Annotated in this window: 95 protein-coding genes, 6 tRNA genes and 7 pseudogenes (2 of these 108 cut by a window edge); 52 read left to right on the top strand and 56 right to left on the bottom strand. The window is 71.8% G+C overall.

The features are described from left to right. The 3 genes from SNR22_RS02990 to SNR22_RS02980 all read right to left on the bottom strand — a co-directional run. Nucleotides 1–684, bottom strand: partial view of a carbohydrate ABC transporter permease gene (locus tag SNR22_RS02990; protein WP_320064852.1) — the 5' portion only. It extends 213 nt beyond the left edge of the window; 684 of the gene's 897 nt are visible here — the first part of the coding sequence; its start codon is at nt 682–684; the stop codon falls past the left edge of the window. Continuing rightward, the gene (locus tag SNR22_RS02985; protein ID WP_320064851.1) at nt 685–1,509 is read right to left on the bottom strand and encodes a sugar ABC transporter permease; all 825 of its coding nucleotides are present in this window, start codon (nt 1,507–1,509) and stop codon (nt 685–687) included. 104 nt (nt 1,510–1,613) lie between these two features. Further along, nucleotides 1,614–2,873, bottom strand: a complete 1,260-nt coding sequence (locus tag SNR22_RS02980; RefSeq protein WP_320064850.1) for an ABC transporter substrate-binding protein — start codon at nt 2,871–2,873, stop codon at nt 1,614–1,616. A 177-nt stretch (nt 2,874–3,050) separates the two neighbouring features. On the opposite strand from SNR22_RS02980, the gene SNR22_RS02975 reads away from it, so the two are divergent. Further along, nucleotides 3,051–3,824, top strand: a complete 774-nt coding sequence (locus SNR22_RS02975) for a GntR family transcriptional regulator (RefSeq protein ID WP_320064849.1) — start codon at nt 3,051–3,053, stop codon at nt 3,822–3,824. A gap of 20 nt (nt 3,825–3,844) precedes the next feature. Here the strand turns inward: SNR22_RS02975 and SNR22_RS02970 are convergent, their stop codons facing one another. Continuing rightward, the gene (locus tag SNR22_RS02970) at nt 3,845–7,018 is read right to left on the bottom strand and encodes a beta-N-acetylglucosaminidase domain-containing protein (RefSeq protein ID WP_320064848.1); all 3,174 of its coding nucleotides are present in this window, start codon (nt 7,016–7,018) and stop codon (nt 3,845–3,847) included. A 721-nt stretch (nt 7,019–7,739) separates the two neighbouring features. After that, on the bottom strand, nt 7,740–8,048 hold the full coding sequence (locus SNR22_RS02965; RefSeq protein WP_320064847.1) for a hypothetical protein: 309 nt from the start codon (nt 8,046–8,048) through the stop codon (nt 7,740–7,742). Between the two features lie 227 nt (nt 8,049–8,275). On the opposite strand from SNR22_RS02965, the gene SNR22_RS02960 reads away from it, so the two are divergent. The 5 genes and pseudogenes from SNR22_RS02960 (at nt 8,276) to SNR22_RS02940 (ending at nt 12,288) form a co-directional block, all read left to right on the top strand. Continuing rightward, a complete protein-coding gene (locus SNR22_RS02960; RefSeq protein WP_320064846.1) occupies nt 8,276–8,683 on the top strand; it encodes a YciI family protein in 408 nt (135 codons plus the stop codon). An 8-nt stretch (nt 8,684–8,691) separates the two neighbouring features. Further along, nucleotides 8,692–9,888, top strand: coding sequence for an RNA polymerase sigma factor (locus tag SNR22_RS02955; RefSeq protein ID WP_320064951.1), 1,197 nt, complete (start codon nt 8,692–8,694; stop codon nt 9,886–9,888). Nucleotides 9,889–10,498: 610 nt separating this feature from the next. Next, a pseudogene (locus SNR22_RS02950) lies at nt 10,499–11,342 on the top strand (IS5 family transposase). Beyond that, nucleotides 11,339–11,758, top strand: a complete 420-nt coding sequence (locus SNR22_RS02945; RefSeq protein ID WP_320064845.1) for a hypothetical protein — start codon at nt 11,339–11,341, stop codon at nt 11,756–11,758. The pseudogene SNR22_RS02950 and the gene SNR22_RS02945 overlap by 4 nt, the downstream one beginning before the upstream one ends. Before the next feature lie 74 nt (nt 11,759–11,832). After that, complete coding sequence (locus tag SNR22_RS02940) at nt 11,833–12,288, top strand: hypothetical protein (protein ID WP_320064844.1); 456 nt, start codon at nt 11,833–11,835, stop codon at nt 12,286–12,288. Between the two features lie 159 nt (nt 12,289–12,447). Here SNR22_RS02940 and SNR22_RS02935 read toward each other — a convergent pair. Next, nucleotides 12,448–13,572, bottom strand: a pseudogene (locus SNR22_RS02935) (IS3 family transposase). A 309-nt stretch (nt 13,573–13,881) separates the two neighbouring features. Here SNR22_RS02935 and SNR22_RS02930 point away from each other — a divergent pair. From SNR22_RS02930 to SNR22_RS02915, 4 genes and pseudogenes are all read left to right on the top strand, one after another. Continuing rightward, a pseudogene (locus SNR22_RS02930) lies at nt 13,882–14,545 on the top strand (hypothetical protein). 388 nt (nt 14,546–14,933) lie between these two features. After that, complete coding sequence (locus SNR22_RS02925) at nt 14,934–15,737, top strand: hypothetical protein (RefSeq protein ID WP_320064843.1); 804 nt, start codon at nt 14,934–14,936, stop codon at nt 15,735–15,737. 1,089 nt (nt 15,738–16,826) lie between these two features. Further along, nucleotides 16,827–16,991 (top strand): annotated as a pseudogene (locus tag SNR22_RS02920) (transposase family protein); the annotation flags it as partial. Nucleotides 16,992–17,046: 55 nt separating this feature from the next. Further along, nucleotides 17,047–17,733: an ISAs1 family transposase gene (locus SNR22_RS02915; protein WP_320064842.1), complete on the top strand. Its 687-nt coding sequence runs from the start codon at nt 17,047–17,049 to the stop codon at nt 17,731–17,733. 108 nt (nt 17,734–17,841) lie between these two features. On the opposite strand, the gene ltrA is transcribed toward SNR22_RS02915, so the two are convergent. Next, nucleotides 17,842–19,053, bottom strand: a complete 1,212-nt coding sequence (gene ltrA, locus SNR22_RS02910; RefSeq protein WP_320064841.1) for a group II intron reverse transcriptase/maturase — start codon at nt 19,051–19,053, stop codon at nt 17,842–17,844. Nucleotides 19,054–19,059: 6 nt separating this feature from the next. Then, complete coding sequence (locus SNR22_RS02905) at nt 19,060–19,236, bottom strand: hypothetical protein (RefSeq protein ID WP_320064840.1); 177 nt, start codon at nt 19,234–19,236, stop codon at nt 19,060–19,062. Nucleotides 19,237–19,961: 725 nt separating this feature from the next. On the opposite strand from SNR22_RS02905, the gene SNR22_RS02900 reads away from it, so the two are divergent. Continuing rightward, complete coding sequence (locus tag SNR22_RS02900; RefSeq protein ID WP_320064839.1) at nt 19,962–20,087, top strand: hypothetical protein; 126 nt, start codon at nt 19,962–19,964, stop codon at nt 20,085–20,087. A gap of 365 nt (nt 20,088–20,452) precedes the next feature. On the opposite strand, the gene SNR22_RS02895 is transcribed toward SNR22_RS02900, so the two are convergent. Further along, a tRNA-Val gene (locus SNR22_RS02895) sits at nt 20,453–20,524 on the bottom strand. Nucleotides 20,525–20,577: 53 nt separating this feature from the next. Continuing rightward, nucleotides 20,578–21,123, bottom strand: a complete 546-nt coding sequence (locus SNR22_RS02890; RefSeq protein ID WP_320064838.1) for a TIGR02611 family protein — start codon at nt 21,121–21,123, stop codon at nt 20,578–20,580. A 295-nt stretch (nt 21,124–21,418) separates the two neighbouring features. Between SNR22_RS02890 and SNR22_RS02885 the strand changes: the two genes are divergently transcribed. Then, nucleotides 21,419–21,850 (top strand): SsgA family sporulation/cell division regulator, encoded by a 432-nt coding sequence (locus tag SNR22_RS02885; protein WP_007457244.1) that lies wholly within the window; start codon nt 21,419–21,421, stop codon nt 21,848–21,850. Nucleotides 21,851–21,982: 132 nt separating this feature from the next. Here the strand turns inward: SNR22_RS02885 and SNR22_RS02880 are convergent, their stop codons facing one another. After that, nucleotides 21,983–22,759, bottom strand: coding sequence for an SDR family oxidoreductase (locus SNR22_RS02880; RefSeq protein ID WP_320064837.1), 777 nt, complete (start codon nt 22,757–22,759; stop codon nt 21,983–21,985). A gap of 189 nt (nt 22,760–22,948) precedes the next feature. Here SNR22_RS02880 and SNR22_RS02875 point away from each other — a divergent pair. Together SNR22_RS02875 and SNR22_RS02870 are read left to right on the top strand one after the other, a co-directional pair. Beyond that, nucleotides 22,949–23,893 (top strand): annotated as a pseudogene (locus tag SNR22_RS02875) (helix-turn-helix transcriptional regulator); the annotation flags it as partial. Between the two features lie 415 nt (nt 23,894–24,308). Next, complete coding sequence (locus tag SNR22_RS02870; RefSeq protein ID WP_320064835.1) at nt 24,309–24,764, top strand: Rrf2 family transcriptional regulator; 456 nt, start codon at nt 24,309–24,311, stop codon at nt 24,762–24,764. A gap of 119 nt (nt 24,765–24,883) precedes the next feature. Here SNR22_RS02870 and SNR22_RS02865 read toward each other — a convergent pair whose 3' ends face one another. Together SNR22_RS02865 and SNR22_RS02860 are read right to left on the bottom strand one after the other, a co-directional pair. Next, nucleotides 24,884–25,447 (bottom strand): flavin reductase family protein, encoded by a 564-nt coding sequence (locus SNR22_RS02865; RefSeq protein ID WP_320064833.1) that lies wholly within the window; start codon nt 25,445–25,447, stop codon nt 24,884–24,886. Beyond that, nucleotides 25,444–25,566: a hypothetical protein gene (locus tag SNR22_RS02860; protein ID WP_320064831.1), complete on the bottom strand. Its 123-nt coding sequence runs from the start codon at nt 25,564–25,566 to the stop codon at nt 25,444–25,446. The genes SNR22_RS02865 and SNR22_RS02860 overlap by 4 nt, the downstream gene beginning before the upstream one ends. A gap of 477 nt (nt 25,567–26,043) precedes the next feature. Here SNR22_RS02860 and SNR22_RS02855 point away from each other — a divergent pair, with 477 nt between their 5' ends. Beyond that, nucleotides 26,044–26,223: a DUF4236 domain-containing protein gene (locus SNR22_RS02855; protein ID WP_320064829.1), complete on the top strand. Its 180-nt coding sequence runs from the start codon at nt 26,044–26,046 to the stop codon at nt 26,221–26,223. A 126-nt stretch (nt 26,224–26,349) separates the two neighbouring features. Here SNR22_RS02855 and SNR22_RS02850 read toward each other — a convergent pair whose 3' ends face one another. Both SNR22_RS02850 and SNR22_RS02845 read right to left on the bottom strand, forming a co-directional pair. Continuing rightward, a complete protein-coding gene (locus SNR22_RS02850; protein WP_320064827.1) occupies nt 26,350–27,261 on the bottom strand; it encodes a hypothetical protein in 912 nt (303 codons plus the stop codon). Nucleotides 27,262–27,321: 60 nt separating this feature from the next. Continuing rightward, nucleotides 27,322–27,843, bottom strand: a complete 522-nt coding sequence (locus SNR22_RS02845; protein ID WP_320064825.1) for a VOC family protein — start codon at nt 27,841–27,843, stop codon at nt 27,322–27,324. A gap of 46 nt (nt 27,844–27,889) precedes the next feature. Between SNR22_RS02845 and SNR22_RS02840 the strand changes: the two genes are divergently transcribed. Next, nucleotides 27,890–28,351, top strand: a complete 462-nt coding sequence (locus SNR22_RS02840) for a MarR family transcriptional regulator (RefSeq protein WP_320064823.1) — start codon at nt 27,890–27,892, stop codon at nt 28,349–28,351. A 60-nt stretch (nt 28,352–28,411) separates the two neighbouring features. After that, nucleotides 28,412–30,340: a tetratricopeptide repeat protein gene (locus SNR22_RS02835; protein WP_320064821.1), complete on the top strand. Its 1,929-nt coding sequence runs from the start codon at nt 28,412–28,414 to the stop codon at nt 30,338–30,340. A 124-nt stretch (nt 30,341–30,464) separates the two neighbouring features. Here SNR22_RS02835 and SNR22_RS02830 read toward each other — a convergent pair whose 3' ends face one another. Next, the gene (locus SNR22_RS02830) at nt 30,465–31,136 is read right to left on the bottom strand and encodes an SGNH/GDSL hydrolase family protein (RefSeq protein ID WP_320064819.1); all 672 of its coding nucleotides are present in this window, start codon (nt 31,134–31,136) and stop codon (nt 30,465–30,467) included. Between the two features lie 147 nt (nt 31,137–31,283). Between SNR22_RS02830 and SNR22_RS02825 the strand changes: the two genes are divergently transcribed. Then, complete coding sequence (locus tag SNR22_RS02825; RefSeq protein ID WP_320064817.1) at nt 31,284–33,581, top strand: HelD family protein; 2,298 nt, start codon at nt 31,284–31,286, stop codon at nt 33,579–33,581. A gap of 97 nt (nt 33,582–33,678) precedes the next feature. On the opposite strand, the gene SNR22_RS02820 is transcribed toward SNR22_RS02825, so the two are convergent. Beyond that, nucleotides 33,679–34,086 carry a hypothetical protein gene (locus SNR22_RS02820; RefSeq protein ID WP_320064816.1) on the bottom strand — a complete coding sequence of 136 codons (408 nt, stop codon included), beginning with the start codon at nt 34,084–34,086 and terminating at the stop codon, nt 33,679–33,681. A 307-nt stretch (nt 34,087–34,393) separates the two neighbouring features. Between SNR22_RS02820 and SNR22_RS02815 the strand changes: the two genes are divergently transcribed. Beyond that, nucleotides 34,394–34,792 carry a hypothetical protein gene (locus SNR22_RS02815; protein ID WP_413775575.1) on the top strand — a complete coding sequence of 133 codons (399 nt, stop codon included), beginning with the start codon at nt 34,394–34,396 and terminating at the stop codon, nt 34,790–34,792. A gap of 74 nt (nt 34,793–34,866) precedes the next feature. Here SNR22_RS02815 and SNR22_RS02810 read toward each other — a convergent pair whose 3' ends face one another. Continuing rightward, nucleotides 34,867–35,874: a sporulation protein gene (locus tag SNR22_RS02810; RefSeq protein WP_320064815.1), complete on the bottom strand. Its 1,008-nt coding sequence runs from the start codon at nt 35,872–35,874 to the stop codon at nt 34,867–34,869. Nucleotides 35,875–36,062: 188 nt separating this feature from the next. On the opposite strand from SNR22_RS02810, the pseudogene SNR22_RS02805 reads away from it, so the two are divergent. Next, nucleotides 36,063–36,197, top strand: a pseudogene (locus SNR22_RS02805) (MerR family DNA-binding transcriptional regulator); the annotation flags it as partial. Between the two features lie 170 nt (nt 36,198–36,367). Here the strand turns inward: SNR22_RS02805 and SNR22_RS02800 are convergent. Next, nucleotides 36,368–36,850: pseudogene (locus tag SNR22_RS02800) on the bottom strand (DUF5753 domain-containing protein). A 58-nt stretch (nt 36,851–36,908) separates the two neighbouring features. On the opposite strand from SNR22_RS02800, the gene SNR22_RS02795 reads away from it, so the two are divergent. Further along, a complete protein-coding gene (locus SNR22_RS02795) occupies nt 36,909–37,088 on the top strand; it encodes a hypothetical protein (RefSeq protein WP_320064813.1) in 180 nt (59 codons plus the stop codon). Between the two features lie 169 nt (nt 37,089–37,257). On the opposite strand, the gene SNR22_RS02790 is transcribed toward SNR22_RS02795, so the two are convergent. Both SNR22_RS02790 and SNR22_RS02785 read right to left on the bottom strand, forming a co-directional pair. Then, complete coding sequence (locus SNR22_RS02790; protein ID WP_320064811.1) at nt 37,258–38,061, bottom strand: DeoR/GlpR family DNA-binding transcription regulator; 804 nt, start codon at nt 38,059–38,061, stop codon at nt 37,258–37,260. Nucleotides 38,062–38,083: 22 nt separating this feature from the next. Beyond that, the gene (locus tag SNR22_RS02785) at nt 38,084–40,090 is read right to left on the bottom strand and encodes a beta-galactosidase (protein WP_320064809.1); all 2,007 of its coding nucleotides are present in this window, start codon (nt 40,088–40,090) and stop codon (nt 38,084–38,086) included. A 200-nt stretch (nt 40,091–40,290) separates the two neighbouring features. Between SNR22_RS02785 and SNR22_RS02780 the strand changes: the two genes are divergently transcribed. Genes SNR22_RS02780 through SNR22_RS02765 form a run of 4 tightly spaced genes read left to right on the top strand, consistent with a single transcriptional unit; the run spans nt 40,291 to nt 45,634 of the window. Beyond that, complete coding sequence (locus tag SNR22_RS02780) at nt 40,291–41,616, top strand: ABC transporter substrate-binding protein (RefSeq protein WP_320064807.1); 1,326 nt, start codon at nt 40,291–40,293, stop codon at nt 41,614–41,616. 24 nt (nt 41,617–41,640) lie between these two features. Further along, nucleotides 41,641–42,597, top strand: coding sequence for a sugar ABC transporter permease (locus SNR22_RS02775; RefSeq protein WP_320064805.1), 957 nt, complete (start codon nt 41,641–41,643; stop codon nt 42,595–42,597). Further along, the gene (locus SNR22_RS02770; protein WP_320064803.1) at nt 42,594–43,499 is read left to right on the top strand and encodes a carbohydrate ABC transporter permease; all 906 of its coding nucleotides are present in this window, start codon (nt 42,594–42,596) and stop codon (nt 43,497–43,499) included. The genes SNR22_RS02775 and SNR22_RS02770 overlap by 4 nt, the downstream gene beginning before the upstream one ends. Beyond that, nucleotides 43,496–45,634 carry an alpha-galactosidase gene (locus tag SNR22_RS02765; RefSeq protein WP_320064801.1) on the top strand — a complete coding sequence of 713 codons (2,139 nt, stop codon included), beginning with the start codon at nt 43,496–43,498 and terminating at the stop codon, nt 45,632–45,634. Before SNR22_RS02770 ends, SNR22_RS02765 begins: the two co-directional genes overlap by 4 nt. A gap of 531 nt (nt 45,635–46,165) precedes the next feature. Here SNR22_RS02765 and SNR22_RS02760 read toward each other — a convergent pair. Then, nucleotides 46,166–47,557: a cellulase family glycosylhydrolase gene (locus tag SNR22_RS02760; RefSeq protein ID WP_320064800.1), complete on the bottom strand. Its 1,392-nt coding sequence runs from the start codon at nt 47,555–47,557 to the stop codon at nt 46,166–46,168. 442 nt (nt 47,558–47,999) lie between these two features. Between SNR22_RS02760 and SNR22_RS02755 the strand changes: the two genes are divergently transcribed. After that, a complete protein-coding gene (locus SNR22_RS02755) occupies nt 48,000–48,962 on the top strand; it encodes a TIGR03557 family F420-dependent LLM class oxidoreductase (protein ID WP_320064799.1) in 963 nt (320 codons plus the stop codon). A 403-nt stretch (nt 48,963–49,365) separates the two neighbouring features. Here SNR22_RS02755 and SNR22_RS02750 read toward each other — a convergent pair whose 3' ends face one another. The 8 genes from SNR22_RS02750 to SNR22_RS02710 all read right to left on the bottom strand — a co-directional run bounded on the left by SNR22_RS02750 (nt 49,366) and on the right by SNR22_RS02710 (nt 56,394). After that, nucleotides 49,366–50,169 carry an endonuclease/exonuclease/phosphatase family protein gene (locus SNR22_RS02750; protein WP_320064797.1) on the bottom strand — a complete coding sequence of 268 codons (804 nt, stop codon included), beginning with the start codon at nt 50,167–50,169 and terminating at the stop codon, nt 49,366–49,368. Nucleotides 50,170–50,178: 9 nt separating this feature from the next. Beyond that, nucleotides 50,179–51,669, bottom strand: a complete 1,491-nt coding sequence (locus SNR22_RS02745; RefSeq protein ID WP_320064795.1) for a phosphatase PAP2 family protein — start codon at nt 51,667–51,669, stop codon at nt 50,179–50,181. An 80-nt stretch (nt 51,670–51,749) separates the two neighbouring features. After that, the gene (locus SNR22_RS02740) at nt 51,750–52,751 is read right to left on the bottom strand and encodes a YihY/virulence factor BrkB family protein (protein ID WP_320064794.1); all 1,002 of its coding nucleotides are present in this window, start codon (nt 52,749–52,751) and stop codon (nt 51,750–51,752) included. Next, on the bottom strand, nt 52,744–53,748 hold the full coding sequence (locus SNR22_RS02735; RefSeq protein ID WP_320064793.1) for a diacylglycerol/lipid kinase family protein: 1,005 nt from the start codon (nt 53,746–53,748) through the stop codon (nt 52,744–52,746). Before SNR22_RS02735 ends, SNR22_RS02740 begins: the two co-directional genes overlap by 8 nt. A 138-nt stretch (nt 53,749–53,886) precedes the next feature. After that, entirely contained in the window at nt 53,887–54,465 is a 579-nt protein-coding gene (locus SNR22_RS29330; RefSeq protein ID WP_413775574.1) for a Clp protease N-terminal domain-containing protein, read from the bottom strand. Further along, the gene (locus SNR22_RS02720) at nt 54,465–54,701 is read right to left on the bottom strand and encodes an HTH domain-containing protein (RefSeq protein WP_320064791.1); all 237 of its coding nucleotides are present in this window, start codon (nt 54,699–54,701) and stop codon (nt 54,465–54,467) included. The genes SNR22_RS29330 and SNR22_RS02720 overlap by 1 nt, the downstream gene beginning before the upstream one ends. Nucleotides 54,702–54,847: 146 nt before the next feature. Further along, nucleotides 54,848–55,795: a CU044_5270 family protein gene (locus tag SNR22_RS02715; protein WP_320064789.1), complete on the bottom strand. Its 948-nt coding sequence runs from the start codon at nt 55,793–55,795 to the stop codon at nt 54,848–54,850. Continuing rightward, a complete protein-coding gene (locus SNR22_RS02710) occupies nt 55,792–56,394 on the bottom strand; it encodes an RNA polymerase sigma factor (protein ID WP_413775583.1) in 603 nt (200 codons plus the stop codon). The genes SNR22_RS02715 and SNR22_RS02710 overlap by 4 nt, the downstream gene beginning before the upstream one ends. 372 nt (nt 56,395–56,766) lie before the next feature. Here SNR22_RS02710 and SNR22_RS02705 point away from each other — a divergent pair, with 372 nt between their 5' ends. The 3 genes from SNR22_RS02705 (at nt 56,767) to SNR22_RS02695 (ending at nt 61,014) form a co-directional block, all read left to right on the top strand. After that, a complete protein-coding gene (locus SNR22_RS02705; protein ID WP_320064785.1) occupies nt 56,767–57,630 on the top strand; it encodes a universal stress protein in 864 nt (287 codons plus the stop codon). Between the two features lie 124 nt (nt 57,631–57,754). After that, nucleotides 57,755–60,157: a phosphoketolase family protein gene (locus tag SNR22_RS02700; RefSeq protein WP_320064784.1), complete on the top strand. Its 2,403-nt coding sequence runs from the start codon at nt 57,755–57,757 to the stop codon at nt 60,155–60,157. Further along, the gene (locus SNR22_RS02695; protein ID WP_320064782.1) at nt 60,154–61,014 is read left to right on the top strand and encodes a universal stress protein; all 861 of its coding nucleotides are present in this window, start codon (nt 60,154–60,156) and stop codon (nt 61,012–61,014) included. The genes SNR22_RS02700 and SNR22_RS02695 overlap by 4 nt, the downstream gene beginning before the upstream one ends. A 5-nt stretch (nt 61,015–61,019) precedes the next feature. On the opposite strand, the gene SNR22_RS02690 is transcribed toward SNR22_RS02695, so the two are convergent. Next, entirely contained in the window at nt 61,020–63,341 is a 2,322-nt protein-coding gene (locus SNR22_RS02690) for a heavy metal translocating P-type ATPase (RefSeq protein WP_320064780.1), read from the bottom strand. Nucleotides 63,342–63,609: 268 nt separating this feature from the next. On the opposite strand from SNR22_RS02690, the gene SNR22_RS02685 reads away from it, so the two are divergent. Together SNR22_RS02685 and SNR22_RS02680 are read left to right on the top strand one after the other, a co-directional pair. Further along, on the top strand, nt 63,610–64,614 hold the full coding sequence (locus tag SNR22_RS02685) for an Acg family FMN-binding oxidoreductase (RefSeq protein WP_320064779.1): 1,005 nt from the start codon (nt 63,610–63,612) through the stop codon (nt 64,612–64,614). A 119-nt stretch (nt 64,615–64,733) separates the two neighbouring features. After that, nucleotides 64,734–66,407 (top strand): GAF domain-containing sensor histidine kinase, encoded by a 1,674-nt coding sequence (locus tag SNR22_RS02680; protein WP_320064949.1) that lies wholly within the window; start codon nt 64,734–64,736, stop codon nt 66,405–66,407. Nucleotides 66,408–66,608: 201 nt separating this feature from the next. Here SNR22_RS02680 and SNR22_RS02675 read toward each other — a convergent pair whose 3' ends face one another. Then, nucleotides 66,609–67,247, bottom strand: a complete 639-nt coding sequence (locus SNR22_RS02675) for a response regulator transcription factor (RefSeq protein WP_320064778.1) — start codon at nt 67,245–67,247, stop codon at nt 66,609–66,611. 184 nt (nt 67,248–67,431) lie between these two features. Here SNR22_RS02675 and SNR22_RS02670 point away from each other — a divergent pair, with 184 nt between their 5' ends. Beyond that, entirely contained in the window at nt 67,432–68,406 is a 975-nt protein-coding gene (locus SNR22_RS02670) for an Acg family FMN-binding oxidoreductase (RefSeq protein ID WP_320064777.1), read from the top strand. 27 nt (nt 68,407–68,433) lie between these two features. Here the strand turns inward: SNR22_RS02670 and recQ are convergent, their stop codons facing one another. Then, nucleotides 68,434–70,281, bottom strand: a complete 1,848-nt coding sequence (recQ, locus tag SNR22_RS02665) for a DNA helicase RecQ (protein WP_320064775.1) — start codon at nt 70,279–70,281, stop codon at nt 68,434–68,436. Between the two features lie 501 nt (nt 70,282–70,782). Between recQ and SNR22_RS02660 the strand changes: the two genes are divergently transcribed. The 3 genes from SNR22_RS02660 to SNR22_RS02650 all read left to right on the top strand — a co-directional run bounded on the left by SNR22_RS02660 (nt 70,783) and on the right by SNR22_RS02650 (nt 74,858). Then, nucleotides 70,783–73,530: a fibronectin type III domain-containing protein gene (locus tag SNR22_RS02660; protein WP_320064773.1), complete on the top strand. Its 2,748-nt coding sequence runs from the start codon at nt 70,783–70,785 to the stop codon at nt 73,528–73,530. A gap of 93 nt (nt 73,531–73,623) precedes the next feature. Continuing rightward, nucleotides 73,624–74,454, top strand: a complete 831-nt coding sequence (locus SNR22_RS02655; RefSeq protein ID WP_320064771.1) for a hypothetical protein — start codon at nt 73,624–73,626, stop codon at nt 74,452–74,454. After that, the gene (locus SNR22_RS02650; RefSeq protein WP_320064769.1) at nt 74,451–74,858 is read left to right on the top strand and encodes a lasso peptide biosynthesis B2 protein; all 408 of its coding nucleotides are present in this window, start codon (nt 74,451–74,453) and stop codon (nt 74,856–74,858) included. Before SNR22_RS02655 ends, SNR22_RS02650 begins: the two co-directional genes overlap by 4 nt. Nucleotides 74,859–74,937: 79 nt before the next feature. Here SNR22_RS02650 and SNR22_RS02645 read toward each other — a convergent pair whose 3' ends face one another. From SNR22_RS02645 to SNR22_RS02615, 7 genes are all read right to left on the bottom strand, one after another. Further along, nucleotides 74,938–75,219: a PqqD family protein gene (locus SNR22_RS02645; protein WP_320064768.1), complete on the bottom strand. Its 282-nt coding sequence runs from the start codon at nt 75,217–75,219 to the stop codon at nt 74,938–74,940. Then, the gene (locus SNR22_RS02640; protein WP_320064766.1) at nt 75,216–76,373 is read right to left on the bottom strand and encodes an asparagine synthase-related protein; all 1,158 of its coding nucleotides are present in this window, start codon (nt 76,371–76,373) and stop codon (nt 75,216–75,218) included. The genes SNR22_RS02645 and SNR22_RS02640 overlap by 4 nt, the downstream gene beginning before the upstream one ends. Then, complete coding sequence (locus tag SNR22_RS02635; RefSeq protein WP_320064764.1) at nt 76,366–77,253, bottom strand: ABC transporter permease; 888 nt, start codon at nt 77,251–77,253, stop codon at nt 76,366–76,368. Before SNR22_RS02635 ends, SNR22_RS02640 begins: the two co-directional genes overlap by 8 nt. Next, entirely contained in the window at nt 77,250–77,864 is a 615-nt protein-coding gene (locus tag SNR22_RS02630) for an ABC transporter ATP-binding protein (protein WP_320064763.1), read from the bottom strand. Before SNR22_RS02630 ends, SNR22_RS02635 begins: the two co-directional genes overlap by 4 nt. A 35-nt stretch (nt 77,865–77,899) precedes the next feature. Continuing rightward, nucleotides 77,900–78,061, bottom strand: a complete 162-nt coding sequence (locus tag SNR22_RS02625) for a lasso RiPP family leader peptide-containing protein (protein ID WP_320064762.1) — start codon at nt 78,059–78,061, stop codon at nt 77,900–77,902. 244 nt (nt 78,062–78,305) lie between these two features. After that, a tRNA-Val gene (locus tag SNR22_RS02620) sits at nt 78,306–78,380 on the bottom strand. Nucleotides 78,381–78,445: 65 nt separating this feature from the next. Beyond that, nucleotides 78,446–78,518: transfer RNA gene (locus SNR22_RS02615), tRNA-Gly, on the bottom strand. Nucleotides 78,519–78,667: 149 nt separating this feature from the next. Here SNR22_RS02615 and SNR22_RS02610 point away from each other — a divergent pair. Next, nucleotides 78,668–78,907 (top strand): DUF6458 family protein, encoded by a 240-nt coding sequence (locus tag SNR22_RS02610; protein WP_320064761.1) that lies wholly within the window; start codon nt 78,668–78,670, stop codon nt 78,905–78,907. A gap of 500 nt (nt 78,908–79,407) precedes the next feature. Here the strand turns inward: SNR22_RS02610 and SNR22_RS02605 are convergent. From SNR22_RS02605 to SNR22_RS02595, 3 genes are all read right to left on the bottom strand, one after another. After that, a tRNA-Val gene (locus SNR22_RS02605) sits at nt 79,408–79,482 on the bottom strand. Nucleotides 79,483–79,496: 14 nt separating this feature from the next. Continuing rightward, a tRNA-Cys gene (locus SNR22_RS02600) sits at nt 79,497–79,567 on the bottom strand. 34 nt (nt 79,568–79,601) lie between these two features. Then, nucleotides 79,602–79,674 (bottom strand) — tRNA-Gly (locus SNR22_RS02595). Nucleotides 79,675–79,966: 292 nt separating this feature from the next. Here SNR22_RS02595 and SNR22_RS02590 point away from each other — a divergent pair. Beyond that, nucleotides 79,967–80,638 (top strand): TetR/AcrR family transcriptional regulator, encoded by a 672-nt coding sequence (locus tag SNR22_RS02590; RefSeq protein ID WP_320064759.1) that lies wholly within the window; start codon nt 79,967–79,969, stop codon nt 80,636–80,638. Nucleotides 80,639–80,705: 67 nt separating this feature from the next. Here the strand turns inward: SNR22_RS02590 and SNR22_RS02585 are convergent, their stop codons facing one another. Then, complete coding sequence (locus SNR22_RS02585) at nt 80,706–81,905, bottom strand: alkane 1-monooxygenase (protein ID WP_320064758.1); 1,200 nt, start codon at nt 81,903–81,905, stop codon at nt 80,706–80,708. 133 nt (nt 81,906–82,038) lie between these two features. On the opposite strand from SNR22_RS02585, the gene SNR22_RS02580 reads away from it, so the two are divergent. The 3 genes from SNR22_RS02580 to SNR22_RS02570 all read left to right on the top strand — a co-directional run bounded on the left by SNR22_RS02580 (nt 82,039) and on the right by SNR22_RS02570 (nt 84,570). Further along, nucleotides 82,039–82,707, top strand: coding sequence for a class I SAM-dependent methyltransferase (locus SNR22_RS02580; protein WP_320064756.1), 669 nt, complete (start codon nt 82,039–82,041; stop codon nt 82,705–82,707). A gap of 112 nt (nt 82,708–82,819) precedes the next feature. Next, nucleotides 82,820–83,755: an ATP-binding cassette domain-containing protein gene (locus SNR22_RS02575; protein WP_320064754.1), complete on the top strand. Its 936-nt coding sequence runs from the start codon at nt 82,820–82,822 to the stop codon at nt 83,753–83,755. Further along, nucleotides 83,752–84,570, top strand: a complete 819-nt coding sequence (locus SNR22_RS02570) for an ABC transporter permease (RefSeq protein WP_320064752.1) — start codon at nt 83,752–83,754, stop codon at nt 84,568–84,570. Before SNR22_RS02575 ends, SNR22_RS02570 begins: the two co-directional genes overlap by 4 nt. A gap of 112 nt (nt 84,571–84,682) precedes the next feature. On the opposite strand, the gene SNR22_RS02565 is transcribed toward SNR22_RS02570, so the two are convergent. From SNR22_RS02565 to SNR22_RS02550, 4 genes are all read right to left on the bottom strand, one after another. After that, nucleotides 84,683–85,372 (bottom strand): response regulator transcription factor, encoded by a 690-nt coding sequence (locus tag SNR22_RS02565; protein WP_320064750.1) that lies wholly within the window; start codon nt 85,370–85,372, stop codon nt 84,683–84,685. Continuing rightward, on the bottom strand, nt 85,369–87,069 hold the full coding sequence (locus SNR22_RS02560) for a sensor histidine kinase (protein WP_320064749.1): 1,701 nt from the start codon (nt 87,067–87,069) through the stop codon (nt 85,369–85,371). Before SNR22_RS02560 ends, SNR22_RS02565 begins: the two co-directional genes overlap by 4 nt. A 54-nt stretch (nt 87,070–87,123) precedes the next feature. Next, complete coding sequence (gene bioD, locus SNR22_RS02555) at nt 87,124–87,828, bottom strand: dethiobiotin synthase (protein ID WP_320064948.1); 705 nt, start codon at nt 87,826–87,828, stop codon at nt 87,124–87,126. A gap of 118 nt (nt 87,829–87,946) precedes the next feature. Then, a complete protein-coding gene (locus SNR22_RS02550; protein WP_320064747.1) occupies nt 87,947–89,083 on the bottom strand; it encodes an 8-amino-7-oxononanoate synthase in 1,137 nt (378 codons plus the stop codon). Nucleotides 89,084–89,309: 226 nt separating this feature from the next. Here SNR22_RS02550 and bioB point away from each other — a divergent pair, with 226 nt between their 5' ends. The 3 genes from bioB to SNR22_RS02535 are packed head-to-tail and all read left to right on the top strand — an operon-like array spanning nt 89,310 to nt 91,020. Continuing rightward, nucleotides 89,310–90,305, top strand: a complete 996-nt coding sequence (gene bioB, locus SNR22_RS02545) for a biotin synthase BioB (protein ID WP_320064746.1) — start codon at nt 89,310–89,312, stop codon at nt 90,303–90,305. 5 nt (nt 90,306–90,310) lie between these two features. Beyond that, nucleotides 90,311–90,502, top strand: coding sequence for a hypothetical protein (locus SNR22_RS02540; RefSeq protein WP_320064745.1), 192 nt, complete (start codon nt 90,311–90,313; stop codon nt 90,500–90,502). 5 nt (nt 90,503–90,507) lie between these two features. After that, nucleotides 90,508–91,020 carry a GNAT family N-acetyltransferase gene (locus SNR22_RS02535; protein ID WP_413775573.1) on the top strand — a complete coding sequence of 171 codons (513 nt, stop codon included), beginning with the start codon at nt 90,508–90,510 and terminating at the stop codon, nt 91,018–91,020. 256 nt (nt 91,021–91,276) lie between these two features. On the opposite strand, the gene SNR22_RS02530 is transcribed toward SNR22_RS02535, so the two are convergent. Next, complete coding sequence (locus SNR22_RS02530; RefSeq protein WP_320064744.1) at nt 91,277–94,243, bottom strand: glycoside hydrolase family 9 protein; 2,967 nt, start codon at nt 94,241–94,243, stop codon at nt 91,277–91,279. 302 nt (nt 94,244–94,545) lie between these two features. Here SNR22_RS02530 and SNR22_RS02525 point away from each other — a divergent pair, with 302 nt between their 5' ends. Both SNR22_RS02525 and SNR22_RS02520 read left to right on the top strand, forming a co-directional pair. Further along, nucleotides 94,546–96,111, top strand: a complete 1,566-nt coding sequence (locus SNR22_RS02525; protein WP_320064743.1) for an aldehyde dehydrogenase family protein — start codon at nt 94,546–94,548, stop codon at nt 96,109–96,111. 76 nt (nt 96,112–96,187) lie between these two features. Beyond that, on the top strand, nt 96,188–96,571 hold the full coding sequence (locus tag SNR22_RS02520) for a VOC family protein (protein ID WP_320064741.1): 384 nt from the start codon (nt 96,188–96,190) through the stop codon (nt 96,569–96,571). Nucleotides 96,572–96,599: 28 nt separating this feature from the next. Here the strand turns inward: SNR22_RS02520 and SNR22_RS02515 are convergent, their stop codons facing one another. Together SNR22_RS02515 and SNR22_RS02510 are read right to left on the bottom strand one after the other, a co-directional pair. Then, a complete protein-coding gene (locus SNR22_RS02515; RefSeq protein WP_320064739.1) occupies nt 96,600–97,697 on the bottom strand; it encodes a GNAT family N-acetyltransferase in 1,098 nt (365 codons plus the stop codon). Between the two features lie 215 nt (nt 97,698–97,912). Further along, on the bottom strand, nt 97,913–98,611 hold the full coding sequence (locus SNR22_RS02510; RefSeq protein WP_320064738.1) for an amino acid-binding protein: 699 nt from the start codon (nt 98,609–98,611) through the stop codon (nt 97,913–97,915). 149 nt (nt 98,612–98,760) lie between these two features. On the opposite strand from SNR22_RS02510, the gene SNR22_RS02505 reads away from it, so the two are divergent. Together SNR22_RS02505 and SNR22_RS02500 are read left to right on the top strand one after the other, a co-directional pair. After that, complete coding sequence (locus tag SNR22_RS02505) at nt 98,761–99,921, top strand: phosphotransferase family protein (RefSeq protein ID WP_320064736.1); 1,161 nt, start codon at nt 98,761–98,763, stop codon at nt 99,919–99,921. After that, nucleotides 99,921–101,132: an acyl-CoA dehydrogenase family protein gene (locus SNR22_RS02500; RefSeq protein WP_320064734.1), complete on the top strand. Its 1,212-nt coding sequence runs from the start codon at nt 99,921–99,923 to the stop codon at nt 101,130–101,132. Before SNR22_RS02505 ends, SNR22_RS02500 begins: the two co-directional genes overlap by 1 nt. Nucleotides 101,133–101,145: 13 nt before the next feature. On the opposite strand, the gene SNR22_RS02495 is transcribed toward SNR22_RS02500, so the two are convergent. The 5 genes from SNR22_RS02495 to SNR22_RS02475 form a co-directional block, all read right to left on the bottom strand. Further along, the gene (locus SNR22_RS02495) at nt 101,146–102,192 is read right to left on the bottom strand and encodes a LacI family DNA-binding transcriptional regulator (RefSeq protein WP_320064733.1); all 1,047 of its coding nucleotides are present in this window, start codon (nt 102,190–102,192) and stop codon (nt 101,146–101,148) included. A gap of 82 nt (nt 102,193–102,274) precedes the next feature. Continuing rightward, a complete protein-coding gene (locus tag SNR22_RS02490) occupies nt 102,275–103,708 on the bottom strand; it encodes a GH1 family beta-glucosidase (RefSeq protein ID WP_320064732.1) in 1,434 nt (477 codons plus the stop codon). Further along, nucleotides 103,705–104,604 (bottom strand): carbohydrate ABC transporter permease, encoded by a 900-nt coding sequence (locus SNR22_RS02485; RefSeq protein ID WP_320064730.1) that lies wholly within the window; start codon nt 104,602–104,604, stop codon nt 103,705–103,707. Before SNR22_RS02485 ends, SNR22_RS02490 begins: the two co-directional genes overlap by 4 nt. 12 nt (nt 104,605–104,616) lie before the next feature. Then, nucleotides 104,617–105,603 (bottom strand): sugar ABC transporter permease, encoded by a 987-nt coding sequence (locus SNR22_RS02480; RefSeq protein ID WP_320064728.1) that lies wholly within the window; start codon nt 105,601–105,603, stop codon nt 104,617–104,619. A gap of 246 nt (nt 105,604–105,849) precedes the next feature. Beyond that, nucleotides 105,850–107,163: an ABC transporter substrate-binding protein gene (locus SNR22_RS02475; RefSeq protein WP_320064726.1), complete on the bottom strand. Its 1,314-nt coding sequence runs from the start codon at nt 107,161–107,163 to the stop codon at nt 105,850–105,852. Between the two features lie 564 nt (nt 107,164–107,727). On the opposite strand from SNR22_RS02475, the gene SNR22_RS02470 reads away from it, so the two are divergent. The 5 genes from SNR22_RS02470 to SNR22_RS02450 form a co-directional block, all read left to right on the top strand. Further along, nucleotides 107,728–108,534 (top strand): pyrimidine reductase family protein, encoded by an 807-nt coding sequence (locus SNR22_RS02470; RefSeq protein WP_320064725.1) that lies wholly within the window; start codon nt 107,728–107,730, stop codon nt 108,532–108,534. Nucleotides 108,535–108,809: 275 nt separating this feature from the next. Next, nucleotides 108,810–110,561, top strand: coding sequence for an ATP-binding protein (locus tag SNR22_RS02465; protein WP_320064724.1), 1,752 nt, complete (start codon nt 108,810–108,812; stop codon nt 110,559–110,561). 79 nt (nt 110,562–110,640) lie between these two features. Then, nucleotides 110,641–111,789 carry an exonuclease SbcCD subunit D gene (locus tag SNR22_RS02460; protein WP_320064723.1) on the top strand — a complete coding sequence of 383 codons (1,149 nt, stop codon included), beginning with the start codon at nt 110,641–110,643 and terminating at the stop codon, nt 111,787–111,789. Then, on the top strand, nt 111,789–114,263 hold the full coding sequence (locus SNR22_RS02455) for an SMC family ATPase (protein WP_320064722.1): 2,475 nt from the start codon (nt 111,789–111,791) through the stop codon (nt 114,261–114,263). The genes SNR22_RS02460 and SNR22_RS02455 overlap by 1 nt, the downstream gene beginning before the upstream one ends. Next, a protein-coding gene (locus SNR22_RS02450; RefSeq protein WP_320064720.1) for a hypothetical protein crosses the window boundary here: on the top strand, nt 114,260–114,959 show its 5' portion. Its footprint extends 317 nt past the window's final position; 700 of the gene's 1,017 nt are visible here — the first part of the coding sequence; it begins with the start codon at nt 114,260–114,262; its stop codon lies off the right edge, out of view. The genes SNR22_RS02455 and SNR22_RS02450 overlap by 4 nt, the downstream gene beginning before the upstream one ends.

Genomic DNA, 114,959 nt, shown 5'->3' with positions numbered 1-114,959 from the left:
CGGCGCGAACTGGAAGACCGTGACCACCGCGAGTGCCGGACGCATCAGTGGCAGCACGATCGAGACGAACAGGCGTCCCTCGTGTGCTCCGTCGATCCTCGCGGCCTCCTCCAGTTCCCCGGGCAACCCCCGCATGAACCCCATGATCACGAAGACGGAGAACGGAATGCCGCCCGCCGCGTACAGCAGCACCAGCCCGATCCGGCTGTCGATCAGGCCCATCGACTGGAACATGTAGAACACCGGCAGCAGGCCGAGCTTCGCGGGAATCATCAGACCCGACAGGAAGAACGCTGCCAGCAGAGCGCGTCCCCGGAATCTCCACCTGGCCAGGGCGTAGGCGGCCAGCGCCGACACGCTGACACACAGCACCACCGAGGCGCCCGTCACCGCCAGAGAGTTGATCAGGTACGTCGAGATCGACGCGGTCTCCCAGGCGCGGACGTAGTTGCTCACGTCGAACGAACTGGGCAGCCCGACCGGTGCGCGAAGGATCTCCGCGTTGGACCGGAACGAACCCATCAGCACCAGCAGCAGCGGGCCGAACGCGATGCCGGCGTACGACCACAGAATGACCTGGATACCGATGCCGCGGGTGAGCGGACGCCGGCGGGTACCGTCCGGGCGCGCTGACCTGCTGGTGGTTCCCGGCGTCGTACGAGGGGTGGTCATCAGGGCCTTCATCTACGTCACCTCCCGACGGCGCAGCGCCCGCTCCAGGACGACGGATATCCCGAAGATGAACACGAAGATGAGCATGGCCAACGCCGAGGACTCTCCGATCGCGTTGCTGCCGCCCTGGAAGGCGGTCCGGTAGTAGAGCAGGCCCAGCACGTCCATGGCGCCTCCGGGGCCACCGTCGGATCCGCCCAGCGCGTAGACGAGGTCGAAGATGTTGAAGCACCCGATGAACGTCAGAACGGTGATCACCCCGACGGCCGGTATCAGGAGTGGGAACCTGACCTTCCAGAAGGTCCGGGCGGCTGACGCGCCGTCGATGGCGGCCGCCTCCTCCAACTCGCGTGGGACACCGGCCAGGGCGGCGCCGAAGATGAGCATGGGCCCGCCGATCCACTGCCAGGCGTTGACCAGGATCAGCACCGGCAGCGCGGTGTCCGGCTCACCGAGCCACGGGCGTGCCCATGAGTCCAGGCCGACGCCTCTGAGCACGTAATTGATCGGGCCGAAGGTGGGGCTCAGCAGGAGCGACCAGATGTAGCCGACGATCAGCGGGCTGATCAGGTAGGGAAGCGAGAAGAGCGTCTGGAACAGCCGCTTTCCCCACGGGTTCCGATGCAGGAGTACGGCCAGGCCCAGCCCGATGGTGTTCTGGATCGCCATGGTGCCGACGAAGAAGAGCACGTTGTGCCCCAGCGCGGCGGTGATCTCCTCGCTCAACGGGTAGCGGGTGAAGACCTCCCGGTAGTTGCCGATCCCGACGAAGTTCGCCTGGCGGGTGCCCTCCCAGCGGAACAGGCCGTAGTAGAAGGCCGTGACCAGAGGTACCACGACGAAGAGGCCGTAGAGAGCGAACGCCGGTAGGCAGAATGCCGCGATCCACCCCAGTGAGGTCCGTCCTGCCTGGCGGCGTCGCCGCCGGGCAGGACGGACATTCAGTTCTTGGGCCGGAACCACTGATCGACTCCTCGCTGGACGTGTCCGGCCGCATCAGCGGCGTCACGTCGCCCGAGCAGATAGTCGGAGAAGGCCGCCGAGGCGAGATCCCAGGCCGTGGGTGACCCACCGGAGAAGTACGCGTAGGTGACGTACGGGCTCGGGTTCTCCTGGTACGCCCGCAAAGCCTGGGCCAGGAGCTCGTCCTGGGGCTGGACCTTGGGGACCGCGGAGATCTGACGCAACTCGTGGGAGTACGCCCGGCCGAACTCCTCCGACGCCATCCACCGCACCAGGTCCAGCGCGGCCTTCTGCTTGGGGGACTTCGCCGAGACTCCGAAGGAACCGTCGACGTAGCCGGGAACGAGCGTCTTGTCGACCGCCGCGCCAGGCGCGGGCGGCACGTTGAAGATGCCCATCTTCAGGTCGGGGTTGGCCTTCTCGAACACGCCGAGTTCCCAGATCCCGCCCGGGAACATCGCGGCGCGGCCGGAGGTGAAGAGCGCCTGCGCGTCGGCGTAGCTGACCCCGGACGACTGCGGTGGCCAGTACTTGTTGGTGCCCTTCCAGGTCTCGAGCGACTTCACCCAGGGGCCGTCGGTGAACTTCGCCCCGCCGGTGATCATCTTGTTCAGGTAGTCGGTGCCGCCGTAGGTCGTGGCCCCGAAGATCTCGTGCTGGATCGGCAGCATCCAGGTGTCGGTGACCGTGCTCGCCAGCGGGATGACGTCGGAGCCCTTGAGCTTGTCGAACGCCGCGATCATGTCCGCCCAGGTGGTGGGGGCCTTGATGCCGTGATCGGCGAAGAGCTTCGCGTTGTAGATCACGTGCAGGGTCTGGAGTGCGAACGGCACCCCGTAGACCTTTCCGTCGCTTTCGCCCCGGGCACCGTCGAGGACCGGCTTCGGGAAGCCTTCCAACTCCTTGATCTGACCATCGAGGGGCACCAGACCGCTGGCGGCGACCAGCGGCTGAAGAAGGCCGTAGGAACGGAGTTGTGCCACGTCCGGGCCGTTGGCGTCGGTGAGCCCTGTCTTGAGGATCGTGTCGTACTCGGTGTTCTTGTAGGGGACGTACTCCACGGTGACACCGGGGTTGGCGCCCTCATAGATCTTGAAGATCTTGTTGTACGCCGCGACATCCTCCTGCCGCCATCCCCAGACCTTCAGGTTGACGGCGTCACCGCCGCCGCCGTCGTCACCGCTGCCTGGCGCGCATGCGGCGAGCGTGACGGTGAGCATCGCAGCTGCTCCCAACACGCCGTACTTCCTGGGCATCCAGAACTCCGATCGTTGTAATCGCCACCCCACCCAACCGGCGGAGAGCCCGACTGTAATACTGGTATAGACCGCTGGTCAACGGGTAGGCCGACGTCACCGAGAAGCGCGGCCCCGCCCCGTACGATGACGTCGATCGAGCAGGAAGGAGACAAACTCGTGCCGAGGACCCGACATGAGCCGAGCGACGGAGCGCTTGAGTCGTTGCTGGCGGAGCAGAACCGTGGCAAGGGCAGGCACATCACCGACGTGCTCACCGCCCTGGTCCTGAGCTCACGAGATGGCGCCCTGCTCCCCTCCGAGCGGGTGCTCGCCGAGCGGTTCGGAGTTGCCCGGATGACCGTCCGGGGCTCCATCGACGCGCTGGAGACGAAGGGGATGGTCCGGCGGGTCCCTGGACGCGGCACCTTTGTGCAGCATCCGACCCTGACCCACTCGGAGATATTCCGCTCGTTCAGCGAGGACATGCGAATGCGCGGTATGACGCCGGGCGCCAAGAGCTACCGCGCCCGCACCCGCCCGGCCACCCGCACCGTCGCCACCAGCCTCGACATCGCTCCGGGCGAGCCGACCCACTACATCGAGCGGATCCGCACCGCCGACGGGATCCCGATGGCACTGGAGCGGACCAACCTCCCCACCGCGCGTTTCCCCACCCTGCTCGACGTGTTGGGGCGCGACGACTCGCTCTACGACATCCTGGGTCGCGCCTTCGGTGTGCGACTCGAATCGGCACGGCAGACCGTGACCATCGCGCGGCTGACCGCCACCGAGGCGAAGCGACTCGAGGTCGCCGAGGACGAACCGGCGTTCCTGATAGAGCGCATCTCCGTCGACAACATGGGCAAGGTCGTGGAGTTCGGGCGGTCGCTCTATCGCGGGGATCGGTACGCCATCCGGATGCGCGTCAGCCCACCGCCGCAGGGCGGCTGACGCGCATCCGGAGGGTCTGGCTACCCGATTCCGGCGAAGTAGTGCTCCTGGATCTCGGTCGCCGTCAGCGCGCGGTCATAGATCGCCGCCTCGTCGAGGTCACCCTGCAGCCGCTGGGACGTGTCGTCCCCGCGGCCACCGAGCTTGATGCTCGCCGTGCCGCTGCCCGGGGCCACCGTCGTCGCGACGCTGCTGTCCGCGATGCCGTCGAGGTACACGGTCAGCCGCGATCCGTCGAACACGGCGACCGCATGGTGCCACTTGTTCGGCGTCAGCGGGGTACGGCCGGACACGACGCCGTGGCCCTTCCCCGGAGCGCCGAGCGACCACGCCTGCAGGACACCGTTGCTCGCCCTCAACGCGAACCCGTTGACGGCCGGCCCGGTGTAGCTCTCGATGATCGCCTGCCCCGGCGCCGGAACGATGGTGTCGAGCTTGACCCACGCTTCCACCGTGAACGGTCCGGCCAGGTTGGTGCGCGGGGCGCGCGGCACTTCGATGTAGCCGTTCGAGAGGTCGGCCGCGCCGTCGCCGGCAAGCACGCCCTCCGCACCCGGCTCACTGCTCTGGTAGGTTCCGTTCTGCCCACCGGTGGAGCTGTCGACGGCGGTCCTGGAACCGGCCGCGTCGCCCAGCCTCCAGTAACCGGACGGGTTGGCCCTGGTCACGAAGTCCGGGTAGGTGCCCTCCCCCACGATGATCGTCAGTGGCAGGTTCACCGGCGCGACGCCGTCCTTGTGGAACGTCACCGTCACCTGGTGCCGGCCCGGGGCAGTGCCGGAGGGGACGGTAACGGCGACCGGCACGCTCGTGACGATGGTCCGACCGTCCGGTCGCGCCTGGAGAACCTGAGTCGCCGGGGTGACGGTCCAGCCGTCCGGGCCACTGGCGGCGACACTTCCCTTCACCCGGCCCTCGTCGAACGCCTCGAGAGCGACCTGGAACCGCTTGGTCGCCCCGGGTGCGATGAGCGCGCCCGACGGTTCGACCGAGACTCGGCCACGGAGCACGTCGGAGTAGTGCGGGACGATCTCGTAGACGCGCGGCGCGACGCTACCGGGAGTCCACTGGATCCGTACCGCGCTGGCCGCCAGGTCCTCGGCCCGCACCTTGGTGAATCCGTCAGCGAGCTGCCCGAGGTCCACCCAGGTGCCGTCGACGAGCGCCTGGATCATGCCGTCCGCGGGAGCGGTCGCGTCCTGTACCACGGTCACCGCCGACAGCCTGTGGGGCTTGGTGATCGGGACCGTGATCGCGTCACCGGCCTGCGGCACGCCGGCGGCGACGTAGACCGTGTCGTCGCGCCGGTCGGTCAGACTGCCCAACGAGGAACCCGATGCGGCAGCCGGTGCGCCGATGGCCGCCCCAAGGTCCCCGTACCAGCGGTCACCGATGTAGGCGTCGTTCTGGGACGCCGCGAAGCTCAGGAGTTCGTCGACCGGACCGGGGCTGATCTGGTGCCAGGTGCGGTCGAGGATGAGGCGGGCGCTCGACTGGTCCCGTCGGGCCACCCAGGCGGCTTCGCTGGCGCCCTTGTCCTGGGCCTTGAGAATACGCAGGGCTGCCCGACCTGCCTGGCCGGTAACGCCGACTCGGTCCAGCCAGGGTGCGATCTGCTTGAGCAGAACCGGGTTGTCGAGCTTTGCCCGTAGCGCGGCGGGGAGTTCCTCGAGGCGCCGCAGCTCACGGTCGACCCGGGCGAGCTGGGCGGTCACGGGTCGGCCGGCCCGGTAGTCGGCGATGAGCCGGGTGATGAGCGCCGCGAACTCCGGCCGGGTGGTGGCGTCCAGGACGCTGGCCCGGTTGTTCTCGGCGAAGAGCCGCAGCTCCTCGTACGCGTCACCGCCGAGAATCTGCAGGGTGTGTGTCCAGGAACGTTCCGCGTCGTAGGCCACCGGGTTCCAGGCGTAGTCGGCCTGGGTGCCGAGGGCGATCTGCGAGGCGTCCTGGAAACCGACAAGCTCGTTGAACGAGATGCCGATCGTCTTGTCCGCCATGCCGGCGTCGCGGTTCGTCAGCGGGCCCAGCAGCAGCCGGTTGGTGCTGTAGTCGTTGACCGGGTAGTTGTCCCAGAGCATGATCCGGTGCCGTGACCACACGGCCTGGGCAGCCTGGAGGTCCGCCTCGGTGATACTCGGCGAGACCACTGCCGGCCCCGTCCAGTAGAGGTCGACCTCGGTGCTCAGCAACTCGTCGAAGCGGTCCGTGTACGGGGTCTTCGTCATGCCCCAGTACTCCGTCGGCACGGCCACCATGCGGCTGGCGCCGGGGTGCTTCTCGATGAACTCCTTCTGCATGAAGTTGGTGACCTCGGCCTGGGCCACCGCGAGCGGTGACCGGTCGCCACGGTAGGCGTCCCGGTCCTCCTGGCAGGCGAAGTTGCCCGACACGTCGTCCCAGGCGATGACGTAGCTCCGGACGCCGATCTCCCACATCTGCTCGAAGCGTGCCAGCAGCTTGGCCCGATCGGCTTCGCGCACGTGGCAGATCCCCTTACTGGGGGCCATCGGCGCCTCCGGCGAGATCCGGTACACGAAGTCGACATGACGCGACTTCGACAGGTCGACGATCTCCTTCATCAGGGCCAGTTCCGCCGGCTCGTACAACGAGCCCCAGTTCGAGCCGGTGCGCAGGTCGTCCGCCGGTCCGTAGAAGTACTGGTTCATCTTGTGCCGCGCCAGGAACTCGATCTGCGAGCGCCGGTCCTCCTGCGACCAGACCGGCCCGTAGAAGGACTCCATACCGCCACGGACCTGGTACCCCGGCCAGTCGCGGACCTGCACGCCGCCGACGGTCACCCGGGATCCCTTAGATACGAGCAGTTGGCGAAGCGACTGGACCGCGTAGAAGGTGCCGGTGCCGTCCACACCGGAGAGGACGATCCGCGACCGGCCACGCTCGTCGTGACCAGCCGCCAACACGTACCCCTGACCGGGCAGCGACTCCGGACCCGCGACGTTGAGGGCGCGTAGCGCATCGGTGCTCGCCGGCGTCTCGCGCGGCCCGCCCAGGATGATCATCGGTGCGCGTGCCGCCAGGTCGCTGTTGCGCACGATCCGGGCGGTGATGCCGTGCGCGGAGAGCAGCTCCACGAGCGCTGTCTGCGCCGCCGGGTCGGCGGCCTCGCCCGCGACAACATCGATGTTGTCGGGCAACGCCACGGATCCCGGGCGCGAGTCGATCTGCTGCGGCACCGGAAGGATTCGAGCCGCCTGGCTGGGAGCCCGTCGCTCGGCGCCGGCGGGCAGGGGGGCCAGCACGCCCACGGAGAGCGTGACCGATGCGGCGAGTGCGACAGCGCGGCGACAACCGCGAGATGAGCGTAGAAGGAACACGCGACCTCCACTTTGTTAGTTCAGGGTCGGTAGCTGTTGCCGGTGCGTGCCGGCTCGGAGCGCAATGGTGTAGCAGGCAGGGGGCTGACCGGCACAAGATCCGCCGGCCCGTCCGGTCAACAGGGGAGCCGATCGGCCGTCGGGGCCGGATCCCGCGTCGTGCCTGAGGATTGGTCTATGCCAGTAACGAGAATCCATGCTGCTCCTGGTTACGTCAAGACCCCACCAACCAAGTCGAGGCTGCCGAGGCAAGCTTCGGCCCCGGTGGGCGTACCGCTCACACCCGATTTCCGCTGATCACAAGCGTCATGTAGAGCTAACAGCCGGGTTGTTCATACTGGTCTAGCCCTGATCCCGTCTGTCCGTCCCCGGCCGAACCCGTCACACCCCGCACGACGGGCGCCGGCGAACGCGCTCAGCGCCGGTGACCGGGAAGAGGTCGCGACGGGCCCGGAAGGAACGTCCCGCACAGCGACAGCTCCTGCGGCGTACCGTCGTCGGGATCGGGTGGGGCGATCCGATACGCGGTGGGCTTGTAGCGAGATCTGTTGACGCCAGCCCTACCGTTCACTGGCAACGATCAGTTGCCGACTTCGACCTCGGCCGGCCGTAGTCTCACCTGCCAGTTGTGAGCGGCATGGCTGACGACGACCGCATCGAAGCAGATGCCGACAGCCGGAAGCTCGCTGCCACGCGGGACTGTGGTTATCTCCACCAGGCCCAGCGCATCCGGCTGACCGTCGATCTCGACGAAGACACCGAACGGCCTGGCCGCGAGCACCCGTGCCCGGACTCGTCTGCCCACAGGCAGTACCGACATGGTCTCCGGCCACGATCGCTCTGCTCGTTCAGCTCTACGGTCGAGCAATCTCCAGACCTCGTGGCTCATGGTCGCTCATCCATCTTGAAAGGCCTCCGATCCTTCTCGCCCTCGCCCTCGCCCTCGCCCTCGCCCTCGCCCTCGCCCTCGCCGTGGACCCGGACACCACGAGACCACACCCGGACTCAGCTACGAGGGCAAAATTATCGGACGGCGATGTCGAGAACCGGTGGCTTGCTCCGTCCCTGGGGTGAACGTGACCACAATGGGTCACACCAGCACCGAGGAGAAACACGATGGCCAAGTATCTGCTGCTCAAGCACTACCGCGGCGCTCCGGCTCCGGTCAACGACGTGCCCATGGATCGGTGGACGCCGGAGGAGATCTCGGCGCACATGCAGTACATGAACGACTTCGCGGCCCGGCTCGAGGGGACCGGCGAGTTCATCGACGGTCAGGCGCTCGCCCCCGAGGGGACGTTCGTCCGGTACGACGGTGAGGGGCGCCCGCCGGTCACCGACGGCCCGTTCGCCGAGACCAAGGACCTCATCGCGGGCTGGATGGTGATCGACGTCGACAGCTACGAACGGGCCGTCGAGTTGGCCGGGGAACTGTCGGCCGCCCCCGGGGCGGGCGGGAAGCCGATCCACGAGTGGCTCGAGCTGCGCCCGTTCCTGACCGCGCCGCCCAGCATCAGGGAGTGAGCTCTCCCCTGGACGAGGCCCTGCTCCGGAGCCTCCCACCGAGCGTGCTCGGGATCCTCGTCCGCCGCGGAGCCGACTTCGCGGCGGCCGAGGACGCCGTGCAGGATGCGCTGGTCGAGGCGGTCCGCGTCTGGCCGACCGACCCGCCCCGGGACCCGAAGGGCTGGCTGGTCACCGTGGCCTGGCGCCGGTTCCTCGACGCGACCCGGGCGGACGCCTCCCGCCGCCGGCGCGAGGACCTCGTCGACGAGGAGCCGCCGCCCGGGTCCGCGCCCTCGGTGGACGACACGCTCCAGCTCTACTTCCTGTGCGCCCACCCGTCGCTGACGCCGTCGTCCGCGGTCGCGCTCACGCTGCGCGCCGTCGGCGGGCTGACCACCCGCCAGATCGCCCGGGCCTACCTGGTGCCCGAGGCGACCATGGCGCAGCGGATCAGCCGGGCCAAACGCACCGTCTCCGGCGTACGGTTCGACCAACCCGGCGACGTCGCCACCGTGCTGCGCGTCCTCTACCTGGTCTTCAACGAGGGCTACTCCGGCGACATCGACCTCGCCGCCGAGGCCATCCGGCTCACCCGGCAGCTCGCGACCGCGATCGACCACCCCGAGGTGGCGGGGCTCCTCGCCCTCATGCTGCTGCACCACGCCCGGCGGGTCACCCGGACCGCGCCCGACGGCAGCCTGGTGCCGCTCGCCGCGCAGGACCGCGGCCGATGGGACACCACGTCGATCGCCGAGGGGGTCGAGATCCTGCAGGCGGCCCTCGCCCGCGACCGGCTGGGCGAGTTCCAGGCCCAGGCCGCCATCGCGGCACTGCACGCCGACGCGTCCACCGCCGGGGAGACCGATTGGGTGCAGATCGTCGAGTGGTACGACGAGCTCGCGCGCCTGACCGACAGCCCGATCGTCCGGCTCAACCGCGCGGTGGCTGTCGGCGAGGCCGACGGACCGCGTGCCGGGCTGGCGGCACTCGCGGCGCTCGACGCCGCACTACCCCGCCACGCGGCGGTGGCGGCGTACCTCCACGAACGCGACGCCGACCCGGCGACGGCGGCACGGCTGTACGCCGAGGCGGCTCAGAAGGCCCCCAACCTCGCCGAACGCGACCACCTGACACGCCAGGCCGCCCGCCTCAACGCCCACGCGGAGGTCCCGAGGTTCGAACTGGGCAGCTCGCTGCGCTACTTCACCCGGCACCTGGGCTGATACGCCTGTCGTCCGGCACGCGCTGAGCGGGTTCCAGGCCCGGTCAGCGCGTTTCAGCGCACCAGGCGTCGTGGCGGCGTGGTGATCAGGTTTGCGTTTGCCGCCGGCTCGTACGGCTGGTTCCTGGCGGACCTCGCCGTCGGCCCCCATTCACGAACATGCCGTACTGTCGGACGCGCTGACTGCTGATCGGCACCACGTGATGGCGCAGAGTGCACGCGTCGGCTTTGGTGGCGGTGCGGGGTGGCCCGGCCGACGGCTACGGCCTGGGAGATGTGATCGCAGAAGTGGTAGGGCATGAGCGTGGGGTCGCCGACCTGGTACGACGTGCCCTGCCTTCCCTGCCGCAGGAACTACAGTTGTTGGGAAGCCTCGTACACCAGCTGCCGTACCCATCGTTGGCGGAGGTGGGCGGCGGATGGAAGCCCTGATCGCCAGCGGCGAAGCCGTCGACCGGCACCGGGAGTTGGTCGGCTTCAACCGCGACGCCCACCTACCGGACCTGGCCGAGAGGGTGGTTCGGTAGCTTTCGTCCATTGTGGGTTTGGCGCGGCATGTGAATGTGAGCCGTGGTCGTAACCGGTGGGGTCCCGGCCGCGTTGGGCTGATCATGGGTGAGCGTGCGGCGTATCCGAGTGACCTGACCGATGAGCAGTGGGCTGTGGTCGGTCCGTTCCTGCAGGCGTGGAAGGACCGGCATCCGTCGGTGTCGGGACATCAGGGCCGTTACGAGCTGCGGGAGATCGTGAACGCGATCTTCTACCAGAACCGGACCGGTTGTCAGTGGGCGTACTTGCCACACGACCTGCCGCCGAAGTCGGCCACCTACTACTACTTCGCATCGTGGCGTGATGACGGCACCGACCAGGTGATTCATGATCTGTTGCGCTGTCAGGCGCGGGAGAGGGCCGGGCGGGCGGAGGACCCGACCGCGGTGGTGTTAGACACCCAGTCGATCCGGGCGACCAATCATGTCCCGGCCGCGACGACCGGCAGGGACGCCGCGAAGAAGGTGCCAGGCCGTAAGCGGGGCCTCGCCGGTCGACGCCCTGGGGTTGATCATCGCGGTGGTGGTCACCGCGGCGTCTGTCACCGACAACGCGATCGGCGTGCGGCTGCTGGACAACGTGGTGGCGCACACCCCGACGGTGACCAAGGCGTGGGTCGACGCCGGGTTCAAAGATGAGGTGCAGATCCACGGCGCCGTGAACGGTATCGACGTTGAGTAGGTCCTTCGGTCCGACACCACGGCGGGGTTCGTGCCGGTGAAGCGCCGGTGGGTGGTGGAGCAGACCAACGGCACGTTGATGCTGCACCGCCGTCTGGTCCGCGAGTACGAGAGCCGACCCGCCTCAGCAGTGTCACGCACCTGGTGGGCCTCGACGGCGAACCTCATCCGCCGGCTGACCGGCACCACCACCGCGTCCTGGCGCGACCCGGGCCACCAACGGTGACGCAGCCGTCGCTGCTGACCCTGCTCACCGAACGCGAAACCGCCGCCGGCCTCGCCGTCGAGCGGCTCCGCGCCCAGATCGCCTCCCTCGCCGATCAGCTCGCCGCAGCCGAGACCGAGGTGGCCGAACTCGCCATCACCCGCAAGACGCTCCTGAGCCTGGGCGGACATCTCGACGCGACCACACCTGCCGACCCGACGGTCGCGAGCCCCGCCTACCAGCAGATCCTCGCCGCGTTCCACAGCGCCACCACACCGATGCGCGCCAAGGACATCTGCCGCGCCCTCGGCACCGGTATCACCCCGAAGGACACCGAAGGGCTCCGAGCCAAGCTCAAACGCCTCGTCGCCCGCCAGATCCTCACCGAACCCGAGGCCGGCCTGTTCACTCTCGCCTCGCCGACGCCGTCCGCGTAACCCCCCGCCAACAGGGCCTCTAACGAGCTACAAGCCCACATTGGACATAGGCTCCCGAACCACCCTCTGAATCGGTGCACGACCACGCCATCTCATTGGACAGGGCGGGCCTGCGGGATGAAGCCCTGGAGGCCAGCGCCGAAGCCGTCAACCTGTACCGGGAGTTGATCGGCCTCAACCGCAACGCTCAGCTACCGGGCCTGGCTGCCTCGGTGCACAACCACACCATGCGGTTGGCGGAGGCGGGCCGGCGGGTGGAAGCCCTGGAGACCAGCGGCGAAGCCGTCAACCTGCGCCGGGAGTTAATCGGCCTCAACCGCAACCTGCACCTACCGGACCTGGCGGGGTCGCTGTGGAGCATGGGATGGGTCACGGTTCTGTTTGAGGCCTGGGAGCATGCGCCACGTGCGATCGAGGCGGTCACCGAGGCGGTACACATCTACAGCGAACTCTCCGCCACTGAGCCTGATGCCTTCGTTTCGCTGCGCGACTCCGCCGCGAAGACCCTCGACGAACTCAACGAGAAGTAGAACCACACGCGGCGGCTGCGGCTGGAGCGTGGCCACCGCCGATACCGCCCACCCTGCACGCCACAGGCAGGGCCCGGCAACCCGGGGCTTGGCCCCTGATCCTGGACACGGGGCTTATGCGGCCGGGGCCAGCGTAGCTGGCGCTGGCCGGGTGCTCTTCTAGTAGGTGATCGGTGGCTGCTGTCCGAGCCGGGAGTGGCGTCGGACGGTGTTGTAGCGGTGCAGCCAGCGGAACGTGGTCAGCCGTGCTTCGCGTTCGTCGGTGAAGGCGCGCCGGCCTTGTAGGGTCTCGCGTTTGAGGGTGGCGTTGAACGACTCCCGCAGCGGCGTTGTCGGCGGAGCTGCCGACCGCGCTCATCGACTGCCGCACCCCTGCCGCCGTGCAGGCCTCGGCGAAGGCCCGAGAGGTGTATTGAGCTCCGTGGTCGGTGTGCATGATCGCCCCGTGCAGGGTGCCTCGCATTTGCTGCGCGGCGTGGAGGGCGTCGATGACCAGGTCGGTGCGCATGTGATCGGCGACCGCCCAGCCCGCGAGGCGCCGGGAGTACAGGTCCAGGACCGTGGCCAGGTAGAGGAACCCGCGCTCCCCGACCGGTAGGTAGGTGATGTCACCGACGTAACGCTGGTTCGGCCCGGGGGCGGTGAAGTCCCGGCCGATCAGGTCCGAGGCCTTCGCCGCGGCCGGGTCCGGCACTGTCGTACGAGTGCGCCTGCGTAGTCGTAGCCCGTGCACGCCGAAGCGGCGCATCACCCGGGCGACCCGCTTACGGTTGACCGCCAAGCCGGCATCGCGGAGTTCGGCGGTGATCCGAGGCGCTCCGTAGGTGCCGTCATGCGCGGTTTGCACCGCCCGGATCCGACCGACGAGAGCCGCATCCGCAGCCTCCCGCGCGGCCCGCGTTTCGGCGGCCGCGCGCCAGTAGTAGAAGCTCGAGCGGGACACCCCGATGATCTGACACCACCGCTTCACGCCGTAGCGCTGCTGATGGTCGGCAACGAACTGGAAGCGGTTCACCAGCGCGTCTCCCCGGCGAAATACCGGGCCGCCTTCCGCAGAATGTCCCGCTCCTCCTCCAACTCCCGGACCCGCCGCCGCAACGCGGCGTTCTCGTCCTCCACCGAGCCAGCCGCCGGCGACCCCGCCGGCCCGGCCACCGGACCCCGACGCTGATCATCAGCACGGACCCGACTACGCAACGTCTCCCGATTGACCCCAAGATCGTCAGCGATCTGCGCGATCGTCGCCCCCGGCCGAGACCGGTACAACGCGACCGCGGTCGACACTCAACCCTCGGCTACCTCAGCCCTGCGGCTTTCGAGGCCACCAGCTCACCACCGCTACCGATCGACCAAGCCGCCTAACTAAGATCAACACAACGGCCCTGTCCGTCGAAACGGGTCAAGCCCAGTCGGTGGCCGGCGGGCACACCCGAGGGTGCGCGCAACCCCGACCGGCCACCTCGCCCCACTCCGGCCACCTGCGACCCCATAGACTCGCATCTATCAGAGCCAGGCGTAGCGCCGATCCTACAGTCGCGAGCCCTGCGCACCTCGCCTCGACGCACGGCGTAGGCCCCGAACCACCGGGGGAGGATGAACGGTGTGGCACGACACGTGATCGACGGACGGACCGCCCTCGACCGGGCGGGAGTCGTGGCCTACACCGGAGCGGCGTACTCCACGGTCAACCACTGGCACCGCCACCGCGCCCGGTTCGGCTTCCCCAAAGGCTTTCAGCACGACGGCCGTGAGTGGTTCTGGCTCGACGACATCGAGGCGTTCCACATCGCGCACCAGGCCGCGAAACGCGCCGAGCTGACAAAGGTCGACCGCCGCGGCGACTCCGACGACCTCATCGGCTCTGGTACGGCGGCAAGGGTCCTCGGCTACGGCTCGTACCGCAACCTGCCCGACACCCTGCTCGACCACCCCGACCGCGTCGAGGTGCTGCCCGACGGGCGACTACGCCGCCTGTGGCACCGGCGCACCGTGTGGAGCCGTGGCCGACGCACGCACCGGCCGGCAATCCACCGGCCGTACCCCCGGCACGACCGGTGCCCGAAAACCACACCCGTAGGCCGACGACCCTCGACTTCCAGCCGCCGTCGCGCTCCTGACCGAAGCTGACCGCACCGGGCGCGACCGGCGGGGCCTCGGCGTCGCGCTGGCCCGGCAGCTCGGCATCACCGAGCGCACCGCGCAACGGCTGCTTGCAGCCGCTTACGCGGCGAGCGGTCCCACTTCCTGCCGCACCTGAGTACCGCCCTATGTCGCCGAAACCGAGAGTCCGCCTTTCAAGCTGCTTATGGGACCACGGTTTCAGACGGTGTCCCTACGTTGCTAGCGACTAGTAGGGTAGTACCGTCTAGTTAGGATACTCCGAGAGAGTCAATGACGTGTCGAATCCAAGATCGAAGCGAGTCCGACGCAGGTCAGGCATCCAGAAGGGGAGCAGTGCGTCTCCTGTCGACATCAGTCCCCACCCGGGATCGACAGAGCCGGCTGAAATAACTGAGGCGGGGTCGGATCAACGCGAGCCGGCACCATTGGATGCGAACACCTCGGAGGGCTCGCCCGATCGGCCCTCCGACAGCCCACCGGCTCGGGTTTCGCGGCGAGGGCTAGTGCTGGGAATGGGCGGAACTGTGGCAGTCACAGTGGTAACCCTCGTCGCGGAGAATATCTACAATTGGGCAACCTCATCAGCCTCCGCCGTAAACAACGACCGCAATGTGGAGGAGGCTAAAAAAGAGTCAATCCAGAAGCAGCCACCATTTTCGGTTAATGCATACTATTACCATCGATCAACTGAGGCAAGGGTGAGGCTATTTCCGCAACGGTTGACTGCCAAGGAGGAGCAGCAGCTACTCGCCCTGCAGCGAACGTTAAAAGAAGTACCGGAAGGGCTCGAAGTTGGATTGCAGGCGGTGGTGCAATTCTCCCGCCAGGGAACTCCTCGCCTGTTGACTCGAGTCCGGCTATCGATAGTTGGCGGCTGGACCCAGCCGATTTTTGTGAGACAACTACGCGCCAAGGTGCTGCAGCGCTCTCCTCCTCTGGCAGGGGCTTACCTATTCCACGGAGATCAGGGCGGGGAGGCGCCATTGGAGATTGGATTCAATCTAGACGAGACTCGAAGCCTTGCTCGAGTTGTCAAGAAGGACGGCATTAGTCTCGGTGAAGCCTATATGGACCGTCACGTTCTAGAGCTTAAGCCGGGGGAGCCAAAATCGATCGACGTACAGGCTTTCACTGACCGATCTTACTGTGAATGGGTTATAGAGCTAGACTGCGACCTGGGAGACGAAAGACGCACCGTGACAATCGATGACGATGGTAAACCGTTTCGAAGCACGAGGCTGGCACCTCATTACGAAGACAGATACTATGCCGGTATTGCTGGAAAATGGATAGCCGAGGGCGCTGGACCCGCCGTCTTCAAAATATGAGCGGCCGTTGGCGCCGCCGGGCTCTGCTCATGACCGTCTGGATCCTTGCTGCGGTAGCAACTTTCACCACAGCTCGGATGCTGCGAACGGACGACAGCGGAGATCGAGGAAAACCGCAGGTCGCCGCCACTGATGCCGCTGGTGTAGACGGTGCGATAGACGTGACTGCTGCTTTCAACTTGGCTGTGCACAGCCCTGAGACGACTTGGCAAATTACTGAAGACCAGGCTCGGAAAGGCCCACCTCGGGAAGTGGAAAACTGTCGCCAGTTCGCAGCATGGGCGCAACAGAATGGGGCAATTCAGGTTGGCATTGAGCCCATCCATATCCTGTCACTGCAAGCACGGCGCCCCATTGATGCACTTTCCATAAGTGTCGAGGCGAAACCTGTTGCACCGACACGCCCCCGACCTGAGGAAGGTCCATGGGTTGCGATGACTTGCCGCAACGATGGATCAGGTCCTAAGGCTTCCCCTGTAGGCGGTCTTCGGCCCGAGAGCGAGGTAAGCCCAATCGAACCTTACGTTCTCAGCGAAGGGCAAACGCTCGAACTGCCAGTTACCCTGTCTTCAGAGTTGTTTCCGTCAAAGGTCTCTGACTATGTGCTAGAAGCGATAATCGAGGTCGACGGAGTTTTGGAATCACATGAACTGAGGAACGGGAACGGCTACTACCGTTGCTGCGGACGCATCACCTTTATGGGATATCTCTCCGCCACCTACGAGTGGACGCTCTCACCCGTGCGACACCTTCGACAATGTGAAGAGTTGCGGTACGTGGGCAAGCCACCGCCACAGAAGTGTTCTATCAGCAATCGATGACGCCGTCTCGTCCTTCGTGTCATGGTCAATGCTGTGTACCACGACGATCCGATGTTTTGCGGGCCTGGCCCAGGGCCCCGGCAAAGTTGTGATGGTGTCCGGCTTGAGTGGTTCGGAGTGGAAGCGCCGTTTTTGGTGGCAGCAAGACGGGCATGACCGGTTCAGAAGATCATCAAGGTTCTCTACGCCACGGTGATCTATCCGAAGTGAGTCATGCTCGCCCTGTCATCATCGCTGATCTCATCCTTGTCCTGCGCCGGCTCTGACCGTGCCCGAAACCGCTGGTGGGCTGCCTGATCCGCGAGCCCGGCGAGGTATCCGGCACCGACTGCCGGTCGTGGTGACCGCCGCGGTCTGTGCCGTGGTGGCCGGCTACCGCTCGTATGCCGCGATCGCCGAATGGGTCGCCGATGTTCCGGACACGACCGTCCTGGCCCTGGGCATCGCCCCGGATCGGCGGCCGTCCGAAACGATGATCCGCCGGCTGTTTGCAGGCCCTGGATCCGCAGTTGCTGACCGCGGCGATCGGCGGATGGCTCGCCGGGCGGGCCACGGCCGGCACCTCGTCAGGCCGGCGGGCGATCGCGGTCGACGGCAAGACGCTGCGCGGATCCCGCACCACCGACACCGCCGCCCGGCATGTGATGGCCGCCTGCGACCAGGCCAGCGGTGTCGTCCTGGCCGACACCGACGTGGACGGCAAGACCAACGAGATCACCCGCTTCGCCCCGTTGCTGGATCAGATCGGCGATCTGCGCGACGCCGTGATCACCGCCGACGCGCTGCACTGCCAGCGTGACCACGTCACCTACCTCGCCGAACGCGGCGCGCACTGGATCCTGACCGTAAAAGGCAACCAACCGAACCTGCACGCCCAACTCACCGCCCTGCCCTGGCGGGCCGTCCCGGACGCCACCCGCGACACCGACCGCGGACACGGCCGCCGTGAGATCCGTGCCCTCAAGATCCTGACGATCTCCACCGGCATCGACTTCCCCCACGCCGCCCAAGCCATCCAGATCCGCCGCCGCAGACACCGACTCGACCAGCCGAAACGCTTCACCACCGAAACGGTCTACGCCATCACCGACCTCCGCGTGCACCAAGCGAGACCAGCACAACTGGCCACCTGGATCCGCGGGCACTGGTCGATCGAGAACAAGGTCCACTGTTAAGTCGGCCTGGAGCGCGGTGTCGGGGTTACCCCCGATCCGTTTCACCAGGCCGCTCGCCGAACCCGGCGTGCCTGTCTCCAGGCACCGGGCTCTCCACGGCCGTCGCCGTCAGGTTGGTCGCGTCAGCCGGAGCCACGGGTTGGGGATCGCTGCGCCTCGATAGCGGTAACGGGTGACCGTGACCGAGGCGAGGTCGAACAACGCGATCCCGTCTGCTGCCAGCGGTTTCCACCGTCCATGCGTGGTGAACCGATGGCGGAACTGCGTCCACGTCCACCGGTGTAGCGTCCGCCACCACCGTACGACCCTGTTCCACACGAAGTGGGCCAGCTGCCGGAAGGTGTTCTTGGCGACCGCGTGCCGGAAGTACGTGGACCAGCCGCGCAGGATCTGCCCGAGGCGGATCAGCACGGCTGCCGGGTCCTGCCGTGATGTCCTGCGGGTCAGGGCACGCACCTTGCTCTTCAACGACCGGATCGGCCGGTCACCGAGGAACGTGTAGACGTGCCACTTCAACGACCCCCTCTTACGCCGTCGTTGGATTCGAAAGCCGAGGAAGTCGAACCCTTCGTTCATGTGGACCACGCGGGTCTTCTCTGCCGACAGGCGGAGCCCGATCGTGGCCAGCACACTCGCGATACTCTCGCGCAAAGCCTCGACGTCGTCTCGCTCACCGCTCACCAGGACCGCGAAATCGTCCGCGTAACGGACGATCCGCCAGTTCGGCAGGCCCTTCTGACGTCGATACCGGCGGCGGCCGTCGGTACTCATGATCCCACCCGGCTTCCACGGCGCGTGGACGTGCTCATCGAGCACGCTCAGCGCGATGTTCGCCAGCAGCGGGGACAAGATCCCGCCCTGTGGTGTTCCCGTGGCAGTTTCCTCAACATCACCGAGTTCGGTCATCACCCCGGCTTTGAGGAACGCCTTCACCAGCGCCAGCACACATTTGTCCTTGATCCTCAACCGGACCCGGTCCATCAACGCGGTGTGATCGATCTCGTCGAAACACGCCTTAATGTCGGCGTCCAGCACCCACAGGTAGCTTCTGCTCCCGAATAGGTGGATCTCAGCAATCGCGTCCTGCGCCCGCCGCCGGGGCCGAAACCCGTACGAGACCGGCTCGAAGTCGGCCTCGAAGATCGGTTCCAGCACCAGCTTCAGCGCCGCCTGCACGACCCGGTCCGCCACGGTCGGTATCCCGAGACGGCGAACCTTTCCCGACCCGCCTGGCTTGGGAATAGCGCGTTCCCGCACTGGCAAAGGTCGGAACGTTCCCGCCTTCAACTGGGAACGCAGGTCGTCCAGGAAGCCCGGCACGCCCATCTACTCCTCGACATCGGCGACCGTCAGGCCATCGACGCCAGCGGAGCGGGCGCCCCGGTTGCCGGCGACCCGGTCGAACGCCACGATCAGCGTCGCCGGGTCGTGCACGAGATTGAACAGGTCATCAAACCGGCGGCCGGGTTCGGCCGCCGCCCAACGGTGAAGCTTGGCCTGCATCCCCGATACCCTGGCGAACGGATACCACCCCTCGCCCGGACCGCCGGGATTCCCCGGTGGATCTTTCGGCATTACAACCTCCTCCCTCCTGCAAACCGCTGCCGTCCTTCCCCATGTGACCGGGTCTCCCGGCCTCGGAGTACTACGACGGCTCCGCCCCACCCCGATCCGGTCGGTCGACGGTGGACCCAGCCCGCACCTCACGCTGGCTGCACGCGGCACTGGCAGAACCGGGGCGGTTCCCGTGTTCACTGTTGTTCGCTCGACGAAGGAGGAGCCCTGCTATGTCCCAGCGGCATCGCCACGACTACCCCGCAGCACTTCACCGTGGCCTCCCGGCGGTCAGACACAGAACCACCCAGGAGTTCCCCTCCGACACGTAACCGAGGGTGCGCACCGCATCCGGCCCACATCCGCCAGGTTCCAGGCCGGTGACATCTTGAGGGACGTAAACGCAGGTTCCTCTCGTACTCCTCTTCATCCCGCTCGCCGGACCCGCACCATCTGGCAGTACTGACACGCCCCGGCTTTGTCAGGGCCGCTCCCACCTTCCCCGGCACCTCCCGGGTCAGGCTGCCCTCAGCTCCACCGCCCTGCTGCGACAGGGTCAGCGGCGAAGGTCTCTCACCTCCACTCGAAACAACAGCGCCTCACGGCGCACACGTCAGAGACGTCACCTACGACGAAGACCGCAGCCAGATCCGCACCGGCACCGGACCGAAGTCATGGCAGCTCTCCGCAACGCCGCCATCAGCGTCCTACGCCAGGCCGGCGTCACCAACATCGCCGCCGGCACCCGACATCACGCCCGCGACAGCAACCGCCCGTTGGCACTCCTCGGCATCACCTGACGCATTGCCGGGGCCCTGGTGTGCAGGTGCCGCCGGCGCTTCGACCGAGGGTGGAGACTGTCGACGAACCCGAGAGCCCGGTCGCCGCTCCAATCGCTGTCATCTCCGTCAACAACGCGCAGCCCCGGTGCCTTACCTCGGCGAAGGGCGAACCATGCTTCCCACGGCGTCACCCCCTGCGATTGGCGCCGTAGGCAAGGGGTGACGGATAGGTGATCAAGGTAGGTCACCGACTATTCACCTCGCGTCAAGCGCTGGGCACGCTTCCCGCGCTGACTCACCAGCGACTCATGATCTCCACCCAGACGGCAAAAAGGCCAGACCCGGAATTCCCGGAACTGGCCTCTGCCTGTCGATATTCAAGGTGGGCGATGCTGGTATCGAACCAGCGACCTCTTCGGTGTGAACGAAGCGCTCTCCCACTGAGCTAATCGCCCTCAGCGACGCTGACTCTACCCGACTGCGGGACCGGACCGCGAATCCGGGGGGGTCAGTTCGTCGCGAGGTAGTGCAGCAGTCGGGCCACCAGATCGATGCCGAAGCTGTACTTGAGCGAGAGCCAGACCACCGCGGCGACGAAGACGAGACCCGCGGACCCGAGGACGAATCGCACCGGCATGGACCGGCTGGTGACCCAGCGGGTCCAGCCCTGCACGTGCCCTCGGGTGAAGGCGAGCAGCCGGCGGGCCCAGTGGAACTCCACGGCCCAGATGCCCAGTCCGGCGATCACCAGCAGCCAGCCGGGGCCGGGCAGCGGGATCAGGGCGATACCGATGGTGACGACGAGGGCGCCGGCGATGGAGATGAAGATCTTGAGGGCGACCCGGCCGGTGGGGTTGGCGCGGATCAGGTCGAGGGTGGTGCCCACCCGCTGCCGGAAGCGCCCGCGGCGCCGCTCGGCGACCGCCGTTCCGCCCCCGGCTCCCGAGCTGTCGGGGCCACCCCAGCCGCGCTGATCCTTCGGCACTGCGTACCTCCGCCATTCGGCTGCACGGCCCCCTCCGTTCGGAGGGCTCGACCGAGCCGTCGCATCCATTGAGGATCGGTTAGTGACCATTTCGCCCTCCAGTGTCGCCCCGGCCCGTCACTCCATCGGACCACTGGACGTTACCGGAGTAAGTCGACGTCTGAACTACCCCGATGCCGGGCGGGATCAACCACTGGGCAAAACCGGATATCGTACAAGAATTTTCACATTCTAGCGGCGTTTCCGACCCCCTTCCCACCACTGGGTGAAGTCAGCGTATGGCGGAGCGTAGCCAGAGGTAGCACCTGAGTATGGGAAAAGCGGAACACGCGCGTTCCGCAGCGGTGCCGGGGGGAGAACGTCCATGAGTGTCATTCGACCGACGACCGTAGAGGTCGAGACGTCGCTAAGGCTCGTCGCGCCTGACGCCACGGCTCTGCCGGTGCGTGCCAGCCTGCGTTACGACCCTGCTGATCCGTATGCGGTCCATGTCCTGTTCCATGCCGAGTCCGCCGGCGGCGAGGCGGTGAGCTGGTCGTTCGCCCGCGAGCTGTTGGTCACCGGCCTGGACGAGCCGGCCGGCATCGGTGACGTCCGGGTCTGGCCGTGGGCCACCCCGCGCGGCGACTTCGTCGCGTTGGCGCTGTCGTCCCCGGACGGCAACGCCCTGTTCGAGGTGCCGCGCAGCGTCCTGGTGCGCTTCCTGCGGCGGACCTACGTCGTCGTCCCGCGTGGCCGGGAGGCCGAGCACCTGGACGTCGACACGGCGGTGAACCGGCTGCTCGCCGGCCGCTGAGAGAGACAGCCGACCCGAGCCGCGCGGATCTGCCGAGTCCGCGCGGCTCCGGCTCACCACGACCCGGGGGTACGCCCACAGCGCCCAGCCGCGCGTCCTGCCGCACCGTCGACCGGGTCCCGCAATACCCGCTCAGCCGTGCGTCGTCATCCCGCCGTCGACCGGGATGACGGCCCCGGTGAGGTACGCCCCCGCCCGCGACGACAGGTAGATCGCCGTGCCGGCCATGTCCTCGGGGCGCCCGATCCGACCGAGCGGGACCTGCTGCTCGATCGCCGCCCGGGAGGCCGGGTCGTCCAGGGCGAAGGCCAACATCTTGCTCTCGAACGGCCCCGGCGCGATCGCGTTCACCGTGATCCGCTCACCGGCGAGCTGGTGGGCGAGGCTGCGGGTGAGCATGTGCACGGCCGCCTTCGTGGCGGAGTACGCGTACACCTCCATCAACGGCACCCGGATGCCGTCGATCGAGCCGATGTTGATCACCCGGGCCGGGTCGTCGTCGGTGGCCGCCGCGCGCAGCGCCGGCAGCAGGGCGGTGGTGAGCCGGAAGACCGCCTTGACGTTGACTGCCCAGAGCTTGTCGAACGCGCCCTCCGGGTACGACTCCAGCGGCGCGCCCCAGGTGGCCCCGGCGTTGTTGACCAGCACGTCGAGCCCGTCGACCCGTTCGCGGACGGCCGCAGCCAGGCCTTCGGCCCCCTCGTCGTGTCCCAGGTCTGCGGGAATCGCCTCACAGCGCCCCTCGGCGGAGAGCTCCTTGGCCACCGCCGCGCAGACGTCCGCCTTCCGGGAAGAGATGATCACGTGTGCGCCGGCCTGCACGAAGCCCCGGGCGATCATCAGCCCGATCCCCCGCGAGCCGCCCGTGACCAGGACCGTCTTGCCTTCGACCGAGAACAGATCCGTCATGCCCATCCCATCGCTGTTCGGGGGCCGCCGGTGGTCCGCCGGGACCAGGCGCTACCGATCGGTAACCTAATCCGGCCACCGCACCGGCGACAAGCCGCCGCCAGGGGACAAGTCGCCGGGTGTGGTTGCCGCCGGGCGAACCGAGCCACGCCGGGATGCGACCGCCCCGGACCCGGGCTACCGTCGCAGATGATGGTCACCTCCGGTCAATCCTCCCCGGCAAGCCCCACCGACCAGACGACAACCCGCTCCGCCCAGGCGACAACCCGCTCCGCCCCCGACGCCGACGCCGCAGCGCGCGCCGCCGGTATCGCCGCCCTCTCGCTCGGCGATTTGGCCCCGGACGCCGAGTGGCGACGCCCCGTCCTGCTCGATGCGGACCTCGTCGTCCTGGTCACTCGCGGCCACGGCACCGCCGAGCTGGACTTCCGGGCGCTGCCCTGCCGTCCCGGCACCCTGCTGCGGGCCCGCTCCGGTCAGGCGCTGCGCTGCGTCGGGGCCCAACTCGACGCACTGGTGATCCGGTGGACGCCCGCCGCCCTTCCGCGGGATCCGGCCCTGGACGTCGGCGGCGCCGACGTGCCGGCGTACCGGCAGCTCACCGGCGAGGACGAGGACGCCGTGATCGACGAGGTGACCCAACTGGTGGGAGACCTCCGGCGGCAGCCGGACGTGCCCGCCGCCCGCGCCCTGCTCCGCCACCGGCTCGCCGTGCTGCTGCTGCGGCTGCGGCTGCTGCCCGCCGGCCCGGCGGAGGCGACAGGGCTGGCCGACGGGGCCGGGGGCGCGGCGGGGATGACGGACGTTGCCGGGGCCGGTCCGCGTGCCGAGAACAGCACCTTCCAGCGGCTCTGCCATGAGATCGAGCGCGGCTACCTGCACACCCGTCGGGTGGAGGACTACGCGGCCCGTCTCGGCTGCTCGGTGCGTACCCTCACCCGGGCCTGCCTGGCGGTGACCGGGCGCAGCGCGAAGCAGGTGATCGACGAGCGGGTGGCCCTCCAGGCCCGCCGGCTGCTCGCCGCCACCGACGAGCCGATCGCCCGGATCGGCCGCCGACTCGGCTTCCCGGAGCCCACCAACTTCGGCCGCTTCTTCACCCGCGAGGCGGGGGTCAGTCCGGGCGCGTTCCGGGCGGCCAGGGGCTGGCCGGCGCGCATCGAGCGGGAGCAGCAGTCGGACCGGGAGGGCCGCAGACAGGCACCGCACCGCGCCGACCGCGAGCAGGCGACGCACCACCACGACCGTGAGCAGGCACAGGACCACGGGCAGGCACAGGACCACAGGCAGTCGGCGCACCAGCACGACCGCGAGCAGGCGTCATGCCGCAACGGGCGTGAGCAGCCGCCGGCCGCGCGTGTCGGTGGGGCGCGGCGGTCGGACGCCCCGGCCGGCCCGCCGCGCAACCGGCGGGAGCATCCCCCGGCGGGGGGTCGGGAGCGTCCGGCGGGGGCCGGCGGCGGGCGGGACGGGACGCCGGCCGGCCGGATCGTACGGCCACGACCGCCCACTGACCCGCCCGGGAGGACGGCACGGGCATGATGAGGGGGTGCAGATCTCCGCGCGTGGCGACTACGCGGTACGGGCAGCCCTGAGCCTGACCACCGCGTACCCCTCCCTGATGTCCACCCAGGCCATCGCGGCGGAGCAGGACATGCCGCGCAAGTTCCTGGAGGCGGTTCTGGCCGACCTGCGCCGGGCCGGGCTGGTGCGGGCCCAGCGGGGCGCGGAGGGCGGCTACACGCTGGCCCGTCCGCCGAAGGAGATCACCATCGGCGCGATCCTCCGTGCGGTCGACGGCCCGCTGGCCGGAGTGCGCGGGAGGCGCCCCGAGGAGACCAGCTACGAGGGGTCGGCGGAGAACCTGCCCCGGCTCTGGGTGGCCGTCCGGGCGGCGGTGCGACAGGTGGTCGACGAGGTGAGCCTCGCCGAGATGGCCAGCGGTCGACTGCCCGGCCACGTCCGGCGGCTGATCGCCCGCCCAGACGCCTGGGAACCCCGCTAACCCCCCACCCCCACCGCCCCGCGGTGATCATGAAGTTATTGCACGACACGCCGGGGCGGACGGCAATAACTTCATGATCACCGCGCAGCCGGGCGGGGGTGGGGGTGGGGGGTGGGGGGTTACCGGGCGGCCTTCCACGGGTCGAGGGCGGTGGTGTACGCGGTTCGGTGGCGCAGCAGCGGGGCACCGTCCTCGCCCGCCCCGAGGGCCAGCGGCTCGGCGATGACGATGGTGTGATCGCCGGCGGGCACCCGATGCACCACCCGGCAGAGCAGCACGGCGAGCGCCCCGTCGACCAGCGGCACCCCGAACGGGCCGGGCGTCCAGCCCGAATGCGCGGCGAACCGGTCGATGCCGGTGGTGGCGAAGGTGCGGGCGACCTCCTGCTGCCCGGAGGCGAGCAGGTGTACGGCCACGTGCTCCGCGCGTTCGATGGCCGGCCAACTCGACGACGTCCGGCCGAGGCAGAACGACACCAGCGGCGGTTCCAGCGACACCGAGGTGAACGAGGTGGCGGTGAACCCGGCCGGCGGCAGCGGCGGGCGACCTCGGCGAGCGGAGTGCCCGGGCGCGGTGACCACGGTGACGGTGGCCGCCTGGCGGCGCAGCAGGGCGCGGAACAGGTCGGTGTCGACCGGGCGCAGCTCGACGGCTCCGACCGCCGGGCGGTCCACGGTGGTCACGCCGTCACCGCCGGCGCGGCGGAGGGGCCGAACGGGCGGGACAGCCGACCCCGGGCGGGACGGACAACGGCGGCGGTGGAGGGCGGCGTGGTCGGCAGCGGGCGCGAGGATGGGGACACGGCTGTCTCCTGATCTGTCGATCCGGGGAGGTCCACGAGGGTTGCGGTGCGGCCCTGCGGTTCGGGACACGGACGGCACGCCGCTCCGGTGGGAGCGGACGGGCGGGGAGCACGTGGTGACGGAGGCCGAGCCGACTGACCGGTCAGCTCAACAGAGCGCGCTCGCGTGCCGGGCCAGGTCGACGTGCGCACGTGCGATGCGGAGGAGCTCGTCCCGCTGCGACATGACCTCATGTTGCCCGCGTCCCGCGCGGCCGGTCAACGAACTTCCACAGGATGAGATGCGCATGTCCTGATCCAGTGCACATGGCCTTCACCAGCATGTTCCACCCCCACATAACCCACCCGTTGGGTGGAGATTCTCCGGGCAGAACGGCGCACGGTCCAGTGGGGACACGGATGGGTTTCAGAAATCGCCGTTTCGGGCATGTTCGATGACGACACGGCAGGGATAACGGTGACGAAGGGAGCCCCGCGATGGGCCTCATGTTCCGCAAGCGCAAGAAGTACGGCCCGATCATCCTGAACTTCACCGAGAACGGCTTCTCCTCGTGGAGCATCAAGATCGGCCGCTGGTCCTGGAACTCGCGAGCCAAGGCGCACCGCGTCGACCTGCCCGGCCCGCTGTCGTGGAAGCAGGACAAGTCCCGGTCGTGACGACCCGGGGGTGAAACGGGGCGCCGGTGGTCCACCGGCGCCCCGTTTCACGTCCACGCCCCGTCCGACGCGGCGGCTACCGTTCCGCCACGCAGACCCCGTTCGACGCCTGGGTGTCCATCGTGCTCAGGCAGCTGACCCGTCGCCCGGGGCGGCGGTGATCACGACGTCCCCACCGAGCCGGCCGTCCTGCGGGTCGCGGGTCACCGTCGCGGAGTCGAGCAGACCGGCCACCGCCCGGGTCGCGTCGGCCACCCGGAAGGGCGTGGCGGTGAGGGCGTACCGGCGCAGCTCGGTCACCGTGCGAGGGCCGAGGCGGCCGAGCTCGGCGAGCAGCTCCCGCCCCAGCGGGCCCGGGTCCGGCTCCCCTACGACGTCGATGATCCGCCCCTGCGGGTCACCCGGGTCGCGGTAGCCCGCTCCGGCTGCACCGACGGCCCAGAGCGCGTCCTTGAACGCCTGGAGGCTCCGGTCCGACGTGGTCGCGAACGCGATCCGCCGCTCCTCGGCATCCTTGGCCGCCTCGACGGGCACGATCAGCTCGACCTCGGCGACCAGCGGGAATCCGGCCGCGTCCAGCGCCGGGCGCAGGGGCGAGCCGGGGCCGTTGATCAGCAGCAGGTCGGCCGGACGGCCGGCCCGCACGGCGGCCAGCAGGGCCGGGGTCGGATCCGCCCCGTGGGCCACGGTCAGCAGCGGGGCCCCGGCTGCCCCGGCGGCCTTGAGCGCAACCGGCAGGCGCGTCGGGTCACCGGGCATGACGTGCACGGTCACCTCGGCGGGCAGGGTGGCCTCGACCGCGCCGAGCCGGGCCGGCAGCGTCTCGTCGCCCTCAGCCAGCACCAGGACGGTCAGCCGGAACCCGCGCAGCCGGTCGGCGAACTCCGCCACCGCCCGCAGCGCGGCGTCCGCGCCCCCCGCGTCGGACCCGGCGTACGCCAGGGCGAAGGTGGCCCGCCGGGCGCGGTGCAGCGCCGCGGGCAACCAGGCGTCGAGCTGTCGGACGAGCAGCTCGCGGAGGACGGAGTCGATCGGCATCCTGTCGTTCTACCGCACCGCCCACCCGGCACGGACAGGCAGCCCCACCCGGACACCCGGTCAGCTGGGGACGGAGATCCCCACCCCACCGCGCGTCTGACCGCCGTAGCGCTGCCGCTCGCGGTCCAGGTCGAGGCGGCCGATCCGCTTGCGGGCGGCCAGCGTGGCGTCGTCGAGCCGGTCGGCCGGGACCAGCCAGACGATCTCGAACTCCAGCCCGTCCGGGTCCTGGCCGTAGAGGCTCTTGGTCGTGCCGTGGTCGGAGGTGCCCACCAGCGCACCGGCGGCGGCCAACCGCTCGGCGGTGGCGGCAAGCTCGTCGAGGGTGTCGACCTCCCAGGCCAGGTGGTAGAGGCCGACGGTGGACCGGCCTGCGGTGGAGTGCCCGGCGCCCCGGCCGATCTCGAACAGCCCGAGGTCGTGGTCGTTGGTGGAGCCGGCTGCCTGGAGGAAGGTGGCGCCCCGGAACCCGTCGGGGGTCATCGGGACGGGACGAAAACCCAGCACGTCGCGGTAGAAGGCGACGCTGCGGGCCAGGTCGCTCACGTAGAGGACGGCGTGGTTGAGGCGGTGGATTCCCATGCCGTCCACCGTAACGCGATTTGGTTGAACGTTCAACCACCCGACTATGCTGGTGGTCATGACCAGTTGGCTGGACCCCGACGAACAGCGCACGTGGCGGGCGTACCTCACCGCCTCCCGAGCGCTGATGGAGATGCTCGACCGCGAGTTGCAACGCGACGCCGGTATGCCGCACGCGTACTACGAGATCCTGGTGCGGCTCTCCGAGGCGCCCGACCGGCGGCTGCGGATGAGCGACCTGGCCGACGCGACCGGCTCCTCGCGCAGTCGCCTCTCGCACGCGGCGGCGCGGCTGGAGGCGTCCGGCTGGCTCCGGCGGGAGGAATGCCCGACCGACCGGCGCGGGCAGGTCGCCGCGCTGACCGACGCCGGGTTCGCCGCGCTCGCCGCAGCCGCTCCCGGCCATGTCGAGGGGGTACGCCGGCACCTCTTCGACGCGCTCAGCCCCGCCCAGGTGGACCAGCTCCGTCGGATCAGCGAAACGCTCGCCGACCACCTGACCGGATGATGACCGAATCGCGATCGTCGAGGGGTTGTACATATTGTCGTCGGACGGCCACGATGGGGCGTGTCCTCCGCCTTCGGTGAATTGACCGTCCAGGCGCACCACCTGGTGTCCGCCGGCGACCTGGCCGGCGCGCAACAGCTACTCTCCGAGGCGCTGAGCGACGCCGATCCCCGCCCCGACCAGGCGTCCCCCGAGCTGGCCGACGCCGCCGGCCTCCAGGCCCGGGTGCTGATCGCGCTGGGCGAGCCGCACTCGGCACGCGGCTGGGCCGCCTTCGCGTACGCGGCGACGACCCGGCTGCACGGCCGCTCCGACCCGCGGACGGTCTCGTCGGCGGCGACGCTGGCCGCGGTGCTGCACCGGGTCGGCAGTCACGCCCGCGCCGCCCGGCTCTACTCCGACGTCGTCATCGAACTGACGGCCTCCGACGGGCCGGAGTCGCTGCGGGTGCTCGCCGCCCACGCCGACCTGGCCACCGTGGAGTACGCCCGGGGCCAGTGCGAGGTGGCCCGGGAACGGTTGCAAGACGCCTGGGAGTTGCACCGGGAGGTGTACGGCGACGGCCACCCCAGCGGCATCAAGATGCTGGCCCGGCTCGGGTCCATGCAACGCGACTGCGGGGAGTTCGCCGAGGCGCACGACCACCTTGCCCTGGCCCGGGAGCTGTGCCTGCAGCACCTCGCCGTGGACGACCCCCTCGCCGTGCAGGTGGCGGCCCTCGCCCGGGCCGCTGCCAACCCCGACCACGTCTGCGCGGGGGCGCCTCGGGCCGTACGGAACGCGCCGGCCGCGCCCCCGGACGTCCCCGTGATCCCGGCAGCCCGCGTCCCACCGGCCGCCGAGGGGCCACCGGCGTACCCGCCCGAGTGGCCGCTGGACGACCCCGCCGAAGGGTCGCCGACGTACCCGCCCGCATGGCCGCTGGACGACCCGTCCCCGCACACCGTCCCCGCCCCCCGGATGCCCCCGGAGGACGCGGCCTCCCCCGCCGCCCCGGGAACCCCGACGGCGTTCCCCGCCGCTGACGACGGATGGCCCCCGGAGGGAATGGACGACGACCCGTGGATCCGGGAACACGCCGCGCCGAACACCCCCACCCACCTCGGCGGCGACCGGTGGACCGGGCGGGACGAGGCCCGGGACAGCCCGGCGTACCCGGAGGAGCACGACCGGTGGACCGGGCGGGACGACGCCCGGGACACCCCCACGTACCCGGAGGAGCACGACCGGTGGACCGGGCGGGACGAGGCCCGGGACACCCCCACGTACCCGGAGGAGCACGACCGGTGGACCGGGCGGGACGAGGCCCGGGACACCCCCACGTACCCGGAGGAGCACGACCGGTGGCCACGCGAGCCGGAACAGCCGGCGGAGGGCGCACTGCCCCCGACCGCGGTCGGTCTGGCCGGCAGCGTCGAGGCCGAGCCGGCCGGGGTGCGGGCCACGCGCCTGCCCGCGGTCCGTCAGGACCGGTCGCGGCTGCTCCCGGTGTTGGTCCCGCGCCCGCCCGCGCCGCCGCCGCGCCGGCTTACCCCACTCGTGGTGGTGGGCGGCGTGACCGTGGTGGTGCTCGGCACGGCGGCGGTGGTCGCCGGGGTCTCCCGGGTCGACGGCCCGGGGCAGGCCCCGTCGCCCTCGCCCACCGTTTCGCCGGTTTCAGACGCCCCGGGAGCCCCGGGCAGCAGCGCGCCGGCCAGCCCTCGGGCGGCCGCCTCGCCCGGCACCCCGCCTGGCCGGTTCACCCTCCGAGACAACCGGGATAACATCGCCCTGAACTGGACGTACCCGGCCGGCGCGAGCGGGCCGGTGGTGCTCGCCGGCGCCCCGTCGGGGCAGGAGCCGCGCGCGTTCGAGACCCTGCCGGCCGGCAGCACGAGCTGGCTGGTCCACGGGCTGGACACGACCAACGACTACTGCTTCACCATCGCGGTGGTGTGGGCGGCGGACACGGTCGGCCGGACCCGTCAGGTCTGCACCCGCCGCCGCTGACCCCGGTACGCACCGGACGGGAGAGGTGGTGCCATGGAGGCGGGTGGCACGGCGGAAACCGGTGGCGCGCTGGAAACCGGTGGCACGCGGTGAAGCCGGCTGGCGTGGCCGAGGCGGCTGCGCCTCAGGCAGCCGGGGCGGTCAGGGCGGCCGGGGCGGTCAGTGCGGCCGGGGCGGTCAGTGCGGTCAGGAAGGCGTCGGCGATGACGGCGTGACCGGGCAGGCCCGGGTGAATCTGGTCGTCGGCCCAGCGGCTCGACGGGCTGTGCCGCAACACCCGGTCATAGGCGGCCTGGGTGCTCACGTGCACCGCCTCGAAGTCCTTGGCGAGGGCGGCGACCACTGCGGCGTACCGGTCGGTCTCGACGCGCTGCGGCTCGTCGACGTCCGCCTCGATGAAGAACGGATCGGCGAGGATCAGCCGGCACCCGGTGGCGTCCACGGCCCGGCGCAGCAGGCCGCGCAGGGTGCGCTCGTACTCGTCGATCGGCACGGCCTCGGCCTCCCGGCCGGGGATGAACGCGCGCCAGATGTCGTTGATGCCGATCATCACGGAGAGCCAGTCGGGGCGCTCGGCGATCGCGTCGGCGTCCCAGCGGGCCGCCAGATCCCGGACGGTGTTCCCGCTGATCCCCCGGTTGACCCAGGTCAGCTCCCGCTCCGGGTACCGTGCATCGACGAAGGCGCGGACCAGGCTCAGGTACCCGTCGCCGTAGGGGGCGGCAACGTCGGCTCGGCCGCAGTCGGTGATGCTGTCCCCGATGAAGACGATCCGCTGACCTGCACCCAGCAACATCGCGCGGCTCCATCCCTCGGCGGCGTGGTCCCGCCCAACCGTGTGGTGGGAGAGGTCGCCGCGCGGTATCTTTTGCAGTTCAGGCACAAAAAAAGAACGGCGCAAAATTGCCGTTCTTTTTGGAATTCTAATCACTAGGGAGACGGCTTGTCAAGGCACTCCGACGGTCCCGACGAGCTGCGGCACGACGACGAGATCGGTCGCGAGCAGGAGTACGTCTCCGTGCTCTACGGCCGGCTGGACGGCATGCGGGAACAGGCCGCCCAGCGGCTCGGCGAGGAATTGCGCGCCACCGGCGGCACCCAGCAGGCCCGGTCCCAGCGGGACAGTGCGGTGCGGATGTACGCCGAACAGGTCGAGCAGTTCTCCGCCGTGGAGAACGGGCTCTGCTTCGGTCGGCTCGACACCGACGACGACGCGCGCCACTACATCGGCCGGATCGGCATCTTCGACACCAGCGGCGACTACGACCCGCTGCTGATCGACTGGCGGGCCCCCGCCGCCCGGGCCTTCTACCTGGCCACCGCCGCCAACCCGCAGGGCGTACGCCGACGGCGGCACCTGCGGACCCGGCAACGGAAGGTGACCGCCCTCAACGACGAGGTACTCGACCTGGCCACCGCCTCCCCCACCGCGCACGAGGAGCTGACCGGGGAGGCGTCGCTGCTCGCCGCGCTCACCGCCGGTCGGACCGGCCGGATGCGCGACATCGTCGAAACCATCCAGGTCGAGCAGGACCGGATCATCCGCGCCGACCTGCCCGGGGTGATGGTGGTCCAGGGCGGCCCGGGCACCGGCAAGACCGCGGTCGCCCTGCACCGCGCGGCGTACCTGCTCTACACCCACCGCAATGTGCTCGCCAGCCGGGGCGTGCTGCTGGTTGGCCCGAACGAGACGTTCCTGCGCTACATCTCGCAGGTGCTTCCGGCGCTGGCCGAGACGGGCGTGCTGCTGCGTACCCCCGGGGACCTTTTTCCCGGGGTCAGCGCCCGCCGGACCGAGCCGGCGGAGGCCGCGGCGCTCAAGGGCCGCGCCGAGATGGTGGAGGTGCTGACCGCAGCGGTGCGGGACCGGCAGTGGGTTCCCGACGAACCACTGGTGATCGAGGTCGAGCGGGAGGAGCTGCGGCTGGACCCGGAGACCGTTCGGGCGGCCCGGGACCGCGCCCGCCGCACCGGCCGGCCGCACAACCTGGCCCGCGCGATCTTCGACGTCGAGATCGTGCACGCCCTGGCCGACCAGGTGGCGGACCGGATCGGATCGGACCCGCTGGGCGGGGAGAACCTGCTCGACGAGGCCGACGTCGCGGAGATCCGCCGTGAGCTGCGCGAGGAGCCCGAGGTGCGGGCCGCGCTGGACCGACTCTGGCCGGTGCTCACCCCGCAGCGCCTGCTCGCCGACCTGTACGCCGACCCCGACCGGATCGCCGCAGCCACGCCCGACCTGACCGACGCCGAACGCGCCCTGCTGCACCGCGAGCCGGGCGGCTGGACGCCGGCCGACGCGCCGCTGCTCGACGAGGCCGCCGAGCTGCTCGGCGAGGACGACCGCGCCGCCGCGGCCCGCCAACAGCGCATCCGGACCCTCCAACGCGAGTACGCCGAGGGCGTGCTGGAGATCGCCCGGGGCTCCCAGTCCATCGACGTGGAGGACGTGGAGGAGGAGGCGAAGGAGATCCTCAGCGTCAGCGACCTGCTCGACGCCGACCGGCTGCTGGAACGCCAGGAGGAGCACGACGGGTTGACCGCCGCCCAACGCGCCGCCGTCGACCGGACCTGGGCGTTCGGGCACGTCATCGTCGACGAGGCGCAGGAGCTGTCGCCGATGGCCTGGCGGCTGCTGATGCGCCGCTGCCCGAGCCGGTCGATGACGATCGTCGGGGACGTGGCGCAGACCGGGGCGCTCGCCGGCACCCCGTCCTGGGCGGACGCGCTGGAGCCGTACGTGGCACAGCGGTGGCGGCTGGAGGAACTGACCGTCAGCTACCGCACGCCCGCCGAGATCATGGCGGTGGCCGCCGAGGTGCTGACGAAGATCGACCCGCACCTGCGCCCACCGCGCTCGGTGCGGGAAAGTGGAGTGCCGCCGTGGGACCGTCGGGTCGACGAGGACCGGCTGGCCGCGGAGCTGACCGCCGCTGCGGTCGCCGAGGCGGCCGTCCTGGACGACGGGCGGCTCGGCATCATCGTCCCCACCGGCCGGGTCGACGAGCTGGGCGCCGCCATGGTCGCGACGCTGCCCGAGGCGGCCGTCGGCGAGCAGCCGGAGTTGGAGAGCCGGGTGGTGGTGCTGACCGTGGCGCAGGCCAAGGGGCTGGAGTTCGACTCGGTCCTGATCGCCGATCCGGAACGGATCGTCGCCGAGTCCCCGCGCGGCCACAGCGACCTATACGTCGCCCTGACCCGCGCCACCCAACGCCTGGGCATCCTCCACCCCACCCCCTAACCACCCCACCCACCCCACCCGGGACATCGCGCACTTTCACGGAATCAGTGGCTATTCGGCGCCGCGAAGCCACTGATTCCGTGAAAGTGCGGCCCTCTCACTCGTTGGTGAAGTTGCCGACCTGGCTGGCGCTGCTTGACTGGTCACTGGTTGGGGCGCCTGCGGGGGTGCTCAGGCCGCCGGTGGTGGCGTCGCCGGTGGTGGTCGGGGCGACCTTGCCTCGGTGCTGTTCCGGCTGCCGGGCCAACCGGCGGACGCTCGCCGGGCCGGCGGTGCCGCCGGTCGTGGTGACCGCGCCCTGGCCCCGGGTCGGGCCGCCGTCACGTAACACCTCCGGGTCGATCCGGGCCTGCGCCACGTCGTCCGGGTCCTCCTCTTGAAGGACTCGCGTCTCGTCGGTCTGCGGCACGGTGACCTCGTCGAGGGCCCCCTCGCCGTAGACGCCGCCGGCGATCCGTTCCTCGGCCTTGCGGGCAGACTCCCGCATCGTGTCGTCCTCACGCACGTCCATCACCTCGCAGAACTGTCGGAGCAGAACTGTCGGATCTGCGGTGCGTGCCCGGGCACGCACCGAACAAACCAGCGCCGATCCGGACGTCGGGAATGAACGTCGCGGTCCGTGAGGAAGGCGATCCGGTACGGCGGACGGCTGCGGCGGGCACCGCTATCCGCGGACCGGCGGGTGTTACCTCGCCGGGCCCCCGGGTAGTCGGGGGGTGTCCCCGCCAGGAACGTGAACCGTGCCGTGGCCGAGACGCGGTAGCGGGGCGAGGGGACGCAGGCAGGACTCATCGCATCCTGAGGAGGACAAGATGAGCACGCAGGCTGCATCCACCAGGCCGATGAACCGTACCCAGGAAGCGCCGAACCGCGCGATGAACGACATGCCGAACCGCGCGATGCAGGAGGCACCCACCCGGCCGATGCCGATGATGCACGACGGGCACCGGGAGCCGGCGATGGCACCCGGCTCGGAGACGAAGCAGTCGTTCCTGACCACCGAGTTCTGGGTCTGGGCCGCTGCCGTGGCCGTCGTGGTGATCGCCGCCTTCTGGCGGGGTTCGGCCACCAACGGCCTGAATATCAACAATCCGGGTCAGGCCTGGCTATACATCACGCTGCTGACCATCGGGTACCTCGGTAGCCGCGGGCTGGCCAAGGCCGGCAGCAGCTTCCGCAGCGGCTCCGAGCGCAAGGCGGCCCGGCACTAACGCCAACCGATCAGCTCCAAGCAGTACGGTGGCCCTCCGGGATCTCCCGGAGGGCCACCGTCGGACGTGGAGGACTACTCCTCGTCACCGCCGAAGCCCCAGTCCTCGGAGAAGTCACCCTCGATGGCGTCCTCGATCATTTCGCCGGCGACCATCCCGCCGACCGCGCCGAGCGCCGCACCGGCGACGACGCCACCCATCCCGACACCCCGGCTGTGCCCATGGCCGTGGCCGGGCGACATCGGGTAGCCGTGCGGGGCGCCGTAGCCCTGGACCGGCACGCCGAAGCCCTGGGCACGGTGGCCGCCGTACTTCGAGGTCAACTCCTGCAGCCAGCCGTCGACCACCTGGGCCCAGTCGGTGCGCTCCGCGTCGGTGTGGGCCACCGTGTACCGGCCGAAGACGTCATGGCCGGCGCTGAGGAACCCACCCCGCTTGTCGCACTCCAGGATCACGTCGATGCCGCGCTGGCTGGTCACGAAGGTCAGCTCGACCTCGTTGATGCTCTGCGCGTACTGCGGCGCGGCGAAGAACTCGACCTCCTGGTAGAACGGCAGCGTCTGCTGCGTACCCCGGATGTGGCCGTGCTCCAGGTCGGCGCCCTTGAACCGGAAGCCGAGCTGGGCAAAGGCATCCAGGATGCGTTCGTGCACCGGCAGGGGGTGCACCGCCACCTGGTCGAGGTCGCTCTTGTCGACCGCCCGGGCCACCGCCACCTCGGTGCGCAGCCCCATCGTCATGCCGCGCAGGCGCTGGCCGTACACGTCGGTGATCGGGGTCTCCCACGGCACCTGAAGCTGAAACGGGATCGACAGCTGCTGCTTCGGGGCAAGCTCGAAGGCCCCGGCGACCGGCATCCGGTGGAACTCCATGATGCCGGCGTACTCGCTGTCGCCGCCCTCGATCTCCACCCGGGTGACCAGGCCGACGGCGATCTGCTCGATCGCGGCCGACGAGTCCCCGCCGACCAGGTTGACCTGACCCTCGAGGGTCAGGCCCGGCCGGGTGTTCGGGTTCGCCAGGACGGTGTCCACTTTGGGACCCCCCACGCCGAACGCGCTCAACATCTTCTTGAAGACCATCAACACTCCAGTAGACGGATGTGCGCGCTCCACCCTGGAGCGCTGCCGCTCACCGCCCGACCTTATTCGTCAGCGCTGTGAGATGCCTGTGAGCAGCCTCGGCGCGTCGCAGGCTTGACCTTGACCTTCGGGGAAGCTCCAGCCTGGTCCGTGCCGGTCGCCGCGACCGGCACGAGGAGGATGTCAACGTGGGGCTGCTGACCATCGGGGCGTTCGCCAGAGCAGTACGCCTGACACCGAAGGCGTTACGGCTCTACGACGAGCTGGGATTGCTGCGACCGGCCGCCGTCGATCCCGAGTCGGGGTACCGGCTCTACGCCCCGGCCGCCGAACTGCTCACGCTGCTGGCCGGCGCGGTCGCCGACGCCGACCGCGCCGCAGGCCACCGCTGGCAACTCTTGACTCATGCCAGACCCTCCGCAATCTCCGCGATCAGCTTCGCCGACTCGCGCGAGTCGAGTGCGGCCTCACGGAGCCGATCGTACGCAAGCGACTAGCGCTTTGACTTGGGTGATTCCATGAACCGGCGTCCACCCAACATCTCCGCGTAGGCAACCTCCGGGTATGGCTTGGGCATTCTGAAGACGACAAAGGAGCCGTCCAAGCCGGCGTGCAGGCCAAGCCTTGACGGGAGCACCCGGACATCAATGCTCGGCTTCAGGAGCAGCTCGCCCACGTGTTGGAGCTGCCCACACATCAGCGCGGAGTCACCCACGGGGCGTCATAGCACGCTCTCGTCGATGACCGTCGCGATGCGCAGAGGCGGATCGCGATCGAGAACGAGTTGCCGGTCCAGTCGCAACTTCAACCACTTACCGACGGAGAAGTCGGTCACTTCCGCGCCCTCGGCGTTGCGGATCACCGCCTTCGCGTAGGCCCGCGTCTGCATGAGCCCTGGCATCAGGGTCGCATCCCACGAACAGATCTGCTCCGCTCTGGTCTCTAGCCATGGAAAATCGATGAAGGACGTGTCCACCAGCTCGTCGTAGTCATCGTCCCACCGGTCGGTGCGCCAGGCATCCTCGGCAAGCTAGATGAAGCGTTCGCTGGCGTCGTTGCCGCAGGTCGAGGCGGCCGGCACCACCGTCTCCGCCGAGGACGCCCAGCACGTACGACACTGGGTGTTCTGCGACCGGATCATGCCCGCCCGCCGGCGCTGCACCCGCCGCGCCCACCACGACGGACCGTGCGACCCGGCGGGCGTGGCGGGGTGAGAGAGGGGTACCCCTCTCTCACCGCAGGAGTTAATAAGGTGCTCTCCCTTACCCGCAGGCCTGCTCGTCGAGCTGCACGTCGGCGTCCGCCGAGGGGGCGCGCGGCGCCGTTGTGGCGGGTGCCGCGCGGATCGGGTAAGGGCGCCCGCCCCTCTCGGCATCGCCCGGATCAACCGTTGCGGGCTCGGCGCGGGTCGACGCCGGTCCGCACGACGATCAGCTCGCCCACCTGCTCGCGGAGCTGACCGCGCGCCTCCGGAGGCAGCCCCGCGTCGGTGACGAGCATGTCGGCCTCGGACAGCTGGGCGATCGTGGCCGTCCCGATCGTTCCCCACTTGGTGTGGTCGGCCAGCACCACCAGGCGCCGGGACGCCTCGACCAGGCACCGGTCGGTCCCCGCCTCCAGCAAATTCGGGGTGGTGAAACCGGTGCGCGGGCTCATGCCGTGCACACCGAGGAAGAGCACATCGACGTTGAGGGAGCTGATCGCCGCCTCGGCCACCGGCCCGGTCAGGGCGTCCGACGGGGTACGGATGCCGCCGGTCAGCACGACCGTCTGGTCCGCGCGCGGGTTCTGGTGGAGGGCCTCGGCGACCGGGATCGAGTTGGTCACCACGGTCAGCCCCCGCACCTCGGTCAGCAGGGCGGCCAGCACGGCGGTCGTGGTGCCGGCGGAGAGCGCGACGGCCATGCCGGGCTCGACCAGGGCGGCGGCGTGCTCGGCGATGGCCCGCTTCTCGGCCCGCTGCCGCAGCGACTTAGTGGCGAAGCCGGGCTCGTCGCCGGGCCCGGAGCCGGCCAGGGTCGCGCCACCGTGGACCTTGTCGACGAGCCCCCGCTCGGCCAGCACCTCCAGGTCGCGCCGGATCGTCATGTCCGAGACGGCGAACCGGCTGACCAACTGGCTGACCCGCACGCCGCCGCGCTGCCGGATCAGCTCGAGGATCGCTGCCTGCCGCTGCTGGGCCAGCATCCGGATGACCTCCTTCGCGCCATTACCGTAGGGGCGTGCCAGCGGCCGGAGCCTCGCGGACCACGGCCACCTCACCGGCCGGCACGACCAGGTCGCCGGCGCAGGGCGCGCCGGTCAGCAACTCCACGCCGGTGACGTCGAGGCGAGCGTCGGTGTCGGTGTGGTTGATGACGAAAAGCCAGCTACGGTCGCCGTCGCGCCGCCGGACCGCCTCCACCTCGGCGGGGACCCGTGCCGCCGGGCGCACCCCCGACTCGGCCACCAGCCGGGCCACCAGCCGGTCGGTGGCCGTCGCGTCCAGCCGGGTGCCGACGTACCAGGCCGCGCCCGCGCCGACCGGGTGCCGGGTCAGCGCCGGCACACCCGGCAGCGGACCGTCGGCGTACGCGGCGAGCACCTGCGCGCCCTCGGGGTGCAGCCACTCCGTCCACACGTCGGCGGCAGAACCGTCGTCCAGCGTGACCCGCTCCCCCGTCCGCAGCGGAAAGAACTCCTCCACGCGCACGCCCAGCAGCTCCCGGAACGCCCCCGGGTAGCCGCCGAGACGGATGTGGTCGTGCTCGTCGACGATGCCGCTGAAGTAGGTGACCAGGGCCGTGCCGCCCGCCTCGATGAACCGGCGCAGCGCCGCGGCGTGCGCGTCACGCACCAGGTACAGGGTGGGCACCAGCACCAACCGGTAGCGGGACAGGTCGGTGCACGGGTGCACGACGTCGGCGGTGATCCCGGCCCGCCACAGCGCGTCGTGCAGCGCGCCGAGACGATCGGCGTACGTGACGTCGACGCTGGGGTGCGAGTCCAGCTCGACGCCCCACCACGCCTCGTAGTCGAACAGGATCGCCACCTGCGCCTCGACCCGGCTGCCGCGCAGCTCGGCGAGGGCCCCGAGGTCCGCGCCGAGCCGGCACACCTCGCGGAACACCGTGGTCTCGGCCCCGGCGTGCGGAACCAGCGCGGAGTGGAACTTCTCCGCCCCGGCGCGGGAGGCCCGCCACTGGAAGAAGAGCACCCCGTCGGCGCCACGCGCCACGTGCGCCAGGCTGTTGCGGCGCAGCTGCCCGGGGGCCTTGGCGACGTTGCGCGGCTGCCAGTTGACGGCGCTGGTGGAGTGCTCCATCAGTAGCCACGGCCCGCCGCCAGCCACGCCCCGGGTGTGGTCGGCCGCCAGCGCCAGCCCGACGTGGGCACGCGGGTCGGCGGCCGTCAGATAGTGGTCGTTGGCGACCACGTCCACGTCGGACGCCCAGGAGTGGTAGTCGAGGTGTTTGGCCGCGCCGATCATGAAGTTCGTGGTGACCGGCTGCCGGACCAGCCGACCCAGCACCTCGCGCTCGGCGCGCAGCTGGGCGCGCTGCTCGTCGGAGGAGAAGCGCAGGAAGTCCAGCTGCTGGGTGGGGTTGGCGAAGGTCGGGGCCGTACGCGGCGGGTTGATCTCGGCCCAGTCGCCGTACCGCTGGCTCCAGAAGGCGGTGCCCCAGGCGTCGTTGAGCCCGTCCAGGTCGCCGTAGCGCTCGCGCAGCCAGCGGCGGAACGCCTGCGCGCTGACGTCGCAGTAACAGTGCGCGTTGTGGCAGCCCAGCTCGTTGGAGACGTGCCACATCACCACCGCGGGGTGCTCGGCGTACCGGATGGCGAGGGCCTCGACCAGGGCCAGTGACCGCTCGCGGAACACCGGCGAGCTGGGGCAGTACGCCTGCCGGCCGCCCGGCCAGAGAATCGCGCCGTCGGCGCGGCGGGGCAGTGTCTCCGGGTGCCGGTGGGCCAGCCACGGCGGTGGGCTGGCGGTGGCCGTCGCCAGGTCGACCGAGATCCCACCGTCGTGCAGCACGTCGATCGCCCGGTCCAACCAGCCGAACTCGTACGCGCCGGGGGCGGGCTCCAGCAGCGCCCAGGAGAAGATCCCCACCGACACCAGGTTGACCCCGGCCCGACGCATCAGCGCAACGTCCTCAGCCCAGGTGGACTCGGGCCACTGCTCCGGGTTGTAGTCGGCGCCGAACCACATCTTCTCGCCCTGCCATCGCCGCATGGATGCAGAGCGTGCCCGGCCGCGACTGCCGAGTCAACACCTTCAAACATCGAGCGACGTCATGATCCTTGGCCTGTTGTCAAGCCGTCGGCGCCCCCTTGACAGCGCCCGGTGGACGAGTAGCTTGAGGCGCCACTGGCAATTCGTGTTCGCCAATGTGGATTCGTGATGGATCCGGGTGGGTGATCAAAGGAGGCATCATGTCCCGTCCCCGCACCCGAGCCGAATACCTCGCCCGACTCGTACCCCCCTCCGTGGCCGGCCTCAACCGTCGTTCGCTGCTGGCCGGCGCGGCCGGCACCACCGCGCTGCTCGGCACCGGCCTGCTCGCCGGCTGCGGCTCGGACTCCGGCGGATCCGAGGTCAAGACGGTGTCGCTGGGCAGCAACCAGTCCGACCCGAAGCCCAAGGAGGTCGTCGCGAAGGTCGTGGACGGATTCCAGATCTCGTCCGGCCTTCGAATCGCCGTCAACACGGTCGACCACAACACCTTCCAGGAGAACATCAACAACTACCTCCAGGGCAAGCCGGACGACGTCTTCACCTGGTTCGCCGGGTACCGGATGCGGTTCTTCGCCCAGCGCGGCCTCGCGAGCGACCTCAGCGACATCTGGAACCTGCTCGCCGGCTATTCCGAGGCGTTCAAGAAGGCGTCGACCGGGGACGACGGCAAGCAGTACTTCGTGCCGACCACGTACTACCCGTGGGCCGTTTTCTACCGCAAGTCGGTCTGGCAGCAGCGCGGCTACCAGCCGCCGAAGACCCTGGACGAGCTGACCGCCCTCGGTGCGCAGATGAAGAAGGACGGCCTCACCCCGATCGCCTTCGCCGACAAGGACGGCTGGCCGGCGATGGGCACCTTCGACATCCTCAACCTGCGTATCAACGGCTATCAGTTCCACATCGACCTGATGGCCGGCAAGGAGGCGTGGACCTCCGAGAAGGTGAAGAAGGTCTTCGACACCTGGGCCGGCCTGCTGCCGCTGCACCAGGCCGACAGCCTCGGCCGGACCTGGCAGGAGGCAGCCCAGTCGTTGCAGCAGAAGAAGTCCGGCATGTACCTGCTCGGCCTCTTCGTCGGCCAGCAGTTCAGCAACGAGGAGCAGGACGACCTCGACTTCTTCACCTTCCCCGAGATCGACCCGGCGATCGGGGCCACCGCCCTGGACGCGCCGATCGACGGCTACATGATGGCCCGCCGGCCGAAGTCCGAGGCGAACGCCAGAAAGCTGCTGGAGTACCTCGGCTCGAAGGAGGCCGCCGACGTCACCGTCCAGAACGATCCGGCCACCCTGGTCGCCAACGCCGGCGCGACGACCAGCGGCTACACCGCCCTGCAGAAGAAGGCCGCCGAACTGGTCGGTTCGGCCACCGAGATCGCCCAGTTCCTCGACCGGGACACCCGGCCGGACTTCGCCTCCACCGTGATCATCCCGGCGCTCCAGCAGTTCATCAAGGACCCGAAAGACATCGGCGGGCTGCTCAGCAGCATCGAGAACCAGAAAAAGTCGATCTTCACCGACTGACGACGGCGAGAGGGGAAGGACACCGTGTCCGACCTGCCCCCGATCCATGCGGATCGCGCCGCGCCGACGCCGGCCACGGCCACCCCCACGGATGGTCGTGGCCGTCGGCTACGGCTCCTGTCCCGCACCGACCGCGTGGTCGTCACGCTGATGGTGCTCGTACCGCTGCTGCTGGTCGTCGGCCTGGTCTGGCTCCCGGCGACGGCCACCGTGGTGCTCTCCGGCACGAACTGGGACGGCATCGGTCCGCTCGACGAGATCGAGTGGGTGGGTGGCCGCAACTACTCCGACGTGATCAACAACTATCCGCCGTTCGTGCCGGCGGTGCAGAACAACCTGCTCTGGCTGGCCGCGCTCTTCGTGGTCGCCACCCCGTTCGGCATGTACCTGGCGGTCCTGCTGGACAAGGAGATCCGGGGCAGCCGGTTCTACCAGACGGCGCTCTACCTGCCGGTGGTGATCTCCATGGCGCTGATCGGCTTCATCTGGCAACTCATCTACTCCCGCGACCAGGGCCTGCTCAACGCGGTGCTGGGCACGGAAACCGACTGGTACGGCGACCCGGACGTCAACATCTGGGCGGTCCTGGTGGCCGCTGGCTGGCGGCACGTCGGCTACGTCATGCTGCTCTACCTGGCCGGGCTGAAGGGGGTCGACCCGTCGCTGCGGGAGGCCGCCGCTGTCGACGGGGCCTCCGAGACCACCACGTTCTTCAAGGTGGTCTTCCCCGTCATGCGGCCCATCAACATCGTCGTGCTGGTGGTGACGGTGATCGAGTCGCTGCGCGCGTTCGACCTGGTCTGGGTGGTCAACAAGGGCCGCAACGGACTGGAGTTGATCTCGGCGCTGGTGACCCAGAACGTGGTCGGTGAGGCGAGCCGGATCGGTTTCGGCTCGGCGCTGGCGACGCTGATGCTGCTGGTCTCCCTGGTCTTCATCACCGTCTACCTGGCGACCGTCATGCGGGAGGACCGGAGATGACCGCGGCGACCCCGACCCTGACCCGCGAACCCGGGGCCGCCGGACGCCGCCCGGCCCGGCCCCGCCGGGTGGTCCTGCACCTTTTCCTGGGCGCGGTGGCCCTCGGCTGGCTCTTCCCGATCCTCTGGGCGGTGCTGACCTCGCTGCGCTCCTACGAGTACACCGCCGTCAACGGCTACGTGTCCCTCGGCGGCTGGACCCTTGACAACTACGTCACCGCCTGGCGCACCGCCGAGTTCGGCAAGCACTTCCTGAACTCGGCCTACATCACCGTCCCGGCCGTGGTGCTGGTGCTCTTCCTGGCCTCCTGCGTGGCATTCGTGATCGCCCGGTTCAGCTGGAAGATCAATCTCGTCCTGCTCGGCCTGTTCACCGCGGCGAACCTGCTGCCCCAGCAGGCCCTGCTGATCCCACTGTTCCGGCTCTTCACCGAGGTGCCGCTGCCGGCGTTCATGAGCGACTCGGAACTGCTCTACGACAGCTACTGGGGGCTGATCCTGATCAATGTCGCCTTCCAGTGCGGGTTCTGCGTCTTCGTGCTGAGCAACTACATGAAGGCCCTGCCGTACGAGCTCTACGAGGCGGCGATGATGGACGGAGCCAGCCTGTGGCGGCAGTACTGGCAGGTCACCCTGCCGCTGTGCCGTCCAGCGCTGGCGGCGCTGGCCACCCTGGAGGTGACCTGGATCTACAACGAGTTCTTCTGGGCCACCGTGCTGATGCGCACCGGCGACAAGTTCCCAGTCACCAGCTCGCTGAACAACCTGCGCGGCGAGTTCTTCACCGACAACAACCTGGTCTCGGCCGGTTCGGTGCTGGTCGCGATCCCCACCCTGGTGATCTTCTTCCTGTTGCAGAAGCAGTTCGTCCGGGGCCTCACGCTGGGAGCCTCCAAGGGATGACGATCGTCCACCTGCGCCGGGCGCGAACCAGCCTGGTGCTCGACGCGCGCGGCCCCGGGCTGCCCCGGGTCGCGCACTGGGGCGCCGAGCTCGGCCCGCTCGCCGCCGATGACCTCTCCGCGCTGGTCGACGCGGTCGCCGCACCGGTGGTGCCGAGCAGCTTCGACGAGCCGACCGTGCTGTCCCTGCTGCCCGAGGCCAGCGCCGGCTGGAGCGGCCGGCCGGGGCTGGCCGGCCACCGCGACGGCGGTGCCTTCTCCACGGCGTTCCGGCTCGACGCCCTCGACGTGACCGACGACGACCCGACCGGCTCCGCCCGGGTCACCGTGGCGGCGACGGACCCGGCCGCCGCGCTGGCGCTGACCGTCGAGGTCGAGCTGGACCCGACCGGGCTGGTGCTGCTGCGGCACGCGCTGCGCAACGACGGCGACTCCCCATACGAGCTGCGGGAGCTGACCCCGGTGCTACCGGTCCCGGCGGTCGCGGTCGAACTGCTCGACCTGACCGGCCGGTGGTGCCGGGAACGCAGCCCGCAGCGGCACCCGTGGCCGATGGGCGCGTGGGTCCGGGAGGGCCGGCACGGCCGGACCGGGCACGACGCGACGCTGCTGCTGGCCGCCGGGACGGCCGGGTTCGGGTTCCGCCACGGCGAGGTGTGGGCGGTGCACACCGCGTGGAGCGGCGACCACGTCACCGTCGCCGAGCGGCGGCCCGCGGGCGAGTCGACGCTCGGCGGTGGTGAACTGCTCGCCCCGGGCGAGGTGAGACTCGCCCCCGGCGCGTCGTACACCACTCCCCTGCTCTACGCGGCCTGGTCCGGCACCGGGCTGGACGGGCTCAGCGACGCGTTGCACGCCCACCTGCGGGCCCGGCCGGGGCATCCCCGCTCCCCGCGCCCGGTGACCCTCAACGTGTGGGAGGCGGTCTACTTCGACCACGACCTGGACCGGTTGCGGGCCCTCGCCGACCACGCGGCGCCGGTCGGGGTGGAACGGTTCGTGCTCGACGACGGGTGGTTCCGGGGCCGCAGGCACGACTGGGCCGGGCTCGGCGACTGGCACGTCGACGAGACCGTTTGGCCGAACGGGCTGCAACCACTGATCGACCACGTGCGCGGCCACGGCATGCAGTTCGGCCTCTGGGTCGAGCCGGAGATGGTCAACCCGGACTCCGACCTGTTCCGCGCCCACCCGGACTGGGTGCTGGCCGCGCCCGGCCGGCTGCCACCGCCGTGGCGGCACCAGCAGGTCCTCGACCTGGCCCGCACCGAAGCGTACGACCACCTGCTCGGGCTGCTCGACGCGCTGCTCACCGGGCACGACGGCATCGCGTACCTGAAGTGGGACCACAATCGGGACCTCACCGAGGCCGGCCACGCCGGCCGGCCGGGGGTGCACGCGCAGACCCTCGCCGTCTACCGGCTCCTCGACGAGCTGCGCCGCCGCCACCCGGGGGTGGAGATCGAAAGCTGCTCGTCCGGCGGCGCGCGGGTGGACCTGGAGATCCTGCGCCGCACCGACCGGGTCTGGGCCAGCGACTGCAACGACGCCCTGGAGCGGCTGGCCATCCAGCGCTGGACCGGGCTGCTGCTCCCGCCGGAGCTGGTCGGCAGCCACGTCGGGCCGGAGCGATCGCACACCACAGGCCGGGTACACGAACTGGGGTTCCGGGCCGCCACCGCGCTCTTCGGCCACTTCGGTATCGAGTGGGACATCGGCGCGGTCGGCTACCTGGAGCGGGCCGAACTGGCCGCCTGGGTGGCGCTGCACAAGCGGCTGCGCCCGCTGCTGCACTCCGGGCGGGTGGTCCGGGTCGACCACCCGGACCCGGCCGTCTGGGCCCACGGCGTCGCCGCCGCCGACGGTTCCCGGGCGGTGTACGCCGTGGCGCGGCTGGCCACCTCGGTCGCCCAGATTCCGGGCTCGGTACGGCTGCCGGGGCTGGACCGGGCCCGCCGGTACACGGTGCGGCCGGTGGCCGGCGTGCCGGAGCCGGCCGTGTTGCAGCTCGCCGAGCCCGGCTGGCTGCCCGACGGGGTCACCCTCCCCGGTGCGGTGCTGGAGTCGGTCGGCCTCCAGGTCCCCGCCCTGCACCCCGAGCAGACCCTGCTGCTGGAGGTTGACGCGGTCGGCTGACGGCGAGGTGTCGACCGCTCCGACGGACTGCCCGCAGTCATCGAGCCCGCGGCCACTGCACTCCACGCTCAAGACGGGCGACGAACCCTCGCGGCCTAGCGGGCCCGTATCCGGAGTCCGCCTTGCGAGCTTCGACGGCGGAGGCAGGCCGGGATGCCAGGTGGGTCACCAAACTCGCCCCTTTGCTCTGCTGCCGCCAACGCAACACCAGCACCGCACAGCCGCTGCACCGCACAGCCCGTGCATCGCGTGGTCGCTGCACGTCCCGAGCCAGCACGATCAGACGGCCGGAGGCGCAACGCTCTGCGAACGTTGCACAGGGGGCAGCAAAGCAAAGGTGGTCGTGCCGGTGTCACCCGCAGGTCCGCGCCGGCGTCCGGCGTCCGGCGTCCGGCGTCCGGCGTCCGGCGTCCGGCGTCCGGCGTCCGGCGTCCGGCGTCCGGCGTAACGGAAACAGAGGCGGCCGGGTCCACGTACCCGAGAGGAAGGTGGCCGGGTCCGGGTGGACCCGGCCACCGGTGGTGCGGTCGGTCAGCTTGCCGTGCAGGTGACGGCGGGAACGGCGTTGGTGCCGGTGGCGCTGGCGAGGAAGCCGAAGGTGGTGCTGGCCCTGGCGGCGAGTCGGCCGTTGTAATCCACGTTGCGGGCGGTCACGGTCGACCCGCTGCTGGTCACCGTGGCGTTCCAGGACTGGCTGACGGTCTGGCCGTTGGCGTAGGTCCACCTCGTCGTCCAGCCGTTGATGGCGGCGGAGCCGGCGGTCACCCTGACCTCACCCTGGAAGCCGCCGGCCCACTGGTTGACGATCGTGTACGTCGCCGTGCAGCCGCCGGTCGGCGGGGGTGTGGTGGGTGGCGGGGTCGTGGGCGGGGGCGTGGTGGGTGGGGGCGTGGTGGGTGGCGGGGTGGTGGGTGGCGGGGTGGTCGGGTTGGGGCCGCCGCCGTACACCGACGCCTCCCTCGACGTCGCCCTGATGCCGTTGGCGCCGTTGAAGATCCGCTGGCCCCAGGTGGTCAGGGCGGCCGGGTTGAAGTTGGTGGCCATGTCGAGGTATTCGACGCCGCCGCCGTTGCCGCTCCACGACCAGCCCAGGTAGCCGATCCCGTTGGCCTGGCTGTACGACAGGATGGTGTCCTCGTCGGGGTTGCCGTCGGAGTGGTCGAAGCCGAACTCGCCGACCACGATCGGCAGCTTCGCGGTGCGGAACCGGCCCAGGTAGTCGGTGATCTCCGCGGCGGTGTCGAAGACGCCGTACATGTGGATGGAGAAGACGGTGTTCTTCATCGGGTCGGCCGCGAAGACCGACGCGGCGTTGTCGCGCATGGTGAACGACCAGTCCTGACCCCAGTTCGGGGCGTCGACCATGATGGTGTGCGTCAGGCCGGCGGTGCGCAGCCGCTTGATCGCGTTGGCCGAGTCGGTGGCCCAGGTGCCGTAACCCTGGTTGCCGTACGGCTCGTTACCGATGTTGACGATGACGTACTTCTCCTGGCCGGCGAGGGCGCTGGAGATGCTGAGCCAGTAGTCGACCGCCCGGTCGAGGGTGATCGCGCCGCTCTGCTCGCCGTAGCCGGTGGTGTCGTGCACCTCCAGCACGCAGATCAGCTTGTTGGCCTTGCAGAGCGAGATGACGTTGGCGACGTCGGCGGTGTCGTTCTTGGCCCAGCGGTCGCCGGTGGCGAGCACCACCCGCACAGTGTTCGCGCCGAGTGCCTTGACGTTGGCGAAGGAGCTGGTCTGCTGCGCGTACCAGGTGTGGGCGTGGTTGACGCCGCGCATGACGAACTCGGTGCCGTTGGCGTCGTACAGCTTGCCGTTGACGACGGAGAAGCCGGCGGCGGCGTGCGCCGGCTGCCCGAAGGCGAACACGGCGGCGAGAACCGTCAGCAGGGCGACGCCCGCGACGGAGAGACGTTTTCTCATGGCCTTCCTCAGGGAGGGTCACCCCCGTGCCCAGGTGGGGGTGCGGTGGTGGTGACGCAGGGAAGGCGGCTGGCCCGTCAGCCGCCGTCCGGCTCCCGACGGCGCAGGGATCAGCGTAGGCCGATCCCCCCAGTCAGCGCAACCGGTTCAGTAGCCGGCCGCCCGGACCGGGGCGCCCCGTGGCGACCTCTGCACCCTCGCGACCCGCCACGGTTAGTGTGCACCGCGTACCGGCGGAGGCGAGGTTCGGCTCTTAACCGATTAAGGTACGGCCGGGCCGGCTCCCTCACGAGGTCGCCGACTGCGGGCCGGTCTGCGCCGGTCGACGGCGAGGACCGCCGGTCGCGAACCGGTCAAGCGGGCCGGCGCGGCCGGACCCGGGGGTTGACCGCCCACGGGCGGGGTAACCGATGACGATCGGCAGAGCGAAGGAGACACCACGATGGTCAAGGTCGGTTACACCCTGATGTGCGAGCAGTCCGGCCCCAAGGAGCTGGTCGACTACGCGGTGCGCGCCGAGGCGGCCGGCTTCGACCAACTGGTGATCTCCGACCACTACTACCCCTGGCTGGACTCGCAGGGCCACGCCCCGTACGCCTGGTCGGTGCTCGGCGCGGTCGCCCACGCCACCAGCCGGGCCGAGCTGATGTCCTTCGTGACCTGCCCCATCCGCCGGTACCACCCCGCCGTCGTGGCGCAGAAGGCCAGCACGATCGGGGTGCTCTCCGACGGCCGGTTCACCCTCGGCCTGGGCGCCGGGGAAAACCTCAACGAGCACGTCGTCGGCGGTTGGCCGCACGTGCAGCAGCGGCACGAGATGTTCGAGGAGGCGTTGCAGATCATCCGGCCGCTGCTCAACGGCGAGACCCTGACCTTCTCCGGCAACCACTACGACGTGCCCGACGCGTACGTCTGGGACCGGCCGGCCCAGCCGGTGCCGATGGCGGTGGCCGCATCCGGGCGGCAGTCGGCGATGCTGGCCGCCGACCACGCCGACGGCCTTGTCGCCACCGAGCCGGACCCACACCTCATCCAGTTGTACGACGAGGCAGGCGGCGCCGGCCGCCCCCGGTTCGGCCAGGTGGCGATCTGCTATGGCCCGGACGAGGCGGAGTGCCGCAAGATCGTGCACGACCAGTTCCGCTGGTTCGGGATGGGCTGGAAGGTCAACGCCGACCTGCCCGGGCCGGACTCGTTCGCCGCCGCCACCCAGTTCGTCCGCGAGGAGGACGTCGCCGAGGGCATCTCCTGCGGCCCGAACGTCGAGGAGCACGTCGAGTCGTTCAAGAAGTTCGTCGACGCCGGCTTCACCCATGTGGCGCTCGTCCAGGTCGGCGGCGACACCCAGCCGAGGTTCCTCGACTGGGCCCGGGAGGAGTTGCTCCCCCGGCTCCGCGCGCTGTGACGGCACCGGCCCGCCCGACGGGTACTTCCGTCGAGGTCGCGCCGGTGGGGTTCACCCGGGCGCAACTGCGGCTCGCCCCGGCCGCCCAGCGACCCGCCGCCGGGCCGCCCAGCGAGTGGGCAGCTCGTCGCGGTCACGGCGTACCCACACCCCACACCCCACACCCCACACCCCACACCCCACACCCCACACCCCACACCCCACACCCCACACCCCACACCCCACACCCCACACCCCACACCCCACACCCCACACCCGCGATCTTGCACTCCCGGCCCCCGCGATGAGGCTTTTACCCCTTTCGTCGGGGCCCGTAGTGCAAGATCGACGAAATCCGGGGGTGGGGGCGGGGCCCGAAGTGCAAGATCAGGCAGGGGCGGGGCAGCGGGGTGGGGTGGGGTGGTCAGGCTGGGCTGAGGTCGAGGTCGGCGAGCAGCGGGTAGTGGTCGGAGGCGTACTCGGTCTCGCCGCCGCGCAGCACCGCGCAGGCCCGCGCCAGTCGGGCCAGGGCCGCGGTGCCGAAGAGGTAGTCCAGCCGCATCCCTGAGAACTCCGTCCCGCCGCCGTGCCGGGTGGGCGCGGTCAGCCCGGCGTCGCCGGGGGCGAGCGCGCCGTGCAGGTCGACCAGGCCGGCGGCGGCGAGCCGGGCCACCGCCCGGGTCTCCACCGTGCGGCCGTCGAGGCGCAGGTGACGGCGGCGGTACGCGGGGGGCAACCGAGCTACCCGTTCGGTGTGGTCGGTCTCCGGGTCGAGGGTGTTCAGGTCCCCGGCCAGCAGCGTCAGCGCCCCGGGGGCCCGGCGGACGTCGGCGGCCAGCCAGCCGGCCTCGATCCGCCGCCGGAGCCCGCAGTACGGGTCGAGGTGGGCGCTCAGCAGGGTGAACGGTCCGGCGTCGGTGGCCACGGTGACCCGTACGGCGGCGTGGTGGAACGGGCGGCGCACCGGTGCCGCCGCGAGGACCCGCAGCGGCGGGCGGACCAGCACGGCCACCGGCTGCCCGAGACAGGATCGGGCCAGGTACGCCCGCATGCCCACCTCGGCGGCGAACCCGGCCAGCACGTCGCCGGTGTCGAAGCCACGCAGCTCCTGCACGGCCAGCAGGTCCGGCCGCTGCGCGGCGACGACCCGGGCCACCCGGCCCAGCCGGCCGGGACCGGTCCGGTCCCGGCCGCCGGTCCTGATGTTCCAGGTCATCACCCGCAGCATGGGCGCCGGTCAGTCCGCCCGGCCGGCCTTGGCCAGCTCGTCGTCCAACTCGTCGACCTGATCGGCGGCGATGGCCGGCTGGCTACCCTCGGCCAGGTCGGCGTTGGGGCGGATCGCCCAGTAGAGCAGCCCGATCCACAGGGCGCTGAGCAGGATCGCGCCCATGAAGTCGGTGGGGTGGTGCATGCCCCGGTAGATCCGGGAGGTGGCCACTCCGACCGGCATGATCACGGCCAGGGCCACGAAGATCCAGCGCCACCAGCGATCGGTACGGGGGAACACGATCACCGCGATGGCGAGCCAGACGCAGATGGTGGCGGCGATGTGCCCGGACGGGAACGACGAGGTGGGCATCTGCCCGTCCAGGTTCTCCACCGGCGGGCGGGGCCGATCCACGACCCGGGCGGAGGCGAGGAAGAGGGTCAGCTCGCCGAACATCGCCAGCGCCACGAAGAGCACCGGCCGCCAGCGCCGCCACACCGCCAGCACCAACGGGCAGAACACCAGCGAGACGATCAGGATCGCGTGGGTGTCGCCGAACTTGCTCCACCACCAGCTCACCTCGGTCCACCCGTCGGTGTGCCGCTCGGCGAACCAGCGCGGGATCTCGGTGTCGAGGGTGCCGAAGAAGGTGTCCTTGGCGTGGTAGCTGACGAACGTGCCGAAGGCGTACAGCACGCCGAACACCAGCACCCAGCCGACCAGCAGCTCGGCGACGGTGGAGCGCGGGTGCTCCAGCACGTGTTCCTCGGCCGGGGCGGGAGCGATGTCGTGCCCCGCCTCGGGTTCCAGGCCCTCGGTCAGCGGCGGCACCGGCCGGCCACGCTCGCGCCGCCACAACCGGAAGGCGTACGCGGTGACGCCGAGCCAGGCCGCGCCGAGTAGCCAGCCGCCGAGCACGTCGGAGACGAAGTGCACGCCCAGCGCGATCCGGGTCAGCCCGATCAGCGCCACCAACACGGCGGCGATGGCGATGGCGGGCTTGCGCCAGCGGGGCGCCATGGCCGGCAGGAAGACCAGCAGCAGCGCCCCGTACGCGACGAACGAGCCGAGGGCGTGGCCGCTGGGGAAGCTGTTGCCGGGGGCGCTGGCGATCGGCACGTCCACCACCGGGCGGAGCCGGCCGACCAGCGCCTTCAGCGACGGGTCGAGGATCAGGCCACCCACCCCGGTGATGATCAGGTACACGGCCAGCCGGGACCGCCGCCGGATCAGCAGCCCGATCACGGCGACGCTGACCAGCCAGATCAGCACCGGCCGCCCACCGAGGTCGGTGATCGCCTGGAGCACGGTGACCAGTGCGTGGTGCGGCGCGACGAGCCCGTTGAACCACTCGGCGGCCTCGTGGTCGGCCCGGTGCAGCGGGCTCCATCGAAAACGTACGAGCATCAGCAGCAGCCCGAAGGCGACCCCGGCGCCGGTGACTGCCACCAGCCCGGCGATGCTCCGCTCGGCGAAATGGCCGAGTGGCCGCCGCACCACCTCTTTGACCGCGGTCACCCCGCACCTCCTTTTTCTGTCCTGGCGAGGCGGTGTACCCGATCCGCGGTTCGCGTACACCGGGGGATGTCTCCCCCCGGTCAGAGCGAGGTCATCTCGCCGGTGTCGTGGAGCTCCTCGCGTTCGGCCTCGGGCTGCCACAGGTCCGGCTTGGCCGGTTCCGGCACGCCGATCCGCATCGCCTCCAACTGGGCGGCGAAGGCCAACCCGCCGAAGAGCGCCATGCCGGTGAGGTTGGCCCAGAGCAGCAGCGCCATCATCCCGGTCAACGCGCCGTACGTCTGTCCGAAACCGTCGCTGACCTGCACGTAGGCGGCGAGCAGCAGGCTGGCGAGCCACCACAGCGCGGTGGCGATGCCCGCGCCGAAGAAGAGCCAGGACAGGCCGGGCTGCTTGCGCCGGGGGGCGTGCCGGAACAGCAGGGCCACGGCGAGCACGGTCAGCCCGAGGCTCAGCGGCCAGCGGACCACGTCCCACACCCGGTAGACGAACTCGCCCCACTCGTAGTGCCGCCGCACCGAGTCGCCCATCGCCCCGCCGCCGACGAGGATCAGGAAGCCGGTCAGCGCCGGGACGCCGGCGACGATCGCGAGCAGCACGGCGCGCAGGTACTTCCACAGCGCCGGGCGGTCCCGCTCGACGCCGTAGATCCGGTTCGCGCCGCGCTCGATCTGCGCCATCGTCGTGGTGAGCGCGAAGAGGCCGGTGAGCAACCCGAGGGTCAGCGCCAACTCGCCGGCGTCCTCGGTGCGCTCGCTGTCAACCAGCAGGTCCTCCACCATCGCCTCGCTCTGCCCGGGGGTCAGGGCGAGGACGGTGTCGGCTACCACCTCGCCGCCCGCGTTGGCGCCGAGGTCGGTGATCAGGCCGGTGAGGGCGATCAGGAACGGCACCACGGCGAGGCAGAGCTGCAACGCGAACGCCCGGGAGTGGCTGAACCCGTCGCCGTAGCGGAACCGGACGAACGCGTCCCGCAGCAGGCACCAGCCGCCCTGTCGGCGCAGGGTGCGCCAGGCGTCGTCCGCCGAGAGCTCCTCGTCGGCCATGAGCCGGGTCTCGGGCACGATCCTGGTGCTACTCACGGCGGGCCTCCTCGACCAGTTCCTCGCCTCGCTTCCCGGCGGCGTCCGCGTCGACGGCCAGGTCCGGCGTCTGCTCGGGCTGCGGCACGCAGAGCCAGAGCGAGCGGGGGCGGATCTCCGCCACGAGCCGCCGGCCGGGGGAGATGAGGTCGCCGTCGAGCTCGCGCGGCTGCGCCCGGTTGCTGGTGATCTCCACCTTGCGGGCCCGGAAGACCTCCATCCCGGGGACGCTGCCTCGACGCCGGACCAGCGCCCAGCCCATGGCCAGCCAGTGCCGCAGCGTCCGCGGGGTGAGCACGGCGACGTCGAGCCAGCCGTCGTCCGGTTCGGCGTCGGTGAGCAGGGTGACCCCGCCCTGGAGCCGGCCGACGTTGGCGATCAGCACGGAGCGGGCCCGGCGGCGCAGCGGCGGCCCGCCGTCGATGCGGATGGAGACCTTCATCGGCCGGTCCCGCAGGTGCCGGGCGGCTCCCACGACGTACGCGGGCCAGCCGATGCGGGCCTTGGTGGTCTCCGAGGTGGAGTCGAGCATCTGGGCGTCGAAGCCCATACCGGCCATCACGGCGAAGTAGTTGTCCTCGACCGCGCCGACGTCGAGCTGCCGGCGGCCACGCTCGACGGCCACCTCCAGCCCGGCGGCCAGGTCGGTGGAGAGGCCGAGGTTCGCGGCGAGCAGGTTGCCGGTGCCCTGGGGCAGCACGGCCAGGGCCACGTCGGTGCCGACCAGGCCGCTGACGCAGGACATCACGGTGCCGTCGCCGCCGCAGGCGAAGACCACGTCGACGCCGGCGGAGACGGCCTCCTCGGTCTGGCCTCGGCCCGGGTCTTCGGGGGTGGTCTCGAACCACAGCGGCTCGGGCCAACCGGCGGCGGTGAGGGCGGCGTCGACGGTCTTCCGCAGCTCGTCGAGGTCGGGGACCTTCACCGGGTTGACCACCACCGCGGAGCGTAGCCCGCCTTCGACAGCGGCCGATCGCGCGTTGCGCTCAGCTTCCACGGCGCCAGTGTGCAGCAACTCCGACCGGGCGGCGACCCGGTGACCGGTGAGGTTGCGCGCACCGAAAACAGGTTTGCGGGGAGGAAGACGTCGCTTTTGCCGACCCGGAGGCCGGGCAGGACGCCTTCCTCCCCTTTGCTAGGCCGCCGTCCGCAGGGCGGACTCCACCCGGCGACGCAGGTCGGCCAGGTCGACCCCGGCCTCGGTGAGGACCAGGGCGGCCGTTCCGCCGGCCTCGCGGAGCAGGCCGAGCAGGAGGTGCTCGGTGCCGATGTGCCGGTGCCGCAGCCCGAGCGCCTCGCGCAGCGCCAGCTCCAACACCTTCTTCGCCCGGGGCGAGAACAGGCCGCCGGGCTGTTGCCGGCGACCCCAGCGGCGGCGGGGGCCCGGGGCGGCGGCGCGCAGCGCGTCGGGGCCGAAGGACTCCTCGATCCGGGCGACGACGGCGGAGAGGTCGATGCCGATCTCGCGCAGCGCGGCGATGTCGGCCTCGGCGAGCCCCGCCCCGTCGTCGTCAGCGGTGTGCCGGGCGACGGCGGCGCGCAGGTCGTCGTCGTGGACGCCGGCGGCGCGCAGCACCCGGGCCCCGACGCTGTCGGCGTCGGCGAGGATCCCGAGCAGCAGGTGCTCGGTGTCGATCTGGCCCTGGCCGGCCCGCGCCTCGTCGCGGGCCCGGCCGACCACCTCGCGGGCCCGTGCGGTGAACTGTTCGAACATCACGCCTCCCAGGTGCTCTGGACCGCCGGTCGCCCGGCGTGCTTCTTGTGGACCGCCTGCCGGCTGACCTCGAGGGCGTCGGCGATCTCCTGCCAGGACCAGCCCTGTCGTCGGGCGTTGTCCACCTGGACCACCTCCAGCCGTTCGAGGAGCCGGCGCAGGGCGCGCACGGCGCGCAGGCCGACCCGGGGATCGGTGCTGCCGGCCGCCGCCGCGAGTTCCGTTGCCTGACTCATGGCGTCAACTTACATTGACAGCGCCCGCCTGTCAACAAAAGTTGACGCCCTGGCGCACGATCCCGTCCCCCGCAAGGCAACAACATGCACAGACGGCGGCCGGGTGTACGCCGGCGATGCGTGCGGGCTCGACCACTACGCCCGGCTCAGGAGGGGATCTTCCCGGCTGCGGTAGTCGTGCCTTGCCTCATGACGGCTGAGTTGGTGGTGCCGAGAAACCTAAACGAGGTGGAGTCGAAGACCAGCACTTCATGGCCACCGGCGGAGATCCCGATGCCCTGCCGACCCGCACCGTCCTGAACGTTGGGCACCGCGACGACTCCCGGGAGCATTGCCAGCGCCTTGAAGATCGCACTGCGCTGGGCCGGCAGTAGATACGTTCCAGTCACGAGAAGCGTCCTTGCCGCCTCCAGAGCCAGGGAATCCTGGCCCCCGATCAGCCCGGCACTTGAGGGACTCGGGCTGGGCGTACCCGCCCGACGATCTCCCTTGAGCCAGGCCAGCACTGCGGAGGGATCGGCGGGGAAGTCCGCCGGAAGAACACCTCTCGTGCAATGCGAGAGACCGTCGCCCAGCTTGGTTGGATTTTGCTCTTCCTGACACGAAGCCATCGCAATCCACGGCCACCACTCGGCGCTGCCGTCCTTCGGGCGCTGGCGTTGTTTACCGCTCCTCGTCGGGTCCACGGGGAGCCAGATCTGTGTCACGACCGGCGGTCGTCTCATGGTCTTGAAGGAGCCATCAGGCTGTTGGACCTGCTCCGAGTAGCTGCTGACCGTCTCCGTGAAGATGTATCCGCTTCCCTCCGGGGGTGTGCTGGTGGACTGTCGGCCGACGGCGGCTGCGTTATCGAGGACAGTTGCGGCTCGGGGCGTGGCCGCTTGTCCGGACGGCGTATGCGAACTTGGCCACAAGCCCGCCACCGCCGCAGCAGCACCCACCACGGCGAGCGTCACCGCTGCGGCATGCCACGTCTTGCGGGTTCGCCTGCGAGGCGAGTCGCGGAAGGCGGCCGCGGGGAGAGCGACGAGTGGCTCACCTTCGCCAGGGGCGAGGTCTTCCCCCAACTGCTTGATCAGGTCCAGGTCCTTCACGTCAACTCCTGAGCAATGTCGCCGGGTAGGCATTTGCGGATATTCCGACGGGCACGATGCAACCGCGATCGGACCGTGCCGAGCGGTATCCCGAGCGCCCTGGCCACCTCTTCGTAGGTCAGGTCAGCCCACGCGATCAGGAGCAGCACGTCCCGGTCGCGCCGAGAGAGCCTCGCGAGCGCCTCGACCAGCGGCCTTCGCCATGCTCGAGCCGAGGCGGCATCAGCGACTCGATCGGCAAGGTCCTCCGCGCCTCGGTCGCGGGCGGAGCGCAGAAGAGCGCGGTACCTGGCCTGCTCGACGCGGTGATGACGGGCGATCTCCCTGATCGCGATGGCGAAGAACCAGGGCCGAGCATCACTGTGACGCAGGTCGTACGTCCGCCTGGCGCGGAACGCCTTCATGAAGGTCTCGGCGACGACGTCCTCCGCGGCCTCTCGCCCGAGCCGCCGATACGCGTAACCGTGCAACACCCCGGCGTGCCGCTCGTACAGCACACCGAACCGGTCGGGCTCTGCCAGCGACGCCGTGATGATCTCGGCGTCGGTACTCTCGGCCGCAGCCGGGGGGCCGTCGACTCGACGTTCCGTATCGATCACCTGCTTCAACCCCGCCTCCCAGGACGTCTCGTAGACGCCCTATCTATGCAGCAGGCATCCAAAGGGTTCGCTCCAACCGACCCGCCAGCGGCAACGTGATCGATTCGTTATAAGGATGCAGGGCAACCACGTCCTATGCGGAAATGCTTCCGCTAAGGCTTTCGCGCTTATGCAGTAAAATTCCTGGCGTTCTTCGGTAGCACCCGCGACTTCGAAGGCGTCGGTGACTCTCCAGTCGCTGACGGAGCTTTACCCGGGCCGGGAGGAACCAGGTCCCGACGACGTTCCCGCACCGCTGATCCGGCCACGCCGACGCACCGGGGCGACTACGCTCGGTCAGAAGAGCGTGACGACGCCGGGAGATGAGGCCGGATGACCACACCCGTCGACGCGCCGGTGGTGGCCGCGGTCGGCTCGTCGGACACGGCCCTGGTCGTGGTCCGGCTGGCTGCTGAAGAAGCCACCAGGCGCGGCCGTCCGCTCATCCTGCTGCACGCGTTCAACTGGGCGGCGGCGCCGGGGCGTCCGTCGGTCTCCGGCCCGCGCGCCGAGGCCGAGGACCTGCTCGAACGGGCCACCGCGGTCGCCGCCGAGGTGGAGCCGGCGCTGCCGGTAAACGGTGAGATCGTGGAGGGCGCGCCGGTGGCCGCGTTGATCCGCCGCTCCGAGTCGGCGTTCCTGATCGCCGTGGGAGACGGCGGGATGGCCCACCGCCGGGCCGCCATCACCGCCGACGCACCAGCGGTGCAGCTCGCCGCCCGAGCGGCCTGCCCGGTGCTGGTGGTCCGCCCCGAACCGCCGCCGCAGGGCCCGGTGCTGGTCGGCGTCGACGGTTCGGCGAGTTCCCGAACAGCGCTGGAGTTCGCCTTCGACTGCGCCGCCCGCCGGTCGACCCGGCTGCTCGCCGTCCGGGCCACCGAGCCGGCACGACCGGGTGCGGGCGACGACCCGGCCGACTTCGACGCCGAGGACGCCCGCGCCGAACTGGCCGAGGCGGTGGCGTGGTGCGGTCGTCGGCACCCGTCGGTGTCGGTTGAGTGCCGCGCCGTCGTCGGCGACCCCGGCAACGTCCTGGTCGATCGGTCCCGCTCCGCGCAGCTCGCGATCGTCGCCGCCCGGGGGGACGAACCGCTGCGTGGAATGCTCGGCGCGGTCAGCCAGTCGCTGCTCTATCACTCGCCCGCCCCGGTCATCGTCGTTCGTGGACTGGTTTCCACCGTGCCGGACGGGACATGACGCCCTTACCCCTGGGGACCAACGGCCCTGATCCAATCCCCGGGCGGCGACGAAGCTGGACGTGGCCGGGAGAGCCCGGGACACGGGATGCGAACGTCCCCGATCCGCGAGAGGCTTACGCAGCATGAGCACCGCTGTAGAACTGCACAGCCCCCTGACCGATGACGAGCTGCGCCGGCTGGACGCGTACTGGCGGGCGGCCAACTACCTGACCGTGGGGCAGATCTACCTGCTGGACAACCCGCTGCTGCGGGAGCCGCTGCGGCCCGAGCACGTCAAGCCCCGGCTGCTCGGCCACTGGGGCACCAGCCCCGGCCTGAACCTGCTCTACGCGCACCTCAACCGGGTGATCGTCAACCGGGAGTTGCCGACGATCTTCGTCACCGGCCCGGGCCACGGCGGCCCCGCCCTGGTGGCGAACACCTGGCTCGAGGGCACGTACAGCGAGCTCTACCACTCGGTCAGCCGCGACGAGACCGGCATGCAGCGGCTGTTCCGTCAGTTCTCCTTCCCCGGGGGCATCCCGAGCCACGTCGCACCGGAGGTGCCGGGTTCGATCCACGAGGGCGGCGAGCTGGGGTACGCGCTGAGCCACGCGTACGGTGCCGCGTTCGACAACCCGGACCTGCTGGTCGCCTGCGTGATCGGCGACGGCGAGGCGGAGACCGGCCCGCTGGCCGGCAGCTGGCTGTCGAACGTCTTCCTCAACCCGGCCCGGGACGGGGCGGTGCTCCCGATCCTGCACCTGAACGGCTACAAGATCGCCAACCCGTCGGTGCTGGACCGGATCCCCACCGACGACCTGCTGAACATGATGCGCGGCTTCGGCTACCAGCCGTACGTGGTGGCCGGCGACGACCCGGCGACGGTGCACCAACTCCTCGCCGCCACCCTGGACCGGGCGGTCGACGAGATCGCCGACATCCAGCGCCGGGCCCGCTCCGGCGGCCCGGTCGAGCGCCCCCGCTGGCCAATGATCATCCTGCGGACGCCGAAGGGCTGGACCGGCCCGGCCAGGGTCGACGGCAAGCAGGTGGAGGGGACGTTCCGGGCCCACCAGGTGCCGATCGCCGAGGTGCGGGACAACTCGGAGCACCTGGCCGAGCTGGAGCGCTGGCTGCGCAGCTACCGGCCGGAGGAGCTCTTCGACGCCACCGGTGCCCCCGTCGCCGAGCTGGCCGCGCTCCCGCCACGGGGTGACCTACGGATGAGCGCGAACCCGGTCACCAACGGCGGGGCGGTCCTGCGCGAGCTGACCCTGCCGGACTTCCGGGACTACGCGGTCGACGTCGAACAGCCCGGCGAACCGACCGTCGGCGCCGCCGGCGTGCTCGGCAAGTGGGTACGCGACGTGATCGCCGCCAACCCCGAGACGTTCCGCCTCTTCGGCCCCGACGAGGTCGCCTCCAACCGGCTCGGCGCGGCCTTCGAGGTCACCGACCGGGCGTTCGTCGGCCGCACCATCGACGGCGACGACCACCTCTCCCCCGACGGCCGGGTGATGGAGGTGCTCTCCGAGCACCTCTGCCAGGGTTGGTTGGAGGGATACCTGCTCACCGGCCGGCACGGCATCTTCACCAGCTACGAGGCGTTCATCCACATCGTCGACTCGATGGTCAACCAGCACGCCAAGTGGCTGAAGGTGACCCGGAGCATCCCCTGGCGGCAGCCGGTGGCCTCGCTGAACTACCTGCTTTCCAGCCACGTATGGCGGCAGGACCACAACGGCTTCTCCCACCAGGACCCGGGCTTCATCGACCATGTGATGAACAAGAAGGCCGAGGTGGTCCGGGTCTACCTGCCGCCGGACGGCAACACCCTGCTCTCCACCATGGACCACTGCCTGCGCAGCCGGCACTACATCAACGTGGTGGTGGCCGGCAAGCAGCCCGCGCCGAACTGGCTGACCATGGATGAGGCGATCCAGCACTGCCAGCGCGGCCTGGGCATCTGGGACTGGGCCGGCACCGACGACGGTGAGGAGCCGGACGTGGTGCTCGGCTGCGCCGGGGACGTGCCGACGCTGGAGACCCTGGCCGCCGCCGACCTGCTCCGCCAGCACCTGCCCGAGCTGAAGGTGCGGGTCGTCAACGTGGTCGACCTGATGCGCCTCCAGCCGCCGTCGGAGCACCCGCACGGCCTGACAGACAACGAGTTCGACACCATCTTCACCCGCGACAAGCCGATCGTCTTCGCGTACCACGGCTACCCGTGGCTGATCCACCGGCTGACCTACCGCCGGGCCAACCACGGCAACCTGCACGTGCGCGGATACAAGGAGGAGGGCACCACCACCACGCCGTTCGACATGGTGATGCTCAACGACCTGGACCGCTTCCACCTGGTGATCGATGTGATCGACCGGACGCCGGGGCTGGCGTCACGCGCCGCGCACCTGCGCCAGGAGATGGTCGACGCGCGGCAGGCCTGCCGCGATTACACCCGCCGCTTCGGCACCGACGACCCCCGGGTCGCGGAGTGGCGTTGGATCCGAGAGACGGAACCCGAGATGCGGAGCGGAAAATGAGCAACGACGAGATCCTGGTCGGCTACGACGGCTCCGCCGACGCCACCCGCGCCCTGAACTGGGCGCTGGACGAGGCAGAGCAGAGCGGCCGGCCGGTCCGGCTGGCGTACGTCTTCGAGTGGGTGACCGTGGCCGGCTGGGTCGGCCCCGGGGTGGCCCCCGGCATCTGGCCGGACGCGACCGCCCGGCGGCAGGTCGAGGAGCTGGTCGGCAAGGCCGTCTCCGACGCCGCCGCCGCGCGGCCCACCGCGACGGTGCGCGGCGGGGTGTACGACGGGCCACCGGCGCTGGTGCTGGGAGAGTGCTCCGCCGAGGCCGGCCTGCTGGTGCTCGGCAGCCGTGGTCACGGCGGGTTCGGCGGTCTGCTCGCCGGCTCCACCGCCGTGTCGGTGGCCGCGCACGCCCACTGCCCGGTGGTGGTGGTCCGGGATGGCGACGCCGCCACCGGCCGCACCGGGCGGGTGGTGGTCGGCGTCGACGGGTCGGCCACCTCGCTGCTGGCCCTCGGCTTCGCCGTGGAGCGGGCGGCCCAGCGGGGCGTACCGCTGCACGTGGTGCGGGTCTGGGAGCCGACGGCGGAGGACGGCCTCGCCCCCGACGACGCGGTGGCGGCGGAGCGGACGGAGCTGGACGAGCTGCTGGCCCGGTGGCGGGAGACGTACCCCGACGTCGCGGTGACCGTCGACATGGTGACCGGCCGCCCGGCCGGCGCCCTGGTCGAGGCGAGCCGGGACGCGCAGCTCGTGGTGGTCGGCACCCGGGGCCGGGGCGGCCTGCGCGGCATGTTGCTCGGCTCGGTGAGCCAACAGCTCATCCAGCACGCCCACTGCCCGGTCGCGGTGGTCCGCGAACGCTGACGCCCTCAGTCGCGGAGGGAGAAGTAGTCCTCCTCCTCCTGTGCGAGGTGCAGGCGCAGGACGGCGTCCAGGCCGTACAGGGCGGCGAGCAGGTCGGTGACCTGCTCGCCGCGCAGCGGCCCGTCGCCGGCCTGCGTCAGCTGCCCACCGATCCGGTCGATCAGGCTGCGGATCTCCACGTGCCCCCGGCTCATCGTCGAGGTCGCCTCGTCGCTGCCGAGCGGCCCGGCCAGCGCCGGGTAGAGCTGCCGCTCCTCGGCGGCCTCGTGCGGCAGCACCTGCCCGGCGAGCCGGTGGTGGACCTCGCGCAGGGCGGGCAGGCAGTCGGGCGAGTCGGGGTGGATGGCGACGAGATCGGCGGTGTCCCGCAGCCCGACCAGCACGTCCCGGATAACGGCGTGCTCGCCCGCGTACCGGTCGAGCAGGTGGCGGGTGTCCGGCGGGACGTCTCGGCGGCGCAGCCCGCCGCCCAGCGCCCGCAGCGCGTTGAGGATCACCACCACGTCGATGCCCTCCTGGAGGAACGCGCCGGCCACCGGGGGCAGTCGGCCGGCCGCCGCGAACAGCATCGCCAGCACGGCCAGCCCCATCCCCACGACGGCGCTCTGGGCGGCGATCCGGCGGGTGTACCGGGCGATCTCCACGGCGTCGGCGAGCCGGTCGAGCCGGTCGACGGTGAGCACCGCGTCGGCGACGTCAGCGGAGGCGGTCGCCCCGGTGGCCCCCATCGCCACCCCGACGTGCGCTGCGGCCAGCGCGGGGGCGTCGTTCACCCCGTCGCCGACCATCACGGTCACGGCCCGCCGGGACTCCTCCCGCACCCGGGCGGTCTTCTCCTGCGGCGAGCACCGGGCCAGCACGTCGTCCACCCCGACAGCCCTGGCGACCTGCTGAGCGGTCACGGGCCGGTCGCCGGTGACCATGATCACCCGAGTCAGGCCGGCCCCACGCAGCCGCCGGACGGTCCGGCGGGCGTCGGGGCGGACCGGGTCTTCCAGCAGGATCGCCCCGAGCGGCCCCCGCTCGCCGCTGACCCAGACCACAGACCGTCCGGCCAGCTCGGCGCGTTCGGCGGCCCGGGTCGCCCACTCGGGCAGTTCCCCGGTGAGCTGGCCGACCCGAACCAGCCGCCCGTCGACCCGGCCGCTGACGCCGGTCCCCGGCTCCTCGGTCACCTCCGTCGGCTCGGCCAGCAGCAGCCCCCGGTCCCGGGCCTGCCGGACCAGCGCGGCGGCCAGCACGTGCGGGGAGAGTTGTTCCACGGAGGCAGCCAGCCGCAACACCTCGTCCCGGTCACCGCCGGGGGCGACCACCGTCTCCGCCGTGCGGGGCCGGCCTGCGGTGAGCGTGCCGGTCTTGTCGACCATCAGGGTCCGGGCCCTGCCGAGCAGCTCCAGCGAACCGCCGTCGCGGACCAGCACGCCGCGCCGAGCCACCCGGGACAGCCCGGAGACGATCGCGATCGGGGTGGCCAGCAGCAGCGGGCAGGGGGTGGCCACCACCAGCACCGCCACCGCCCGCACGAACTCCCCGGACAGCAGCCAGCCCAGGCCGGCCAGGACCAGGGTGAACGGCACGAACGCCGCCGCGTACCGGTCGGCCATCCGGACCATCGGGGCCTTGTGCGCGGTGGCCTCCTCGGCGAGCCGGACGATCCCCGCATACGTGCTCTCCGCCGCGTTCCTCGTCGCCCGCAGCCCGAAGCCGGCCCCGGCGTTGACCGCGCCGCTGGACACCGACTCCCCCGCCGCCCGCGCGACCAGTTGGGACTCCCCGGTGACCACCGACTCGTCGAGGGTGGCGGCCTCCTCGACGGTCCCGTCGACCGGCACCACGTCCCCGGGGCCGACCACCAGCCGATCGCCCGCCGCGACCCGGTCCAGCGGGACCGTCTCGATGCCGCCGTCGGGGCTACGCCGCCGCGCCGAGCGCGGGGCCCGCTCCAACAGGGCCCGCAGGTCGCGGGTCGCCCGGCGCTGGGCGTACGACTCCAGCGAACGGCCGGTGGCCAGCATCACCGCGATCACCGCGCCGGCCAGGTACTCGCGGACGACGAGCGCGCCGACGAGCGCCAGCACGGCGATCACGTCCACCCCGAACTGCCGGCGCCACAGTTGGCGCAGCGTCGACCAGGCGGCGGGGCCCAGCGCCGTCACCGTGGCCGCGGCCCAGAGCACGTCCGCCACCGTGCGCCGCCCGGCGAGCCACAGCCCCGCCCCGACCAGCACCCCCACGGTCAGCGCGGTCAGCGGTCCCCACTCCCGCGCACGCGTCCAGCGCCGCCGCACCGGCTTCTCCGGTACGCACTCCCGCGGCTCCGCCCCCATCTTCGGATCGTCCCAGCGACGCCGGCCACCGGCCGGCGCAACCAGCGAATCCGCCGCCCACCGGCCGCTGACAAACAGCGAATCCGCCGCCCGCCGGCGGGATCGGCGGCCGTGCCTGCACCACCGTCGGTCACGGGTCCGACGGCCCGGGGGCGTCGGGAGCCGCGTACCGTGCGACCGACGGACCGCTGACGCAGCATGAAGCGGTAACCCCACCCGAAGCACCACCGGGTCGGGGCACCATGGGGAGAAACGAAAGGTCGTGACGATGAGCCACGAGACGCCGGACCGTCCGCTGACCACCGCGCTCGCGGAGGCCGCCGCGACGGCCGGTCACGCCCCCTCGGTGCACAACACGCAGCCGTGGCGCTGGCGGGTGCTGCCCGACGCCCTGGAGCTTCGTGTGGTCCGGGACCGCCAGCTGGCCGCCACCGACCCGGAGGGGCGACTGCTGGCGGTGAGCTGCGGCGCGGCGCTGCACCACGCCCGGGTGGCCCTGGCGGCCGAGGGCTGGGTCGCCGTCGTGGAGCGGCTGCCCGACCCGGCCGACCCCGAACTGCTGGCCCGGCTCACCGGCCTGAAGCGCACCGAGGCCGACCCGGACGCGATGCGCCTGGTGCAGTGCATGCAGATCCGGCACACCGACCGGCGGCCGGTCAGCGACGAGCCGGTGCCCACCGCCGCGCTCGACGACATCACGACAGCGGTCGCCGCCGAGGGCGCCCGCGTGCAGATCCTCAACGCCGACCAGGTGATGGAGCTTGCCGCCGCCGCGGGGCACGCCGGGTCGGTCGAGGCGGAGGACCCGCAGCTCCGCGAGGAGCTGGACTACTGGACCAGCCGGACGGACTCCGGCACCGGCCTGCCGCCGGAGGTGCTGCCCGCGCAGGCGCCACAGACCACCGTGCCGGGCCGGGACTTCGGCCGTCCCGGAACCCTGCCGGTCAACGCGGGCCACGACCGGGCGGCGGTGTACGGGATGCTCTTCGGCGACGAGGACGAGCCAGACAGCTGGCTGCGCGCCGGCGAGGCGCTGTCGGCGGCGTGGCTGACCGCCACCCGGCTGGGCGTGTCGATGGTGCCGCTGTCGGGCGTGGTGGAGGTGGAGGGCACCCGGCTGACGCTGCGGCGGGTGCTCGCCGGCCTGGGGTACCCGTACCTGGTGCTGCGGATGGGGATCGCGGACCCGGAGCACGCCGGCCCGCCGCACACCCCGCGGCTGCCCACCGAACAGATCGTGGACACCTCCGCGGTACGCGCCGGGGACGCGTGACGGCCGCACTCCGCCCGGTCACCCGTCGGTGATCCCGGTCGGCCACCGGGCGGTAACATCGCCCGGTGGCCGGCAGCGCACCGAACCCCAAGCACGAACACGTCACCCCCTCGCTGGGGCTGAGCCCGCTGTCGAGGGTCCGGCTCGACGAGTTGCTCCAGGAGATGCTGGACCGGGTCGGCGAGGTGGTCACCAGCCGGGAGCGGCTGCGCGCCCTGCTCGACGCGGTGGTCGGCATCGGCACCGACCTGGACCTGCGCAGCACCCTGGGACGGATCGTGGCGTCGGCCTGCGAGCTGGCCGGCGCCCGCTACGGCGCGCTCGGCGTGATCGGCCCCGACCGGCTGCTGCACGACTTCATCGTCCACGGCATAGACCCCGAGCTGCACGCCGAGATCGGCGACCTGCCACACGGCCGGGGCGTGCTCGGGCTACTCATCGACGAACCGCAGCCGCTGCGGATGCCGGACATCACCAAGCACCCCCAGTCGTACGGCTTCCCGCCGAACCACCCGCCGATGCACAGCTTCCTGGGTGTGCCGGTGCGCATCCGCGACCAGGTGTTCGGCAACCTCTACCTGGCCGAGAAGCAGGGCGCGCCCGAGTTCACCGAGGACGACGAGCAGATCGTGGTGGCGCTGGCCGCTGCGGCCGGCGTGGCGATCGAGAACGCCCGGCTGTACGCGCTGGCCCACCGCCGGGAACGCTGGCTGGCCGCCACCGCCGAGATCACCTCGGTGCTGCTCGGCGAGGTGCGGCGCACCGACGCGCTGACGCTGGTGGCCCGCCGGGCCCGTGAGGTCGCCGAGGCGGAGCTGGCCGTGGTGCTGCTCTACGACGAGGACGCCGGCCAGTTCACCGTGGAAGTGGTCGACGGTGCCGACGACCAGGCCCGAGAGCTGGTCGGCGCGGTGCTGCCGGCCGCCGAGACCAGCTTCGCCGGTGCGGTCACCCGGCGGGGGCACGAACTGGTGGAGAACCTGGCCGAGGCCGCGCCCTGGCCGACACCGGTGACCGCCGGGCCGGCCGTGGTCTCCCCGCTGGCCGCCGCCGACACGCTGCACGGCGTCCTGGTGATCGCCTACCCACCGGACCGGGGCGGGGCCACCGATGACGACCTGACGCTGCTGGGCAGCTTCGCCGGACAGGCCGCGCTGGCCATGGAGCGGGCCCGGGGGCAGGAGGAACGGGAGCTGCTGGTGGTCCTGGAGGACCGCGAGCGCATCGCCCGGGACCTGCACGACGTGGTGATCCAGCGGCTCTTCGCCACCGGCCTTCAGTTGCAGAGCGGCGCGATGAACGCCCGCCCCGAGGTGGCCAAGCGGATCAACGCCGCCGTCGACGACCTCGACTCCACCATCCGCGACATCCGCCGGACCATCTTCGAACTGCGTACCCCGATGAGCGCGGCGCTGCGCACCGAGATCCGGGAGGCGGTCGACGTGGCCACCGAGTTGCTGGGCTTCCGGCCGGCGCTGGAGCTGGACGGTCCGCTCGACAGCGCCGTCCCCGATCCGATCCGCCCCGATCTGACCGCCGTGCTGCGCGAGGCACTCTCCAACGCGGTCCGCCACGCCGAGGCGAGCCGGGTCTCGGTGGCGGTGCGGGTCGACGGCGGCTGGGTGACGGTCACCGTCACCGACGACGGCCGGGGCTGCGACCCGGCCGCCGCCCGGGGCGGCCTGATCAACCTCCGCGAACGCGCCGAACGCCACGGCGGCGAGTTCGCGGTGCGCCCGGCGCCCTCGCGCGGCACCGAACTGCACTGGGCGGTCCCGCTCCGCGACGACTGACGCCCCACCCCACCCCACCCCACCCCACCCACCCACCCACCCACCCGCCCAACCCCACCCGCCTCACCCCGCGATCTTGCACTTGCGGCCCCCGACATGCCCCTTTCGCGCCCTTCGTCGGGGCCGCAAGTGCAAGATCGACGCGGGCTACGCGGTGGGGACGGGACCGGGGTGGGGTGGGGTGGGGTGGGGTGGGGTGGGTCAGTGGCGCTGGCCGAGGAGGCGGGTGGCCAGTACGGCGGCCTGGGTGCGGCGCTCCAGGCCCAGCTTGGCCAGCACGCTGGAGACGTAGTTCTTGACCGTCTTCTCGGCGAGGAACATCTTGCCGGCGATCTCCCGGTTGGTCAGCCCCTCGGCGACGTACTCCAGGATCCGCCGTTCCTGCTCGGTGAGGGACTTCAGCTCACGCGGCTGCTCCACGCCGCTGCGGATGCGTTCCAGCACCCGGGCGGTGATCGCCGGGTCGAGCAGCGACTGCCCGGCGGCGACCCGGTGCACCGCGTCTACCAGGTCGGTGCCGCGGATCTGCTTGAGCACGTACCCGGACGCGCCGGCCATGATCGCCGCGAAGAGGGCCTCGTCGTCCTCGTACGAGGTGAGGATGAGGCCCTTGATCGACGAGTCGACGGCGCGGACGTCCCGGCACACGTCGATGCCGTTGCCATCGGGCAGCCGGGCGTCGAGGATCGCCACGTCGGGCCGGAGCGCGGGGATGCGACGGGCAGCCTCCTGGGCCGAGCCCGACTCCCCCACCACCTCGATGTCTCCGCTGGCGGTGAGTAGGTCGGCAAGGCCACGACGGACGACTTCGTGGTCGTCGAGGAGGAACACCCGGATCATCGCTCTTTTGTACCCGCTCGGCCGCCGTCCCACACGGGCCTAAGGTCCCGATCCGGCCACCGCCGGGGCAGGTGGTCCCGGGGCAGAGGGGACGTCCGGCCCTGCCCGGGAGCCACCCCGGTCACGCACCGTGGAGATGACGCCGCTCGGAGGCGGCACGAACTGCCACGGAAGGAGCACCACCATGGAAACCGGCTTCACCGTCGAGCAGCTCAGGGCCGCCGCCGCAGACGCCGTCCGGGCGCCCTCGCTGCACAACACCCAACCGTGGCGGTTCCGCCTGCGCGACGGCGGGATCGAGGTCGCCGTGGACCGGGACCACCGGCTGCCGGCGACCGACCCGAGCGGCTGGGGTGCCCGGATCGCCTGCGGGGCGGCCCTGTTCAATCTGCGGCTCTCCCTGGCCGTGGCGGGCACCCCGGCGAAGGTCCGGCTGCGCCCGTACCCCGGGGAGACCGACGTGCTGGCTCGGCTGACCCCGGACGTGCCGCGCCGCCCCACCCCCGCCGAGCAGAGCCTGTACGGGGCCATCCCGCAGCGGTTCAGCAACCGTGCCCCGTTCTGGCCGGACCCGGTGCCCGCCGACGCCCGCTGGCGGCTCGGCGAGGCGGCCCGCGCCGAGCAGTGCTGGCTGGAGCTGGTGATCGGGGTGAGCGCGGTCAACGCGTTCGCCGAGATCGCCCGCAGCGCCAACCGGGTCCTGGAACGCGACCCCGCCTACCGGGCGGAACTGGCCGAGTGGGTGCGCGCCGCGCCCGCCCCCGACGGGGTCCCGGCTGCGGCCGGCGGCCCGCAGAGCGAGCCGCAGGACCTGCTGCCCGCCCGGGGCTTCGGCGGACGCAACCGGGCTCCGGGCCGGGACTTCGAGCCCGAGCCCCTCGTCGCGGTGCTCGGGTCGACCGGCAACACCGCCACCGACCAGGTCATCGCCGGGCAGGCCCTGCAGCGGGTGCTGCTCACCGCCACCGACGCCGGGCTGGGCGTGTCGATGATCTCCCAGCCGATCGAGGTGCCGGGGGCGCGGGAGGCGCTGCGGATGTCCCTGGGCCGGTTCGGCCCCCCGCAGATGGTGATGCGCATCGGGTACGGCCAGCCGGGCAATCCGACCCCGCGCCGCAGCATCGACGAGGCCCTGGACCTGCCGGTCACCCAGGCGTGAGGTGACCGGCCACCCGGTGGAATACGGTCATTCGGCCAGTGCGGCGAGGATCTGCTCGCCATACCGGGCGAGTTTGGCCTCCCCCACCCCGTTGACCCCGGCCAGGCCGTCGAGCGTCGACGGCGGGTCGGCGGCGATCTGGCGCAGCGTCGCGTCGTGGAACACCACGTACGCGGGCACTGCCTGCTCCTTGGCGATGGCCGCCCGCCAGGCGCGCAGCCGCTCGAACACCGGCTCGGCCGCCGGGGTCAGCTCGACGGCCGCGCCCCCACCCGAGCGGGACTTCGCCGCCCTGGTCTTCGCCGGCCGGGCCGCCTCGCGCCGCATCGGCACCGGTCGGCGCCGGCCCAGCACCTCGGCGCTGGTGTCGGTGAGGACCAGGGTGCCGTAGTCGCCCTCGACGGCGAGCAGGCCCTGGGCGAGCAGTTGCCGGACCACGCCCCGCCACTCGGCCTCGCTCAACTCCTCGCCGATGCCGAACACGGTCAGCGTGTCGTGGCGGTGCTGGGTCACCTTCTCGGTGCGCCGGCCGAGCAGGATGTCGACGCACTGCCCCGCGCCGAACTTCTGGTTGCGTTCCCGGTGCAGCCGCAGCACCGTCGAGAGCAACTTCTGCGCGGCGACCGTGCCGTCCCAGGACTCGGGCGGCTCCAGGCAGGTGTCGCAGTTGCCGCACGGGGCGCTGTCCTGGCCGAAGTAGCTCAGCAGCCGCACCCGGCGACACTCCACGGTCTCGCAGAGGGCCAGCATCGCGTCGAGGTGGGCGGCGAGCACCCGCCGGTGGGCGAGGTCGCCCTCCGAGGAGTCGATCATCTTGCGCTGCTGCACCACGTCCTGGAGCCCGTACGCCAGCCAGGCGGTCGACGGTAGGCCGTCCCGGCCGGCGCGGCCGGTCTCCTGGTAGTAGCCCTCGACCGAGCGGGGCAGGTCGAGGTGGGCGACGAACCGCACGTCGGGCTTGTCGATGCCCATCCCGAAGGCGATGGTGGCGACCATGACGAGGCCGTCGGAGCGCAGGAACCGCTTCTGGTTCGCGGCGCGGGTGGCCGCGTCCAGGCCCGCGTGGTACGGCAGCGCGGCGACGCCGTTGGCGACCAGAAACTCGGCGGTCTTGTCGACCGAGGCCCGGGACAGGCAGTAGACGATGCCGGCGTCGCCGGGGTGCTCGGTGCGGATCAGTTCGAGCAGTTGCTTGCGGGGCTCCCGCTTCGGCGCGATCCGGTACTGGATGTTGGGCCGGTCGAAGCTGGCCACGAAGTGCCGTGCCCCGGTGAGATCCAGCCGGGTGGCGATCTCGGCGGCGGTCGCGGCGGTCGCGGTGGCGGTCAGCGCGATCCGGGGCACGGCGGGCCAGCGCTCGTGCAGCATCGACAGCGCCAGGTAGTCGGGGCGGAAGTCGTGGCCCCACTGCGCCACGCAGTGCGCCTCGTCGATGGCGAACAGCGCGATCCGCCCCCGCTCCAGCAGCCGCAGCGTGCCCCCGCTGCCCAGCGCCTCCGGGGCGAGGTAGAGCAGGTCCAGCTCGCCGGCGAGGAACGCCGCCTCGACCCGCCGCCGGGCGTCGAGGCTGAGGGTGGAGTTGAGGAAACCGGCCCGCGCCCCGACGGCGGTGAGCGCGTCGACCTGGTCCTGCATGAGGGCGATCAGCGGGGAGACGACCACCGCGACGCCGTCGCGCACCAGGGCGGGGATCTGGTAGCACAGCGACTTGCCGCCGCCCGTCGGCATCAGGACCAGGGCGTCGCCGCCGCCGACCACGTGCTCGATGATCTCTTGCTGCTCGCCCCGGAAGGCGTCGTAGCCGAAGACCCGCCGGAGCACGCCCAGCGGGGTCGCGGTGACCGTGTCGGGGAGGGTGTCGGTGCCGGACGTCATCCGCGGAGTCTACGAGGCGTCACCGACACCGCGGCCGCGACGGGCGGGGCCGGCCGCGACGGGCGGGGCCGCGCATTTCCGGTTCGCGCATCCCCGGCCGCCGCCGGCGCGTCACCCGGCTGTCCGAAATCCGTCGCCGGACGGCGGCCACGACCTACTTCCCCACCATTGCGCAATTGCCAAACGTGCTGGCGTCCAGTCTGTCTGACTGCCGGAAAGGCTGCTGAATCCCGGCGAAGTCAGCCGTTGTCAGCGATTGTCCGGCTGCGGATATGGACATGAAGCCATGCGCTGATGCTATAGAGATACAGGCACAAAAAAGACGCCTCACCGAATGTGAATAGCATTCTTTCTGGCGTCCGAAAGCCTCGGGGCAGGGGCCGTTGACCAGCGGAAACAGCGTCGTTGAAATTGGCTGCGGCATTCCCGCGCCCACCGCCCGTCCGGGTAGACATCGAACGCCGGCCGCCGAGGGCGACCGGCGCTCAGGTAGGAGCATCTATGTCTCTGTCACACCGCATCCGCCGGCTGGCCGCATCCGCGGTCGCCCTGACGCTGGCGCTGACGGCCGCCTCGACCGCGCCGGCCGCCGCCCGGGACCCCGTCCACTCCGAACGTGCCGCGCCGGCGGCGGCGCAGCCCGCCGCCACGCCCAAGCCGGTCACCACCACGCCCAAACCGGTCACCACCGCGCCCAAACCGGTCCGGCCGGCCGCCCCGACGAAGCCGACGGCTGCCAAGAAGGGCACCGCCGCCGTGGTGACCTGGAAGGCCCCCAGGGACAACGGCAGCAAACTCACCGGGTACATCGTCACCGGGTACCGCAACGGCACGAAGGCGGAGGCGGTGTCCTTCGACGCCACCACCACCAGCCGGAAACTGACCCTGCCCACGGCGAAGGGCACCTGGACCTTCACCGTGGCGGCACGCAACGCGGCCGGCCTCGGGCCGGCCAGCAAGCGCTCCGCCCCGCCCCGGGTGCTCGCCCTGCCGGGCACGCCGACCATCATGGCGGCCACCGCCAACGTCAACACGGCGGTGCTGAGCTGGCTGCCACCCGGCTCCGACGGCGGCTCCACGATCACCAACTACGTCGTGTTCCCGAAAGTCGGTGGGGTGAGGCAGCCCTCCCAGACGGTGCTGCCGACCCCCACCACCGCCATCGTCAGCGGCCTGACCGCCGGACTCACCTACACCTTCACCATCGCGGCGCTGACCGCGGTGGGGCTCGGACCGGAGTCCGCGCCGTCGCACCCGGTCGTGCCGAACATGTCCCCGTGGGTGACCTGGACCGGCCCGTCCACGGAGGTCGGTGTGGCCTACAGCCACACCGTCGCCGTCTCCCGGGGCGTCACCCCGTGGACCTTCTCCATCAGCTACGGCGCCCTGCCGCCCGGGCTGACACTCGACCCGACCACCGGCAACGTCTCCGGCATCCCGACCACGGCGGGCACCTACGGCTTCGTGGTCCGGGTGGTCGGTAGCCAGGGAGAGATCGGCAGTCGACTGATCGCCCTCGCGGTCACCCCGGCCCCGAACATCGTGATCACCTCCGTCCCGCTGGGCGAGGTCAACGCGCCCTACTCGCTGCGGGCCCTCGTACTCGGCGGGGTGGCCCCGTACACCTGGTCGATCTCCGCCGGCATCCTGCCGCCCGGCCTGTCGCTGAATCCGCTCACCGGCGAGATCAGCGGCCGGCCCACCACGGCCCGCACCTACGTCTTCGGCCTGCGGGTGACCGACGCGGCCGGACTTTCCGACACCGAGCAGGTCCGCCTCGTGGTGCAGCCGCAGACCGTGGTCGAGCTGCGGGCGAACGTGAGCTCGGCGAACTTCGACACCCCGATCACCCTCATCGCCGACCTCGGGCCGGGCGAGGTCCGCGGGACCGCGACCATCTTCGACCAGCAGCGAAGCGGGGGCACCGCCAACCTCGGCACCGAGACGGTGGCCTTCAACCAGGCGACCTTCACCCTTAAGCTGCCCGCCTTCGGCCTCAACCAGCTCTTCGTACGCTATGACTCCACCCTCACCAACGGCGTGTCGACCTCCAACGTCGTCCCGATCCAGGTCTACGGCCTGCCGGGGCAGTTGCTGATCGACCAGTTCCGCCAGTCCGGCATCTCCGGCCTGCTCGACCACTACGTGGTGCTCTACAACAACACCTCGATCCCCATTCAGCTGCCCGAGGTCGTGGTGGAGGCACCGGGGGGCGTCTCCGTGGCGATCCCGAACACCGCGACGACCATCGGCCCCCGGGTGGGCTACCTGATCGCCGGGCCGCGATACAGCATCGCGAACATCCCGCCGGACCTGACGGTGCCCACGCTCGGGCCGGCGCCCAACACCGGCGACACCGGACTGCGGGTACGGGTGCCCGACGCCACCAGCACCGTCACCGACGCGGTCGGCAGCGCTCCCGGCTTCTCCACCGGCACCCCGCTTCCGGCGTTCACCAGCCCGCTGACGGTCCACAGCGCCTGGGTCCGGTTGCGGGTCTACGGCCTGCCGCAGGACACCCGGCACAACCGGACCGACCTCCGGCTGGTGACCACGGTGCTCGGGCCGATCAACGGGATGCCGTCCACCCTGGGCACACCCTCGCCGCAGCGCCAGTTCGGCCCGTACGAACAGAGCAGCATCCTGCAGACCACCCTGGCCGACCCGACCAGGGTGTCCTCTGCCGCACCGAACCAGGAGATCATCCCGGCCGCCGCCGGCGAGCCGAAACGGCTGATCCTGCGGCGGGCCATCACCAACCGGGGCATCACCCCGGCCGCCCTGCTGCGGCTGCGCATCTCCACGCTCAGCCAGGACAACGGTGCCCCCATCCCGGGGGCTCCGACCCCGCCCAACCCGGCCGAGCTGCGGCTGGTCAACCCGCCCACGCCGACCAGCACGATCACGGTCAGCGGGGTGGGGACCGTGATCGTGCGGAACCTGGCGATGGACGCCCCGGCGACCGACCCGCCGGGCGGCGGGCTCGCCACCACGCTCACCGCGCCACTGCCGATCGGCGGCCTGGCCCCCGGCCAGACCATCTACGTCTCCCTCGCCTTCGAGGTGGACAAGGGCGGTCGGTTCTGGGTCGGCTGGGACGTCGAGGCCATCGGCGGCGGGCCCGTCATCCCGCCGAGCCTCGCGACGATCATGAAGGTCACCCCGGAGAAGGCGAAGGCGGCCGAGAAGGCCGCGGAGCGGGCGGCCAACAACCGCCAGTTGACCAGCGTCCGGGGCAACCTGCGCTGACCCGTCCCGAGCCGGAACCACGTCGGGTGGGGGCCTCGCGCCCCCACCCGACGCCGCACGAGCCCCGAAAAACGAGAAGCGTACGAGGTCGACATGCCAGTCAGATTCGCCTACGGGCTGCACCTCCGGGGCCTGGACGGCGTCGCCGAACTGCCCGCCACCACGGCGCCGACGGCGGGCAGCCAGCTGGTGACCGTCCGCCAGCGCCACACCCCGCCACCCGATCCGGTGCCGCTGGGCGCCAACCGGGTGGTTCGGCTGCTCACCGACGGCCGCACCCTCGACCTGGACCGACGACGCGGCACCGCCACCTTCTACGGGCCACCACTCGCCCCCGATGTGCTCGCCCACCCGTACCTCGCCCCGGTGGCCGTCACCCTGAACCGCTGGGCCGGGCGGGAGACCTTCCACGCCGGGGCGTTCGTCCACCACGGACAAGCCTGGGTGGTGCACGGTGGACGTACCGCCGGCAAGAGCACCCTGCTCGCGGCGCTCGCGACCCGCGACGTGTCGGTGCTCGCCGACGACATCGTGGTCCTCGACGGCACCGACGTGCTCGCCGGCCCACGCTGCGTCGACCTGCGCGAGCCGCTCCCCGGCGGGCGGCTGCCCACCCGTCCGGTCCGCGACGCCACCCGGCTGCGGATCGCCCTGCCGGCCGTCGCGCCCCGCCTGCCGCTGGGCGGCTGGCTCTTCCTGCGTTGGGGCGATGGCCCCGCGCTGGCCCCCGTCGGCCCTACCGAGCTGCTGGCCCGGCTCGCCGCCCGGCGTTCCCTGCCCGAGCTGCCCTCCGCCCCGACCGGGCTGCTCGAGCTGGCCGGGCTGCCCGGCTACGACCTGACCCGCCCCCGGGACTGGGCGGCCCTCGATGCCACCCACCGGCTGCTCGACGCCGCCCTCACCCCCGCCGGGGCGCGGCCGTGATCGCCCCCGTACGCGCGCTGCGCACCCTGGCCGAGGTGGCCCGCCGGCACGGGCCGCTCGGCCTCGCCCTGGTGGCCTGGACGTCGCTGGCCTGCCGGCAGGTACGCCGCCAGCTCGCCCGGGGCGGGCTGGACGCGGTGCGGCTGCCCGCGCCCCCGCCCGGCGGCACCGATGCCCTGCTCCGGCGGGCGCTGCGGTGGGCGGGCGGCAACTGCCTGGAGAGCTCCCTGGTGAGGCAGCGCTGGTGTGCCCGCCGGAGGGTCTTCCGGACGGTGGTGATCGGGGTGAGCCCGCCCGACGCCGACTTCCACGCCCACGCGTGGCTGGACGGCGACCCCGACCCGCACCGGCACGAGCTGGCGGAGATCCTGCGCCGCCCCACCCCACCCGCCTGGCGCCCCTGAGTCCCCGTTCCCGGCAGGATCTCCGCCCTGGCCGCACCGGCGCCGCCGCTCGGAGACGCCCATCGAACCGGCACCGGGGTCAGCGGCAGTCGACCAGGTCAGCCGACTCCAGGTCAGCAAGGAACGCGCGTACGTCGGCGTCGGCCTGCTCCGGTTCGACGGGGGCGTTCCCGGCCAGCACGGCGGTCAGCTCCGCGACGGTGGCCCCCGCCACCAGGTGCGGCCAGAGCAGCGCGGCGCAGTGGTCCAGGGCGAAGTAGACCGACTGCCTGAGGTCCAGCAGCACCGCCTCGTCGCCGGCCGACCGCCAGGCCACCCGGTCCGCCCGGACCCGGTACACGGTCGCAATGTCGGTGTTCACCTCGGTGCCTCCACGGTCTGTTGTTGATCGACAGGTTCCGGCCCCGGTGCCGGCTGACCGGCCAGCCAGACGTGCTGCACCAGCGCCCCGGTCCGTGGGTTGACCGGCCAGCGGGACCACTCCCGGCGCAGCGCCTCGACGTCCACCAGGGATTCGTCGACGCCGGTGCCGTCCCAGGAACGGACGAACTCGCGCGTCGCCGCCCGAAAGAACACCTCGTCGAAGGTCGCCTTCCGCCGGGGCGCGACGACCAGCGGCGGCAGCTGCGGGTCGACGATGTCGGCGAGCAGTTCCCGGCGTGACGGGGAGCGCAGCCGCCCCGGGTGCGCGGCCAGGGCCGCGGCGAACCCGTCGTCCAGCAGCGGCGTCACTGCCAGCACGTCGAGGTCGACGGAGACGACGGCCAGGCTGGCCCGGGTCATGGTGAGGTCGCGGCGGCGCAGGTGCCAGGCGATCCGCCCGGCCAGCCGTCGCGGCTCGGCGCGCTGCTCGGCGCCGAACGCCCGGCGCAGCTCCCGCGCCGCCTCGGGACGCAGCCACGGGAACGGGTCCGGCTCCCGGTGCCGCCAGCGGGCCCGCAGTCGGCCCAGCCGAGCCCGCAGCGAGCCGGGGCGACGCCGCCAGCCGGCCAGGATCTGGTCGCCCCCGACCCCGGTCAGCAGTGCCCCGCCCCGGGCCAACTCGGCGATCGGCAGGTGCAGGTGACGATTCGGCGGGTGTACCTGCCCGTACCGGGTCAGCAGCCGGCGGGCGACCGGGCCCACCAGGTCCAGGTCCTCCCCGGCCCGGAGGATCTCCCACCCACCGCCCAGCCCCAGTTCGGCGATCACCCGGTCCTGCCACTGCGACTCCTCGGCCCGGGGCGCCCCGGTGAACCGCCAGGTGACCGGCACCGGGTCGGGCAGCCCCTCGCGCCGGGCCACCCGGACGGCGATGGCGAGCACCAGCGAGGAGTCCACCCCGCCGGAGAAACTCACCAGGCACGGCGGCCGGCGCAGCGCCGGCAGCACCGCCCGCTCCAGCGCGACCATCGGCGCCGGCGTCCCCGCCGGGTCGGCGACCCCGGCCGGCGGCGGCGCGGCCGGGTCCAGGCCGAGCACGATGCCGCCGGCGACGTCGCGGGCGGTGGGCCGGGGCAGTACGACGTCAGTCACGGGTGAGTACCCCTCTGCGCCGGGCGAGCCACAGTGCGCGATCGAAGGCCCAGGCCGACAGCGGCAGCAGTACGGCGGCGACGCCGACCAGGACCAGCGCAGCTGCGCCCCAGCCGTCCCCGGTCAGCGCGTGCCGCAGCGCGTCGAGGGCCAGGCGGGTGGGGAGCACGGCGCACACCGGGTGCAGCGCCCCCGGCAACGCCGAGATCGGGAAGTACGTGCCGGACAGGAACGACAGGGCCACCACCAGCAGCCGGGCCGCCGGATCGCCGTAGCCGACCGCCACCGCGAGCCCCATCAGCGCGAGTCCGAACGGCAGCGCGCAGAGCGCGCCCAGGGCCAGCACCACGGCCATCCCGACCCAGTCGGCGTGCCCGACATGCAGCCCGAAGAAGGCGCCGAGCACCGCCAGGTACACCCCGGCGCGCACCAGTGCGAAGGCGAACGGGTATCCGGCCAGCCCGAGCCCGATCGCCCAGCCCGGCACCGGCTGGGCGACCAGCAACTCCAGGGTGCCGGCCCGCTGCTCGGTGGCCAGCCGGGCGACAACCTGGACGGTGGCGGCCTGGAGCACCAGCAGGAAGACGATGCCCACCGCGACGAAGTCGAAGTAGCTCACCGAGCGGGAGAAGTCGGCGTGCGGGGCGAGGGTGAGGACTCGGGACACGAAGACGAAGACCAGCAGGTTCAGCAGCCCGAACGCCAGGTCCAGCAGGAACGGCAGCCCCAGGCCACGGCGCTCGGCAAGGTCCCGCCGCAACAGCGCGAGGACCCCCCGCCCGGCGGACACCCACGTCGGCGGCGCGGCGGCTCCGGACGGGAGGGTGGCCCCGGACGGGGCGGCGACCTCGGGAGGCACGGCGCGCAGGTCGCTGCTCATCCGCGTACCGGCATGGCCAACGTCCGGTGGCACCGCTCGCGGTCCTCGGCCAGGTGGGAGGCGAGCACGCAGGTCGTCTCCGGACGGCGGGCCAGCGCGGCCCAGAGCAGTTCCCGCGCCCCGGCGTCCAGGGATCGCCCAGGCTCGTCGAGCAGCACCACCGGCGGGTCGCCGAGCAGGGCGCGGGCGATGCTCACCCGAGCCCGCATCCCGGCCGAGCAGCGGTACGCGGGCACGCGGGCATAGTCCGCGATGTCGAACTCCTCCTCAAGACGGGTGACCGCCCCGGCGGCCTCCCGCGCGGGTAGTCGCATCCGGGCCACCAACATCAGGTTGTCGTGCCCGGAGAGCCGGCCGTAGAGGCCCTGCTCGGGGGCGAGAGCGACACCGGTCAGCAGCCGCGCCGCCCGCGAACCGGCCGGCCAGCCGGCGACCAGCGCCCGGCCGGCGCTCAGCGCGAGTGTTCCGGCCAGGCACCGCAGCAGGGTGGTCTTGCCGGAACCGTTGCCGCCGCTCAACAGCAACCGTGCCCCCGCCGGCACCTCCAGGTCGAGGCCCGAGAAGATCGGGCGTCGCCCGAAGGCACGCCCGACTCCGGTGAGTCGCAGCATCGGCAGCCAGCCGTCCGGCCGGCCGGACGCGTGGCTCAGATCGAGCCCTGGACGCCGGACTGACCGTCGGCGTCCGTGACGCCGGGGAAACCACCCTGGGTCAGCTCAGCCAGGGTGCCCAGCCGGCGCAGCCGCGGTGGCTGATAGCCCCGCCGGGCAACCCGGCTGGAATCGGTCGAAGCGGGAGGAATATTCATGAAAGCTCCTTCACGGAAGTAAACCGACCATGCCCATGTTATGGGATCAATCTCGCAATGCAAGCCACCATTCATACCGGGCTTGTCGACGTCGGCCCTATCGCGGACGGGCCCGCGACGGGACGACGACAGGGCCTGCCGGAGGGTGGGGAGCAGCCCGAACCGAGACGGACGGAGAACGTACCTACGCGGGCAACCCGGCGCATACGAAATGGACCGGGTCCGTAGACCCGGTCCGGATATCTGGTGGGCGATACTGGGTTTGAACCAGTGACCTCTTCCGTGTCAAGGAAGCGCGCTCCCACTGCGCCAATCGCCCGCACCCGTCGGCCCGGAGGGAACGCCGGGGCCGACAGCGGTCGCCCCCGCAGGGGAGTGATCGCGAGCGGACGACGGGATTCGAACCCGCGACCCTCACCTTGGCAAGGTGATGCGCTACCAGCTGCGCTACGTCCGCACGTCGCCGATGTTGGTCGGTGACGGGGTGAACTGTACCCGACGACAAGATCGCCCCGCACGCCGACCCACGACGACGATGGTTGCAGAGCTCAGCAACGGGGTACTTCATCGCATCGACAGAACTACATCCCCCCGAAGGAGACTGTCGTGGGAATCGGAACGAGCATCTTCCTGATCGCGGTCGGCGCGATCCTCACGTTCGCGCTCGACGCCAACCTCGGCGGCGTCAACCTCGATGTCGTCGGCTGGATCCTGATGGCCGCCGGCGTGCTCGGCCTCATCATGACCACACTGGTCTGGGGCCGCCGCCGCGAGGTGGTCACCACCACGGAGCCGGTGGAGTACCGCCGGGTCGAGGAGCGCCGGGACGTCACCCCGCCGCTCTAGGCAACGACCGTGCCCGCCCTGGCGATGGATCATCGCGGAGCGGATGACGGCGTTCGCGCGCCGACATTTCAGGCCGCCGGCGGCCGGGCCTCCTCGTCGCCGAACTGATCGGCGAAGTCGAGCCAGCCGCCGGCGCAGGCGCGCGCCACCGCATCCAACGAGCGCCGGCAGTGGTCGCCGCCAGCTAGATGGAACCGTTATCGGCAGCGGCCGTTCAACCGCTACCGATAACCAGCTGAACGGCCCCGCCACTCGGCTCCGGTGGTCCGATGCGGACGACACGGCGACACGGGCGGCACCGCGACGCGGGCGGCACCGCGACGCGGGCGGCACCGCGACGCGGGCGGCACCGCGGCACGGCGCTGACCGTTGGCGGTTGCGCTACCCCCGGCCTCGCGATGCGTCGAGGATCTTGCGGCACTGGCAGCGGCACATGGACCCGGACAGCAATCGACCCGTTACCGGAACTCCGGCAACGGGTCGCACAGCCTGTCAACTACTGGTGGGCGATACTGGGTTTGAACCAGTGACCTCTTCCGTGTCAAGGAAGCGCGCTCCCACTGCGCCAATCGCCCTCGTCAACTTGCCGAGGTGGAGACGGGATTTGAACCCGTGTACACGGCTTTGCAGGCCGTTGCCTCGCCTCTCGGCCACTCCACCGGGCTAGCCCCCGACATCCATGGGGGCGTCTCCGAGCGGACGACGGGATTCGAACCCGCGACCCTCACCTTGGCAAGGTGATGCGCTACCAGCTGCGCTACGTCCGCTTGTCTCCGGCGTTAACCGGTGACGGATGAGAACTTTAGCCGAGCCCGCCAACGGTTGCCAACTCGGGCCCCCGGCGCGTCCCCACCACCGCCGCACCCTCCCCCGCCACTGCTGGGTGAGGGATGGGGTGGGTGGTGGGGGTTTCGGGGTGTGGGCTTCCTAGGAGACTGGATAGGATCAGCCGGGGCAGTTCTGGCAAGACGGAAATACTGTCCGTCTTCCGACGCTCTCCCCCCGAATCAGCCGTGGCGGTAACTGTTTGTGCACGAACGGATAGGTTACGGTAGCGAAGTGACGAGACGTGCCGCCGAAATCCGCCTGGATGCCCTGTTGCGCACGGCCTGTGACGTGATCGCGAAGCGAGGGCTGGCCAACACGCGCACAGCCGATGTGGCGCAGGCCGCCGGGGTCAGCCAGGCACTGGTTTTCTACCACTTCGCCACCAAGGAACGACTCCTCGCCCAGGCCTTCGAGTACGCGGTGGAGCAGGATCTGGCCCGGCTCGACACCGTGGTCCGGTCGTCCGCCGCGCCCCTGGTCAAGCTCCGCCGAATGCTCAAGCTCTACACCCCCACCGGCCGGTCGACGTCCTGGTCGATGTGGATCGACGGCTGGTCGGAGTCACTGCGCACCCCCGAGCTGGAGAAGGTCTCCCGCCGGCTGGACCTGCGTTGGCGGGAGGATCTCGCCGCCGTGATCATCGACGGGGTGCGCGATGGCACCTTCGTGTGCGCCGACCCGGCCGGCGCGGCCTGGCGGATCAACGCGGTGATGGACGGCCTCGCCGTGCAGTTCGCGGTCCACGAACGGGTGATCTCGCGCCGTCAGTTCGCCGAGTGGATTCGACTGGTGACCGCCCGCGAGCTGGGATTGGACCCTTCCCAGCTCGACTGGTCCGCCCCCGCCCAGGAGCGTTCCCGCCGGGCGGAACAGCCCGAACCGCAGCCCGACGGCGTGGGCTGACCAAGCAGCCGGACAGGCCGCCGGGCCGGTGCCACCGGGCATCGGGTCGGCGCGCGGTGCAGAGTTGTCAGCCGGCCTTCGAGGCCCCGCCCGGGGTGCCGGCCGGCCGGCCCAGACGCTTTCGCAGCCGCCGCCGGGCCGGTGGGTGGACGTTGGCCAGCTCCAGGTCGCCCCCGTAGTGGGCGAGGACCCGGTGGTCCATCGCCCGCCGCCACGCGGGCGGCACCAGGGCGACGACGATCATGGTGGCGTAGCCGGCGGGAAGCTGCGGTGAGGCGTCGAAGCTGCGCAGCGTCTGGTACCGGTGCAACGGGTTGGCGTGGTGGTCGCTGTGCCGCTGAAGCTGGAAGAGGAAGACGTTGGTCACCGTCCGGTCGCTGTTCCAGCTGTGCCGGGCGTCGACCTTCTCGTACCGGCCTGCGGCGTTGCGCTGCCGGGCGAGACCGTAGTGCTCCAGGTAGTTGACCACCTCGAGCAGGGAGAACCCGCACACCGCCTGGAGCACCAGGAAAGGCAGCACCACCGGCCCGAACGCGGCGACCAGGACGCCGAAGAGGACGAGAGTCATCGCCCAGGCGTTGAGGACGTCGTTGCGGTGGTTCCACGGGCTGCGCCCCCGGAGGCGGAACCGGGCCGCCTCCAGCCGCCAGGCCGACCGAAGGCTGCCCCAGACGGTACGCGGCCAGAATGCGTAGAAGCTTTCCCCGAGCCGGGAACTGGCCGGATCCGGTGGGGTGGCGACCCGGACGTGGTGGCCGCGGTTGTGCTCGACGTAGAAGTGCCCGTACCCAGTCGGGGCGAGGGCCACCTTGGACATCCAGCGCTCCAGCCGCTCACGCTTGTGGCCGAGCTCGTGGGCGGTGTTGATGGCGATGCCGTCGACCACCCCGAGGGTGACGATCAGCCCGGCCGCGCCGAGCGGATCCAGCTCACCGGAGGCCCAGAGCGCGCAGCCAAGCACCAGGCCGGCGTATTGGAAGGGCAGGTAGAGGTAGGTAAGCCAGCGGTAGTAGCCGTTCCGGGCGAGCTTCGGCATCGCCGTCTCCGGCGGATTGCTTCGGTCGTCCCCGATGAGCAGGTCCACCACCGGGATCACGCCGAAGACCGTCAGCGGGGGTAGCCACCAGGCCCACCACCCGGCCCCGCCCCGCCAGACCAGCCAGGCCATCAACGGCAGCATCGGGACCAGCAGCGCCACCGGCCAGAACGGCTTGCGCGAATCGCGCCAGGCGGCGGGCGAAACTGCCGCGTCAGCCCCTGCGGACATCGCCGACCTCCGATCTGTCGAGCCTGCCCCGACTGTGGCATGGGTCACGATGTTTTACAAGAGAGTATGTTTTGTAAATGAGCCGGTCGGCCCGCCTGGCGGCGGCCCCGGGCCGGGCGGGCAGAATCGGCGCGTGTCCGATCTCTCCGCGGCCTTCGTGAGGCTGCACGCGCGGCTCGCCCCGGTGGCCTTCGTACCCGAGGTCTGCCTGCACCAGGCCGACGAACCCATCGGGCTGTGGGAGCTCACCGAGGGTGAGTTCCGCAGCTCCCAGCCGCCGCCGTTCTGGGCCTTCGCCTGGGCCGGCGGGCAGGGGCTGGCCCGGTACGTCACCGACCACCCCGAGCTGGTCGCTGGCCGCCGGGTGCTCGACCTGGCCTCCGGCTCCGGCCTGGTCGCCATCGCCGCCGCCCGCGCCGGTGCGGCGACGGTGCGCGCCGTCGAGGTCGACGAGCGCGCGGTGGCCGCGGTCGCGCTCAACGCCAACGCCAACGGGGTACGCGTCGACGCCGAACTCGGCGACATCCTCGACGGCGACGCCGACGCCGCCGAGGTGGTGCTCGCCGGCGACGTCTTCTACAGCGAGGCGATGGCGCGCCGGATGCTGCGCTTCCTGCTCCGGGCCGCCCGCTCCGGCGCCCGGGTGCTGGTCGGCGACCCGGGGCGGGCGTTCCTGCCCCGCGAGCGGTTCCGCGAGCTGGCCGCCTACGACGTGCCCGTGCCGGAGGCGCTGGAGAGCGTACGGGTGAAGCACACCACCGTGTGGGAGCTGGACCCGGCGCCCCCGGGGGCCGCCCGCTGACCCGTCGGCGTGCCGTTGCGAGGCCGGGGGAACCCCGCACCGACGAAGGTCGGGGTCGGTCGGCGCCGTTCGACAGCGGCGAACAGGCCGCCCGGATTCCTACCGTCGACCCATGATCACATTACGTGGGTTAACGAAACGGTTCGGCTCGACGACCGCCGTAGACGACCTGACCGTCGACATCGCGCCCGGCCGGGTCACCGGCTTCCTCGGACCCAACGGCGCGGGCAAGTCCACCACCATGCGGATGGTCCTCGGTCTGGACCGGCCAACCGCCGGCCGGGCCCTGGTGGACGGGAAGCCGTACCGGGAACTGCGCCATCCTCTGCACGCTGTCGGCGCACTGCTGGACGCCGGGGCGATCCACCCGGCCCGCTCCGGGCGTGCCCACCTGCTGGCCACCGCACGCAGCAATGGCATCCCGGCCCGCCGGGTCGACGAGGTGCTCGCCCTGGTCGGCCTGGACGACCGGGCCGCCGTGAAGCCCGGCCGGACTCTCTCCCTCGGCATGGGCCAGCGGCTCGGCATCGCCGGGGCGCTGCTCGGCGACCCGCCGGTGCTGCTCTTCGACGAGCCGGTCAACGGCCTCGACCCGGACGGGGTGCGCTGGATCCGGCAGTTCACCCGCACGCTCGCCGCGCAGGGACGCACCGTGCTGGTCTCCAGCCACCTGATGAGCGAGATGCAGCAGACCGCCGACCAGCTCGTGGTGATCGGCCGGGGCCGCCTGATCGCCGACGCGCCGACCGCCGAGGTGATCGCGGGCGGCTCCGCCGCCGCGGTACGGGTCCGCTGCCCGCAGCCGGCCGGCCTGACCACCCTGGCCCAGCGGCTGGCCGTCGACGGAGTCACCGTGACGACCGACGGGCCGGACGGGCTGACCGTCACCGGCCTGACTGCGGAGCGGGTCGGCGACCTCGCGTACGAGCTGGGAGTGCGGCTGCACGAGCTGACCCCGGTGACCGCGTCGCTGGAGCAGGCGTTCATGGCGCTCACCGGCGACTCCGTCGAGTACACCTCCACCTCCCCCTGGATCGAGGCCCGATGAACGCACCGTCCGCCACCACGACCCGCTCCACCCCGGCCGCCGGCCCATCGTCCGCTCCGCCGCCCGGCCCGCTCGCCGGGGCGGTCGCCGCCGAGTGGACCAAGCTCTGGTCGGTCCGGTCCACCTGGTGGACGATGCTGTCGGCGGTGCTGCTGACCGCGGCCACCGCCGGCCAGCTCGCCATCTACGCCGCCAACGCGAACACCGACGACGACCCGGGCGTCGTCACCGTCGGCAGCATCGTGATCGATTCCCTGGAGCTCACCCAGTACGTCGTGCTGGCCCTCGGCCTGCTCGCCGTCACCGTCGAGTTCGGCACCGGCACGCTGCGCACCACCCTGCGGTGCACGCCGTCGCGCGGCCGCGTACTGCTGGCGAAGGCGGTGGTGATCGCGGCGGTGACCTTCGTGCTCGGGCTGGTGCTCGGCGGCGTCGGCGTGCTGGTCGCCGCGCCGGTGCTCGGCGAGGGGGGTGCCGCGCCGCTCGGCGGGACGCTCCGCGACGTGACCGCGTCGGCGGCCTACCTGGCCCTGGTCGGTGTGCTGGCGCTGGGCCTCGGCGCGGTGCTGCGCAGCCCAGTGCTGACGCTGATCGTCCTGCTCGCGGGGCTGATGATCGTCCCGCTGTCGCTCCAGGAGCCGGGCATCGCCGTGCTGACCCGGATCGCCGACGGATTCCCCGGCGTCGCCGGGGGCCACTTCCTGGCCGGGGACACCGGCCCGTACCCGCCGGTGGTCGGGCTGCTGCTGCTCGCCGCCTGGGCCGCCGCTGCCCTGGCCGCAGGCCGCGCCGCCCTCCGGCACCGCGACGCCTGAGGCGTACGGGCTCCCCCGTCGGCGACGTCGGTCGGCTCGGCCCCGGAGGGGTCCGCCGCCCCTGGTCGCCGGCGGGTTTCCCGGCCCACACCGGGCGTCGGCATGGGGTGCCCTACGGGTCGACCAGGCCGGCCTCGTGGGCGACGATCGCCGCCTGCACCCGGTTGCGCACCTCAAGACGGGTGAAGATGCTGGTGAGGTAGCTCTTCACGGTGCCCTCGACGAGGTGCAGCCGGCGGGCGATCTCGGCGTTGGACAGGCCGGCACCGACCAGGGCCAGCACCTCGCGCTCGCGGTCGGTCAGCCCGGCGGTGCGGGCCCGGGCCGCCGGGCCACGGGCCAGCCGGGCACCGTTGAGCTCGATGATTCGCCGGGCGATCCGCGGCGACAGGTACGCCCCGCCGTTGGCCACCGCCCGCACCCCGGCGATCAACTCCCGGGGGTCGCCGGCCTTGAGCAGGAAGCCACTGGCACCGTGCCCGAGCGCCCGGGCGACGTGGTCGTCCTCGCCGAACGTGGTGAGCATGACCGTCGCCGTGTCCGGCACCAGCCTGCGGATCTCGGCGGCTGCGGCGAGCCCGTCGAGGCGGGGCATCCGGATGTCCAGCAGCGCCACGTCCGGTCGGCGCGCCCGGACCAGCTCGACGGCCGCCGCGCCGTCGCCGGCCTCCCCGACCACCTCGATCCCGGGATCGGCGCCGAGGATCGCCCGGATTCCGGCCCGGATCATCGCCTCGTCGTCGGCCAGCACCACCCGCACCGGCCGGGCGCCCCCCGTCGCGTCATCCCACCGGTCCGTCATTCGTCGACCCGCTCCTTGCTGACCAGTCGCCCGTCGGTGAAGCAGAGCCGCCAGGTGGCCTGCGCGAACGGGAAGTTGCCGTCGGTGTAGTACTCGCAGCCGGGGCGGTGCCCGGCGGCCGGCGGCTCCGCCTGGCGGCGCGGCAGGCCGACCAACTCCTGCCGGTGCGTGCCCAGTGGCAGCCGGTCGAACGTCACGTCGTCGAGGACCGCGCCCGCCGTGGCGAACGGGTGGTAGACCAGGGCCAGCACCAGCGCGAGGCCGAGCGGGGCGCCGAGGGCCGTGGCGAGGCTGCGCCGGACCCGGCGGCGGGCCTGGCGCAGCCGCTGCTCGGCCTCCCCAGGTCGAGGAGGAACACCGCCCCACCCGGGAGGGTCGGACGCGGAGGGCTCGGCGGCCGACTCGGAGACAAAGGCATCGAGCGTAAAGGGGCCGGACGCAAAGGAGCCAGACGCGAAGGGATCGGGCGCGAAGGGATCGGGCGGCAGAGAGCCGGACGGGGGGCGGGGGCGGGCGAGCGGGAGGCTCGCCCGGACGGCGAAGCCGCCGTCCGTGCGGGGCCCGGCGCGCAGCGTGCCGCCGGCCAGGCGGACCCGCTCCCGGAGGGCGAGCAGCCCCGAGCCGCTGGACGGCGGGCCGGGCAGCGGGCCGGCCGGCGGCGGGGCGTTGACCACGCGTACGTCCACCCGGCCCGCGCGGCGGGCCAGGGTAACGGTCACCGGGGTGCCGGGGGCGTACCGGGCGGCGTTGGTCAGCGCCTCCCGGACCACCCGGTGCGCGGCGTTTCCGGCCAGCGTGGGCAGGTCGAGCGAGTCGCCGTCCACCCGGACGGTCATCCCGGCCTCGCGGGCCCGCCCGAGAAGCTCGGCAACGCTCTCCTCGGCCGGCCGGGTGGATGCCGCCCCGCCCTCCTCCCGGAGCACCCCGATGATCTCGTGTAGCCGCTCGGTGGCGGTCGCCACGCTGCCCCGCAGCTCACCGGCCGCTGCCCGGTGCCGTTCCGGCAGGTCGCCGGCCAGCTCGAGGGCGGCGGCGCGCAGCGCGATCAGGCTCAGCTCGTGGCCAAGGGAGTCGTGCATCTCCTGCGCGATCCGGGCCCGCTCCCGCAGCCGGATCTGCTCGGCCGCACCGCGCCGCTCCCGGGCCACGGCCTCGGTGTGCCGGTCCCCCGCCATCGTCAGTTCCCGCTGCTGCCGCCGGTACCTACCGACGAGCCACGGGAACACCCCGACGAACAGCAGTACCGAGGCGAGCAGGAACCAGGTGGTCGCGCCGGTGCCGAACAGCCCCACGTTCAGCGCGGTGCCGCCGGCAGCGATCAGCCCGAAGACCACCGCAGCGGGGGCCGCCCCCGGGCTGCGCCGCCCGGTCAGGTAGCTGAAGACCGGGATGACGAAGACGAAATTGCCGTTGACCAGGGACCCGAGCACCACCAGGACCAGGGCGGGCAGCGGCCGGCGATCGGCCAGCCGCACCGCGACGGCGAGCAGCAGCAGCGAGGCCAGTCCGAGCGCCAGACCGGCTCGGTCGTACGGGGGCGTGAGTAGGGCGAACCCGATCGGCGCGGCGATCACCGCCCAGATCGGCCCACCTCGGAGCAGCCGCCGTCCACCTCGGAGCTGCCGCCAGCCACCCCGCGCCGGCCGAGCACGCCCGGGCAGTCGCTCCGATGCGTCGCGCCCCTGTCTCCACCGCACGCCGGCCAGGCTACCCACCAGTGGCGGGGCCGGGCACCGACGAAAGTCAGGTGGTCAGCTCGCGTCCTCGGCCCAGGCCCGCCAGTCGTCGAGCACCCCGTACAGCGCGGGGGTGAGCCAGCCGGACGCGGACCGGCGGAACACCCCCGGGTCCATCCTCCCGGTCTCCGCCGGGAGCACCCCGAGCAGGTTGGGCAGCAGGTCGGTCAGGTTGGACCAGTGCACCAGCTCCGGCTCGGCCGGCCAGGCCCCGATCACCACGCCGGCCGGTACCGCGCGCCGATCGAGCGCCTCCAGGGTCAGCGCGGTGTGGTTGAGGGTGCCCAGGCCGGCGCGGACCACCACCACGGCGGGGGCACCCAGCGCCACCGCCAGGTCGGCCATCGTCCAGGGCTCCCCCGAGGGACGCAGCCCCATCGGTACGAGCAGCCCACCGGCCCCCTCGATCAGCACGAGGTCGTGCTTGTCGGCCTCCTCGCGGATGGCGTCGACGGCCGCGTAGAGATCCAGCGGCTCCAGTTGCGCCACCCGGGCGGCGGCGAGCGGGGCGAGCGGGTCGGGGTAGCTGGCCAGGGTCCGGCCGGTGAACGGGGCGGCCAGTCGGGTCACCGAGTCGACGTCGCCCGGTTCGCCGGTGACCGTTCCGGTCTGGCCGGGTTTGACCACGGCGACCCGCAGGCCGGCGGCCTGCGCGGCGGCCGTCACCGCTGCGGTCACCACCGTCTTGCCGACCTCGGTGTCGGTGCCGGTTACCAGCACCGGCCCGGTCCACGCCCCGCTCACGACGTCACCCCCGCCCGTTCCTCGGGCACCCGTCGGCCCCGTCCGTCGCCCGACGCGATCCCCACCGGCCACGACCCACGACCGAAGCGGCCCGTCACGGGGCGCACTCCACGATCACGTCGATGGCCCGTTCGAAGTCCGCCCGGGGCACCCCGGCGCTGATCGTCAGCCGCAGCCGGGACCGACTGTCCGGGGTCGACGGCGGACGGAAGCAGCCGACGGCCACCCCCCGGGCTGCGCAGCCGGCCGCCCAGGCGGTCGCCGCCTCCGGGCCCGGGGCGGTCACCGACACCACGGCGGCATCCGGCGCGGAGACGGTGAGCCCGGCGGCGCGCAGCCGGCGTACGGTCTCCGCGGCCCGGTCGGCCAGCTCGGCGCGCAGGTCGTCGCCGGCGCGGGCCAGGTCCAGCGCGGCGCGCACCCCGGCGGCCACGGACGGCGGCAGGGCGGTGTCGAAGATAAAGGTCCGGCCGGTCTCCACCAGGTCCCGGACGAACTCGGCCGGGCCAGCGACCACGCCGCCCGCGCCGCCCAGCGACTTGGAGAGGGTTGCGGTGACCACCACGTCCGGCTCGCCGGCCAGCCCGGCGGCGGACACCCCGCCCGCCCCGGCCGGGCCGATCACGCCGAGGGCGTGCGCGTCGTCGACCAGCAGCAGCGCGCCGTGCCGGCGGGCCACGGCGTGCAGCTCCGCGAGGGGGGCGAGGTCGCCGTCGACGGAGAAGACCGACTCGGTGACCACCACGGCGGGGCGGCCGGGGGCGGCGGCCAGCGCGGTCGCCACCGCCGCCGGGTCGGCGTGCGGGACGACCACGGTCTCCGCGCGGGAGATCCGGCAGCCGTCGATCAGCGAGGCGTGGTTGTGGGCGTCGGAGACGAGCAGGGTGTGCGGCCCGACCAGCGCCCGGACCGCGCCGAGGTTGGCCAGGTAGCCGGAGGAGAAGACCAGGCTGCCGTCGGCGCCGAGCCACTCGGCGAGAGCGGCCTCCAGCCCGTGGTGCACGTCGGTGGAGCCGCGCACCAACCGGGATCCGGTCGCGCCCAGCCCGTACGCCGCGAGGGCCCGTCCGGCCGCGGCGGTGACCTCGGGGTGGGTGGCCAGGCCGAGATAGTCGTTGCCGGCGAGGTCGACCACGGCGTCGCCGGCGGCCCGGGGGCGCAGCCGGCGGGTCAGCCCCGCCTCCGCCCGCAGCTCGGCACGGCGGTGCAGCGCCGCCAGCCAGTCCGCCACGCCACGCTCCCCACGTCCGCCCATGCCGGCCGCCCGCCACGACCGCTCCGCCGGGCGAAGTTACCACCCGCAGGCCACGGCCCGGCGTGGCGCGGACCCGGCACGCGGGGCCACCGGTCGTGTCGGGGTGGTGCCCGCAGGCCAGGCCGGGCGGGGCGGCGGGGGACGCCCGGGGCGGCGCTCGGTCGCCTTCTCCGGGCCGGGGCGGCCTTGTAGGGTACGAGCCATGCCAGAGATCCTCGACCAGGCCCGGACCCAGGTGCTGGAGAACGGCGTCGGCCTCGACGAGGCTTTAGTTCTTGCCGTGCTGAACCTGCCCGACGAGCACCTTCCTGCCGCCCTTCAGCTCGCCCACGAGGTGCGGATGCGCTGGTGCGGCCCGGAGGTCGAGGTCGAGGGCATCGTCTCGCTGAAGACCGGCGGCTGCCCGGAGGACTGCCACTTCTGCTCGCAGTCCGGGCTCTTCACCTCCCCGGTCCGCTCGGTCTTGCTGGACATCCCGTCGCTGGTGGAGGCGGCGAAGCAGACCGCGAAGACCGGGGCGACCGAGTTCTGCATCGTGGCCGCCGTGCGCGGCCCCGACGCCCGGCTGATGAAGCAGCTGCGCGAGGGCGTCGCCGCGATCAAGGCGGAGGTCGACATCCAGGTCGCCGCATCGCTGGGCATGCTCAGCCAGGAGCAGGTCGACGAGCTGGTCGACATGGGCGTACACCGCTACAACCACAACCTGGAGACCTGCCGCTCCTACTTCCCGAACGTAGTCACCACGCACTCCTGGGAGGAGCGCTGGGAGACGCTGAGGATGGTCCGCGAGTCCGGCATGGAGGTCTGCTGCGGCGGCATCCTCGGCCTCGGCGAGACGGTGGAGCAGCGCGCGGAGTTCGCCGCGCAGCTCGCCGAGCTGGACCCGCACGAGGTGCCGCTGAACTTCCTCAACCCACGTCCGGGCACCCCGCTCGGCGACCGTCCGGTGGTCGAGGGCAAGGACGCGCTACGGGCCATCGCCGCGTTCCGGCTGGCCATGCCGCGCACCATCCTCCGGTACGCGGGCGGGCGGGAGATCACCCTCGGCGACCTGGGCACCCGGGAGGGCCTGCTCGGCGGCATCAACGCGGTCATCGTCGGCAACTACCTGACCACGCTGGGTCGACCGGCGACGGCGGACCTCGACCTGCTGGACGACCTGAAGATGCCGGTCAAGGCGCTCTCCGCGACGCTGTGACGCCGATGACCACGACCGAGCTGTGGTGCGACCGGTGCGGGGGGTCGGCCGACGCCGGTGACCACCCGGCGTGCCGGGCGGCGCGCGAGCTGGAGCCGCCCCGGTTCTGCACGCGTTGCCGCCGTCGGATGAAGGTGCAGGTGCTGCCGGTCGGTTGGGCGGCGGTCTGCGTCGAGCACGGCGAGCTGCGGGGCTGAGCACGATGCCGGTGCTACGGGGCAGGGTGGTCACGCTGCGGCCGGCGACGGACGCCGACGTACCGCTCCTCGCGGCGATCCGGTCCACCCCCGAGGTCCGGCGCTGGTGGCGCGGCGGGGACGACCTCGCCGGCACCGTCCGCGCCGACCTGGCCGACGACGCGCTCACCGTCTACGCGATCGAGCACGAGGGCCGGGTCGTCGGCGCCATCCAATGGCACGCCGAGCGCGACCCCGACTACCGGCACGCCAGCCTGGATCTCTTCCTCGACCCACAGGTGCGCGGCGGCGGGCTGGGCGGGGACGCGATCCGCACCCTGGCCCGCCACCTGATCGACGCCCACGGCCACCACCGGCTCACCATCGACCCGGCGGCGGCCAACACCGCCGCGATCCGTGCGTACGCGAAGGTCGGCTTCCGCCCGGTCGGGTTGCTGCGCCGCTACGAGCGCGGCGAGGACGGGCGGTGGCACGACGGCCTGCTGATGGACCTGCTCGCCGGCGACCTGGCCGACTGATATTCGATCTGTTCGGCCCGACACACCAAGAACCGGTCGGGTCGGGCCGATCCGGTCGGGTTTCGGTCGGGTCGGCCGGACCCGCCGTCGCCCGAGCCGGGCCACCGCTCAACCCTCCCGCGACCAACGACGGCCACCGGCGCGAAGGATTCGCCCTGCCCTGCTTCTTGGACACTTCTCGTTCAAGCTCGAACGAGAAGTGTCCAATATCTCAACGAGACGAGACGGGGCGGGGGCGGGGCGGGGCTGGTCGGGGTCAGGGGACGGTGCAGGGGGTGCCGTTGAGGGTGAAGCTCGTCGGCCTCGGGTTGGTGCCGGCGTGGGTGCCGTTGAAGCCGAAGCTCGTCGACGCTCCCGCTGCGAGGGTCCCGTTGTAGGCGACGTTCGAGGCGGTCACGGCGGTGCCGGTCTGAAGGAAGTTCGCCGACCACCCCTGGCCCACCTTCTGCCCCGTGGAGGGGAAGGTGAACGCCAGGGTCCAGCCGGTGAGCGCGGTCGTGCCGGTGTTGGTGAGCGTGATGTTGGCGGTAAAGCCGGTGCTCCAGTCGCTGGTGGTGTATCCGACCCGGCAGGCCGAGGCGGGTGTGGTCGGGGTGGGGGTGGGGGTGGGGGTGGGGGACCCCGTGGTGGTCACCGTGACGGTGGGCGACGGGGTCGACGGGTTGCCGGCGGCGTCCAGCGCGACGACGTAGAACGCGTACCCGGTGCCGGGGGTCAGCCCGGTGACCACGTGGCTGGTGCCGGTGACCGTGGCGATCGCGGTGTCTACCGGCCACGTCTTCTGGTACACCCGGTACCCGGTGACGCCGACGTCGTCGGTCGACGGCCCCCAGGTGAGGGTGAGCCCGTTCGGGCCGACGGCCGACGGGGTCGGGGTGCCGGGCGCGGTCGGCGGGGTGGTGTCCGGGCCGCCCCCGGCGGGGGTGACCACCGGGACCGTCGGCGAGGACGTCGAGCGGTTGCCGGCGCCGTCGCGGGCGTTCACCCAGAACCGGTAGTTGCGGGCCGGGGCGAGCGACGAGACGGTCAGGCTGTTGGTGGTGCTGCGGTGCAGGACCAGCGCGTCGCTGCCGACCGTCTCCTGGGTGATCTCGTAGCCGGCCAGGCCACTGCCCCCGGTGTCGGTGGAGGCGGGCCAGGTCAGGGTGACGCCGGTGGGGGTGAGCCCGGACGCGACCGGGGTGCCGGGCACGGTGGGCGGGGTGGTGTCCGTGGGGGTGGCGCCGGGCTCCTCGCCCCAGACCCTGGTCGTCCCGGCGTAGAGGGTGACCTTGCGGTTCGGCCCGGCGGTCACCTGGTACGACGGGTCGTTCGTCGGGTCCCAGGTGCCACCCTCGGGCACGCCGACCTTGAACTGGACCTCCATCCGGTGCTGCGACTGCCCGGCCGGGGCGATGGTGTGCCCGGTGCAGTCGACCTCGACGTACCAGATGTCGCCGCTGTACTGCCTGGCCGTGGTCGGCGACGGGCAGCCCTGGGTGTAGCCGGGGGTGACCTGCACCGCCCCGGTGCCGTCGGGGCGGAAGTAGTAGCGGAACTTCCCGTTGGTCAGCGCCCGAGCGGGGAACGCCGACTTGTTGTAGATGATCGCCTTCAGTCCGGTGGCGCGGGGCTCGGCCTGCATCACGGTGGTCTCGACGGTCAGCTCGTCGAGGTCGGGGCGCTCGGTGCCGGGGAAGCCGGCCAGCGGGGTGCCGCCGTACTCGGAGGAGAGCCGGGCCAGGGCGGAGCTGAAGCCTGCGTTGTAGTCGGTGGCGACCTCGTTCATCACGTAGTCGGACCGGCTGTCGGTGTACGCGTCGTTGGCCGTCGACGGGCCACCTACCAGCGCGCCGTAGAGGGTGTGCCGGGTCTCCGTGGGCACGGTCTGGCTGTCCCACCAGGAGCCGTGCGCGGTGCGGTGGTGGGGGTTGCGCGGCGCGTTGGCCCCGAACCCGATCACGTAGCTGGAGTTGCGCGGGTTGTCGCCGAGCGCGTAGTTGATCTGCCGGACGGCGAAGTCGTGGTAGCGGGCCTTGCGGGTGGCGTCGGTGGTCCTGTCGCTGTAGACCAGCGCGGCGAAGGAGGTGTTGGCGGCGTAGCGCAGCGCGCCCCAGGAGTCGAGCACCGCCATCCCGCCGGGCGAGTAGGCGACCTTCGACCCGTTCACCCCGACGGTCCACCAGTCCAGCCACCGGTTGGCGTCGTCGACGTACTTCTGCTTGCCGGTCAGGTTGGCCAGCAGCACGTACGCCCCGAACTGCTTGTTGTCCCAGGCGATGGTCCACTTGTAGGACCGGGTGCTGGACTGGTTCTCGGTGCCGAGCTTGTCGTACTCGCTCTCGGCCTTGGCGAGGTAGCTGGCGTCGCCGGTGGCCCGGTGCAGCCAGATCGCGCCCCAGACCAGCTCGTCCTGGTAGCCGCTCCACGAGCGGTAGAAGCTGGTCGCGTCGGTGATGCACTCGTGGTAGCTGCGGCGCACCGTGTCGGCGAAGGTGTAGAGCTGCTTCGCGTGCCCGAGCAGCTTGTCGGCGTAGGCGGCGTCGGTGGGCCGGAAGACCATCGACGACGCGGCCATCGCGGCCGCCGTCTCCCCCGCCAGGTCCGCGCCGCCGCAACTCGCGTCGATCTTGTACGCGGGCCGCGCCATCGGCATCACCTCGGCCGGGCCCCACCACTTGTGGTCGTCGTCGCCCTTGCCGACCTGCCCGTAGAGGACGTTCGGGGCGGGGTGCGCCCTGACGAAGTAGTCGTTGACGAAGCGCAGGTTGTTGAGCAGCTGGCTGAGCTGCCCGGAGGCGACGTAGCCGTCGCGGTACTCCACCGCGCCCCAGGCCAGCATGGTGGCGCTGAACGCCATCGGGAAGCCGAACTTCACGTGGTCACCCGCGTCGTACCAGCCGCCGGTGAGGTCCACGCCGGCGTCGGCACCGTCGGTGAGCGCGGAGTCGCCGCGCCAGGAGACCCGGTTCCAGGCCGGCTTCGGCCCGGACTGCTGGGCCTCGTAGAAGAACAACGACTTCTGCAACGCCTCGGCGTAGTTGAAGGCGGGCGCGGCGGCGGGGGCCACCCGGGGCCCGGCGGCGGGGGCGGGCTGGCCGGCGGCGACACCCAGGGCGAGGCCACTGGCCAGGGCTACACCGGCGGCGAGCAGGCGACGCCGCCAGGGTCGGTGGCGACCGGCGTGCTGCGGCGGGTCGTCGGCGGGCTGTGGTGGCCGGGCGGGCCGGATCGGATGACGCATGGGGGTGCTCCTTGACGGCTGGCGCCCCGGCGACGCCGACCGACGCGGGACGGGCGTCGGGCTTGGTCGGAGCCGCCGGCGGCAGGTGGTGGCGGGGCGCCCGAGGGGACGCGGGAGCGCTCCCATGGATGTTCGACAATGTATCCAGCGGATCGCACCGTTGGGAAGACCCGTCGACCGCGCGACCGGCCCGTCCTGAGATACGGACGTACTGTTGCCGCCCCACGCCCGGCGCGGGACAGTACGACCACCAGCAGTTCCATCGACGCGGCTGCTCCCCGGTCCCACCCTGAGGAGATCCGATGGCTCTACGAATCGCCGACGGCACCGCCTGGTCCGACACCCTCGCCCGCGCCGTGGCCGCCGCGCCCGAGGCCTTCGGGCCCGAGGCGGACGGCGTACGGACCCTGCGCAACCTCGTCGAGGGCGACTGGCGTGCGGTCGGCACGCCGTACCCGGTCCGCACCCCGGTCGACAGCACGGTCCTGGTCAACCTGCCCCGGCTGGACGCCGACACCGCCCACGCCGCGGTTGTTTTCGCCGCCGCCGCGCACCGCGACTGGGCGGCCACCCCACTCGCCGACCGCAAGGCCCGGGTCACCGACGCCCTGGCCGCCCTCACCGCGCACCGCGACCTGCTCGCCCTGCTGCTGGTCTGGGAGATCGGCAAGCCGTGGCGGCTGGCCCGCGCCGACGTGGACCGGGCCCTCGACGGCGTCCGCTGGTACGTCGAGGAGATCGACCGGATGCTCGCCGACGGCCGGGAGCCGCTGCCGGGCCCGGTCAGCAACATCGCCAGTTGGAACTACCCGATGAGCGTGCTGGTGCACGCCGAGCTGGTGCAGCTGCTCGCCGGCAACGCGGTGATCGCGAAGACCCCGTCCCAGGGCGGCGCGGTCTGCCTCACCGTCGCGCACGCGCTGATGCACCGCGCCGGGCTCCCCGCCACCCTGGTCTCCGGCGGCGGCGAGGAGCTCTCCGAGGTCCTCGTGCGAGCCCCGGAGATCGGCGCGGTGGCCTTCGTCGGCGGGCGCTCCAACGGCGGGAAGGTCGCCGCCGCGCTGCTCGACTCCGACAAGCGGCACTTCATCGAGCAGGAGGGCCTCAACGCCTGGGGCATCTGGGACTTCTCCCAGTGGGACCTGCTCGCCGGGCACCTGCGCAAGGGCTTCGAGTACGGCAAACAGCGCTGCACCGCGTACCCCCGGTTCGTGGTCCAGCGCGATCTGGTCGACGAGTTCCTGGACATGTACCTGCCGGTGGTTCGCTCGATCCGATTCGGCCATCCACTTGCGGTGGACGAGAACTGGCGGGCCGGCGACCCACTGCCCGAGCTGGACTTCGGCCCCCTGATCAGCGCGGCCAAGGCCGACGAGCTACGCCGCAAGGTCGACGAGGCGGTCCGCGGCGGGGCGGTGCCGCTGCACCGGGGCAAGCTGGTCGGAGCCCCGTTCCTGGACGGCCAGGACACCTCGGCGTACGTGGCGCCGTCGGTGCTGCTCGCCCCGCCCGGCCGGTCCCGGCTGATGCACGCCGAGCCGTTCGGGCCGGTCGACACGATCGTGGTGGTGGACACCACCGACGAGCTGCTCGCCGCGATGAACGCCTCCAACGGCGCGCTGGTCGCCAGTCTCGCCTGCGACGACGAGGAGCTGGCCGGCAAGCTGGCCGTCGACCTCCAGGCGTTCAAGGTCGGCATCAACCGGCCGCGCTCGCGCGGCGACCGGGACGAACCGTTCGGCGGGCGGGGGGCCTCCTGGAAGGGCGCCTTCGTCGGCGGCGACCTGCTCGTGCAGGCGGTCACCGTCGGCGGCACCGGCCGCCTCTACGGCAACTTCCCCGAATACAGCAGCTACCCGGAGGTGTAAATAAGGGCACCCTGTCAACGCATTCTGCATAACAGGTCGCCCTTGTCAACCACCGCGTCGGCGGTACGGTCGCCGCATGGCGACGATCTCGCAGATATCCCTGGGTGTGTCCGACTGCGAGCGGGCGGGCCGGTTCTGGGCCGCCGCGCTGGGCTACGAGCGGAAGCCGCCGCGCTATCCGGGCGACGACTGGATCGTGCTCGCACCGCCGCCCGGCGTGCCCGGCACGGCTCTCGCGATGGACCTCAGCGAGAGCCCGGCCCAGGACTTCCCCCGCGTCCACCTGGACCTGACCGCCGGGGGCCGGGACCTCGACGGCGAGGTGGATCGCCTCGTCGCGCTCGGGGCACGCCGGGTCGACTGGACCGACTACCCGGCGGAGCGCGAACCGGGCGCCTCGCCGTACGTCGTCCTCGCCGACACCGAGGGCAACCGGTTCTGCGTCTCCGGCCGGCGCTGAACCGCTGCCCCCGGTCACGGCGGCGCGGTCACCTGGGCCCGACGGGCACCGCCCCGGGCACCGGGGCCGCCACCAGCGGCACGGTGACGGTGAGCACGGGCCCGTCGCGGTCGGCCGCCGTCGGCCGGTCGAGCCGGGCCACGGTACGCAGCATCGGCGCGTTCTCCGCGTGTACGTGCAGCAGCAGCGCCGCCACGCCCGCCCGCTCGGCGTGGCCGACCAGCCGGCGGAGCAGCGCGGTGCCCAGGCCCCGCCGCTGCCAGTCGTCCCGGACCAGCAGCGCCGCCTCGGCCTCGTCGCCCTCGGCGAGCAGGTTCGCCATCGCGACGACGGACCCCGCCCCCTCGCCCGAGCCAGCCACCGTCGCCGCCACCGCCGTCGCCGTCGCCACCGTCGTCGTCGCCACGAGCGTCACGCCCTCGGCGGGCTCCAGGAGCCGGCGCAGCCGGGCCGGCGCGGGCAGCCCCGCCCCGCCGAGGTACCGGCGCTGCCGGCTCCGCGCGGAGCACCGCCGGTGCAGCTCCAGCACGCCCGCCAGGTCGTCGGCGGTCGCCGCCCGGACGAGCAGCTCGGCGCCGCCGGGCAGGACCACGGTGACCCGGTCGGGGTCCCGGCGGATCACGGTCGCCGCCAGCTCGACGAGCGCCTGGGCCCGGGCGTACTCCGCCGGGGTGAACGTCGGGACCGCACGGCGCAGTTCGTACGACCCGCCGGCCGGATCCGGCAGCGCCATGCTCGTGCCGGTGACGCCGCCGGTGACCGGCATGGGCCGCCAGATCACCTCGTCGGCGCCGAGCAGCGCCCGCAGTGCCTCCCCGGTCGCCTCCGGGTCGCGGACCAGCCGGGTGGCCAGGCCCAGCGCCCGGGTGGGCTGGTCGGCCAGCCCGCGTGCCTCGCTGCGCGCCACCCAGCAGTCCCGCCCCCGGCCCCGTTCCACGGCGGCGACCAGCCCCGCCTCGTCGAGCGTGTCGGGCGCGTCCACGAGGAAGTCGTCGACCGCGCCGGCCTCGGTGGTGTGCACCTGGACGGTGAGGATGTTGACCCCGCGCAACGCGAGGCTCGCCGTGAGCACCGACAGGTAACCCGGCCGATCGTCCACGGTCGCCCGGATCCGCCACAACGTCATGGTTGTCTCCCTTCCTCCAGCCACGACGATGCCCCCGCGCTGTTGCCGGGCCGTTGCCCGGCGGTGACGGCCCGGCAACCACCGCATGACCCGCACCACATGGCCCGACGCAGCGCGGACCCGGCCGCATCGGCCGGGTCCGCGCTGTTTCGCCGGCCCGCGTCCCGCATCGGGACCGGACCGGCCGACGGGCGCCGCATCGGCGCCCGGCCGACTCAGCCGCCGGCGACCACCGGCGGCGCGGTCACCAGGTCCAACCGGTCGCCGAGGATCACCGCGCTGGCCCGGACGAGCTGGGCGAGCCGGTCCACCTCGGTGCAGTGGAACGCGGCGGGCGTCAGCGGCGCGCTGTCGTCGCGGGCCGCCACGAGCACCAGCCCGGCCCGGCCGAAGGGTGCGATCGCGTAGTGGGTGCCGTCGGCGGCGGTCAGCGCGCGGGCCCGCAGCGGGGTGACCTCCGGCAACCGGGGCAGGGTCGGCGCGCGCCAGCTCGCGCGCGCCACGGTCGGGTCGCCGCCGATACGCGAGGCCCAGTCCAGCGGGACCACCGCCGCGACCGCCCAGTCGGCGGCGAGCAGCCCGGGCGCCGCGTCGACCAGGGTGGCCAGCCCGTCGGCCGGGTTGCCGGCGACCTGGGCGAGCAGCTCGGCGTCCTGCCCGGTGGCGGTGGGCGTGCCGATCGCCCGCCAGACCCCGTCGACCTGCACACCGGGGATGGCGGCCAGGCCGACCAGCAGCCGTTCCACCCGGGCGGCGCCCGGCCACACCACCGTAAAGTCGTCGACGGCACGCCCGCCGAGCCGCTCCAGGACGACGACCTGGACGATGTCGGCGCCGGAGATGCCGAGTGTGCGGGCCACCTGGCCGAGGGTGCCGGGCCGGTCCGGCAGGGTCACCCGAACTCTCAGCAACATGATCGTCCCTCCGCTGGGCGGGCCGGCGCGTGGCGGCCGGCAGGCTGGGTACCAGCCTGGTGGGTGACCATTTCATCCCTGTTGCGGTGGCGTATCCCCCGAGAAAATCCCGCCTTGACAGGACGGCTGAGGTGCCATCAACTATTCGGATGACCGATCCGGCCATCGCCGACGCGGGCAGCGGCCCCGCCGCCACCCCGCGGGGGCTGGATCTAGACCGGCTCGCCGCATACCTGGCGGCCCACCGCCCCGAGCTGGCCGCCGCGCCGCTGCGGGCCCGGCTGATCGCCGGGGGCAAGTCCAACCTGACGTACCTGCTCCGCTCGGGCGAGCGCGAGGTGGTGCTGCGCCGGCCCCCGCTCGGGCACGTGCTGGCCACGGCGCACGATATGGCCCGGGAGCACCGGATCATCTCCGCGCTCGCCCCGACCGCCGTGCCGGTCCCCGCCGCGCTGCTGTTCTGCCCGGACACCGACGTGATCGGCGCGCCGTTCTACCTGATGGAGAAGGTCGACGGCGAGGTGTTCCGCAGCAGGTCGCAGACCGACCCGCTGACCGACGGCGAGCGCCGCGATCTGGCGATGGCGATGATGGACACCCTCGCCGCCCTACACACGGTCGATCCCGCCGCGACCGGGCTGGCCGACTTCGGCCGCCCCGAGGGCTTCCTCGGCCGACAGGTCCGCCGCTGGGCCGGCCAGCTCGAGGCGTCCCGCAGCCGCCCACTGCCCGGCGTCGACGAGCTGCGCGACGACCTCGCCGGCTCCGTGCCCGAGGGCGCAAACGCGGGCCGGATCGTGCACGGCGACTATCGCCTGGACAACCTCCTCGCCACGGTCAGGACCGCGACCGCCGCCGGAACCACAGCCACCGCCGCGACCGCCGCAGCCGCGACCGCCGCGCCGATCGGTTCGGCGTCCACCGGCGGGGTGTCGGTGCGGGCGGTGCTGGACTGGGAGATGGCCACCCTTGGCGATCCGCTCGCCGACCTCGGGCTGCTGCTGACGTACTGGGACGTGCTCGGCGACAGCGACGCCATGGTCGACAACCCGGTCGCCGACGGCCTCGGCCCACGCGCCGGCTTCCCCACCGGGGCCGAGCTGATCGAGCGGTACGCCGGGCGCAGTGACGTCGATGTCGGCCCGCTGCACTGGCATGTCGCCCTCGGCTGTTTCAAGCTCGCGGTGATCTGCGAGGGAATCCACTACCGGCACACCCTCGGGCAGACGCTCGGCGGAGGCTTCGACCGGATCGGCGAGCTGGTGGCGCCGCTGGTCGAGCACGGGCTGCGCGCAGTAAGGGAGAAGTGATGGATTTCGGTTTCGACGCCCGCACCGAGAAGCTTCGCGCGCGGCTGAGCACGTTCCTCGACGAGTGTGTGTACCCGGCCGAGGCGGTGCACGCCGAGCAGGTCGCGGCGGCCGGCGACCCGTGGTCCCGATCACCGGTGCTTCAGGAGCTGAAGGTCGAGGCGCGCAGGCGCGACCTGTGGAACCTCTTCCTCCCCGACCCCCGCTCCGGCGCGGGGCTGACCAACCTGCAGTACGCGCCACTGGCCGAGCTGACCGGGCGCAGCCCGCACCTGGCCCCGGAGGCGGTCAACTGCGCCGCGCCGGACACCGGCAACATAGAGCTGCTGGCCGAGTTCGGCTCGCAGGCGCAGCGGGAGCGTTGGCTGAAGCCGCTGCTCGACGGCGAGATCCGCTCGGCCTTCTGCATGACCGAGCCGGAGGTGGCCTCCTCCGACGCCACCAACATCGCCACCCGGATCACCCGCGATGGCGGGGAGTACGTGGTGAACGGCCGCAAGTGGTGGTCGTCCGGGGCGATGGACCCGCGCTGCGAGATCTTCATCGTGATGGGCAAGACCGACCCCGCCGCCGACCGGCACCGCCAGCAGAGCATGGTGCTGGTCGGCCGGGACACCCCCGGGGTGACGGTCCGGCGCGGGATGACGGTCTTCGGCTACAGCGACGCGTCGCACGGCGGGCACGCGGAGATTGACTTCACCGATGTCCGGGTGCCGGCGGAGAACCTGGTCGGCGGCGAGGGCGCAGGCTTCGCCATCGCCCAGGCCCGGCTCGGCCCGGGGCGCATCCACCACTGCATGCGGCTGATCGGCATGGCCGAGCGGGCCCTGGAACTGCTCTGCCGTCGGGCAAACGAGCGGATCGCGTTCGGCCGGCCGCTGGCCGAGCAGGGCGTGGTCCGGGAGTGGATCGCCGAGTCGCGGGTCCGCATCGAGCAGGCCCGGCTGCTGGTGCTCAAGACCGCCTGGCTGATGGACACCCTCGGCAACAAGGGCGCGCACACCGAGATCCAGGCCATCAAGATCGCCACCCCGGCGATGGCGGAGTGGGTGATCGACAAGGCCATCCAGGGGTACGGCGGCGCGGGCGTCAGCCAGGACACCCCGCTGGCCGCCCTCTGGGCCCAGGCCCGCACCCTGCGCCTCGCCGACGGCCCCGACGAGGTCCACCGCTCGTCCCTGGCCAAGCACGAACTGCGCCGCTGGGCCTGACCCCACCCGCTGGTCAGGCGGAGGCGCGGATGACCATGTGGGTGTCGAGCAGGATGTGGTTGGTGGGGACGTCCTCGCCGCGGACCCGGGCGATCAACAGGTGGGCCATCTGCCGGCCCATCTCCTCGACCGGCTGGAAGACGGTGGTCAGCGGCGGGTCCGCCTGCCGGGCCACCGGCGCGTCGTCGAAGCCGATCACCGCCACGTCCTCCGGCACCCGCCGGCCGGCCTCGCGCAGCGTCCGCAGCGCGCCGAACGCCATCAGGTCGGAGGCGACGAAGACGGCATCGAGATCCGGGCAGACCTCCAGCAGCCGCCGCATGCAGGCCGCCCCACTGCCCTCGCTGAAGTCGCCGTACGAGATGAGGTCCGGGTTGAGCCCGGCGCCGGTGGCCTGGACGGCCTCCCGGTAGCCGGTCAACCGAGCCAGGCCGGCGCCCATGTCCTGGGTGCCGGCAATGGTGGCGATCCGCCGTCGCCCACGGGCGTAGAGGTACTCCACCGCGTGCCGGGCGCCCCCGACGTTGTCCACGTCGACGTAGTACGCCGGCTGCGCGCCGGGCAACAGCATCCGGGCCGGCCGGCCGCCGAGCACCGTCGGTAGGCCGCGCTCCTCCAGCAGGGTGGGCAGCGGGTCGGAGTCGTGCAGCGACAGCAGCAGCACCCCGTCGACGTGCTGGTTGGTCAGGTGGTGCTCGACCCGCTCCCGCTCGACCGGGGACTGGACCATGGCCAGCCAGAGCTGCATGGGGGTGGTCAGCAGTGCTGAGCTGATCCCCCGGACGATCCCGGCGAAGAACGGCTCGGTGAAGACCCGGTCCCCGGACTCGGACACGACCAGCGCCACCGAGTCGGTGCGCTGGGTGACCAGTGCCCGGGCGGCGCGGTTCGGCACGTACCCCAGCTCGGCGATGGCCTGCTGCACCGCGGCCCTAGCCTCGGGGCTGACCTGCGGCGAGCCGTTGACCACCCGGGAGACCGTGCCGCGCCCGACGCCGGCGCGGGCGGCGACCGCGTCGAGGGTCGGGCGCCCGAGCGACCGGGTGCGCTGCGTTGTCATGTCTGCTCCTCCGACGTGGGTGGCCCGGCTCGCCCCCGTCGGGGGTGGGCGCCGGGTCCGCCCGTCACTGGCTGGCCCTCGCCTATTGTGCGGCCAGACCGTTGCGTCGGATCACCTCGGCGTACCACCTGGCGCTGGACTTGGGGATACGGGCCTGGCTGTCGTAGTCGACGTGAACCATGCCGAAGCGCTTGGTGTATCCCCAGGCCCATTCGAAATTATCCATCAGCGACCAGGCGAAGTATCCCCGCAGGGGCACCCCGGCACCGATCGCGGCATGCGCCGCCCGCAGGTGCGAGTCGAAGTAGGCCAACCGGTCGACGTCGTCGACCCGACCGTCGACCACGGCGTCGACGAATGCCGAGCCGTTCTCGGTTACATAGAGCGGCAGGTCGGTGTACTCCCGGTGGACCCGTTCCAGGGTCTCGACCAGCCCGGGGGCGTCGATCTCCCAGTTCATGTCGGTCACCGGGACGCCCCGGGTGACGAACCGGACCTCCTCGCTGCCCGGCCAGCAGGTCGGCGCCCGCCAGTACGCCTGGGGGGCCTCCCCCTCGACCGGGCCGGCGACCACATGCCGGCTGTAGTAGTTGATCCCGACCAGGTCCAGCGGCGTCGAGATGATCTCCAGGTCGCCGTCGCGCACGTGCCCGAAGTCCGTCACCGACGCCAGGTCCGCCCGCAGGTCCGTCGGGTACGACCCGCGCAGCACCGGGTCGAGGAAGAACCGGTTGGCCAACCCGTCGATCCGCCGGGCCGCGTCCGCGTCCGCCGGCGAGTCGCTGGCCGGGGTGACCGGGTAGAGGTTCACCGTGAGCCCCAGCCGGGCATCCGGGCGGGACGCCCGCAGCGCCTGGACGGCGAGGCCGTGCCCGAGCATGAGGTGGTGCCCCGCGCGGACCGCGTCCGCCCCGTCGGAACGCCCCGGCGCGTGGGCGCCCGACCCGTACCCGAGGAACGCCGAGCACCACGGCTCGTTGAGCGTGGTCCAGTAGCGCACCCGGTCGCCGAGCGCGTCCCCGACGAGCTGGGCGTAGTCGGCGAACCGGGCCGCGGTGTCCCGGGCCGGCCAGCCGCCGGCGTCCTCCAGCGGCTGGGGCAGGTCCCAGTGGTAGAGGGTCAGCCAGGGCTCGATACCCCGGCCCAGCAGCTCGTCGACCAACCGCTGGTAGAAGTCCAGCCCCTCGGCGTTGGCCGCCCCGGAGCCACCGGGCTGCACCCGGGGCCAGGAGACCGAGAACCGGTACGACTTCAGGCCCAGGTCGGCCATGAGGCGTACGTCGTCGGGCATCCGGTGGTAGTGGTCGCAGGCCACGTCGCCGGTGTGCCCGGCGACGGTCCGCCCCTCGGCGTGGCTGAAGGTGTCCCAGATCGAGGGCGTACGACCGCCCTCCGCGGCGGCCCCCTCGATCTGGTACGCGGCGGTGGCAGCCCCCCACCGGAAGCCGGGCGGAAAGGTCAGCTCCGCACCCTGGTCGAGGACCCCGACGGCGGGCGGGCTGGTCGGATCGATCACGACTTAACGGCACCTTCCATGATCCCGCCAATGATCTGGCGGCCGAACAGGACGAACACGATGAACAACGGAAGCGTGGCGATCAACGTACCCGCGAAGATCTGCGAGTTGTCGGCGAAGTACGCCGTGTTGAGGCTGCGCAGGGAGATCTGCACGGTCGGGTTCGCCGGGTCGGCGAGCACCACGAACGGCCAGAAGAACTGGTTCCACTGCTCCATGAAGGTGAGCAACCCGAGCACCGCCGCCGCCGGCCGCAGCGCGGGGACGACCACGTGCCAGTAGACCCGCCAGGTGGAACAGCCATCCACCCGGGCCGCCTCGATCAGCTCGTTCGGGACGGCCTGCTCGGCGTACTGGCGCATCATGAAGATGCCGAAGCCGCCGATGAGGAACGGCACGGTGACCGACGGCATGGTGTTCAGCCACTCCAGCTTGGCCATCAGGATGTACAGCGGCAGCACACCGAGCTGGATCGGCACCATCATCGAGGCGAGGATGACCAGCAGCATCGCGTTCTTGCCGCGGAAGCGCAGCTTGGCGAAGGCGAAGCCGGCCAGGGAGCCGAAGAAGACCGTGGCGACGGTGATCGTCCCGGAGACCAGGAACGAGTTCATCAGCCCCTTGAGGATGTTGGCGTCACCGTTGGAGAGCACCCGCTCGATGTTCTCGCCGAGCTTCCCGCCGGGCAGGAACGGCGGCGGCCAGGAGTTGGCCGCGTCGTTCGTCCGGGACGCGATGACGATCATCCAGTAGAACGGGAACAGGGAGAGGATCACGCCGAGGACCAGCCCCACCCAGGTCAGCGGGGTGGCCTTCCAGAGCCGGTCGGCCTTGTGGCCGTCGCGCGGCTGTTTCGTGGCCGGGCGTACGGGTGGGCGAAGCGTCGTGGTCGTCATCAGGCGCAACCCTCACTTGTCGGAACTGATACGGCGGGCGAGCAGGTAGTTCACCAGCGACACCAGCGCGATGAGCAGGAACAACACCAGCGCCACGGCGCCGGCGTACCCCCAACGGAAGCGGGTGTTCATCACGTCGAGCAGGTACATGGTGATGGTCTGGAACTGCCCCTCGGAGCCGCCGGAGATGCCCCCGGCGCCACTGGTGAACAGCAGCGGCTCGGTGAAGAGCTGCAACCCGCCGATGGTGGAGACGATCAGCGTGAAGATGATCGTCGGGCGGAGCTGCGGGATGGTGATCGACCAGAACTGCCGGAGGCGGGACGCGCCGTCCAGCGACGCCGCCTCGTACATGTCCTTGCTGATCGACTGCATGGCGGCCAGGTAGATCAGGGCGTTGTAGCCGACCCAGCGCCAGTCGACCATGGTCGAGATGGCGAACCAGGAGGCGAGGCGGTTCGCCCGCCAGTCGATCGGGTCGAGGCCGACCAGGTCGAGCAGCCAGTTGATCAGGCCGAACTCCTTCGCGTAGAGCATCGAGAAGATCAGCGCGACCACGGCGGTCGAGGTGATGATCGGCATCGCGATGGCCATCCGGAAGAAGGTCTGCGCGCGCAGCTTCCGGTTCAGCGCGTTGGCCAGCACCAGCGCCAGCAGCAGCTGCGGCACGGTGGAGAGCAGGAAGATGCCGAACGTGTTGACCACCGCGTTCCAGAACTGCGGATCCTCGGTCAGCAGCTCGACGAAGTTGTCCAGGCCGACGAAGCTGATCGTGGAGTTCAGCGGTGACCGGTCGGTGAGCGCGATCCAGACGGTGTAGGCGATCGGGTACGCGCTGAACACGGCGAAGATCACAAAGAACGGCAGGACGTAGAGGTACGGGGAGTACCTCAGGTCCAGCCGGCTGAGGGATGCCGGGCGACGGTGCGCGGCACGGGCCGGGCGGACGGGGTCACCGCCCCGGCCGGGGGACGCTGCGGTGTCAAGGTCCAGACTCATCGACGGTCCTTCTCGTCGGTCGGCGCGACCCGTCGCGCGGGCGACGCCGGGGGGCTTACCGGTCAGCCGCGCGGGCGGCACCGGGGGCTTACCGGGCCTCCGCGCGGACTGCACCGAGGGCTTGGCCGCGCATGCCGGCTGCGCCGAGGGATTGGCCGTCCACACGGACTGCGCCGAGGGCTGCCGGGCACTGCGGGTGGCGCCGACAGCCGTACTGTCGACGCCACCCACGGTCGCTCCGGTCGGTCACTTGCCGGCGGCGGCGCCGTTCTTCAACGCCGACTGCCACTGCTCCTGTGCGGACTTGCCCTGCTCGACGGCGCGCAGGGTGTTCTCCACGGCGGTGCGGACCGCGTTGTTCTTCGGGCCGAGGTAGACCGGCTTCAGCTCGGTCGCGCCGGCGGCGAAGATCTTCCCGACCGGGGCGTCGGTGAAGTACGGGTTGGTCGAGTCGGCGACGGCCGGGTCGGCCAGGGCCTGCGGCGACGAGGGCAGGTTGCCGACCTTCTTGAACGCCTCGGTCTGGCCCTTGGCGCTGGTCAGGAACTTCGCCAGCTCGGCGGCCTCCTTGGCGTGCTTGCTGGACTTCGGCACGGCCAGGAAGGAACCGCCCCAGTTGCCGCCGTTGCCGGGGGCCTTGGCGACGTCCCACTTGCCGGCGGCCGACTCGCCGGCCTGGCCCTTGATGACACCGGTCATCCAGGCGGGGCAGGCGATGGTGGCGAAGGTGCCGTTCTTGAAACCGGCGTTCCACTCGTTGGAGAACGACTGGAGGTTGTTCGACAGGCCGGCGGCGATCATCGTGGTGGTGAGGTCGTAGGCGGTCTTGATGTCCGCGTTCTCACCGACGACCAGCTTGTTGCTCTTGTCGTAGTAGGTGTAGCCCGAGCCGGCACCCGCGGTCTGCATCAGCACGACGTTGTAGAAGTTGGTCGCCGAGTCGACGAACTTGTGCTTCTTGTCGGCAGCGGCGAACTTCTGGCCGGCGGCGATGAACTGGTCCCAGGTCGGCCAGAGCGCCCCGACCTGCTCGCGGTCGGTGGGCAGGCCGGCGGCCTTGAACAGGTCGCTGCGGTAGCAGAGCGCCATGGAGCCGACGTCGGTGCCGAGGCCGAGTACCCTGCCGTCGGGGGTGGTGCCCTGCTCCCACTTCCACGGCAGGAAGTTGCCCTTGATGTCGTTCGCGCCGTGGTCGGCCAGGTTCACGAACTTGTCGGCCTGCGCGTAGAACTGCACGATCGTGCCCTCTTCGAGGGCGACCACGTCGCCAGCGCCGGAGCCCGCGGTGATCTGCTGCGTGAGCCGGGTGTTGTAGTCGGTCAGGCCCAGGCCCTTGCCACGCTCCTGGATCTTGACGTTCGGGTGCTCCTGCTCGTACTGCTTGTAGAGCTCGTCGTAGCCGAAGCCCTGGTCGCCGAAGACGTCAACGATCAGGGTTACCGGGCCGTCGCCGCCGGCCGACTCCGACGGGTCGTCGCCGCAGGCGGAGGCGGTGGCGATCACCGCGACGGACGCTAGCGCGATGGCGGCGAGCCGCCGACGACGGATTGGGACGCTCATCCGAGACCCCTCTTTCGTGGTGAGGCTGGGTGTGGGTGTTCCGTGGTGGGGGTGCCGTGCAGGGCGCACGCCTGCGGGGCCAGAGCCACGACAGACCACCCGGAACGTTCGGGGAGAGAACCGCGATCGATGCCGGGAGCGCTCCCATGAGATTGAAGGAGCGCCATACGAGGTGTCAACCAACGCTTGGGAGCGTTCCCAGATCGTTACCAGCGGATGTCGGCCGACCACTCAACGCGCTCTCCAGCCCCCAGTAACCACCACCCTCAAGGCCCACCCCGACCGCGCCCGCAGCCCTTTTCGTCCAGCAGTTTCTGAGAATTAGTGGCCATTTCGCGCTCGGAGGCCACACTTTCTCCGAAAAAGCGCGAGCCCGAGCCCGAGTGGGGGTGGGGGTGGGGGGAGTAGTCGCGTGTTGTTCCCTGCTCTCCCGGCATAGGCTGGTCCCATGATCTGCCGAGCCTGCCGGGAGCGGCGGCATGAGGACTGTCCGGGCCGGACGTGGTGCGACTGCCAGCACCGCATCCCCGAACCGACCCCTCCGGTCACGGGTCCGGCCGGCGAATGAGCGCCGGCACCCCGATCTCCCGACTCTGGCCGGGCCCGGCGGCGACGCCGCTGGACGACGCGGAGTTGGCCGCCCTGTACGGCCGGGCCGACGGCCCCCACCTGCGGGTGAACTTCGTGACCAGCGTGGATGGCGCAGTCACCCTCGACGGCTACTCCGCGGGGCTCTCCGGCCAGCCGGACAAGCGGGTGTTCGGCCTGCTCCGGATGCTCTGCGACGCTCTGGTGGTGGCCGCCGGCACGCTGCGGCACGAGGGTTACCGGGCGGTACGGCTCGGTGAGCCGCGTCGAGCCTGGCGCCGGACGCACGGGCTGGCCGAGTACCCGACCCTGGTGGTGGTCTCCGGCTCGCTGGAGCTGGACCCGGCGCAGGCAGCGTTCGCCGACGCGCCGGTACGGCCGGTCGTGCTCACCCATGCCGCCGCCGCAGCGCCGCCGGGCCTGGCCGAGGTGGCTGACCTGGTGCGCTGCGGCACCGACCGGGTGAACCTGGCCGCCGGGCTGGTGGAGCTGCGCCGACGCGGCCTCGGCCAGTTGCTCTGCGAGGGCGGCCCGCACCTGTTCGGTGCGCTCACCGCAGCCGACCTGGTCGACGAGGTCTGCCTCACCGTCGCGCCGCTGCTCGCCGGGGCCGGCCCCGGCCGGATCACCGCCGGGGACGCCAGCGTGCCCCGGGAGCTGCCGCTGCGACACGTGCTGGCCGCCGCCGACGGCGCGCTGATGCTCCGCTACGCCCGGGACGCCGAACCGACCCCCGGCACCCGCGCGAACGGGCTCAGCGGCGAGGGCGATCCACCCCGTTGAGCGGTGAGTCCGTCCCCGGCACCCCCGCGCGCCTACTCAGCGGCGAGGGCGACCCACCCGGCTGAGCCGGTGAGTCCGTTCCGGTTCCGCCGCGAGGGCGTAGGCCGGCGCACATCCACCGCTGGCCACCAGGTGTTCCCGGATGACCCCGCAGGGTCACTTCGGGCCGACTGCGGGGTGGGCTGCGCCGCGCCGCGTAGCAACCTGTCACATCCCTCGGGCAGGATGCTCCACGTGTGCCCACACCGAGACGACCAGCTGACCGGAGCGCGCGGATGACCGACGACCAGTTCGACGGCCCCGACGAGGGGGTCGGCCGGGTGCTCGGCACCGCCGACGCCACCCCGCTGACGTTCTGGACGGCCGTCGCCCCCGGCAGCTACCTCCAGCTCGACGACGTGGTGGTGACCCGCCGCGAGCTGCCGGACCGGGAGCCGGTGACCATCGCCGGGGTGGTGACCCAGGTGCGGGCCCGGCACGAGGGTGCCCAGTTCGACTCGGACGTCTTCGCCATCGCCGACGGCACCCTGCCGGCGATGGTGCAGGAGGCGGCCGAGATCACCACCACCCGGGTCGACCCCGAGCTCTACGTTCCGCCGACGCCGGGCGCGGTGGTGCACCGGGCCACCGGCGACGCCCGGGCCCGGGCGCTGCACTTCGACCGGATGGAACGACGCATCCCGATGGGCATGGGCCGCGACGGGGTGCCGGTCTACCTCAACGCCGACTTCCTCGACGGCAGCCGGGGCGCACACGTCTCCATCTCCGGCATCTCCGGGGTGGCCACCAAGACCAGCTTCGCCACCTTCCTGCTCTACTCGGTCTTCCGCTCGGGGGTGCTCGGCGGGGACGCGGTCAACGCCAAGGCGCTGATCTTCAACGTCAAGGGCGAGGACCTGCTCTTCCTCGACCACCCCAACACCCGCCTCAACGATGCCACCCGCGCCGAGTACGCGAAGCTCGGGCTGAGCGCCGGGGCCTTCCCCGACGTGCGGGTGTACGCCCCGCCCCGGGTCGGCGACTCCTCCGGCACGCCGGACGTGAGTAGCCGGCTGACCGGGGTGGACAGCTTCTACTGGACGCTGGACGAGTTCTGCGCCAACGGCCTGCTGCCGTACGTCTTCGCCGACGCCGACGACGAGCGCCAGCAGTACACGATGGTGGTCCACTCCGTCGCCGCCCACCTGGCCCGCTACGCCCAGCCCGCCGACGGCGGGGTGAGCGTCGACGGGGTCCGGCTCGGCTCGTACGCCGATCTGGTGGACCACGTCGTCGCCGCGCTCAATGACGACGAGACCCGGGGCGACTGGGCCGGCAGCGCGGTCGGGCTGGGCACGGTCAACGCGTTCGCCCGGCGGCTGATCGGCAGCAAGAAGGACCTGGGCCGGTTGATCCGCGGCGACCTGGCTACCCGCCGCCCGCACTCGATCAACACCGCCGAGAGCGCCCAGGTCACCGTCGTCGACCTGCACAATCTCCCCGACCGGGCGCAGCGGTTCGTGGTCGGAGTGACCCTCAAGAGCGAGTTCGAGCGCAAGGAGAAGGCCGGCACCGCCAAGCCGCTGCTCTTCGTCGTCCTCGACGAACTGAACAAGTACGCCCCCCGGGAGGGCTCCTCCCCCATCAAGGAGGTGCTGCTCGACATCGCCGAGCGGGGCCGCTCGCTCGGGGTGATCCTGGTCGGCGCGCAGCAGACCGCCAGCGAGGTGGAGCGGCGGATCGTGACCAACTCGGCGATCCGGGTCGTCGGCCGGCTCGACCCGGCCGAGGCGTCCCGCCCAGAATACGGCTTCCTCCCGCCCGCCCAGCGGCAGCGGGCGCTGCTGGCCAAACCGGGCACCATGTTCGTCAACCAACCGGACATCCCGGTCCCGCTCTGCCTGGAGTTCCCGTTCCCCGCGTGGGCCACCCGGGTCTCCGAGGCCGGCCGGGCACCGTCGGAGACGCTACGGTCGATCACCGGGACGGTCGACCCGTTCGCCGTGGTCGGCTCCGGTGGCGGCAGCGACGACGACATCCCGTTCTAGTGGACGGCAGGTCCATGGGCGCGAGGGACGCCCGAGCGGAGCGAGGGCGTCCCTCAGTCGCGAACGAAAGGCGGGAACAGTGAAGATCCTGCACACCTCGGACTGGCACGTCGGCAAGGTGCTCAAGGGCCAGCCCCGGGCCGAGGAGCACAAGCAGGTCCTCGCCGGGGTGATCGACATCGCCCGTGCGGAACGGCCGGACCTGGTGATCGTCGCCGGAGACCTGTACGACACGGCCGCCCCCACCCCGGAGGCGACCCGGCTGGTCACCCGGGCGCTGACCGCGCTGCGCCGCAGCGGCGCGGACGTGGTGGCCATCGGCGGCAACCACGACAACGGTCAGGCCCTCGACGCGCTGCGGCCGTGGGCCGAGGCGGCGGGGATCACGCTGCGCGGTGGGGTCCGGGAGAACCCGGACGAGCACGTCATCGACGGCACGACGGCCGGCGGCGAGCGGTGGCGGCTGGCCGCGCTGCCGTTCCTGTCCCAGCGGTACGCGGTCCGCGCCGTGGAGATGTACGAGCTGACCGCCGCCGAGGCCACCCAGACGTACGCCGACCACCTCGGCCGGGTGCTCGGGCGGCTGACCGAGGGCTTCGCCGAGCCGGACCGGGTGCACCTGGTCACCGCCCATCTCACCGTGGTGGGGGCGACCACCGGCGGCGGCGAGCGGGACGCGCACACCGTCCTCGGGTACGCGGTGCCGGCGACGGTCTTCCCGGGCACCGCGCACTACGTGGCGCTGGGCCACCTGCACCGCTCGCAGCGGGTGTCGGGCCCCTGCCCGATCCGATACAGCGGCAGCCCTCTCGCGGTGGACTTCGGCGAGCAGGAGAACGTCCCGTCCGTGACGATCGTCGAGGTGACCGCGACGAGCGCGGCGCGCATCCGCGAGGTGCCGGTGCCGGCGGCGGTGCCGCTGCGCACGGTGCGGGGCACCCTGGCCCAGCTCGCCGAGGCCGCCCCGCCGGACGGCTGGCTGCGGGTGTTCGTCCGCGAGCAGCCCCGAGCCGGCCTGCGCGAGGAGGTGCAGGAGCTGCTTCCCCGGGCCCTGGAGATCCGGGTCGACCCGGAGCTGGTGCCGGCCCCCGGCAGCGGCACCCGGGCCGCCCAGCGGGCCGGCCGGTCGCCCCGGGAGCTGTTCGCCGACTACCTCGACAACAAGGGGCACGACGACTCCGGCGTGCGGGAGCTCTTCGACGAGCTCTTCGAGGAGGCGGATCGCTGATGCGCCCGATGCGGCTGGACATGGCGGGCTTCACCGTGTTCCGCGACGAGACCACCGTGGACTTCACCGACGCCGACTTCTTCGCCCTGGTCGGTCCGACGGGCTCCGGAAAGTCGACGGTGCTGGACGCGATCTGCTTCGCCCTCTACGGCACGGTGCCCCGCTGGGGCGGGACGCGGGGGCTGGCCAACGCGCTCGCCCCGTCGACCAACGAGGCCCGGGTCCGGCTGGTCTTCGAGTCGGCCGGGGACCGCTACGTGGCGACCCGGGTGGTGCGCCGGGACGGCCGGGGCAACGTCAAGACGGCCAACGCCGGGCTGCAGCTGATGCCGCCCGGGTTCGACGTGACGAAGCTGGACACCGGGCTGAGCCCGGAGGATCTCGGCGAGGTGGTCGCCGGCACCCCGGCCGAGATGGAACGGGCGGTGCTGGAGGCGGTCGGGCTGCCGTACGAGCAGTTCACCAGCTGCGTGGTGCTGCCGCAGGGGCAGTTCGCCGACTTCCTGCACGCCCGGCCAGCGACCCGGCAGCAGATCCTGGTCAACCTGCTCGGCCTCGGCGTCTACGAGAAGGTGCAGAAGCGGGCCACCGAGCGGGCCGGTCAGGCCGAAGCGAAGCTGGAGGCGGTCGACCGGATGCTCGGCGGGCTCGCCGGCGTCGACGACACGGCCCTCGCCGACGCCGAGGCCCAGGTGGCCCGAGTGCACGAGCTGGCCGGAGCGGTCACGGCGGCCGTACCGGAGCGGGACCTGGCCCGGGCCGCGGCGCGTGACGCGCACGCGGCGCTGGCCGCCCTCGACGCCGACCTGGCCCGACTCGGGTCGGTACGCGCGCCGGACGGGGTGGCCGAGGTGGCCCGGGCGGTGGCCGGAGCGCGGGCTGGCGCCGACGAGGCGGCCGCCGGGGTGGCGCTGGCCGAGGAGCGCGAGGAGAAGCTGCGCGGGGAGCTGGCCGGCGCGGGCGACGAGAGCGCGCTGCGGCTGCTGCTCAGGGCGCACGGCGACCGGGACCGGCTCGCCGGCGAGGCCGCCTCGGTGGCCACGGCGGTGGCCATGGCGGGCGGCGAGCACGATGCGGCGGTGGCCGCGCTCGCCCAGGCCCGGGCGGCGACCGAGCGGGCCGAGACCGAGCTGGAGGCGGCGTTCCGGGCCCACGAGGAGGCGAAGGCCACCGACCAGGCGGTGGCGCTGCGGGCGCACCTGGTCGACGGGGCGGCCTGCCCGGTCTGTGAGCAGGTGGTGCCCCGGGTGCCGGCGATGCCGGCCGGGTCAGCGGTGGCGAAGGCCACCGCCGCCGGGAAGGCAGCCCGGGTGGCGACCCAGGCGGCGCAGCGGGTGGTGCAGGAACGCGACGCGGCGGCACGGGACCTGGAGCGGGTGCTGCTGAACGCCCGGGCCCAGCACGACCAGCTCCGGGGCCGGCTGGCCGAGCTGGACGACCAGCTCGCCGGGGCCGCCGCCCCCGAGGCGCTGCGGCAGGACCTGGCCGAGCACGCCCGGCTGCGCCGGGCGCTGGACGAGGCGGCGGGCGGGGTGCGGGGCGGCCGGGACGCCGCCCGACGGGCCCGGGCCGCGCTGGACGCCGCCGAGGAGCGGCTGCGCGCCGCCTGGCGGGACTTCGACGCCACCCGGGACGGGCTGGCCCGGTTCGGCCCGCCGGCCGCCGACCGGGACGATGTCGCCGCGGCGTGGGCGACGCTGGCGCGGTGGGCCGACGCCCAGGCTCGGCAGCGGCGTGCGGACCGGGTGGGGCTGGCCGAGGCGGTCGCCGGGGCGGAGGCCGCCGCCGCGGCCGTCCAGGAGCGGATCGTCGTCGTCTTCGCCGCCGCCGGGCTGGCCGCCGGGGACGATCCGGTGCGGGCGGCCACCGTCGCGGTGGAACGCGCCGAGGCGGCCCACCGACGGTTGGTGGAGCGCCGCGAGCAGGCCGCCGAGCTGCACGAGCAGCGGGCCGGGCACGAGCAGCAGGCGCGGGTGGCCCGGGCCCTGTCCGGGCACCTGCGGGCCAACAACTTCGAGCGCTGGCTGCTCGCCGAGGCGCTGGACCTGTTGGTCGACGGCGCGTCGGGGATCCTGCGCGAGCTCTCCGGCGGCCAGTACGACCTGGTGCACGACAAGGGCGAGTTCTTCGTGGTCGACCACCACGACACCGGGCTGCGGCGTGGGGTGCGCACCCTGTCGGGCGGGGAGACGTTCCAGGCTTCCCTGGCGTTGGCGCTGGCCCTGTCGGAGCAGCTCGCCGGGATGTCCACCACGGCGGCGAGCCTGGAGTCGATCATGCTGGACGAGGGGTTCGGCACCCTGGACGCGGCCACCCTGGACACGGTGGCGGCCACGCTGGAGAGCCTGGCCGCCCGGGGCGACCGGATGGTCGGCGTGGTCACCCACGTGCCGGCCCTCGCCGAACGCATCCCGGTCCGGTACGAGGTCCGCAAGGACGCCCGTACCGCCCGCGTGGAACGGACCGGCCTGTGACGGGCCCGACCGGAACTGGCGAGGCAGGCGGCCCGGCCGGGACGGCGGCGCAAGGCGCGGCCCCGGAGCTCTTCGTCGACAGCTGGGACCCGGGTTACGGGGCGTCCTTCGAGGCCACGCCCGGAGGGCCGGCGTCGCCGAGCAGCGCCAAGGTCGAGGCGGACGTGGAGCTGCCGACGGTGGACTGGCGGGCGATCGACGTCCGACGCGGGGTCCAGGCGCCGGACGTGGTGCTGCTGGTCGACGGGGTGCGCCGGATCGACGCCAGCGTGTGGACGGCGGAGTCCGACGGCACGTCGTTCCCCGGCGTGGCCGCCTCGTACGCGGCCGGGGTCGTGCACTGCGACCTGGAGCGCGGAGTCGCCCGGCTCGCCGGGTCGCAGGTGCGGCGGGGTCTCTTCACCGCCAGCCCGTCGGCCCGGGAGGTGCGGGCCGGTGCGGTGCGCTACCCGGTACACCGGGTCAGCGGCACCGGTGAGCTGAACAAGCTCCAGGCGGCCGTGCAGGGGCCGCTGACCGCGCTGGAGGTGGAGGTCTCCGGGGCCGCCCGGCTGGACGGGGATCTGCTGGTGGTCGACGGCCCGCTGCGCAGCCGCCGGCAGCTACCCCGCACGCTCGGTTACATCAAGACCCAGCACAGCCAGTACCTCGACGCCCGGCTGACCACCGTGGTGACCGGGCTGCGGGCGGGCCAGC

Source organism: Micromonospora sp. RTGN7 (assembly GCF_033804645.1).
Classification (GTDB): Bacteria; Actinomycetota; Actinomycetes; order Mycobacteriales; family Micromonosporaceae; genus Micromonospora.
The sequence above is the reverse complement of the archived record's forward strand: the minus strand, read 5'-3'. Positions and strand labels throughout refer to the sequence as shown.

Excerpts from the sequence above, each read along its gene's own strand:
- SNR22_RS02960 (WP_320064846.1), top strand. The coding sequence starts at position 8,276 with ATGGCCAAGTATCTGCTGCTCAAGCACTACCGCGGCGCTCCGGCTCCG.
- SNR22_RS02810 (WP_320064815.1), bottom strand. The coding sequence starts at position 35,874 with ATGGTCTTCAAGAAGATGTTGAGCGCGTTCGGCGTGGGGGGTCCCAAA.
- SNR22_RS02900 (WP_320064839.1), top strand. The coding sequence starts at position 19,962 with ATGGCAGCTCTCCGCAACGCCGCCATCAGCGTCCTACGCCAGGCCGGC.
- SNR22_RS02565 (WP_320064750.1), bottom strand. The coding sequence starts at position 85,372 with ATGACGGACCGGTGGGATGACGCGACGGGGGGCGCCCGGCCGGTGCGG.
- SNR22_RS02675 (WP_320064778.1), bottom strand. The coding sequence starts at position 67,247 with ATGATCCGGGTGTTCCTCCTCGACGACCACGAAGTCGTCCGTCGTGGC.
- SNR22_RS02830 (WP_320064819.1), bottom strand. The coding sequence starts at position 31,136 with ATGTTGCTGGGTGCAGGTCAGCGGATCGTCTTCATCGGGGACAGCATC.
- SNR22_RS02655 (WP_320064771.1), top strand. The coding sequence starts at position 73,624 with ATGCCAGTCAGATTCGCCTACGGGCTGCACCTCCGGGGCCTGGACGGC.
- SNR22_RS02660 (WP_320064773.1), top strand. The coding sequence starts at position 70,783 with ATGTCTCTGTCACACCGCATCCGCCGGCTGGCCGCATCCGCGGTCGCC.
- SNR22_RS02670 (WP_320064777.1), top strand. The coding sequence starts at position 67,432 with ATGGAAACCGGCTTCACCGTCGAGCAGCTCAGGGCCGCCGCCGCAGAC.
- SNR22_RS02480 (WP_320064728.1), bottom strand. The coding sequence starts at position 105,603 with ATGAGTCTGGACCTTGACACCGCAGCGTCCCCCGGCCGGGGCGGTGAC.
- SNR22_RS02515 (WP_320064739.1), bottom strand. The coding sequence starts at position 97,697 with ATGACGTTGTGGCGGATCCGGGCGACCGTGGACGATCGGCCGGGTTAC.
- SNR22_RS02765 (WP_320064801.1), top strand. The coding sequence starts at position 43,496 with ATGACGATCGTCCACCTGCGCCGGGCGCGAACCAGCCTGGTGCTCGAC.
- SNR22_RS02475 (WP_320064726.1), bottom strand. The coding sequence starts at position 107,163 with ATGAGCGTCCCAATCCGTCGTCGGCGGCTCGCCGCCATCGCGCTAGCG.
- SNR22_RS02465 (WP_320064724.1), top strand. The coding sequence starts at position 108,810 with ATGACCGACGACCAGTTCGACGGCCCCGACGAGGGGGTCGGCCGGGTG.
- SNR22_RS02690 (WP_320064780.1), bottom strand. The coding sequence starts at position 63,341 with ATGGGGGCGGAGCCGCGGGAGTGCGTACCGGAGAAGCCGGTGCGGCGG.
- SNR22_RS02575 (WP_320064754.1), top strand. The coding sequence starts at position 82,820 with ATGATCACATTACGTGGGTTAACGAAACGGTTCGGCTCGACGACCGCC.
- SNR22_RS02570 (WP_320064752.1), top strand. The coding sequence starts at position 83,752 with ATGAACGCACCGTCCGCCACCACGACCCGCTCCACCCCGGCCGCCGGC.
- SNR22_RS02530 (WP_320064744.1), bottom strand. The coding sequence starts at position 94,243 with ATGCGTCATCCGATCCGGCCCGCCCGGCCACCACAGCCCGCCGACGAC.
- SNR22_RS02770 (WP_320064803.1), top strand. The coding sequence starts at position 42,594 with ATGACCGCGGCGACCCCGACCCTGACCCGCGAACCCGGGGCCGCCGGA.
- SNR22_RS02755 (WP_320064799.1), top strand. The coding sequence starts at position 48,000 with ATGGTCAAGGTCGGTTACACCCTGATGTGCGAGCAGTCCGGCCCCAAG.
- recQ (WP_320064775.1), bottom strand. The coding sequence starts at position 70,281 with ATGACGTCCGGCACCGACACCCTCCCCGACACGGTCACCGCGACCCCG.
- bioB (WP_320064746.1), top strand. The coding sequence starts at position 89,310 with ATGCCAGAGATCCTCGACCAGGCCCGGACCCAGGTGCTGGAGAACGGC.
- SNR22_RS02785 (WP_320064809.1), bottom strand. The coding sequence starts at position 40,090 with ATGCGGCGATGGCAGGGCGAGAAGATGTGGTTCGGCGCCGACTACAAC.
- SNR22_RS02780 (WP_320064807.1), top strand. The coding sequence starts at position 40,291 with ATGTCCCGTCCCCGCACCCGAGCCGAATACCTCGCCCGACTCGTACCC.
- SNR22_RS02815 (WP_413775575.1), top strand. The coding sequence starts at position 34,394 with ATGAGCACGCAGGCTGCATCCACCAGGCCGATGAACCGTACCCAGGAA.
- SNR22_RS02505 (WP_320064736.1), top strand. The coding sequence starts at position 98,761 with ATGACCGATCCGGCCATCGCCGACGCGGGCAGCGGCCCCGCCGCCACC.
- SNR22_RS02540 (WP_320064745.1), top strand. The coding sequence starts at position 90,311 with ATGACCACGACCGAGCTGTGGTGCGACCGGTGCGGGGGGTCGGCCGAC.
- SNR22_RS02495 (WP_320064733.1), bottom strand. The coding sequence starts at position 102,192 with ATGACAACGCAGCGCACCCGGTCGCTCGGGCGCCCGACCCTCGACGCG.
- SNR22_RS02965 (WP_320064847.1), bottom strand. The coding sequence starts at position 8,048 with ATGAGCCACGAGGTCTGGAGATTGCTCGACCGTAGAGCTGAACGAGCA.
- SNR22_RS02760 (WP_320064800.1), bottom strand. The coding sequence starts at position 47,557 with ATGAGAAAACGTCTCTCCGTCGCGGGCGTCGCCCTGCTGACGGTTCTC.
- SNR22_RS02535 (WP_413775573.1), top strand. The coding sequence starts at position 90,508 with ATGCCGGTGCTACGGGGCAGGGTGGTCACGCTGCGGCCGGCGACGGAC.
- SNR22_RS02485 (WP_320064730.1), bottom strand. The coding sequence starts at position 104,604 with ATGACGACCACGACGCTTCGCCCACCCGTACGCCCGGCCACGAAACAG.
- SNR22_RS02905 (WP_320064840.1), bottom strand. The coding sequence starts at position 19,236 with ATGCAGGCCAAGCTTCACCGTTGGGCGGCGGCCGAACCCGGCCGCCGG.
- SNR22_RS02470 (WP_320064725.1), top strand. The coding sequence starts at position 107,728 with ATGAGCGCCGGCACCCCGATCTCCCGACTCTGGCCGGGCCCGGCGGCG.
- SNR22_RS02850 (WP_320064827.1), bottom strand. The coding sequence starts at position 27,261 with ATGCCGATCGACTCCGTCCTCCGCGAGCTGCTCGTCCGACAGCTCGAC.
- SNR22_RS02705 (WP_320064785.1), top strand. The coding sequence starts at position 56,767 with ATGACCACACCCGTCGACGCGCCGGTGGTGGCCGCGGTCGGCTCGTCG.
- SNR22_RS02695 (WP_320064782.1), top strand. The coding sequence starts at position 60,154 with ATGAGCAACGACGAGATCCTGGTCGGCTACGACGGCTCCGCCGACGCC.
- SNR22_RS02880 (WP_320064837.1), bottom strand. The coding sequence starts at position 22,759 with ATGACGGATCTGTTCTCGGTCGAAGGCAAGACGGTCCTGGTCACGGGC.
- SNR22_RS02840 (WP_320064823.1), top strand. The coding sequence starts at position 27,890 with ATGCTGGTGGTCATGACCAGTTGGCTGGACCCCGACGAACAGCGCACG.
- SNR22_RS02520 (WP_320064741.1), top strand. The coding sequence starts at position 96,188 with ATGGCGACGATCTCGCAGATATCCCTGGGTGTGTCCGACTGCGAGCGG.
- SNR22_RS02700 (WP_320064784.1), top strand. The coding sequence starts at position 57,755 with ATGAGCACCGCTGTAGAACTGCACAGCCCCCTGACCGATGACGAGCTG.
- SNR22_RS02500 (WP_320064734.1), top strand. The coding sequence starts at position 99,921 with ATGGATTTCGGTTTCGACGCCCGCACCGAGAAGCTTCGCGCGCGGCTG.
- SNR22_RS02625 (WP_320064762.1), bottom strand. The coding sequence starts at position 78,061 with ATGAATATTCCTCCCGCTTCGACCGATTCCAGCCGGGTTGCCCGGCGG.
- SNR22_RS02525 (WP_320064743.1), top strand. The coding sequence starts at position 94,546 with ATGGCTCTACGAATCGCCGACGGCACCGCCTGGTCCGACACCCTCGCC.
- SNR22_RS02890 (WP_320064838.1), bottom strand. The coding sequence starts at position 21,123 with ATGGATGCGACGGCTCGGTCGAGCCCTCCGAACGGAGGGGGCCGTGCA.
- SNR22_RS29330 (WP_413775574.1), bottom strand. The coding sequence starts at position 54,465 with ATGTTCGAACAGTTCACCGCACGGGCCCGCGAGGTGGTCGGCCGGGCC.
- SNR22_RS02510 (WP_320064738.1), bottom strand. The coding sequence starts at position 98,611 with ATGTTGCTGAGAGTTCGGGTGACCCTGCCGGACCGGCCCGGCACCCTC.
- SNR22_RS02855 (WP_320064829.1), top strand. The coding sequence starts at position 26,044 with ATGGGCCTCATGTTCCGCAAGCGCAAGAAGTACGGCCCGATCATCCTG.
- SNR22_RS02685 (WP_320064779.1), top strand. The coding sequence starts at position 63,610 with ATGAGCCACGAGACGCCGGACCGTCCGCTGACCACCGCGCTCGCGGAG.
- SNR22_RS02635 (WP_320064764.1), bottom strand. The coding sequence starts at position 77,253 with ATGAGCAGCGACCTGCGCGCCGTGCCTCCCGAGGTCGCCGCCCCGTCC.
- SNR22_RS02630 (WP_320064763.1), bottom strand. The coding sequence starts at position 77,864 with ATGCTGCGACTCACCGGAGTCGGGCGTGCCTTCGGGCGACGCCCGATC.
- SNR22_RS02585 (WP_320064758.1), bottom strand. The coding sequence starts at position 81,905 with ATGTCCGCAGGGGCTGACGCGGCAGTTTCGCCCGCCGCCTGGCGCGAT.
- SNR22_RS02885 (WP_007457244.1), top strand. The coding sequence starts at position 21,419 with ATGAGTGTCATTCGACCGACGACCGTAGAGGTCGAGACGTCGCTAAGG.
- SNR22_RS02845 (WP_320064825.1), bottom strand. The coding sequence starts at position 27,843 with ATGGGAATCCACCGCCTCAACCACGCCGTCCTCTACGTGAGCGACCTG.
- SNR22_RS02720 (WP_320064791.1), bottom strand. The coding sequence starts at position 54,701 with ATGAGTCAGGCAACGGAACTCGCGGCGGCGGCCGGCAGCACCGATCCC.
- SNR22_RS02750 (WP_320064797.1), bottom strand. The coding sequence starts at position 50,169 with ATGCTGCGGGTGATGACCTGGAACATCAGGACCGGCGGCCGGGACCGG.
- SNR22_RS02455 (WP_320064722.1), top strand. The coding sequence starts at position 111,789 with ATGCGCCCGATGCGGCTGGACATGGCGGGCTTCACCGTGTTCCGCGAC.
- SNR22_RS02795 (WP_320064813.1), top strand. The coding sequence starts at position 36,909 with ATGAAGCGTTCGCTGGCGTCGTTGCCGCAGGTCGAGGCGGCCGGCACC.
- SNR22_RS02790 (WP_320064811.1), bottom strand. The coding sequence starts at position 38,061 with ATGCTGGCCCAGCAGCGGCAGGCAGCGATCCTCGAGCTGATCCGGCAG.